Source organism: Methylophilus sp. 3sh_L (genome assembly GCF_046766015.1).
Taxonomy (GTDB): domain Bacteria; phylum Pseudomonadota; class Gammaproteobacteria; order Burkholderiales; family Methylophilaceae; genus Methylophilus.
Window position 1 is genome coordinate 1 of sequence record NZ_JBKOUF010000004.1, and the last position, 115,343, is coordinate 115,343.

The window sequence follows — 115,343 nt, forward strand, 5'->3', positions numbered from 1 at the left end:
ACACCATTGAACCACGTATGTATGACATACGAGCCAGTTGAGTCCAAATACGTTGCTGGTCAACCATGGGTTGGTGCGACACTGACTATGTTTGCTGGTCCAGACGGCGTGATGGGTGGTTTCGGTGCTTACGATCCGATGACCAACAAAAAAGTTTGGTACAACAAAGAGAAGTTCTCTGCTTGGAGTGGTGCTCTGACTACAGCTTCAGATCTCGTGTTCTACGGTACTTTGGATCGCTGGTTCAAAGCAGTTGATGCCAAAACAGGTAAAGAACTGTGGAAATTCCAAGTGGGTTCTGGTGCAATTGGTAACGCGTTCACCTACGGTAACAAAGGCAAACAATACGTTGGTATCTTGTCTGGTATCGGTGGTTGGGCTGGTGTTGCGATGAACTTGGGTATGACTACTGACACAGACGCACTGGGTGCTGCTGGTGGTTACAAAGAGTTGACGAAGTACAACGCTGCTCCTGGCGGCGGTGCATTGAACGTGTTCTCACTGTAATCAATCACCACGATAACCGGCCAAGTGATTGACCGGTTAACAAACTAAACACCCTGCCTAGGCAGGGTGTTTTTTTATTTGCAGCAAGTGAGATTGCAAGGGATATATCTCGAAGGAACGGGACTTAACCGTAGATTTGCACGCTGTTTTCGCTACGGATTTGTTGAAAAATTTGTAGCCGTTCATTTGCGATGCGACCTGCTTTCACGGCATTCAGAATCGCACAGTCTGGTTCATGCGTGTGCGTACAATTATTGAATTTACAGTGACCGATCAAAGGTCTGAATTCGACAAAGGCATATTCGAGCTCAGTCTCATTGATGTGGTACAACCCAAATTCTTGCAGGCCAGGTGAGTCGATCACGGCACTCTGTTGATTAAGATGGTAAAGATGTGTCGCTGTGGTAGTGTGTTTACCGCTATCCAGTGTCGTACTGATTTCCTGCGTTTTACTGCGCGCCTCCGGTAAAAGGCTATTGATAATGGTCGATTTTCCCATCCCAGACTGACCGACTAAAACACTGGTGTGGCCTTCAAGCAAGGGTCTCAGTGGCTCTACAGATTCTTTGGCATTCAACTGCAATGTGAGGTAACCCAGTTCAGCGTATTGCTGCAGCTTTTGTATGGCTTGCGGATTGGGCAAGTCACATTTATTCAGGATAATCACCGCACGGATGCCAGCCGCTTCAGCCGCAACCAGGCAACGGTTCAGCAAGTCTTCATAAAAGCTGGGCTGTGTCGCAAGTACAATCAGGATTTGTGTGACATTGGCGGCCAGAATCTTGCTTTTGTAAGCATTACTACGATAGAGCAGGGTAGTGCGCGCTGCCGTTTTTTCGATGACACCTTCATTGTCTGCAGTGAGCGTCACTGTCACCCGGTCACCTGCGGCATTATCGACTTTTTTACCGCGCGTCACGCAACTCAGCAGGCGGCCATCAGGCAATTCTACGTTATAGCGCTTGCCATAGGCTGCGACAATGAGACCGTCAAGGGACATGCTAGAAATGATAGTAGGTATGGTTTAAGTACTGTACCACTTGCTGCTCTTCATCATCAAACCATTTGAGGTTGAGCATGGTGTTGCAGTTAGTGACTTGCGCTTTAAGCCCGTTGAGTGAGCGAACTTTGCGGTAATCGCGCGTGTAAATCCCGCTGCCATCGCCACCATAGCTGCTGGCATGGCAGCTAATGCAATGGGTATCAATCAGCTTTTTTCCTGCTTGCAGTTGAGCATCTGCTGCGGTCGCATGATGGCTGGCGAGCAGTAAAAACCAACTGAAGAGCAGGGAAATTTTCATGCGTAAGTTTGCAATTTGGCAATTCGTAGGCTCGCAGGCGGGTGCGAGTCATAGAACGCGGAGTGGAGCGGGTCTGGCGTCAGTGTGGAGGCATTGTCGCGATATAGTTTAACCAGTGCATCAATCAGGAATTGTGGCCGTGACTGCTGTGCTGCGTAATGGTCGGCTTCAAACTCATTTGTTCTGGAATAAGCCGCCAATACGGGACGCAGAATAAACATAAATACAGGGGAAACCAGCACAAACAGCAATAAAGCCATGTGGTTGCTGGGCGCTGCTACACCTAATCCGGTAAAAAACCATTCCTGTTTAATCAGGTAGCCGAGTAACGCCAAGCCTAATAAGCTTAAGCCGAACATCATAATAATGCGCTTGATCACGTGCTGATGTTTGAAGTGGCCAAGCTCATGCGCCAAGACGGCTTCAATCTCATCGGCACTGAGTTTTTCCAGCAAAGTATCAAAAAATACCACGCGTTTGTTTTTGCCGAATCCTGTAAAGTAAGCATTGCCATGACCGGAGCGGGTAGAACCATCCATCACAAACAAGCCTTGGCTGGCAAAACCACACTTTTGCATCAATGCTTCAATGCGGCTTTTAAGGGTTTGATCCTGCATGGGCGTAAACTTGTTAAACAGTGGCGCAATCCAAATAGGATACACAGCCAGCATAAACAAGTTAAAAGCACTCCAGATCAGCCACAGGTAAAGCCACCATAAGTCTCCGGCCCCTTGCATGAGCCAGAGGGCAACGAATAGTATTGGGCCACCAAGCAATAAGCCGACAAAAGTATGTTTGAGCAGATCGCTAAAAAACATACTGCGTGACATCTTATTAAAGCCGTATTTTTCATCGACATTAAAGTTTTGGATATAGTCAAAAGGCAGGGTCGCTGCGCTTGAGATTAACATGGCTGAACAAATCACCAGCGCCCCCCGAATAATCTCATGCGCAGGCAGCCATTGTTGCCAGGCTTGATCAAGCAGTTGTAAAACACCGCCTAGCGTCAGTGCCAGTAAAATCAATGCTTCCATCACGGTTTCACTCAAACGCAGTTTTACCTTGGCAGTGGTATAGTCTGCGGCGCGCTGGTGTGCCTCAAGGCTGATTGTTTGGCTAAAGGCAGCAGGCACTTGTGCGCGGTGTTGTTGAATATGGCGGACATGGCGCAAACCTAGCCAGACACGTACCGCCAGGCTGATCACAATCACAGCAACAAAAATTTGAGTAAATAATCCGGACATAACAATAATGAGAGTGAATGAGTGTAGTGACTTATTTTGATGGATTTAACACCACCTTGTTCACTGAACTGAATATAATGTTCCATTTTAATGGAAATCATGACGAGAGGGACACAATTGGCGACTAATCAGGACAATTTAATCTGGCTGGATATGGAAATGAGTGGGTTGCTGCCTGACACGGACCGTATTCTGGAGTTAGCTGGCGTCGTCACCGATGCACAATTGAATGTGATTGCAGAGTCCCCAGTGCTGGTCATTCATCAATCTGACGCTGTACTGGATGGCATGGATGCATGGAACAAAGGCACGCATGGCCGCAGTGGCTTGATTGATAAGGTCAAAGCATCTACTCTAGATGAAGAGGCGGCAACAGATGCGATGCTGGCATTCTTGAAAGAGCACGTGCCTGCGGGCAAGTCGCCCATGTGTGGCAACTCCATTTGCCAGGACAGACGGTTTATGGCGCGTTACATGCCACGCCTGGAGTCATTTTTCCACTACCGCAATCTCGATGTGAGCGTGTTTAAAGAGTTGTCACGTCGCTGGCGCCCGGATATTTATGCTGGGTTTAAAAAAGCCAGCCGGCACGAAGCGTTGGCAGATATTTACGAGTCCATTGATGAGCTTAAGTATTACCGTGAGCATTTTTTGAATATGACGCCACCCGCTACTACTGAATAAGACAATCGCCCGATGACGGGCAAAAAAAAGACGCCTATTCGGCGTCTTGAGGGAGGAGAAGTTAGCTTTGGAGAAGCTTGATTGGTAATAAGCATCTTCTGTGCCAACTTCTCCTTTTTGGTGTCTGAGAAATTGAAAACTATGTTTTTTGGCCAGAAAGCACGTTTTGATAAAGGATTTGGTAGTGTCGGGCGCTGGTTTCCCAGCTCACATCCTGCTGCATGGCCTGCTGTTGGAGCTTTTGCCACTGACCAGAATTGGCATAAACCTGCATCGCGGTTTGTAATGTGACCAAAAGTGTCGATGCATGGTTATCCGCCATGACCCACCCGGTCATGGTGTCAGGAATGCCTTGTTCACTGATCTCGCCACCATGAACAGAATCTGCCAGCCCACCTGTGTTGGCGACGACAGGGATGGTGCCATAGCGCAAGCCATACATCTGGTTAAGGCCACAGGGCTCAAACCGTGAGGGCATGACAAAAATATCGGTACCCGCCATAATCCGGTGTGAGAGTGGCTCGTTATAACCGATGGTGACCGCCACCCGACCTGGATAGCGATCCATTAAAGTCAGGTATTGTCGTTGCATAGTGGCTTCGCCACTGCCTAGAACAGCCAATTGACAACCGCCGGCGAGTAACTCGTCCGCAATTTCAATCAGCATATCCAGGCCTTTTTGATAGGTCAGCCGGCTGACGACGCCCAGAAGCGGTGTCTGTGCGTGTTGATCAAGCCCAAGCTCGGCTTGCAAGGCCTGCTTGATCGTCTGTTTACCGGCTAATTGATCGGCTGTGTAATGCGCTGGCAGATAAGGATCCTGTGCTGGGTTCCAGATCTCGATGTCAATCCCATTCAGGATACCGGTTAAGTCTGCGGCGCGATGTTGCAGCAGGCCTTGAAAACCAAAACCGAATTGTTCGGTTTGAATTTCACGGGCATAAGTTGGGCTGACGGTAGATAGGGCATCTGCATAAAACAGGCCGGACTTCATAAAAGAGAGATGGCCATAAAACTCATACCCTTCAGCCTGATAGTCGTCTAGGTTAAGTGTTAAACGGTAGCGCCAGTCTGGATGAAAGTTGCCCTGAAACGCCAGGTTATGGATGCTGAACACAGACTTGGCCTGGCTACCCATTTGCTTAAGGTAGTAGGGCGTCAGGCCGGTTTGCCAGTCATTGCAATGGACAATTTCAGGCTGCCAGGCCTGCAGCATATTTGGCATCGCCAACAGCGCTGCCACTTTGGATAACAGCCCGAACCTGAGCGGATTGTCTTCCCATTCGCCGTGCACTGGATGGTGGTAAGGACCGCCATCGCGATCATACAGTGCGGGGCAGTCTATCAGTAGCAACGGGATGCTGGTCCCTGGCAGCTGCGTTTTGTAGAGGTCGCAGCGGATATCGTGAAAGGGTTGTAGCGACCCCAGGTGCTGTGGGGAACTGCATTGTGCCAGCAGGCCACGATAAGCAGGTAAAAGGATTTGTACCTCGATATCACTGGCTGCAAGGGCGGCGGGGAGTGCGCCACTGACATCTGCCAAACCACCTGTTTTAATTAATGGGAAAACTTCTGAAGTAACGAATAGTAAACGCAAGGCAATCTCTTTAAATCAACGGGCGGTTCAGGCTGTATGTTTTAAACTTATGATACATTGCCTCCACACGTTTTAGAAGGACATTCAAATGAAATCATGGCTAGCAGTCGCATTTGGCGCCAGTGTCGGTGCATGGATCAGATGGGGGTTGTCACTGCAGCTTAACCAGGGTGGCTTAATTCCATTGGGTACCTTTCTGGCCAATGCCATTGGCGGTCTGTTAATGGGCATTGCATTGGGGATATTACAAGTGGTACCGATGCTGTCTGTTGAGTGGCGGCTGTTGATGACAACCGGTTTTCTCGGCGGCCTGACCACCTTTTCTACTTTCTCGGCTGAGGCATTCAATTTGCTGCAAAAGCAAAATTATAGTGGTCTCTTAGTTTACGTGACTGCGCATGTGGTGGTTTCTATCCTGCTCACCATTGCCGGGTACTGTTGTGTCATGCGCTTGCATGCCAGTTGAGACGTAAAGTGTTTTTGCTGGATAACAGATAAAAAAAGAGGGCCTGACAGGCCCTCTTTTTAGCGATGACACATCACTTTATTTCTGTGTCTCAACCATTACCAGGCCATCCTGACCCGTGGCTGCTTCGTCTTTTTTCCATTTAGCCGCGCTGCGTGGCTTTTTGGTTTTTTGCGGTGCTTCCACAGCTGTATTGACGACTTCTGCTTTGGTTTCTACCAGTTGAATCCCACTATCCGCTGGCGCGTCTGCGGTTTTTGCCGCGGATGGCTTACGCTTGCGGGCTGGTTTCTTTTTCGCTTCCGCTGGGGCTTCTGTGGTTTCAGTTGCGACAGAGGCAGGTGCCGTAGCCGTTTCCACCAGTTCAATTCCGCTGGTTTCTACCGCCTGATCAGCCTGTTTTGATTTTGCTTTTGCTGCTGGTTTGCCAGCACGTGAACGATTGCGTGCAGGTTTTTGTGCCTTGGGCGCTTCAGATGGACTGTCGTCTGCGCTGGCTGCTGCGGCGGTGCCTTCGACGATTGATTCAGCAACGGTTGATTCAGTAACAGTCGCTTCTGCAACAGCAGATTGACGTTCATTCGCAGGCGTGGCAACCACAGTTTCAGCTACTTGAACCGGGCTGACCGCGGCAGTCGTTTCAGTTACTGCAAGCGTAGGTGCAGTTTCTGCAACGACCGGTGCAGCGGCAACATTCACCGTTGCAGCAGTTTCGGCAATAACACTGTTTTCTACAGAATCGACAGCGTTCTGGTTAGGTGCTTCATCACGGTTACGACGGTCACGGCGGCCATGACGGTTACGGCGGTTGCCGCGCTCACCACGTTCCTGTTTGTTGTCGTTTGGTTGAGCGGTCAATGCAGGCTGATTATTGTTATCTGCTTTCTGCTCTTGATTGGCTTGACGCTCCTGACGTTCTTTCTGCGCAGGTTTTTCTTGAGCTGGACGCTCCTGACGCGGTTTGTTGCCATGTTGGGCTTCCTGCGTGTCCTTTGCTGACCGGTCATTGTTTGCACGCTCATTGGCTGGACGCTCGCTGCGTTCCTGGTTGCGGTCACGCTGACGGTCACGGCGGTTGCGGTTTTTATTGCGGTCGCGGCCGTGCTCTTTGCTCTCACGCGCAGGCTTTTCAACCGTTTGGACCACTTCTTTTTCGTCCAGGCCCAGCCAGGATTTAATCACGCCGAAGAATGACTTTTTCTGCTCAGTCACTGGCGCTGGCGCAGGTTTCTCTTCCACAATCGGGGCGGCGGTGGCAGGGGTAATGCCTTTTACGACCGCTTCTGCTTTGGCAGGCGCTGCAGCTTGTTGCAGGCGATGCTGGTAGTCAGACTCGCTAGGCAGATCTACCATTTTGTAGCTGGCCTGAGTGGTTTCTTCGTTCACATCATCATGACGGATACGCAGGATGTTGTAATTTGGCGTTTCCATATGGATGTTAGGAATCAGGATGACTTCCACGCCAGTACGCTGTTCGATCTTGTGAATATCGGCACGTTTTTCATTCAACAGGAAGGTGGCAGCCTCGACCGGTAACTGCACCTGGATGATGGCGCTGTTGTCTTTCATGGCTTCTTCTTGCGTAATGCGCAAGATGTGCAATGCGGTGGATTCGATGCCGCGGATATGACCGGTGCCATTACAACGCGGGCAGGTCATGTGATTGGTTTCACCCAGGCTAGGACGTAAGCGCTGGCGTGACATTTCCAGCAAGCCGAAACGGGAGATCTTGCCCATTTGCACGCGGGCGCGGTCGTGATGCAGCGCATCGCGCAAAGCATTCTCAACTTCACGCTGGTTGCGCTGGTTTTCCATGTCGATGAAGTCGATCACCACCAGGCCACCCAGGTCACGCAGACGCATCTGGCGTGCTACTTCTTCGGCAGCTTCGAGGTTGGTATTAAACGCGGTTTGTTCAATATCCGCGCCTTTAATCGAACGACCAGAGTTGACGTCAATAGACACCAGCGCTTCTGTGTGGTCGATCACGATGGCACCACCGGATGGCAGGCGCACTTCACGGGCAAACGCAGATTCGATCTGATGCTCGATCTGGAAGCGGGAGAACAGCGGAATTTCGTCCTGATACAATTTGACGCGGGTCACGTTGCCAGGCATTACGTGGTTCATGAACTGCAAGGCCTGTTCATGCACATCCGCGGTATCAATAAGGATTTCGCCGATATCGGCACTGAAGTAGTCGCGGATAGCGCGGATCACCAGGCTGCTTTCCTGGTAAATCAGGTAAGCGCCAGGTTGAAAGTTAGAGGCATCTTCAATGGCTTGCCACAGTTGTGTCAGGTAGTTCAAATCCCATTGTAACTCTTCAGCATTGCGGCCAATGCCGGCAGTACGGGCAATGATGCTCATGCCATTAGGGACTTCCAGTTGTGCCATGGTGTCGCGCAGTTCGTTACGCTCTTCACCTTCGACACGGCGGGAGACGCCACCGCCACGTGGATTATTGGGCATCAGCACCAGATAGCGGCCAGCCAGCGAGATAAAGGTGGTGAGTGCAGCACCTTTGCTGCCACGCTCGTCTTTATCGACCTGAACAATGACTTCCTGACCTTCTTTGATCACGTCCTGAATACGGGCACGGCCTTGTTCAGGTTTGTCTTGGAAATAACTGCGGGCGATTTCTTTAAATGGCAAAAAGCCGTGTCTGTCAGTGCCATAGTCGACAAAGGCGGCTTCGAGAGAGGGTTCAATACGGGTAATGACCCCTTTGTAGATATTACTTTTGCGCTGTTCTTTGCCAGCGTGTTCAATATCAAGGTCTATGAGTTTTTGTCCATCGACGATCGCAACGCGCAATTCTTCTGATTGCGTTGCGTTAAACAACATTCTTTTCATTCAGGGCTCCTAGGCGAAGCGTCAGAATAGAGATGTGCGCAGGGCGGGCCGTGGTCGTGAACAACCCCCGGAACTTAACGAAGTGACAGGTGTGTCACCGGTGAGGTGCAATGGCTTTTGCGAGGTGTGCGACAACATTGTGAGCACAGTTCGCAGGCATCAATATGCACTTGAGTGCAGCCAACACGGGATGTGGCTGAATACTCGGTTTCTGGTAGGGGCAGTGTGTGCGTGGCAGGCTTGTATCACCTGTCATGTCCAGCGCGAGTGACTGCAAAATAAAACCCTAAACAGAGGGTAATTTCGTTAAAATTCGGGTTGGCTAACGCCGAGCTCATTTCTTTGGTTATTCTGCGTGAGCTTCGCGTTAAAACATTTCTAATTAATTATCGCTACTTGATGGCGAGCGGTATTCACCAAAATTTTTTTGATTCTGAATTATTGATTCTGAACACGGTGACGGGTCCGGGAATCTTGGTTCACAGGTCAGAGATGCATAGATTTTTACATCTCGAAATCGGCATGGCAATGTTGTCGCTTTTGCCGTAAACCATTGATTCAGAATCTCGACAGTATATCCATAAGTCCTGATAAAGCAAAGCACGACCTGCAACTATGAGCTCACAATTAAGTTCTTCCTCATTCGCGTCACCCGTAACGGCTTCCAGCCTGGATTCCGAGACCAGGCCTGCCAGTGATCGTGTGACATTTTTAATGGTCGATGAAGCCTCTGAAACCCAACGGGTAGACAATTTTCTGTCCAAAGTGCTTAAAGGGGTGCCTAAAAGCCATATTTACCGCATTTTGCGTAGTGGCGAGGTGCGCGTAAATAAAAAGCGCGTGGATGCTGAATACCGGTTGCAACTAGGGGATGAAGTACGCGTGCCACCCATCCGCCTGGCTGAAGCCGCAGCCAAGCCAGCGGCTCCTGCGATCAAGGCCAAGTTGGCCGAACAAGTGATTTATGAAGATGATGCCATGCTGGCGTTGAATAAGCCGGCTGGGATGGCGGTACATGGCGGCAGTGGTATCAGTCTGGGCGTCATTGAACAATTGCGCCTGGAGCGCCCGCAAGCCAAGTTTCTTGAGCTGGTGCATAGGCTAGACCGCGAGACATCAGGCGTATTGATGATTGCCAAAAAACGCTCTGCCTTGACCGCGCTGCATGAAGCTATGCGCCATCATCACATGGATAAGCGTTATTTGATGCTGGTGCAGGGGCAGTGGACCGAAGCCAGGAAAAAAGTCACGCTGGATTTGCAAAAGTATGTCACTGAAAGCGGCGAGCGCAGAGTGCAGGTGGTGGATGAGCCATTGCTTAACCCTGAACCCGGCGGAAGAAAGTCACTCAAAGCCAGTGGCCTCACTGCCCAGCGGCATGCCGCCAAAGGCAAGTTTGAAGTTGAGACGCAAATCTCTGAAACCTGGTTTTATCTTCAGCAGCGCTTGGGGCCATATAGCTTTTTACAGGCTAAATTGATTACCGGGCGCACCCATCAGTTACGCGTGCAATTGTCTCACCTTGGCTTTCCGATTCTGGGGGATGACAAATATGGCGACTTTGCCTTAAACAAGCAGTTGAGCAAACAAGGATTAAAGCGCATGTTCCTGCATTCCAGTGAGACACGGATTGCCCACCCGCTGACCGGCGAGCCCTTGCATTTGGTGGCACCGTTACCCACAGAGCTTGAAAGCTTTTTGCAACAACAACGTCAACATCCGGCCGTAAAATAAGCGGGGCGTGTGTTCAGGGCGCATCATCATTGTTGAGATTTAAAGTAAATCTGCTGAGTAAAGTGGTTTGATCTTGTAGAGGTTGGATTTTGCAGCAGTTGTATAGTGAAGAGGTTTTATAGTGAAACAGTTTGATTTAATTGTCTGGGATTGGGATGGCACCATTGCAGACTCTACCGGTTTGATTTCCCAAGCATTGATTAAAGCCGCAGAACAAGCGGGACTGCCTGGCCTCACCGAAGTGCGTGCGCGCAGCATTATCGGTTTGGGACTGCGGGAGTCCATAGAAGTCTTGTTTGGTGATATTCCCGAATTTCAGGCACAGTCCCTGGCGGCCAATTACAACCGTAACTATTACACCAATGAAAACAATATCTTATTGTTCGAAGGCATCGCCGGCACGATTATTGCCATTGACCGCAAAGGTTGCAAGCAGGCCGTTGCGACCGGCAAGGGGCGACGCGGGTTAAATACTGCTTTGCAACAATCAGGCCTGGCCAAGTGCTTTAACGCTACTAAAACTGTGGATGAATGTTTTTCCAAGCCGCATCCGCAAATGCTGGATGAGCTCATGGATGAACTGGTGGTGATGCCGGAGCGCACCTTGATGATAGGCGATTCACAATATGACATGCAAATGGGCAAGAACGCAGGGGTGAACACGGCTGCGGTCAGTTATGGGTCGCAAACAGCCGAGCATTTACAGCAGTATTCACCGGATTACCTGTTTCATGATGTGGCAACATTAAGTGCCTGGTTATTGGAGCAGACATGAGTCTTGATGCCGTCACTTTTGACAGCGCCGCCTTGCCGGAAAAAGGCGATGGGCTGCGCTTTGACATCCCGGCGCTTGGTCCGCATGCCACTGGCTTTGTCGTCCGCTTTGAGGGCAAACCTTATGCTTATGTGAACCGCTGCGCGCATGTGCCAGTAGAACTGGACTGGGAGCATGGCAAGTTTTTTAACATGACCCATGAGTGGCTGATCTGTGCGACTCACGGCGCCATGTATGCGCCAGAAACTGGCTACTGTGTGGTCGGGCCGTGCCAGGGCAAACGGCTATCCTCTATTCCTGTGAGTGAAGAGAATGGCGTCGTCACGGTTCATCTCGACCAGTTTTAGTGACAGGGTGTCAGTTTGGCGGATCTGGCACATTGCTCAAATAGCCAGCGTTACGCCCGCAAATATTGCTAGAATAGCTAAAAACCAATAGACGAAAGTTGAATAATGCAAGAAAACCATACGCCATCTTCAGATTCACAACCAAGTCCAGCTTCCCAGGATTGGGCTTTGCGCACAGTAGAAAAAATTGCACTGGCCGGCCTGCAGGAGCAAAAAACAGCCAGACGCTGGTCAGTGTTGTTCAAGTCACTGACGTTTATCTACCTTTTCTTCTTGCTCATGATGTTATTGGGCTGGGTCGGGCAAAGCAAAAGCACCTCTATTGCCCACACCGCCCTGATCGACATTTCCGGCGTGATTGAGGCCGGTGGCCAAGTCAATGCCGATGCCGTCATTAGCAGCCTGAATGATGCTTATGATAATAAGGGGACCAAGGGGATTATCCTGCGTATCAACAGCCCAGGTGGCAGCCCGGTGCAAGCGGGCATCATCAATGATGAAATCCACCGTCAGCGCAAATTACACCCTGAAATTCCTGTCTATGCCGTGGTGGAAGATATCTGCGCTTCAGGCGGCTATTACATTGCAGTCGCTGCAGACAAGATATTTGTCGATAAAGCCAGTATTGTCGGGTCCATCGGCGTGCTGATGGATGGTTACGGTTTTACTGAAGCCATGAAGAAAGTCGGTGTCGAGCGCCGTTTGATGACCGCCGGCGAAAACAAAGGCATGCTGGACCCATTCTCTCCAATCAATCCAAAACAACAGGCATTTGCGCAAAGCATGCTGGATCAAATCCACCAGCAATTTATCACCGTGGTGCGTGAAGGCCGTGGCAGCCGCCTCAAAGAGAACGCTGATACGTTTAGCGGCCTGTTTTGGAATGGCGAAGAAAGCATTAAGTTGGGCTTGGCTGATGCGCAGGGAAGTGCAGAATATGTGGCGCGCGAAGTGATCAAGCAAGCTGAGATTGTGGACTTTACCTATCAGGAAACTGTGGTTGACCGTTTCGCCAAGAAGCTGGGCGCCAGCATGGCACAAGAGCTGGGCGTGAGCGCAAAAAATCTGTTGCCCACCTTGCGTTAATCTTTGAAATGTATACAAAGGGACCGCAAGGTCCCTTTTTTTGTTTACCGTATGACTGAAGGACGCTCATGACACAACCATCCCGTTTCCATATTCGTCCAATGGCTGGTGAAGATCATGCCGAGTGGTCAGCCTTGTATGCTGAATACGCCAGGTTTATGCTGTGAATCAGTCTGTCGCCATGCGTGAACAGGTCTGGCAGTGGTTACACCAGCCGTCTCCCGCCATATTTGCTTTGGTGGCAGTGGATGCGCAGGGGCGCCTGATTGGATTTGCACATTATCGTGCTTTTGTTAGACCCTTGGCGGCGAGCATAGGCGGCTATCTCGATGATTTATTTGTGGTTTCTGCGTTCAGAGGACAGGGTGTTGGCACCGCTTTTATCAAGGCAGTGATGCAGATTGGACAACTGCAGGAATGGTCGGTGATCCGTTGGGTAACTGCTGAAGATAACCAGGTGGCACGTGCCTGCTATGACAAGCTGGCAATGCACAAGCTGGCAAACGTATGAAGTCAGTTTCAAATGAATCTGACTTCAGCTTGAGTACTGTAGAGGAATGCTGCCTGTGAGCGTTAATTTGACAGCCAAGGATGGAATAAAGCAAAAGCCCATCCCGGAGCGATCAAGCAATTATTTTTTTGTTTTATTTTGTTCGTTGCGTGCCTTCAGTTTGGCGCGCATTTCATTTTTACGTCTGCGCATAGTGACCAGGCCTTCACCTTTTTTACGCTCATCTTCTTGCTTATCGAACGGATTTTCACCTTGATGGTATTGCACTCGCAGCGGCGTGCCTACCAATTGGAAGGCTTTACGGAACACCCCTTCGAGAAAACGCGTATAGCTGGCCTTGACGCCATCAATGTGATTACCGTGCACCACCACAATCGGCGGGTTGCTGCCCCCCTGGTGCGCATAGCGTAGTTTGGGTCGGATGCCGCGGCTAATAGGCGGCTGATGCTGGGTAGTGGCTTCGCCCAATACACGTGTTAATTGCGGGGTAGCCAGCTTTGCCATGGCAGCCTTGAATGCCACATCGACAGAGCCGAGTAATTCATTCAAGCCCTTTTTACGTAGTGCCGAGATATAGTGGAACTTGGCAAAATCGAGGAATTGCAGTTTGCGGTCAATTTCACGTTTGATCCATTCGCGTTCATCGTCCTGCAAGCCATCCCATTTGTTAATGGCCACCACTAAGGCACGCCCGGCATCGACAATGTAAGCGGCAACGTGCGCATCTTGCTCGGTAATGCCTTCTTGGGCATCGACCACCAAAATAGCCACGTTGGCATCTTCAATCGCTTGCATGGTTTTGATCACGGAGAATTTTTCAACCGCTTCAAATACCTTGCCGCGTTTGCGCACACCAGCGGTGTCAATGATAGTGTAGTGCTTGCCATTTTTTTCTAGCGCGATTTCAATCGAGTCGCGTGTCGTGCCTGGCTGGTCAAAGGCAATGACGCGGTCTTCACCGAGCAAGGCATTCACCAGTGTGGACTTGCCAACGTTAGGGCGCCCCACAATCGCAATGCGGGGGTTGTCGGGATTCACTGGCTCGGCCGCTTCGATGTCTTTATCGGCAATGGTTTCCAGCGCCAGTTCAATCAGATCCCTGACGCCTTCACCATGGGCGGAGGAGATGGACAGGGGGTCACCCATGCCCAGTTCATGAAAATCCGCACTGACAATTGCCTTGCGCATGCCTTCGGTTTTGTTTACTGCCAGCAGCACTGGCCGCTGGGCCTTGCGCAAGGTTTGCGCAATGGTAAATTCTTGCGGTGTCAGGCCAGCACGGGCGTCGACCAGAAAAATAATGACATCGGCTTCATCAATGGCAAGCAAGGTTTGCTTGGCCATTTCTTTGAGGATGCCGGTATCAGCGGTGGGCTCAAAGCCACCGGTATCAATGACCAGATAAGGCTGGCTGGCACCGAGGCCGCGGCCATAGTGACGGTCACGCGTGAGACCAGGCAAATCGGCGACCAGCGCGTCCCGCGATTTGGTCAAACGATTAAATAAGGTAGATTTGCCGACATTAGGACGGCCAACAAGCACGATGGTAGGTAGCATTATTTGTATGTCACTGCGTAAAGGTGACCGTCACGCGATTGTGCAAAAAACTGATTGGCGTTGGTGCCTGCGATCAATGCCATAAGCGGTTTGGAGCCTAATTGCAAACGACCGACAAAGCTGCCGTCATCCTGGCTCAGTAAATGGACATAGCCTTCCAGATCACCCACGGCCACAATATTACTCAGTGGCAATGGCACGGTCAGATTGCGGTAGCCCAGGTTGCCCTGGCGCCAGAAAGTTTTGCCGTTGCTGGCATCCAGTGAATAAACGGAGCCTATGGTATGGCTCAAATACACCTTGTTATTTTCAGCAGTCAGGCCGACATAGCTTGAAATGTCGCGGCTCCATACCACTTGCCCGCGCTGACGGTCCACGGCGGCCACTTTACCCTGATAAGCCACGACATATACCAGTGGGCCATCAACATAGGGCAGGCTGGTAATGTCAGCAATACGTTCGATTTCAGTCACGCCTTTGGGCTGGGCAACGGTAGCTTCCCAAATCAGTTTGCCGTTATCAGCCCGGATTGCCACCAGTTTTCCGCCTGGAAAGCCTGCATAAATAGCACCGCTGTCAACCACGATGCCAGCATGTGTTTTAAGTGATAAAGAAGGCGAGACGCGCTCATAGGACCATTTTCGGCGGCCATCTGCGGCATCTATGCCATAAATATGGTGATCAGTGGTGCGGACAATGACGGTGCCGTCATAGTATCTGGGCGAGCCTTGAATTTCGCTGGTAAGGACCGCACTCCAAAGCTTCTTGCCGTTCAGGTTCAGGGCATAGACATGGCCTTTGCTGGTGCCAACCAATACCAGCCCACCACCTAGACCTGCACCACTACTGATGGGCTCATCCAACTTAGTTTCCCAAACGGTTTTACCATTTTCTGCAGAAATCTGCATCACGCTGCCTTCGGCGTTTACGGCGTACACCATATTGTCAGCCAACACCGGTGTGTAGCTAAAGCGGCCAGCCTCGCCAACATCGGTAGACCACTGTATCCGTGCCTCGTAAGAGGATTTGATGTCCTCCAGCTCTGCAGGCGGGTTTGCAGGCTCCGCGCCAAAAATACTCTCACTCAAATTGGTTTTAATGTCGTTGAATGCCGTACATGCAGTCAAACTGCACCCCATGACACTCAGGGCAACCAGCGTCAATTGTTTGAGACGGTAAGACGGAAAATGCAGGTTGGCAAGACTCAACTTCATTCGCAATTATCCTAAAGCATCCAGCTTCTGCTGGGTCAGGTAAAACAGTTTTCCTTCAGGATCAAGCGTTTGAAGCGCTTTAGTGTAGGCTTGTTTGGCTTCTTTTTCTTGCTTTTTCGCCATCAGGATATCACCAAGCAAACTGTTTTTAAGCCCTTCAAAGCCTGGGTCGTTGATCGCTTCCAACGTTTTTTTTGCGTCATCCAGCGCATTGCGCTCGATTTGCAAACCGGCAATTTCAATGGCAGCCATTTGTTTGATGGCAGGTTCTTTGGCTTCTGCCAACGCCCAACGCAATTGTTTTTCGGCGGCTTCGGCTTGTTTGGCTTCATGCAAGGCACGTGCGGCAAACAGGGCGGCGCGTCCAGCATAAGGGGTCATGCTGTAGTCCTGCTCAATGGCTTGCGCTTCCTTGCTAATTTGCTCGGCTTTTTTGCTATCTACATCCTGCAATGCGCTGCTGATCAAGGTCTGGTAGGCAGTAGAGGCTGCCGTCGCTTTACTGTTCATATAAGACTGGTAGCCTTGCCAGCCACCATATACGACAACCGCTGCAATCAGCAGACGGGTAACCAATTTACCGTTCTTGTTCCACCAGGCTTTAAACTCGTCTAGTTGTTCCTGTTCTTCCAAATCGTATGCCATTGAATTTCCTGCGTATTTTTGTAATAGGATATTAATTATGCGGCGGCTTTGCGCATGCCTTGACCAGGAATTGCGCTAAGCAGCTGTTGGGTATATTTTTGCTGGGGAGCATTATAAATGGTTTCTACGCTTCCTTGCTCAATTACTTTGCCTTTTTGCATGACCAAAACCTCATCTGCAATGTGTCTGACCACGCGTAAATCATGCGTAATAAACAAGTAGCTCAGCCCCATTTCTTGTTGTAGCTGTTTGAGTAATAACAGGATTTGCGCTTGCACCGAGACATCTAGCGCCGACACGGGTTCATCGCAAATGACCAGCTTGGGTTGCAGAATCAAGGCCCGTGCGATGCCTATACGCTGACGTTGTCCCCCTGAAAACTGGTGTGGGTATTTACTGGCGTCTTCGGCTTTCAGGCCAACTTTTTCCAGCATGGCAAACACGCTGTTCTGTTGTTGTTTGTGATCGCCAATGCCGTGAATCACCAAGCCTTCGGCGATAATTTCTCCAACACGCATTCTCGGGTTGAGTGACGCAAAGGGATCTTGAAACACCATTTGCATATGGCGGCGTGCCGTCCGCAGGCGCGTTTGGTCCAGCGCGAGAAAATCCTGGCCATCGAAGATGACTTGGCCGTGGTCTAACGGCAACAGGCGTAAAATGCCGCGTGCCAGGGTAGATTTTCCGCTTCCAGATTCGCCGACCACTGCCAGCGTAGTGCCCCGTTTGAGTTGCAGGCTAACATCATCGAGTGCATGTATAGTCTGCGTGTGCAGGCCGAGCATGCCGGTGCGCTGGCGGTAGGTTTTACTGAGGCGATGGGCTTGTAACAATAAATCTGTCATATTCACCTCACGCAGGCGTGAGCCAGTCGTAGCGCATGGGTTGTAAGATTTTTTTGCCCTCGGCATCGGGCACGCAAGCGAGTAGTGCGCGCGTATAAGGATGCTGTGGCGCATGTAATACTTGCTGGACAGGTCCGGCCTCGACGATTTCCCCCCTGAACATGACGATGACATCGTCGGCAATATCCGCGACCACGCCAAAGTCGTGGGTAATAAACAGCATGGCCATATTCAGCCCTTGTTTGAGTTCATCAAGCAAGCGTAACACTTGCGCTTGCACGGTGACATCCAGCGCCGTGGTGGGTTCATCGGCAATGAGCAGGGCAGGTTGGCAGGCGATGCTCATGGCAATCATCACACGCTGGCGCTGCCCGCCAGAAAGCTCGTCGGGATAACTGTTGGCACGGGAGGGATCAATGCCTACTTGCGTCAGTAACGCAGCAACCTTTTGTTTGAGTGCGGCACCTTTAAGCCCTAAATGCGTTTGCAGCGGCTCGCCGATCTGGAAGCCTATGGTGAGTACCGGATTTAATGATGTCATCGGCTCCTGGAAAATCATGCCGATTTTGCGGCCGCGGATAGATTGCATCTCGCGCTCACTCAATTGACTGAGATCCTGGCCTTGAAAAACGACACGGCCCTGCATGCGCAATTGTGGTGAGAGCAGCTTCATGATACTAAGCGCAGTCAGGCTTTTGCCACTGCCGGACTCACCGACGATACAAGTGGTCTTGCCACGGGAGAGGCTGAGCGATGCCTGTTTGACGAGGCGGCGCTCAGGGGCATTTGCCGGGCAAATAGTGAGGTCCTGGATATTTAAGATTTCACTCATATTGATCGATCAATCCCCAGATTCAAAAAGTTACGGAATCATCGCCATGACAGCGACTGCGGTCTAATGAGACCAGCCTGCCATTTGACTTGCCAGCATTCCATACGAACACTGCCGCTAATCAAGCTGCATTGACGATGCTAGCTACTTGTTCAAGACTGACACGTGTCTGCTCGCCTTGACCCAGCATCGGCTTTAACGTCAGCTCGTCAACGGTCGCTTCATCATCCCCCAAAATGCCGGCAAAGCGTGCACCGCTACGGTCGGCCTTTTTCATTTGTGATTTGAAACTGCCGCCACCGGCATGTAATACCACATTTAGCCCCATGCTACGCAGTCTTTCGGCCACGGTAAAGGCTTTTTGTGTCGCCAGCTCGCCTGCATGGACCAGGTAAATATCTGGCTGGTTCTGGGCACTGACGCCATATTCCTGCATCAGCAGGAAAACCCGCTCCAGGCCAATACCAAAGCCGCAAGCCGGTGTCGCGCTGCCACCAATCCGTTCTACCAGGGTGTCGTAACGTCCGCCACCTGCAATGGTCCCTTGTGCGCCAAGTTTGGTGGTCACCCATTCAAAGACGGTACGGTTGTAATAGTCCAGGCCACGCACCAGTCTATGGTTGATTGTGTAAGCAATGCCTGCCTGTTCGAGCAGGGTGCACAATTGGGCAAAATGCTGTTTGGATGTTTCACCCAGGCAATCCATGAGCTTGGGGGCGGCCTCACACATGGCTTGCATGCGTGGGTTTTTTGTATCCAGAATCCGCAAGGGGTTGCTATGCAGGCGACGTTTTGCGTCTTCATCCAGCAAGTCCATATGCTGCTCAAAATAGGCAATCAAGGTCTGACGGTATTGTGCGCGCTCATCGGCATCCCCAATACTGTTTAACTGTAATTCAACATCTGCAATCCCCAGCGCTTGCCAAAGGCGGGCCAGCAACACGATTTGCTCGGCATCCACGTCTGGTCCTTCAAAACCAAACGCTTCCACGCCGATTTGATGAAACTGGCGCTGGCGGCCTTTTTGCACGTTTTCGTGACGGAACATCGGCCCCATGTACCACAAACGTTGCGGGCCATTGTAGGTAAGGTTGTGTTCAACGACTGCGCGTACGCAACCAGCGGTGCCTTCTGGGCGCAAGGTCAATTTGTCGCCATTAAGCTTGTCCTCCCAGGCGTACATTTCCTTTTCTACAATGTCCGTATGTTCGCCCACGCTGCGCACAAACAATTCGGTCGGCTCGACCAGGGGCATGCGAATGTTGTTGTAACCATACTGGCTCAAGACGCGGCGTGCCGTATCTTCAAGCTTGAACCACAAAGGCGTGGCTTCTGGCAGGATGTCGTAAAAACCTTTAATGGATTGAAATGTTTGACTCATTTTGGACTAAATGGCGAGTTGGATGGCTTATACAGCGGCTTATATAGCGACAATCGGGATCACAGGTGCTTTGTTGCTGCGCAATTTGCCACCTTCGGCATAATGCGTACGCACATACTCATCCACGATCTGTTGAAATTCTTCAGCGATATGGTCACCTTTGAGGGTGACGGTTTTTTCACCATCAACAAACACAGGGGCTACCGGCGTTTCGCCCGTACCTGGCAAGCTGATGCCAATATTGGCTAGTTTAGACTCGCCAGGACCATTGACCACGCAACCCATGACCGCCACATTAAGCGTTTCCACGCCAGGATATTGACTACGCCAAACTGGCATCTGGTTGCGTAACCAGGTCTGGATTTGCATGGCTAATTCTTGGAAATAAGTACTTGTGGTTCGGCCGCAGCCCGGGCAGGCGGTCACCAATGGGGTAAACGAGCGGATGCCCATAGTCTGCAGGATTTCTTGGGCGACCACGACTTCTTTGGTGCGGGACTCATTCGGTTCTGGCGTCAGTGAGACGCGGATGGTGTCGCCTATGCCTTGCTGCAATAAAATTGCCAGGGCCGCAGTGGAGGCGACAATGCCTTTAGAGCCCATGCCAGCTTCAGTCAAACCGAGATGCAACGGGTAATCACAGCGTTGCGCCAATGCTTGATAGACCAATACCAGATCTTGCACATTGCTGACTTTGCAGGAGATGATGATTTGATCCGGGTTTAAACCCAAATCGACAGCTTGCTGGGCACTTTCAAGCGCAGATTGAATCAAGGCTTCACGCATCAAGGCGTCCGCCGAGAGTGGATTGGCGGACTTGCCATTGTCATCCATCATTTGCGCCATTTTGGCTTGATCCAGGCTGCCCCAGTTGACGCCTATACGGACGGCTTTTTTGTACTGGATGGCGGCCTCTATCATGGCTGCGAACTGTTCATCACGCTTGCTGCCTTTGCCAACATTGCCGGGATTGATACGGTATTTGGCCAGGGCTTCAGCGCAGTCAGGGTAAGCTTGTAACAGTTTGTGGCCATTAAAGTGGAAATCACCGACCAAGGGTACAAAGCATCCCAACGCATCCAGGCCTTTGCGTATGGTGGAGACTTGCGCGGCTGCTTCTGCGCTATTCACGGTAATTCTGACGACTTCGGAACCGGCCTGCCACAAGGCATACACTTGTGCGATAGTGGCTGCAGCGTCAGCGGTATCAGTATTGGTCATACTTTGCACGACCACTGGAGAGACTGTGGTGCCATGCAGGCCGCCGCCGACCGCAACGTGTCCGACCATGACTTGGCGGGTATGTCTACGGGATATCATGATTATTTCAATTGAATACGCGCCACACGCCCACGGGTGGCTTGGGTTAAATCGTAAGGCTGATTATCGATAGTCAGCTGGGTGCCAGCAGCATGGCCGACCGTGATGTTGACTGGTTTGTCTGTCACCACTTGGCGTTCTGAACCGGCAGGCAGCACTTCACTAAATACTTTTTTGCCTTGCATGTCTTCAATCCGTACCCAGGAATCTTCAGTAACCTTAAAGAAGAGGTTAGCCTTTTGCGGATCCACGGCTTTGAGTGTGGTGGTTTCAACTGCTTGACCGGCCGCCGGTGTCGGTGTGCTGACAATGGTGGGCGTGCTCACCACGCTATCCGCGGTTGTCTGGGGTACCATGCCAGCCGCAGGTTGTTGGCTGGCGCCGATGTCAGTAGCAGGGGCTTCTGTGGCAACAGGATTCGCGCTGCTTGCCGCGTCTACTGCCGCAGCACTGTCGGCAGGGGTGCCGGTTTCAGCGGATGCAGGTGCTGCTTGCGGTGCCGGAATTTCAATTTGCTGACCGGTGGTTTCGCTGATTTCTGCCACATCTAGCGCGAGCGAAGCATCTTTAAGGGTGTGCGGCTTGATGTGGTTGATGTAAAAATAGGCGGCAATAGCGGCCAATATCAAAAAGATCAGCAAGGTGAGCAAGCGTTGTGGACGCAGGGTACGCGCTGGCTTATCGATCACAGAACGGCTGGCATTTGAGCGTACGCTCAGTGGTAATGGGGCCTTGTCCGGTACGATGCGCTGATAGGCTTCCAGAATGGGGGCCACATCAATGTTGAGCAGGCGCGCATAATTGCGGATAAACCCACGCACAATACTGGGTTGCGGTAACTTGTCGAAGTCATCCTGCTCTATGGCCTGGATTTGCTTGACCCCCAGGCGCAACTGCCCAGAGACCTCGTGGATACTCAACCCTTGTGTCTCACGCGCTGCCTTGAGGATATTGCCACAGCCGGAACCATAGGTCATGGATGGGCTGGCCGGTTGTTCACTGATGCTCTCCAAACCCATGGCGGCACCATACTCTTCTGGAGCATCGCCGGCAGGGTGGGTCGTTGTCTCCGATGGGTGAGTCACATTTTGAAGATTGGCATCAACCGGCGCTACATCCTCAACTGAAGCTTGTGCGGCGGCTTGCGCAACAGAGGTTGCGACTGGAGTCGCTTTCAGGTTTGATGAGGCGGCAATCTCAGCACTTGGGCTAGGGACTGGAGCCGTCGCTGTAGCATTCTTAGGCTTACGGCCGCGTCTGGGTTTTTCTGCCGGTGCAGGATGGACGTTGGTAGGATCTTCTGACGTCACGCGCGTTTACTCCATTTTCAGCAATTGTTTGGTTTCGTTGGCAGTCGGGAACAGCTTATGCAACTGCACGCTGTAATAATTCGCATCATCCGCCAGTTGTAACGCGCGGCAAATACGCACTGCCAAAAAGAGTGACTCTGGTGTCGGGGCAACGTTCACACTATTTTGTAGGGTGTTGAGGGCCAGTTGCGCTTCGCCCCGGCCAAACTGCAAGTTAGCCAACTGGTAAGCGCTGGCATGCGCCAGCGGGTCAATTTGCAAGGCCTGATAAAAATACTGCTCGGCCTGTGGTTTTTGCTGCGCACGCAGGGCGCAGACGCCCGCGTTATACAAAGCGATTTGTGGCGTTTTGTAGAGAGGATTTTTGACTGCTTGTAAAAATTCTTTTTGCGAGGCATCGTACTGCCCTTGGTCACACAAGAAGCGGCCATAGTTGTTATGCGATTCCGAGCTGCCAGGCTGTAGCTGGATGGCACGCTTGAAAGCCGCTTCTGCACGCGATTTTTCCCCAAGTGCAGCATAGACCAATCCCAGGCCATTGTAGGCCAACGCATAGTTGGGGCTACGCTCAATCGCAGTATTAAACTCCTCGAGCGCAACGTCGTAACGTTTAAGCCGGAAATATTCTGCGCCTAATTCCGTGTGTACGCGGGCAGATTCGACATCGCCGCTTTCGCGGCCGATAGGTTGTTGGTCGTAAGGCTGGTTTTGGTTGCTGGAAGAAGGATTTTGCGCACACCCTGGCAGCCACAGTAACAAGGCCACTGCAGAAATGACCGCGAAAGGCGTGTGCAAGGGTTGGGTCATCACTTACTGTTCCGGGTGTATTGCTATGGTTTTTTCTGTGCGGCGGGTTTTATCAAGCACTTTACCTGCCAGTTGGCCGCAGGCCGCATCAATGTCATCGCCGCGGGTTTTACGCACGGTCACCACAAAGCCTGCTTGCATTAACATATCACGAAACGCACGCACCTGCATGGGCTTGGAAGTACCGTAGCCGCTGTTCGGGAATGGGTTAAATGGAATCAGGTTAAATTTGCAGGGGACATCACGCACGATATTGATCAGCTGCTTGGCATGCTCCAGCGTGTCATTCACGCCATCCAGCATGACATATTCAAAGGTGACAAAATCACGAGGTGCTTTGACCAGGTAGCGCTCGCAGGCAGCCATCAGGTCTTTAATTGGATATTTTTTATTAATTGGGACGATCTCATCACGTAGCGCATCATTCGGCGCATGTAACGATACCGCCAATGCGACGGGGCAATCTTCCTTGAGCCTGTCCATTGCAGGCACCATGCCACTGGTAGATAACGTCACCCGACGGCGGCTTAAGCCATAGGCGCTGTCATCGAGCATGATCTGCATGGCCGTGACCACGTTGTCATAGTTAGCCAATGGCTCACCCATGCCCATCATCACCACGTTGGAGATAATGCGCTCACCGGGCGGCAGTAAGTCGTAACCTGGCGCTTGACGCAGGGAATGGTTGGCAATCCATAACTGCCCGATGATTTCAGAAACGTTCAGGTTGCGGTTAAAGCCCTGGCGGCCAGTGCTGCAGAAAGTGCATTCGAGTGCGCAGCCTACCTGGCTGGAAATGCACAAGGTGCCGCGGTCATCTTCTGGAATAAAGACGGTTTCCACACTATTGGAAGTGCCATCCTTGAGGTTGTTGGTGCCTATGAGCCATTTGCGGGTGCCATCATCAGACACCTGTTCCAGTTGCACATCAGGCAGGGTAAATTCAGTTTCCTGGCGTAATTTTTCGCGCAGGGTTTTGGCAATATCGGTCATCTGCTCGAGGTCTAATACCCCGAAGTGATGCATCCAGCGCATCAACTGCTTGGCGCGGAAGGGCTTCTCGCCAAGACTGGTGAAGTACTCGGCGAGTTGCGGTTGGTTAAAATTGAGTAAGTTAACCAAGTTTTTTCCTTACTTATGCAATCAATTAAGCTTCTCAATGAGACCAGGCGCGCGTAAAAAATGATGACGCCACATACATGCGAGTATGCAAGGAAATCATTTGTTGCAAGCCACACCTGACCATGAGAAAAATGAATTGATTAACCAAAGAAGTATTTGATTTCGATGGCTGCATTTTCCAAAGAATCGGAACCATGCACGGCGTTCGCATCAATGCTTTCAGCGAAGTCAGCACGGATAGTGCCTGGCACTGCGTCTTTAGGGTTAGTTGCACCCATCAGGTCGCGGTGTTTCAATACAGCGTTTTCGCCTTCCAATGCCTGAATCATCACTGGACCGGAGATCATGAATTTCACCAGGTCATTGAAGAAAGGGCGCTCTTTGTGCACAGCGTAGAAGCCTTCAGCTTCAGCTTGAGTCAGGTGGGTCATTTTAGCTGCAACAATTTTCAAACCGGCGTTTTCAAAACGGGTGTAGATTTGACCAATCACGTTTTTTGCAACGGCGTCTGGTTTGATAATGCTGAGTGTACGCTCTAAAGCCATGAGAACTCCAAATTAAAGTAATTAACAAGAAAAACAAACGACTATTCTACTATTTTTAATGTGATAGATAAACCTTAGATCGTTCTGAGTGGCTGATTGCGTTAAATGGCAGGGATTCATCGCTTTATTTTTTTTATCTATTGCAAGCAGATGTTTTATGATGTGATGGTTTCCCACGATCAGGTGGATATTCAAGCTTGAATATATAAAGATCAAAAACGAGAGACTATAAGGCCATGATAAATCAACAAAACATTATGCATGCCTGCCCGGCTTGTGGCTTGCTATGTGACGATATTTCGGGGGAGGCCATTGCCAAGCAGCAGTTTTCGTGTGGCAAAGCCGCAAAATTCTATGCCCGCGTCAGTACTGGGGCACAACCGCAAGTGAGCGGACAGCCCGCGTCACTGGTACAGGCTGTGCAAGCTGCCGCACGCTTACTCAAACAAGCTAAGGCGCCGTTAGTCGCCGGTAGTAGTACCGATGTACATGGCGCGCGTGCCCTGGTCAGCTTGTCTCATCACACGCATGCGGCGATGTCGCACATGAACGCCAGCAGCACGCTACGCAACATGAAGGTGCTGCAACATCGCGGCTGGCAGACCACCACCTTAACCGAAGTGCGCAACCGCGCGGATGTGATCCTGATGATAGGCACCGATGTGGTGAGCCACAATACCCGTTTTTTTGAGCGCGTGGTGTGGGTCCCCGAGGCCATGTTTACCGAGCCTGCTGCCCGCAAGATCATTTACCTGGGCGGCGATGAGCTGAATACCAAGCCTGGTGTCTCTCCTGATGGCCGCGCACCTGAAGTGATTCCTTGTGCAAGCGAAAAATTGCCCGAAGTGGTCGCCACGCTGCGTGCGTTGGTCATGGATAAGCCTGTGAAGGTGGAAAAGGTGGCAGGCGTCGATGTGAGCCGTTTGAGAACCGTGGCTGAGACCCTGAAGGCAGCCAAGTACGCCACCTTGGTGTGGGTATCCAAAGACCTGCACTATGCGCATGCCGAATTAACCATAGAAAATATCACTGAAACCGTGGTCGCCTTGAACCAGAAGAGCCGCGCCATGGGTTTGTCGCTTGGCGGCAGTGATGGCGATACCAGCGTCAACTACACACATACCTGGCTAAATGGGGTGATTATTGATACGCCAGACTGGGAAAGTCATGACGCGGTGGTATGGGTGAATAGTTATAGCCCGGAGGCGATGCCGCCTGCAGGCACTCACCCCGTGGTTGTGCTGGGGGCTGCTGACAGCCAATTTGAAGAGACGCCCGCGGTGTTTATCCCTGTTGCAACACCTGGGCTAGACTGCAATGGCCAGCAATTCCGTGTGGATGGTTCTGTCACTTTGCCACTCACTGCAGCCAAACCCTCTGACTTGCCAACCTTGTCACAAGTGATCGCCATGATAGAAACAGAACTTAAAGGAGTGGCGGCATGATTACCGTACTCAAAAACGCCAAAGTCATTGACCCCGCACACGTCAAGGATGGGGTGGTGCAGGATATTTATATCCGTGATGGCCGCATTATTGCCAAACCGGCTGATAGCGAAAAAATTGCGCAGGTGTATGACCTGAATGGCAAGATTGTGATGGCCGGGGCGATTGATATGCACAGCCATATCGGTGGTGGTAAGGTAAATATCGCCCGCATGTTGCTGCCTGAATATCAGGAAATGCGCCGCTTACAGGAGCCTGAGGCCCATATTTGCGGCCCCAACTGTAGTCATCACGCGACACCGAATACGACCGATACCGGTATGCGCTATATCGAGATGGGCTACACCGCTGCGTTTGAACCCGCCATTCTGGCCGTGAATGCGCGCCAGGCACATATGGAGATGGGTGACACGCCCATGATTGATAAAGGCGGCTACGCCATGCTGGGTAACGATGATTACCTGCTGCGCCTGCTTAGCCAAAATGCCGATCAGAAAACCATTAATGACTACGTGGCGTGGACTCTGCATGCGACGCAAACCATAGGTATCAAGGTGGTCAACCCAGGTGGCATTTCTGCATTTAAATTCAATGAGCGCCGCCAGGATCTGGATCAGCTGCATAGTTATTACAACATTACGCCGCGCCGCATTTTGCAGGCGTTGAGCCGTGCCGTGAACGAAGTCGGCATTGCCAAGCCTTTGCATGTGCACTGTAATAATCTGGGCGTGGCGGGTAACTTTCAGACCACGCTGGATACCATGGGTGCCAGCGATGGCTTGCCCATGCATTTGACCCATATCCAATTTCACAGCTATGGCACCGAGGGTGACAAGAAGTTTTCTTCCGCCGCGGCCAATATCGCTGAAGCGATCAATAACAACAAACACATCACTGCCGATGTTGGGCAGATTCTGTTCGGCCAGACCGTGACCGCATCTGGCGACAATATGATGCAGCATTTAAATGCCAAAGTCGCTAACCCGAAAAAATCGGTGATTATGGATATTGAATGTGACGCTGGTTGTGGCGTGGTGCCTTTTAAATATCGCGATGAAAACTACGTCAACGCCTTGCAATGGGCGATTGGCCTGGAAGTGTTCTTGAGTGTAGACGATCCATGGCGAGTGTTCTTGACCACAGACCATCCAAATGGGGCACCATTTACCAGCTATCCGCACCTGATCCGTTTGCTCATGGACAAATCTTTCCGCAATGATGCATTTGATAAATTGAACCTGGATGCGCAGGCCATGAGTAACCTGAAGTCACTGGACCGCGAATATAGCCTGTATGAAATCGCCACCATGACCCGCTCAGCACCAGCCAAATTAATTGGCTTGCAAGATCGTGGCCATTTAGGTGTGGGTGCAGCTGCAGATATCACCGTTTACACTGATCAGGCTGACAAAGAGGCGATGTTTGCCAAGCCCGACCTGGTGTTTAAAGACGGTGAACTGGTGGTGAAAGAAGGCAAAGTGGTGAAAGTCGTTTGGGGCGCAACGCACACGGCCAAACCTGCCTTCGATACCCAGGTGGAAAAAGACATCAAGCAATACTTTGACCGCTACCACACCATGCAAATGCAAAACTTTAAAATTTCAGATGATCAGATTGCCGAAGATGGCCGCAATCATGTCATTAACCATAGCCAGGGGTAAATATGCAGTTAAATGGCGTAGACATAGACGATACCTTTGCTGAAGCATTTAATATGCGCGGCACGCGTATCCTGATTACCGCGCAAAACTTGCGCTGGGCCTACAACGCAGCCAATGCCATGACCGGTTTTGCCACCAGTGTGATTGGCTGTGGCGTCGAGGCGGGCATAGAGCGTGAACTGACCGCAGACGAAACCCCCGATGGCCGTCCCGGCGTTAGTGTGCTGATGTTTGCCATGGGTAGCAAAGTACTGATGCAACAGCTGGAAACGCGCATGGGGCAATGCATACTCACTTGCCCAACCGCGGCTGCCTTTGCCGGGATTGAGTCAGAAGATATGATCAGTCTGGGCAAGCATTTGCGCTTCTTTGGCGATGGCTACCAGGTGTCCAAACAAATCCCCGATGCCACTGGCAAGCTCAAGCGCTACTGGCGTATCCCAGTCATGGATGGTGAATTCCTGACCGAAGAAACGACCGGCATGGTGCGCGCGATTGGCGGGGGTAACTTTTTGGTGTTAGGTGCCAGCCAGGCACAAGTGCTTACCGCCTGTGAAGCGGCGATTGATGCCATGCGCAAATTGCCGAATGTGATTATGCCTTTCCCCGGTGGCGTGGTGCGTTCCGGCTCCAAGGTCGGCAGCAAATATCCCAAAATGTTTGCCAGTACCAATGACGCGTTTTGCCCGACCTTAAAAGGGGTCGTTAAGAGCGAGCTGGATCCGCGCGTGGAAAGTGTGATGGAAATTGTGGTCAACGGCCTGACTTTTGAAGATATTGCGGTTTCCATGAAAGCTGGTATTGAAGCGGCCTGTAGCCTGGGTAAAGACAATGGCATCCTGCGCATTTCTGCCGGTAACTACGGTGGTAAGCTGGGTCAGCATCACTTTAAATTACGCCCAATTTTAAGCGGGGAGGTGACCGCATGAGCCATATCGTATTAACCGCCAAGCCACTCTCGCGCATGGTCGATTGCCGTGCCTTATTGCCGCAGGCCTTGCAAGGCAAAACTGAGACCGAGATCGGTGCCATCAAACTGGCCGCCAATTTGTCTGTTGCCGACGCGTTTGAGGTGAGCGTGGACGCAGCCACAGAGGCAACTAAGCTGACTTTTAAAAACACAACTTCTTCGCACCAATATATCGGTTTCGGCATGACGACTGGTCAGCTGGTAGTCGAGGGGAGTGCGGGTGACTTTTTAGGTGCGCAACTGCAAAACGGTGTGCTGATCTGTAAGGGCAACGCCGGTGCGAGAGCGGGCGATCGTATGCGCAGAGGCATGCTGCTGATCGAAGGCAATGCGGGTGACTATTGCGGCTCTGACATGATGGCGGGTACGCTGGGCGTATTGGGTAGCACAGGCGCACACCTGGGTTACGGCATGAAACGTGGGACTTTATTGTTGGCACAGACACCTGCGCCACAGGCGACCTGGATAGACTGCGGTTTCCACAAACTGCCTTTCCTCAATATTCTGTATAAATCCTTCAAGCTGCTCGATAGCCGCTTTGCGCAGATCAGCAGCCAGCGCGTGCAACGCTGGATGGGTGATATGGGTGGCCTGGGTAAAGCTGAAATCCTGGTCATCCAGTCTTAGCTACAAGATTTAGCAAGTCGAGATCAACGGGCTCGGTGCCCGTTTTTCTTTTTGCATCAGTGAGTTACAGTGGTAAAATCGCGTTTTTGAAATTAAAGCTGTCTTCACATGAGTCAATACCTCACCGCTGCCCTCTACAAATTTGTCACGCTGGATAATTACAAAGACCTGCAACAACCGATTCTAGAGGCCTGCCAGCAACATCACATTAAAGGGACCTTGCTGCTGGCGCATGAGGGCATTAATGGCACCATTGCCGGAAAACCGGAAGATATCCGGGCCGTGCTCAGCTATTTACGCCAGGACCCGCGTCTGGCTGATCTCGAGCACAAAGAATCCTGGGCCGATTCTCACCCGTTTTACCGCATGAAGGTCAAGCTCAAAAAAGAGATCGTCACCATGGGCGTGCCTGAGGTAGATCCGAATTTAGTGGTAGGCACCTATGTAAAACCCGAAGACTGGAACGCCATTATTTCTGATCCCGACGTGATTGTGCTCGATACCCGCAATGATTACGAAGTACACATTGGGACTTTTAAAGGTGCGGTAGATCCTAAAACCACCACTTTCCGCGAGTTTCCCAAATACGTAGCCGAGAACCTGGATAAAACCAAACACAAAAAAGTCGCCATGTTCTGTACCGGTGGCATCCGCTGTGAAAAAGCGTCTTCTTACATGAAGCAACAAGGGTTTGAAGAGGTCTATCACTTACAAGGCGGCATTCTCAAATATCTCGAAACCGTCCCCAAGGAGCAAAGCCTGTGGGAAGGCGAGTGCTTTGTGTTTGACCAGCGTGTGGCTGTCAAACACGGCCTGGAAGTCGGCGATCATGACCAATGCTATGCCTGCCGCATGCCGCTGACCAAAGAGGAAATGCAAAGCGAAAAATACGAGGCCGGTATTTCTTGCCCATATTGCTTTGACAAATTATCTGCTGAGAAAAAGGAATCCCTGCGCGAGCGTCAAAAACAGGTGAAGTTAGCCAAAATGCGCGGACAAAGCCATATTGGGGATAGTCATAAAACGCTTGATTAGGGTGCTTGCGCTCCTTGCATAAAATTAGTAGTGTTACAAAAAAATTAATTTTATGAATTGACATAAAAGAAAATTGACATGTCATTCATCTATGCTCTTTGCCTAGGGGGTTGTGATGAAATGCCCGGTAATACTCGCTAATGAACCGCAAAGGTTGCAAGCGTTATTTGACCATGGCCTGCATCAGCCAGAAGTCATTGCCAATTTAGAGCCAGTAGTAGACATTGCGGCACGCATGTTCCGCATGCCGATTGCGGCCGTCAATATGATAGGTAGCGACCATGTGTTTTTCGCTGCCGCCGTTGGCGCTGGTGAAATGGATATGCGCCGTGATGTTTCTTTTTGTGCCCATGCCATCAATGAAAACCAGGTCATGGTTGTCGCCGATACCTTGCTGGATGAGCGCTTTCATGACAATCCCCTAGTGACCGGGGAAGCGAATATTCGTTTTTATGCCGGCGTCAGATTGCTATCCCCTGAAGGCTTGGCCTTGGGTGCCTTGTGTATTGTTGACCACCAACCTCATTTTGATTTTTCACTAGAAGACCAGGCCAGATTGCAGGCGCTGGCGCAAATGGTGTCTGACCGGCTTGAATTACGCCGCATTGAAATTTCAGCCAGCCGAACCCGGCCCCACTTTGAAGAATATGCGGCGCATGCTGCGACCCCTATCATCTGGTTTAATGCCGCCAAGCAGATCATTGCCTGGAATCAGGCCGCGGCCGATATGTATGGCTATCGTCTTGCAGAAGGCGAGGGCAGCCCACTGCAAACATTGTTTTCCAGCCCGGATGCTGCGCTTTTACAAGACAAAATAGACGCCATATTGCAGTCACGGTCGTTAGACCGTGTGGCAAGTGCTTGCGAACTCATGGGCCGACATAAACAAGGCAACCAATTTTTGGTCAATCTATCGCTGTTTTCCTGGCAAGCGGAAGGCCAACTGCAATTCGAGGCCGTGCTCAAACCCGTGCTATCTGATTCAGCGACAATACAGGCGGACAATAAACAGTCGGTGTTTGATACCCTCACCGGATTGTATAACCGGGCCCGCTTTTACCGCTTCGTTGAAGAAACGCTGTGCCAGCCGCAGTCTGCGGCAGTGTTTATGATAGATCTGGATGGTTTTAAAGATATCAATGACACCATGGGGGGCGCCGTAGGTGATGCAGTATTGAGGGAAATCGCGCAACGGTTATTACGGATCGTCCCTGCGCATGGCCTGGTGGCGCGCATGGGTGGTGATGAGTTTGCGGTCGTCGTGCCTGGCCTGCAAGCGCCAACTGACGCCACGCAACTAGCAGAGCAACTGATTGATGGCATTGAACAAGCTATGCAAATGCAAGGTCAGTCTGTGAGGGTGATTGCCAGTTGCGGAGTTGCGCTATCGCCCTTGCATACGCTAGAAGCGTTAGAGTTAGTCAGCAATGCCGACCTCGCTTTATTCAAAGCCAAGGCACAAGGGCGTGGCCGCGCCTGCCTGTTTGTGCCCGAGCTGCGCCTGGCCGCAGTATCGCGCCGCCAACATGCGCTTGAGTTGCATCGTGCTGTCGATGAAGGCGAGTTTTTATTGTATTACCAGCCACAAGTGGACCTGAAAACTGGTCTGATCACTGGCGCCGAAGCCTTAATCCGCTGGAATCATCCCCTCCGTGGCATTCTGCCACCTGTGACTTTTTTACCCGCCCTAGAGAGCGGGCCACTGGCCGCCGCCGTGGGCAGTTGGGTGGTTGATGAAGCCTGTAGCCAGTTGGCATTTTGGCGCCGGCAAGGTGCCGAGCATTTGCGCGTAGGGGTGAATTTGTTTAGCGCACAGTTTCATACCGGCGAGCTGGTCGATGAGGTGATGCTGGTGCTGGCAAAACATGGTCTACCCGCGCAAGCACTGGAACTCGAAATCACCGAAAATATCGCGCTGGATCAAGATGAGATTGTGTTAGCCACGCTACGTAAACTCAAACAGCACGGCGTCGGCATTGCCTTTGACGATTTTGGCACTGGCTATGCCTCACTCAGCCTGCTCAAAACCTATCCCCTCACACGCATTAAAATCGACCGCACTTTTGTGAATGGTATGCTGCAACATAAAGAAGATGACTCCGTGGTGTGCGCGACCCTCGATATCGCCCATGGCTTTGCTTTACAGTCGATTGCCGAAGGCATAGAAACGGTAGAGCAGTATGAATACCTTAAAAGCAAACAATGCGATGAAGGGCAGGGCTATCTGTTTGGCAAACCCATGCCTGCGGATCAATTTGCCCAATTAATCGGCTGTGAAAACCGCATGGCGATCAAGCAAACGCCTTAGCCGGATTTAATTACACACTTGGTTTGATAACATCCAAGGGGCTAGCAACTGCCCGCCCGCCGGTATTGACCAGTTGCGTATAAACCTTGGTATTTGCTTCATTGGCATGACCCAACAAGCGCTGCACAGTCTGCAAGTCGTGGCCACCCTCTAGCAAATGTGTGGCAAAACTATGCCTCAGTGTATTCGGCGTCACGGTTTTTTTAATCCCCAATTGGATAGACACACTTTTAACCGCCCGCTGCATAGGTTTTTCATCCGCATGGTGGCGGTAAACCTCACCTGATTGCTGCGCAACCGATAACCGGCTGGAGGGAAACACATACTGCCACTGCCAATCCTTGCCCGCATTGGGGTAGCGTTTAGCCAATCCCTCAGGCATCCAAACTTCCCCTAACCCTTTACTCAAATCCTCGGCATGTAATGCCTCAATAGACGCCAAATGTGTTTTTAAAGGATGCACCAACGTTCCTGGTAATAATGTCGTACGGTTTTTATAACCTTGCGGGTCGCGCACCAAAATTTCCAGCCGGTCAAAATCAATATCCGCCACCCGCAAGCGCAAGCACTCCATCACCCGCAAGCCGCTACCGTATAACAAGCTCACCATCAACCACATCGTCCCCTCTAATCCAGAAAGCACTGCCTGTACCTCCTGCTTACTCAATACCACAGGCAAGTCTTTCTTTGCCGGGAGCTTGGTCAAGTTTTCAAGTTTGGGGAGGTTCCGCTCCAACACCTCATCATACAAAAACAGCAGGGCGCTTTTCGCCTGGCTTTGCGTGCTAGCCGCCACCTTTTTCTCTACCGCCAGATGGTTCAAAAACGCCTCAATTTCAGCCGTGCCCATGTCTCTGGGGTGCCGCTTGTCATGAAACAAAATAAAGCGTTTAATCCATTGTATATAAGCTTCTTCGGTGCGGTTGCTGTAATTTTGGGAACGCAATCGCTCTACAATTAAAGGAAACAACTTTGGGGCAGGTTTTACCTCAGGTGTGTTTTCCATACTGAGATCCTTTTATTAAGGTGTAATAAAAAACAACTAAGTATTGATTTTATTATGATAAATTATTTTATTAATTTTATAGCTCCCGGCCTAAATAAAATTTTAGGTTCGTTTTTGGGGTCTAATTAACGTTAGGGTTTATGAGCAAATACATGAAAAAACTACTACTTGGGTTAATTGGATTATTTGCAACATCAAATACAAACTCCAGTGAAATTTACCCTGATGCTGTTCAACTATATATTCGTCAAAGTATTGAAGGGCTGAAGCAACAAACTTCAGCGCATAGCGCCACATGGCATTTTGGAAAAGAAAAAACTTGGTCAGTTGATCAAGATAATGGCTTAATTCTCTTCATATTCCCTAACAAAGTTATAGCATCTGCTCCAGTTCAAATAATTGGCACTTATGACCCTAACGATGGTTCCTTTCTTTGGGGCTGGGATAATCCCTCAGTTGACGATAAACTCAAGCGGGCGGCTAAGTTGGTTAAAGCATATGGGGTGAAAAACAAAATCTCTACGTTTACTAAACCCAAAATATTTAGCTCCGAAGAAAAAGCATGGGAATTTGTAGCATTGGCTGCTCGCTTGGATTCGGCAAATGGTGCATATCGGGCAAAAACAGGTGGTCCAATTGTATATATGACTTTTGGCGAAATTACACTTAAAAATCAACCCTAACCCATCCATCAAGCGGGACTGGCGAGAACGCTCTTCGATGAAAACAATTTTAATAACAATGGCTGTGCCACCGATGTCGCCAGCCCCTTATCTCAAACGTTAGAGCACAAATCATGAAAGCCACAGAGTTGAAATTCCGCGCCCATGAATATACAGGGCGAGAAAAAGGGATGATGGTAATCGGAAGCACTACTCAACTTCAAGAGTTATCCGAACTTTTGAAAGCTCCAATTCACACTGAAACTACTGAATGGCCAACACAAGTTACTTCAATTAATATTGGCTCTGAATCCAACCCATATATTTTGTCTTTTCACATCGAAAATAACTCTAATAAGCCAGTTTCAAGCATACCTAGAAACTCTAGTCCATTTTGGCTACTTGCTACATTATTACCCTTAGCAGTTATTGGTGTGTTTGCAATAATCCATTGGGGCAAAAATGCGCTCTAACCCATCAATCAAGCGGGACTGGCGAAAACAATCGTCTATGAAAATAACCTTAATAACATCGGCTGTGCCACCGTCCTCGCCAGCCCCTTATCTCAAACGTTAGGGCTTACATGGGCAACTCAGGTAAACAGGCACATGACTTCTATTCCGACGTGATAAGCCACAACAAAATGTGGACAGTCAGAGACATCAAAGGAGATGTCATTTTCGAGTCAAACAGAGGTACAAAAATCAAGCCACTGTGGTCGAAAATAACCAGAGTAGAGAAAATTATTAAAACCATCCCTGGATTCTCTGATCTTGAACCTGTTGAGATTTCGTGGAGCGAGTTCGAAAAAGAATTAGCACCAAAGCTAAAAGAAAATAATATATTCGTCGGCGTTAATTGGAGCGGCAAAAAACTAACTGGCTACGATATGTCAGCATTTCAGCTCATTGAAATAGTTAGTCTTAATAAAACTGCTGCCCTAACCCATCATTCAAGCGGGACGCCTTGCGGCGCCCCTTAACTCAAACGTTAGGGCCATTTAGATGCTCCGAATTCTTATCATTCTTCTATGCTCAATCCTTTTAGCCTCTTGCGCGTCAAGCCCTTACAAAAAAGCTGATTTATCAATGTATGGCGGTAGAGTCGGTTATCTGGAAAAAGAGATTGAGCCAAAAACTTTTGTTATAGAGTATTCACACATCGGTGGCTATGATTACGACCTAGAGAAAAACAAAGAATATTGGAAGCGCAGAGCGTCTGAACTATGTCCAAATGGTTACGATGGTTCTCTCGAAGTAATTCATCCCGCAGAAGCAAAGATAGAAGAGTTCGTCTGCCCGCAACGGTTCTGTTCCAAGTACCCATTAGTTTCGGGTACTATCAAGTGCAAAAGTTAAAAATAACAACTATCCCTAACCCATCATTCAAGCGGGACGCCTAACGGCGCCCCTTAATTCAAACGTTAGGGGGTGCGATGGACCGGATTTACTTCAAAACCCTTCCCAGAAGGAACTGACATGAGCGCATCGATGGCGAATCCCCATGACGGAATGGTTTCATTTCAGCAGGGTCTGCGTGCGGGAATATTGGAGCTGGGTCGAGTACCCAATCATCAAGACCTTTTCAGTCATTTTGACGTTCCAGCACCAGGGGTGCATCGACTTACGTATGTGCGGCTGTGTGAAGACCGAAGGACAGTAAAGGCCTTCTTGTCATGCATCATGAATGGAGAGGTAAACGACTTTCCTTGTGTAGCCGTGGGTTATGCGGTTCCAGAAGATGGGCGGAACCAAGGCCGAGCAAAGCAAATTCTTCAAGATGTCATTAATGACCAAATTCGTCAGGCTAGAAGCAACGGTATTGAGACCATATACATAGAGGCAGTCGTAGATGTAACTAACCTCCCATCCCAGCGAGTTGCGGAAGCAGTGCTAAGCGTAGAACGCGAGAGCATCACCGACTCTGCGTCGGGTAGGCCCGCATATCGGTACACCGCTCGCTTCAATGGCACCCCTAACAATTCGCTGCAGGCGCGACGGCCCTGACGGGCCGCGGCCTGAGCTCAAACGTTAGAGCTTATGAGAAAAATAATTATGCTAACCTTGCTATTAAGTTTTTCGCTATCAGCATTTGCAGATGATCCTAATTTTGCATCTGATAAGGGCACAATTACTGCATCCGATATTCCAAAAGATGCTCCAAAATTTGAAGATTATTTAGTTAAAGAAATCTTTCAAGGCAAACCTGCTTTACCAAAAGTGAATACAAGCCCTGAATTTAGAAATATGAGAACCAAAATCAGGGAAGGAGCAAAAGCAGGAGTAAATTTTGCGGGGCACTACAACCTGATCTTTGTTGGCTGCGGTGCTGGTGCCGTTTGTTTGTCTGCGATTGCCGACGTAAAAACAGGTGATTTATATAGCTCTGATCTATTAGGGTCTATTGAGAATTTCAATATCGCACCAGATGTTGAAGAGCATTTAATTGAATATCGAAAAGATAGTCGGTTAATAAGTCCCTTACAATCACTTGTGAAACCAACACAACAATTATTGAGCACCTAAATATGAATCTGCCCGTAAAAACAAAACAATACATCGCCTTTGTCTCATTTTCTTTTTGGATCATGGCAATTTCAGGCTGCACTTCCCAGTCTTGGTATGAAGGAGTAAAGCGTGGCGCTGAGAATAATTGCCGCAATCAGCCGCCGAGTGAGGTTGACCGTTGTTTAGAGAATTTGAACAAGAAAACCTATGAAGAGTATGAAAAAGAGCGCTCTAATCAAAAGTAGCTGGATTGTGGCAGCATTCCGTCTAGGCACCTTGTAAGGGCGTCGTGGATACACTTTTAAGTCCAGGTTTTCTTTTCAAGATGCTATGCAGCTGATCGTTAATTTGATGCGCCGGTTGGTAAGGTGGCCGTTTCGGAGGAGAGATTTTTCAGCCATTGCCAATATCGGCCCTCAAGCGTTTGACTGTGTTTTGCCCCAGCTTGAGCAGATGGGGTGGAAAGTTTATGCGCGTTACGGTGGCTTTGATGCGGGGATTGATTACGACTGCATCCGCTTAAAGCGGGCTGGCATAAAGCTTAAATGTGAGTGGGATCCCTGTGATGAATGGCGCATTGAGGGGCCGATAGAGGTCATTGCAGCAATTGCAAGTCAGTTTGATCTTGTCGCAATATCTGAGTGAGGCGGGGCAATATGCAATCGGGTTGCGGAAAAAGTCATCAACTAGTGGCTGCGGATCGCGCCAGAGTATGAGGGGCGTATGGCGGTTTCAACATTTCAAGTGATCAAGTTGGCGATTGTGAGTGTCACGGGCCTTTCAAAAGACGCATTGCATATTTACGTTGGGTTAGTGGTATTTTTTGCTGCGATGCGCATTTTTCGTAGGCAGGGGCATCGTTTTATGCCCTTATTCGCTGTGTTTATCGTCGCCTGCTGCGGTGAGGTGCTAGATATGCGGGATGACCTGCATAGCTTGGGATATTGGCGCTGGGATGCCAGTTTGCATGATGTGATAAATACGCTCTTTTGGCCATTTGTGATTGCGCTGTTAATGCGCAAAGGTTGGTTATTTAAACCGCAACCTTAGCTTGAAACTTACGCGGGTGTGATCGTGAGTTCGCAAAATCCATGCTGGACGCGTGCAAGTATAGCCTTTACCATGAACATCAATGTATTGCGTTAAGGCAGAAAGGATACACGTGGCCATTCAGTTTTTACCCATTCTTAAAGCCGTTGCGCCTTATCTGGCACAGGTGGCTACAGCCGCCATTCCGGCGTTTACCGCCAAGCCTGAGGCTGAAAAAGTTGATCCTGTGTTGACCAGGCAAATTGAGGAGTTGCAGGCGGCAACGGTGCAGAATGCAGAGTCTATCCATTTGCTTGCAGAAAAGATGCAGCAGGCGATCCTGGCTTTAGAAGAGGCCGCAGAAGAGGCGAGAAAAGAGGTGGCGACTTATAAGACCATGCTGCTAGTGTCTTTTGGGTTGTCAGTGAGCATGACCTTAGCCTTTGTTTATCTGCTTTTGAGGTAAGCCATTGGTAGAGATGAATGCTCAGTTGCTTGCATTAGGCGTTCCTGATTCGCTGCTGCTGGCGCGTGGCTTGCAACCTTATGCAGAAGCGGTCACGTTAGAGGTTGCTGAAGTAAGTGAGCAGGGGCGTCAACATTTGTTGATACCATCCGCGGCGGCGGCTTGGCAGCGGCTTAAATCTGCTGCTTTTGAAGCAGGGGTAGACGTGTTTATTATCTCTGCTTTCCGCAGTGTTGAGCGTCAGGCTGAAATTGTGCGTGCCAAGCTGGAAAAAGGCCACAGCATTGAGGGGATTTTGAACGTCAGCGCGCCGCCGGGTTACAGTGAGCATCATACTGGCCGGGCGGTGGATATCGGCACGCCGGGCAGTCCACCACTTGAGGTGGCGTTTGAGCAGACTGCTGCTTTTGACTGGTTATGCCGCCATGCAGCAGAGTATGGTTTCATACTCTCTTATCCAAAAGAAAATCGTTGGGGTTACCAGTATGAGCCCTGGCATTGGTGCTTCAGGGGGCGTGATCTGCCTGAAGTTGATTCCGTCATCACCTAGCCATTCGCGGAGGATGTGTTATGTCAAATCTCCAGGTTACTGAAATCAAGGCGTTTGTGCCCAGCAAAGACTTTGCGTTATCCAAGCAGTTTTATCTTGATTTGGGCTTCAAGATGGCTTCGGAAGGCGGCGGGGTGGCTTATTTCCACTTTGAACAAGTGAGTTTTTTGTTACAGGATTTTTGCGCAGAAAACCTGGCAGAAAACTTTATGATGCATTTGCTAGTGCAGGATGTGGATGCCTGGTGGCAGCAGATTGAGCAAACGGGCATCGTGCAAAAATATGGTGTCAAGCTCTGGCCTATCCAGTTACAGCCATGGGGGATGCGTGATTTTTGCCTGACAGATCCTTCTGGCGTGTTGTGGCGCATTGGCCAGAATGTGGATTAGGGCGTTTTAAGGGTTGATAAGCCGGGGAGGGCGTCAATGACGGGGGATTGGTTTTTTTGGGCGGCGTTATCCGCCTGTTTTGCCGCCTTGACGGCGATTTTTGCCAAAATTGGGATTCAAGGCATAGACTCAGACTTTGCGACCTTGATCCGGACCGTGCTGATTACGCTGGTGCTGGCGCCCTTTGTCTGGCTGGCAGGTAAGTGGAGTAATCCCTTGAGTTTGCCCGGCAAAGCCTGGCTGTTTTTGACGTTGTCTGCACTGGCGACCGGGGCCTCATGGCTATGCTATTTCCGCGCGTTGCAATTAGGGGATGCTTCTAAGGTCGCCCCCGTGGACAAGTTAAGCCTGGTGTTGGTCGCTTTATTCGCTTGCCTGTTTTTAGGTGAACGCTTGTCTTTACGGGAGTGGCTGGGGCTGGCACTGGTTGCAATAGGAGTATTACTGTTGGCTTTAAAGCGCTAGCATTTGACTGAGGTTATGACCCTAAATGGCTATTGCCTGCGCCAGAAATTCCTTTATAAATCGTCATGTATCCATTTTCAGGCCATCACCTTGCGTGAGGCCCTATCATTAGCGTTGAAAGTGTTACATGCCCTTTAACCATTACGCTTGCCGTTTTTTTACCGCCATCATTCTGTGTTGGCTGGCCGGGTGTTGCACACCCAAGCCAACCAGCATATTGCAACCCGTCCCGCTTAAGACGGCGACAGAGTCCAATGTTGCGCTGCATGTCATCGGCGTTTACCAAGGTGTATTACCCGCAAGTGCTGACCAGCGGCCATGGTGGGAACAATGTCAGGCAGACCGGGCAGCCTCTGGCAAGCGAGGGCCAGTGACGCCAGGTGAGTGTGATGCATTTTTACGCACAGGGCGTGATCAGCGTACCGTCACTGTCAACATCAGCGACGACAGTAAACCCATTATTCTTGGTTTGATGGCTTATGAACCGGTGACCTGGCATATTGTGCGGGCGCCAGGGGTGGTCATCCAAAAGGTCATTCTGGGGGCTTATCACCCACAAATCATAGAAGGCCTCGAAGAGGTGCAAGTGGATGTATACAGCTATGACAATATTCCCTGCCCGCGCTGCGTGCAAAAAGGCCATGCTTTTTATTCATATGAGCGCGTTCCGCTGGAAATGGAGTTGGTGACGGGGATGCATGCGACTTCATTTCAAGGCAACTATACCGGCGGCAGTTACCAGATTTTTAAAGGCATGCAGTAGCCTATCGCTGTAAAATGCCTGATTTTGATTTTTGGGGATAGGTGACACTGTGCTGCGGGCTCTAATTTACGGCTTAACTATTCTGCATTTAGGTCCAGGTTTTGCATTTGCCGTGGTGGCATTTGGTTGCGATGACACTTTTGCGGCCTTGCAAAACATCTGCCAAAAAGATGCGTTTGCCGCTTTTGTTCAGCTGACTTTGATTGCGTGGGCTGTGTTGATCGTCGGTTTATTGCTTAAAATTTACATCTCAAAATACTTTAATAAAAATAAATAATATATTGTTTAAAAATAACTTTTAATTTTATTTTTAAACTTTTTTGTCAATTGCGACTCGTAAAAAGAAAGTTAACAGGGAGTCGCGATTGCCATATTCATACAACAGCGCTGGCACAGCCAGCCGCATTTCTTTGATTCGTTTTTTCTTTTTGCTATGTATCACGGTCAGTGTTTGTACCATGGGTCTTGCCCAGGCCGAGGACGAGACCACGCCTAAATTACTACGTTCCGGGGGCGATGCCGCCGGGGCTGAGAATGCAGAAAAAAAGGAGCCGGAAACACCAAGAATCGTATCCGTGTTTGGTACGCAAGCGCTCAAGGAGTACAAGCTGCCATTTGAGGATCAGTATCCCTCAGGCCCGTTTGAGCGGCTGGATAAAAAGTTATTTCTGTTTATCAGCAAGTGTGGCGAAGTGTATTTTGTAAGGCAGAATGAGGCTATGGAACTGGTGAAACCAGGTAAACCCCTGGCAAAATTTATTCCTGGTGAAGACACCTCTGCCGATGAAAGCAGTAGTAAATCCCTAGTGTATTGCCGAGAACTGTCTGGCGTCAAGGATTCATTGTTGGTGGGGAAAACCTTGTATGTGGCTTATACCGCCTGGGATCAGGCCAACAATGGCGTACGGCTGGCGGTGAGTGAGTTTGAGGTGGATGTCGAAAATAGCGAGGTCAGTTTCAACCGTGAAATTTATATCAGCCGTCCGGCCATGAAAGAGCCTATTTTGGGCCATCAGGTGGGTGGCAAGTTGGCACTAGGCGAGAACGAGCGTACGCTATACCTGAGTATAGGCGATTTTTCCAAGCCGGACCGGGTGCAGGACAAGACTACTTCGGTAGGCAAGGTGATCCGTATAGACCTGCAGCGCTTGAATGCCGAGGTGTACGCCAGCGGCTTCCGCTCCCCCTCAGGAGGCTTGTATTTTGACCGTGACAGCAACGAGTTGTGGTTGACGGATCATGGCCCACGCGGCGGGGATGAGATTAACCTGATCAAGCGCGGCAAAAATTATGGCTGGCCAATCGTGAGTTATGGCACTATTTATGAGCGGGATGGCATGAGCGGCTACTATGGCAATAAGTTTAATAGCCACGAAGGCTATGAAAAACCTGCCATGACGTTTGTCCCTTCCATCGGTATCGGCCCACTGGTGAAATACCCGGCCACAGGCCGCAATGACTTTTGGGATCATGATTTATTTGTCGCGGGCATGGGCAATACTACGTTGTACCGGGTGCGCAAAGAGGGGAATACGCTGGTGTATGCCGAACCCGTCTTAAGCGGTTACCGCATCCGTGCGATTCAAATTGACCAGAATGGCACGTTTTACCTTAAAACCGACCATAATCAATTGCTCATTTCTGAGCAGGAGTCCGTTGAGGCTAAATAGCTAGCACTGAGTCGCTAGTCATATTGGAGCGCGTATGAGGTGCAATCAAATTTCGGTTAAGGCGAGCGTCAGAGAATGAGGCAGGACTTGAGCAGAATCAAGCTCTTCATAGATCAACGCTTGCATCGTGATTATTTTTTATTGGGCAGGTGAAATCATGTTCAAACAAGGATTAATGATCATTGCCTTGATTGGCGCCTTGATGGCCATGGGCTTTGAGCTCTATGCCGCGCGCGGATTTGCTTTCCTGGAAAGTGCCAGTGGATTGCTGATCACCTTATGGACGCTACTCCCTTACCTGACTTTGATGTCGGGCTATTACTTTTTTGAGCATCCACGTATTCAAAAACAATGGCTAAGCTTTAGTCTGTTTGAAGTGTTTATCGTGGGCTGGTTATATTTCCAGACCCTGATTATTTATCCTGATGCTCAAGGCAGCCTGATTTTCCTGTTTTTGCCAGTGTGGCAGAGTACCCTGAATATGCTGGTGGGCATCCTGCTTTACTGGCGCCAAGCACGGTTAAACCGGCCGCATTAACAGGCCAAAGTGTATGGTTGTTATTTTCACGCGGTGTTTACGCTATCTGTGGGCAGCGCCTAATACCCTGCTTGGGTTGCTTTTTGCAAGCGCCTTTATGCTAACGGGCGCCCGCATGCAGACAATCAACGGCGTGCTTGAAGTCTCTGGTAGCTGGCTGGCGAACCGGTTGGCTGCTTGCAGCGGTTATGCTGCGATCACCCTGGGCCATGTGGTGATCGGTGGCTGCGCGTCTGAGTTGGCGCAGTTGCGTGAGCATGAGCATACGCACGTCAGGCAAGCGGAATATTGGGGGCCATTTTTTATTCCCGCTTATGTGCTGGCTGGCGCTTGGCAGTGGCTACTTGGCCGGCATGCCTATCATGACAATCCATTTGAAAAAGCGGCAGTCGCGGCGCATGCCAGGCAAATGCAGCCAACGCGCGAAGACGGTTCAGACCATGGATGGCTAAGCTCAGGCGGCGAACGATAGATTTCCAGATAAGACCCTAAATAAAAAAACGCCAGAAAACTGGCGTTTTTTATGAGGGTTGAAGCTTAAAGGTTGATTAGTACAACTCTTCCCAGAATTTCCACCAGACTTTTTCTTCTGCCTGCACTTTACCGTTAACCAGCGGGTTGTCTGGGTAGTTCTCTTTTAAAACACGTAGTGAGTCGGCTTTTAAATCGGTCAAACCCATGGCCTCGTAGGCACTGATTTCCATCACCAGTGCATCTTCAATCGAACTGGAGTTAGGGTAAGTCTCCAACACATAGCGCGCACGGTTAAGGGCCGCGACATAGGCTTTGCGCTCCATGTAGTAACGTGCCACATGCATTTCGTGCAAGGCCAGCGTGTTGACGAGATAAATCATGCGCTGGGTCGCGTCATTTTTATAACGGCTGGTAGGAAAGCGCTCTACGAGTTCTTTGAAGGCATTAAACGAAATCCGCAGTGTTTTTGGATCACGGTCATTAATTTCCTGCTTGGTGTATTTTTCAAGCACACCGCGTTCGTTAAATGTTGCCAGGCCTTTGAGGTAATAGGCGTAATCCAGGTTAGGGTGGTTTGGATGCAGCTTGATAAAGCGGTCAACGGCGGACAGGCAGAGAATGGGTTCGGATTTTTTGTAATAAGCGTAAGCGACTTCGAGCTGTGCCTGCGTTGCATAAGCACCATTTGGGTAACGGGCTTCAAGTTTCTGAAAGTACTCAATGGCTTTGTCGTAGTTCCTGTCTACCATCTTTTCCTGGCCCGCTGCATACAAGCGCTGTTCGCTCCAGCCTTTGGTTTCGTCAGGGGGATTCGGATTGCCGAAAATGGCACAGGCACTCAAGGCCAGCGTCGCAATCAAAATAAAAGCACGCGTGAACAGGGTGTTAAGCGGTAAAATGCGAAGCATGTTGATTTATGTTGTTTTATCAAGGGAACTCAAAGCATTATAACTGATGCTGTTTGAAAATATGAAAGAAAGCACCTCCTTACAGCTGGTCGTCCCCGCTAACCTCGGTGGCCAGCGCCTGGATCTGGCCTTGCAGCAGATGTTGCCTGACCATTCGCGTAGCCGTTTGCAAGCCTGGATTAAAGAGGGATTGGTTTTGCTGGACGGCAAAGCACCGACTGCTAAAACTAAAGTATGGGGCGGCGAGCAGTTGTTGGTGACCCCGCCAAAAAATGCACAGGAAAATGCGTTTGAGCCGGAAGAGATTCCACTGGATGTGGTGTATGAGGACGACGCCCTCATCATTATTAACAAGCCTGCGGGCTTGGTTGTGCATCCTGCTGCCGGCAATTGGAGTGGCACGTTGCTGAATGCCTTGCTGTTTCATTGGCCTGCACTGAAAGACGTACCGCGGGCTGGCATTGTGCACCGGCTGGACAAAGACACCAGTGGATTATTGGTCGTTGCAAAAACGCTAGAGGCGCAGACCAGTTTGGTGCGCCAGTTACAGGCGCGGACCGTCAAGCGTGAATACCGGGCCATCGTCTGGGGGCAGTTATGGCGCAACGGTAAAGTCGATCAGCCGATAGGCAGGCATCCGCAGCACAGAACCAAAATGGCGGTGGTGCGCCGCGGCAAGCCTGCCATTACCCATTACGAAATCCTTGAGCGTTTTGGCACCAACACTTATTTGCGGTGCAACCTTGAAACAGGCCGTACCCACCAGATTCGTGTGCATTTGCAGCATTTGAAAGCGCCCATGGTGGGTGATCCGCTGTATGGCATAGGCAATATTATCCCGCATAAAATGATGTCTCCTGAGTTGCGTGAGGTGATTGGTCATTTCAAACGACAGGCTTTGCATGCAATCAAGCTGGGTTTGATCCATCCGGTGACGAATGAGGCTATGGAGTGGCAGATTGAGCTCGCCGACGATATGCGTGAATTATTGGAAGCGATGCGCACCATTGAACTGCCTGATGAACCGCTGGCCCCTGTTGATTTTAATGTGGATGAAAATGGTCTGTTTATTGGGGAGGATGACGAGGACTGGGGCGATGACGACTTTGATGATGGCATGGAAGGCGAGTTTGATGAGGACGCCTGGGATGAAGAGGGCGAAGACGGCGATGAGGATGAAGCGTAATGGCTGATTTGCCATTGATTTTTCCGGATTGGCCTGCCCCCCCTCAGGTGAAGGCTATGCAGACTACCCGCCATGGCGGCGTCAGTGAGGGTGTCTATGCCAGCCTGAACTTGGGCGACCATGTAAAAGATTTACCACAGCGGGTGGCTGCCAACCGGCAATTGTTGAGTGCTTATTTGCCTAGCGAACCTGTCTGGCTCAATCAGGTGCACGGCGTGCGTGTGATTGATGCGGCTTTATCTGCTTGTATTGAAAGCGCGGATGCCAGTTTTACCACGCGCAAACAGGTGGTGTGTGTGACCATGACCGCCGATTGTCTGCCGGTATTACTCTGTGATCAGGCCGGGACGGTGGTCGCCGCTGTGCACGCGGGTTGGCGCAGTTTGTGTGATGGCGTCATCGAAGCCACAGTCAAAGCCATGTCCGTTGAGCCGTCTCGGCTACTAGCCTGGTTAGGGCCAGCCATTGGCCCACAGGCGTTTGAAGTTGGCAGTGAGGTACGCGCCCAGTTTATGGCGCAAGATGCCCAGGCAGAAAGTGCATTTCAAGCCCATGGAGATAAATGGTTGGGAGACTTGTATGCGATTGCCCGGCAGCGCTTGCAGCGGCTGGGGGTGAGCCAGGTGTATGGCGGTGGCCGCTGTACCTATAGCGAGCCTGAGACGTTTTTTAGCTTCAGGCGTGATGGGGATACCGGGCGCATGGCCAGCTTGATTTGGCTGGAGTAGTGTCTGTTGCCCTCAAGCAACAGAGCATGCTATGGCGCTATTTGATCTCAATCTGGGGTCAGTCTCATGCGTATGTAAACAGTGTCGCGTTGCAAGCTTGTGAATAGGAATTGATCTCTGAGTACTTTGTGCCCTTTGCGGCCAACCAAAATTTATAAATAATGAAAAAACACCTGATTTTTGACCTTGATGGCACGCTGATTGATTCTGCGCCTAGTATCTTGCATTGCTTTGATTTGGCTTTCCAGTCGACCAATACGCCGCTCAAGCTGGCACTAGGCAATGAAGTGATTGGTCCGCCGCTGATGGAGACGCTTAAACGTTTGTCTGGCAGCGAGGATGCGGCTGTGTTAAACGCGTTAGCCGCAGCATTCAAGTCGCACTATGACAGCACAGGTTATCAGCAATCGGTGGTGTTTGATGGTATTCCAGCCATGCTGCAGCAACTGAAGGCAGAAGGCTATGCGCTCTATATTGCGACCAACAAACGCTGGGAGCCAACCGGTAAAATCATGGCTTATCTGGGCTGGCAGGACTTTTTTGCCGGCGTTTTTGCCTTGGATTATTTCAACCCGGCATTAAAGTCCAAAGCCCAAATGATAGGGCGGGTGGTGGAGGCGCACGGGTTAAAGATCCAGGATTGCGTGTATATCGGTGACCGCATTGAGGATGGTCAAGCGGCAGAGGCTAACCTGATGGATTTTGTGTTAGTGACCTGGGGTTATGCTGGAGACGTGGCATTGCGCCAACCGCATTGGCAATGTTGTGATGCCGTGTCTGATTTGCCTGCTCTGATCGCCACACTTTCAGCAAGCCATCTCTCATGATGAAAAGATTACGTGCCAGACGCCACCCGGCGCAGGCAGCAGGCCATATACCGCAAACTGCCTTAAGTGCCTGGCCACGCATGGCGGTGTTTTCGCTGGCTTTGCTGTGCCTATTGTTATTGGGGCAGTATTTTCATTGGGATGCACGGGTGTTGGCAGGGGTCACGCTGCTGTTTGGCTTGTTATCCGGGCTGCTGGTCTGGCTGGTGGGTGTGATCGGGTTGGTGCCGTTGATTGGTCCCATCATCGTTAAGGTGTTGAGCTTCGGGTTTATCTGGTTACTCAATGCGGTCGGCTATCTGATGTCTTATATTGCCATTCGTCGGGGGTATTCGCGCGATGTGTTGACTTACCGCGGATTGACCATGGCGCTGTTGGTTGGCATTGTGATTGGCTACATCATTGCGCAGTTTATCTGAGCATGGCTACAGGTTTGAGAGCTGTCAGTTTTGATGGCCTTAATATAGGATAACTGTTTGTTTATGCTTTGTTTTTTTGATAACTCACGTATAATGCGCGGCTTCCTGTAATGACTGGACATGACTTTTTTGACGACGCTACTGACTGAAATTTCGCCTTTTACCGGCATGATGCTGGCCTGTTTGTTGGGTGGTGTGCTCAGTGTGTGTGTCGCAGCGCTGTTTGCGCTCAATGCCAAAAAGCATTGGGTGCCCTTGCTGGTTAGTTATGCCATTGGTGCATTGCTGGCAGCGGTATTTCTCGAGATTTTGCCGCATGCGATTGAAACCAGCCCCAATATTGAGGCGATGACAGGGACCATGCTGTTTGGCGTGCTGCTGTTTTTTACCCTCGAAAAACTGGTGTTATGGCGTCATTGCCACGGTGAGCATTGTGAAATGCATGCCATGCATGACGAGGCGCATTGCCCTGAGTTACATCCCGAAACAAAACCCCTTAAAAAGCCGCAGGGTGCGATCAAGTTCAAGCTGCCGCAGGCGTCACCCGCCGTTGGGGTTGGTCATTATCACGGCCATCACCATGCCCATGACAGTGGCCGCAGCGGCTTGATGATTATGGTTGGGGACACCTTTCATAATTTTGTTGATGGGATATTAATCTGTGCTGCCTTTATGGTGGATATGCAGGTTGGGCTGGTGACTGCACTGGCGATTATCGCGCATGAAATTCCGCAGGAAGTTGGCGACTTCCTGATTTTGTTACATTCTGGCTACAGCAAGCAAAAAGCGTTTTTATTTAATGTGGGCTCCAGCCTGGCGACTTTGCTCGGCGGTGTGATTGCCTATTTTGCCTTGCATGCAGTGCAGCACTGGGTACCTTATATTTTGAGTCTTGCTGCGGCCAGTATGCTTTATGTGGCGGTAGCGGACCTGATTCCAGGCTTGCACAAGCGCACGGCCTTGCGTGACACGTTAAGCCAGTTATTGTTAATTGTATTAGGGGTGGCATCAGTCGCCCTGACCAAGTGGTTGGTAGAAGGTTAAAAGGGAAGCATCATGCAAAGTTCTCCTAAAGTCGGTTTTGTTTCACTGGGTTGCCCCAAGGCAGGCTCTGATTCTGAGCGTATCCTGACCCAGTTGCGGGCCGAAGGCTATGAAATCAGTAATAGTTACGAGCAATCCGACCTGGTGGTGGTGAACACCTGCGGGTTTATTGATTCCGCAGTCCAGGAGTCTCTGGATGCGATTGGCGAAGCACTTAACAAAAACGGCAAGGTGATTGTGACCGGCTGCCTAGGTGCAAAAAAAGACGTGGTGACCGGTGCCCATCCAAGTGTATTGGCCGTGACCGGCCCCCATGCGCTCGATGAAGTCATGGGGCATGTGCATAGCCATTTGCCCAAACCGCATGATCCCTACACCGACCTGGTGCCGCCACAAGGGATACGCCTCACGCCCAAGCACTATGCTTACCTCAAAATTTCTGAGGGCTGTAACCACCGTTGCAGCTTCTGCATTATTCCGAGTATGCGCGGTGATTTGGTCAGCCGTCCAATTGGGGATGTACTCAACGAAGCAGAGAGCTTGGTGAATGCCGGTGTCTCCGAAATTTTGGTGATTTCGCAGGATACTTCTGCCTATGGCGTGGACATGAAGTTCCGCAAAGGTTTCTGGAACGGCAGGCCGATTAAAACGCATATGACCGAGCTGAGTAAAGCTTTGGGCGAGCTAGGCGTCTGGGTGCGCTTGCATTATGTGTATCCTTACCCGCATGTCGATGACGTGATTCCGCTCATGGCAGAAGGGGCGATTCTGCCTTATCTGGATGTGCCTTTGCAGCACGCCAGCCCGCGTATCCTCAAGTCGATGAAGCGTCCGGCCAGCAGTGAAAACAACCTGGCCCGCATCAAAGCCTGGCGGGAGATTTGTCCGGAGATTGCCATCCGCAGTACCTTTATCGTCGGCTTCCCAGGTGAAACCGAAGATGACTTTAATATGCTGCTAGACTTTATGGAAGAGGCGCAACTGGATCGTGTTGGCTGTTTTGCTTACTCTGCCGTCGATGGTGCAGCTGCCAATGCATTGCCCGACCAGGTTGCGGAAGAGGTGAAAAAGGAACGCCTGAGCCGCTTTATGGAAGTGCAGGAGCGTATCAGTGCTGCGAAAGTGGCAGCTAAGATCGGCAGTTTGCAAACCGTACTTGTCGATGAGCTTACTGAAGATGACGACGGAAATATCATTGGCATTGCACGTACCAAGGCCGATGCGCCAGAAATTGATGGGATCGTTTACCTGCAAGATGCTGAGGGGTTAACCCCAGGCGACTTTGTTGACGTGCAAATTGTAGACGCACAAGGCCATGATCTGATTGGGGCGCCGCCGGAGTTTTAAGGGTGATAAAGAAAGCGCTGCAATGGCATGTGTAGCCAGAGGGATGTTTCAGCGCGGCGTAATCAACGATTTTGAGTTGCGTGCAGGCCGCAGTGCTTTTAAATGCCTGGTTTTTAAGTACTGAGTTGTGGCCGTTCGCTATCCGCACGCTCTGCAAAAATGTCTGTTGTGTAGGGGCAACGGGTTAATTTGTTAGAGGCGCTTTTTTTGCGTTTACCCGTGTGTTGCAGATTGACGTAGGGTGTCTGGCTCAGCCTGAGGTAACCGGATTGCAGCAGTTTCTCTGCGGTGGTTTCAAACTGGCTTAAAGGGTTATCCATATTTTGCAGGGTGATGCCTTGCTTATGGATAGCCAAAACATGGTAAAGCACGGCAATATGGCCTGCAGCGTCTGGCTTGCCATACAGCTCTCCTACATGAATTCCCAATGGTGTCTCTGCTGGGTTGGTTTGCATGCACGCATCTTAGCGTGATTTTAGACCCGCATCAATGCGTTCTACAGGCTGGCTGCTTCAATCTTAACCAGACTAAACACGGCGTTGAGGGGCGGCATGTTAAAATGCTCCCCTGTTTCAATTTCAAGAGTCATCATGCAAGCTGTTAAAACCCGTTTTGCCCCCAGTCCTACCGGTTATCTGCATATTGGCGGTGCGCGCACTGCCTTGTTTTCATGGGCGTATGCCAAGCGTCATGGCGGCAAATTTATTTTGCGTATTGAAGATACGGATGTTGCCCGGTCTACGCCTGAAGCTGTACAGGCTATCCTTGATGGGATGTCATGGTTGCAACTGGATCATGACGAAGGTCCTTTTTACCAGATGCAGCGCATGGAGACTTATAAAAAAATGATCCAGCAGATGCTGGATGAAGGCCATGCTTATTACTGCTATTGCAGCAAAGAAGAGCTGGATGCCTTGCGTGAAAGCCAGATGCAGCAGGGTTTGAAGCCGCGCTATGATGGCCGCTGGCGTCCTGAGCCAGGGAAAGTGCTGCCAGAGCCACCACAAGGTGTGCCGCCAGTGGTGCGGTTCAAAAATCCAACCGACGGCATCGTTGCCTGGGATGACATGGTGAAAGGGCGGATTGAAATCGCCAATGCCGAACTGGATGACTTGATTATTGCACGGGCTGACGGCACGCCGACCTATAACTTCTGTGTGGTGGTGGATGACTGGGAAATGGGCGTCACGCAAGTGATCCGTGGTGATGACCATGTGAATAATACGCCTCGCCAGATTAATATGCTTAAAGCACTGGGGGCACAAGTCCCGCAGTATGCGCACCTTTCCATGATTTTGGGCGATGATGGCCAGAAGCTGTCCAAGCGCCATGGCGCCGTCAGCGTGATGCAGTATCATGAGGACGGTTACCTACGTGAGGGCGTGCTCAATTATTTGGCGCGCCTGGGCTGGTCACATGGCGATGATGAAGTGTTTAGTATGGCGCAGTTTTGCGAGTGGTTCGACTTGGACCACATTACGCCTTCCGCCGCACAGTTCAACACAGAAAAACTTAACTGGTTGAACGCCCACTATATTAAAACCTTGCCTCTGGAGCGCATTGCCGATGAAGTCAAACCGCGGTTGGCCGCATTAGGCATCACAGCGACCCAGTCGCCTGATTTGCTGGCGGTATTGAATTTATACCGTGAGCGTGCCAATAACCTCAATCAACTGGCCAAGGAAATTGCCTTCTTTTACCAGATGCCTGAAATCAACGAGGCGGATAAAACCAAACACGTCTTACCAGAAACCGCCGGCTACATCGAATTATTTTTAGAAAAGACTCAAGATTCTGACTGGGCTGCCGATAAGCTTCACGATGCGCTGAATCAGGTTGTGACTGAGCAGCAGATCAAGTTCCCCAAGCTGGCGATGCCATTAAGGGTGGCTTTGATCGGCATAGCACAGTCGCCTAGCATTGATCAGGTGATGTCAATTCTGGGTAAAGAGGCTTGTCTGCAGCGCATCCGCGCTTTATTTCCAAAAAAGTAAAGCGCGGGGATTGAAAAAGGAACAAATTAGTACAATCATAGTCACTATGAGGGATTGGTGTTCAAGATAATAAAACTCCAATACGATTAAAACAAACAAGGAGCAATTCCATGAATAATAAAGGCCAAATGCTGCAAGATCCGTTTTTGAATGCACTCAGAAAAGAGCACGTTCAAGTGTCCATTTACCTGGTCAACGGGATTAAATTGCAAGGGCAGGTCGATTCTTTTGATCAATATGTCATCTTGTTAAAAAACACCGTGACACAAATGGTATACAAACACGCCATTTCTACCATCGTTCCTGCACGTCCAGTCAGCCTGGGATCGCACGACGCCGCACAAGAATCCTAATGCATGTTTGATAGACCAAGCGGCGGAGATGCCGTGATTCTGGTCAGTGTCAATTTTGGTGACGCTGACTATGAAGAAAGTTTGCAAGAACTCCGCCACCTGGCCGGTACTGCCGGCCTCAATATTTCGGCGACGCTGGAAGGCAAGCGTCACGCTCCTGATCCCAAATACTTTATCGGTTCTGGCAAAGCGGATGAGCTCAAAGCCTTGATGGCGGCCCACGAGAGCAAAGTGGCTGCTTTTAACCATGACTTGAGCCCCTCGCAGCAGCGCAACCTCGAAAAATTGCTTGAGGCACGTGTCGTTGACCGTACTGGCCTGATTCTGGATATTTTTGCCCAGCGTGCGCAATCGCACGAGGGCAAGCTGCAAGTCGAGCTTGCCCAGTTGGAGCATTTGTCTACACGGTTGGTCCGCGGCTGGACCCACCTGGAACGGCAAAAAGGCGGGATCGGCATGCGTGGTGGCCCGGGTGAAACACAGCTGGAGCTGGACCGCCGCATGTTGCGTGTGCGCGTCAAGCAGCTACGTGAAAAGCTGGACAAGCTCAAGCAGCAGCGCGGCATGCAACGGCGTGCGCGCAAACGCTCCAACCTGATGACCGTGTCGCTGGTGGGGTATACCAATGCCGGTAAATCTACCTTGTTCAACCGCCTGACGCATTCCGGGGTGTATGCCGCTGACCAGTTGTTTGCGACCCTGGATACGACCTCGCGCAAAATGCATCTGCCGGAAGGTTATCCGGTGGTGTTGTCAGATACGGTCGGTTTTATCAAGCACTTGCCCACCACCTTGATCGAAGCCTTTGGCGCCACTCTGGAAGAGGCTGCGCAAGCGGATTTGCTATTGCATGTGGTTGACGTAGCCAGCCCCAACCGCGATGCGCAAATCGAGCAAGTCAATATCGTATTGAACGAGATTGGGGCTGCCAGGGTCCCACAGATTCTGGTGCTGAACCAGATTGACCGCATGGGCATGCCGCCCGGAATCGACCGCGATGAGTATGGTAATATCCGAACTGTCCGTGTGTCAGCCAAAGAGGGCATCGGCATTGAGGATTTGCGGCAGGCGCTGTTAGAGCATCAGCAATACCTTAAAAAACTGAGCACCGAAGAAAGTGCTTACGTTTAAAAAGATCAAAACATACGGAGTACACGCATGAAAAAATTTCCAGGCTTTTGGAATAAAAATAATGAAGGCCCGCCTGATCTGGACGAGGTGTTCAAGGATTTGAATCAAAAGCTGAACCGGTTATTTGGTAGCAATAAAGGCGGGCAGGGCGGCCCAAGAGGTACTGCGCCTGCGCCACAATCACTGCCGGTGGCCCCGATTTTAGGGCTGGTCGCGTTGATCTGGCTGGGTTCCGGATTTTATATCGTTGACCAGGGTTCGCGCGGCGTGGTGTTGCGTTTTGGCAAGCATGTGGAGACCACCATGCCTGGCCCGCGCTGGCACTTACCCTTTCCGATAGAAACTGTCGAAAACGTCAACCTCGAACAAGTGCGTACCATTGAGATGGGCTACCGCTCTTATGAAGGCGAGTCTGGCCGCAGCAAAGAGCTCAGAGAGTCTTTGATGTTGACTGATGACGAAAACATTATTGATTTGCAGGTGGCTGTGCAATATAACCTGAAGTCGGTCGAAGATTACCAATTTAGTAACCGCTCGACGGAAGAGAGCGTCCGCGGCGTCGCTGAAACAGCGATTCGTGAAGTGGTCGGTAAGAGCAAAATGGATTTTGTGCTGTATGAAGGCCGGGATGACGTTGCTGCGAAAGCCAAAAAGCTGATGCAGGATATGCTGGACCGCTATCAGTCTGGCGTCAATATTGTCAATGTCACCATGCAAAATGCGCAACCGCCAGAGCAAGTCCAGGCTGCTTTTGATGATGCCGTGAAAGCCAAGCAGGATCTGGAACGTCAGAAGAATGAAGGCCAGGCATATGCCAATGACGTCATTCCAAAAGCACGCGGTACGGCGTCACGTTTGGCCGAAGAAGCCGCAGGCTATAAGCTGCGTGTTGAGAATGAGGCTAAAGGTAACGCAGACCGTTTTGAGCAAATTCTGGCGCAATACAACAAGGCCCCAGAAGTGACGCGCCAGCGTTTATACCTGGACGCGCAGGAGCATGTGTTATCGAATACCAGCAAGGTGCTGGTTGACCAGAAGGGTGGCAACAGCTTGCTCTATTTGCCGCTAGATAAGCTGATGAGTATGAGTGGTGCAGGCAATAATGCGGGAGCATCCGCTTCAGTGCCGTCCGATAAACCTGCTGTGGAGCCGCAAGCGGAGACCAGCGTCCTTGACCGTTCGCGGGATGCCATGCGTAGCCGTGACCGCGAATACCGCTAGTCTGCCCCACAAGGAAAATACATGATGAGAAATATTGGAAGTTTGTTAATTGGGGTGTTTGTGTTGCTGGTGATTATTACCTCATCAGCTTACACGGTAGATCAGCGCGAATATGCATTGGTATTCCGCTTGGGTGAAATCGTCTCAGTGAAAAAAGAACCCGGTCTTTATTTCAAGATGCCCATGGTGGAAAACATCCGCTACTACGATAAGCGCATCCTGACGCTTAACTGGGAAGAGCCTGACCGGTTTATTACCAGTGAAAAGAAAAACGTGCTGGTGGATTCCTTTGTTAAGTGGCGCATCATAGACCCTGCTAAGTATTACGTCTCTGTGCGCGGCGATGAGGTGCAAGCTGAACGTCGTTTATCGCAGATGGTGAATGACGGTCTGCGTGCTGAGTTTGGTAAACGTACCATCCATGACGTGGTTTCTGGTGAACGTGCGCAGATTATGGAAATCCTGCGTCAGCGTGCCGATAAAGAAAGCCGTCAAATGGGGATCCAGATTATGGATGTCCGTTTGCGCCGCGTGGACTTGCCAAAAGAGGTGAGTGAGTCCGTGTATCAGCGTATGGAAGCGGAGCGTAAATCGGTGGCGAATGAGTTGCGTTCACAAGGTGCTGCCGCTGCAGAAAAAATCCGTGCAGATGCCGACAAGCAGCGTGAAGTGATTATTGCTGAGGCCTATCGTGAAGCCCAAAAGGTAAAAGGTGAAGGCGATGCCAAAGCGGCCGAAGTTTACGCCCAGGCTTATGGTAAAAACCCAGAGTTTTATGCCTTTTACCGCAGTCAGGAAGCATACAAAAACAGCTTCAAAAACAAGTCTGACGTGATGGTCATTGACGAGAGCTCGGACTTCTTTAAATACATGCGTAGTAGCGGTAAAAAGTAATTTTTAAGCCATGAGTTGGTGGTGGAGTGTGCTGGGCGGCGTATTGTTGATAGAAGGCTTGATGCCGTTATTGTTTACTAAAGCCTGGCGCAACACTTTTGAAAATATGCTGCAATTACGCGATGGTCAAATCCGCTTTATCGGCTTTGTTTCTATGTTGTTCGGGGCATTGATGATATGGTTGAATCGTTGATAAGGTAAGATTTGCGGGTTATTTATTGTCCATTTTAAAAAAGCACACCTTGCGTGTGCTTTTTTATTTGCAGTTTTGAGCGCAGCCAGCGGGGCTGCGGCTTTATCCTGGACTTGCTAAACCCGTGCTTTAGGCAGGGGTTTGCGGGTATAATGGCGGGATGCATAATTGGTTACTCCCTGAATATATTGAAGATGTGCTGCCTGCAGAAGCGGCACGGCTTGAGTCCTATCGCCGGCAATTGCTGGATTTGTTCCGTGTACATGGCTACCAGTACGTCATGCCACCCATGATGGAGTATGTTGAATCCTTGCTGACTGGCACCGGCCATGATCTGGATATTGCGACTTTCAAGGTGGTGGATCAGTTAACTGGGCGTCTGATGGGCTTGCGTGCGGATACTACGCCGCAAGCGGCGCGGATTGATGCCCATATGCTCAATCATGCTGGCGTTTCACGGCTGTGCTACGCCGGGACTGTCTTAAGAACCAAACCTGACGGTCTGGCGCGTACGCGTGAGCCGCTGCAATTAGGGGCAGAGTTGTACGGTCATGCCGGGATTGCCAGCGATATCGAAGTACAGCGTTTGATGGTCAAAGCCTTGCAGTTGCTGGGGATGCAGACTTTATTTGTGGACCTGAGTCACGCGGCGATTTTTGCCAGTTTGTCCCACACGGCGCAATTGGGTTTGCAGCAAGAACAAGCCTTGCAAGCAGCTTTGCAAGCCAAGGATATTACCTTGGTAGAGCAATTGGTGGCCAGCCTCCCTGAGAAATCCAGGCAAGCGTTTATGGCGCTGGCGCAACTCAACGGCGGGCTGGAGGTATTGGATCAGGCACGCGAAGTCTTGCCTGATTCAGAAGAGATTGAGCAAGCCCTGCTTGAGTTGGAAGCAGTGGCGAAAGCCTTGAGTAATCATCACGTGACAGTCACCATCGATTTAAGCGAGCTGCGCGGTTATCACTACCATAGCGGCATTGTATTTGCCGCCTATGCCAAAGGTTATGCGGGCCCCATTGCCTTGGGTGGCCGCTATGATGAAGTGGGCGCGGCGTTTGGTCGGGCGCGTCCTGCGACAGGGTTTAGCCTGGATCTGCGCGGTGCCTTGCTGGCATTAGGGCCTGCGGTGATGGATAAAGGTATTTTGGCCCCGGCTGAGCAAGATGCTGACTTGGTGGCCATGGTAGAAACCTTGCGCGCGCAAGGGCAAATCGTCGTGGAAGCGTTGCCTGATGCGCAGGTAGATTATTCTGAGTTAGCTTGTGACCGTTTGCTTAAGAAGGTGGATGGTCATTGGCAAGTGGTGGCTGCGTAATACGTCCCCTCTTTTTTGTATAGACAAGATATTGATTGAACATGACACAATTTAAACAAGCAAAGAACGTCGTTGTAATTGGTACCCAGTGGGGCGACGAAGGTAAAGGTAAAATTGTTGACTGGCTGACCGACCATGCCCAAGGCGTGGTACGTTTCCAAGGCGGCCACAATGCGGGGCATACGCTGGTTGTGGGGCAAGGCAGTGCGCAAAAAGTCTACAAGTTAAACCTGGTGCCTTCTGGCATTGTACGTGACGGCGTCAATTGCTATATCGGTAACGGCGTGGTCTTGGATACCACGCATTTGCTGCATGAGATTTCCACCCTGGAGCAAGGCGGACTGGATGTTAAAAACCGCCTCAAAGTCAGCCCAGGCTGTCCATTGATTTTATCTCATCACGTTGCCGTCGATTTGGCGCGTGAAGCCAAGCGTAGCGCCGAGAAGAAAATCGGCACCACAGGCAAGGGTATCGGCCCTGCTTATGAAGACAAAGTGGCACGCCGTGCCTTGCGCGTGTATGACCTGTTCCATCCCGAGCGGTTTGCTGAAAAGTTGCGCGAAGTGATGGATTACCATAACTTTGTATTGACCAATTACCTGGGTGCTGCCGCGGTGGATTTCCAGCAACAATACGATGCTAGCATGCAGCATGCCGTGGCCCTGAAACCGATGGTGGCAGATATCTCTGCTGCGCTGTATGAAGCCAATGCTCGAGGCGAACACCTGCTGTTTGAAGGCGCACAAGGAACCTTGCTGGATGTAGACCATGGCACTTATCCTTATGTGACTTCAAGTAACTGTATTGCTGGTCAAGCCTCCGCGGGTACGGGTGTCGGTGCCAATATGTTGCACTATGTCCTTGGGATTACCAAAGCTTATACCACGCGTGTGGGGGGCGGTCCTTTCCCGAGTGAGCTGGATATTGAGACCGAGGGCGCGCCAGGCTACCAGATGTCTAATAAAGGCCAGGAAATCGGCACTGTGACTAAACGTAAACGCCGCTGTGGCTGGTTTGATGCAGCCGCATTGCGCCGTTCCGCAAGGATCAATGGCTTAACCGGTTTGTGTATCACCAAGCTGGATGTGCTCGATGGGATTGAGTCGCTGGATATTTGCACCGGTTACAAGCTGGATGGCAAAGTGGTGGATATGCTGCCGGTAGGCGCGGATGATGTGGCCCGTTGCGAGCCCATTTATGAAACCGTGCCGGGCTGGAGCGAAACGACCTTTGGCGTGAAAACGTGGGATGCATTGCCCAAAAATGCGCAGCATTACCTCAAGCGTCTGGAAGCCGTTTGCGGCGTGCCGATTGCGATCGTCTCTACCGGCCCAGAGCGGGATGAAACCATCGTGTTGCAACATCCTTTCGCCTAAGTAAGGTGGGCTGAAATGCGAGCACAACGGTTGGCGTGGGCAATTACCGGTTCGGGCCATTATCTGCGGGATTCATTGGCTATTTTGCAGACCTTGCAGGACGTGGATATCTACCTTAGCCGTGCAGCGGCCGAAATTATCCAGCAATATGGCTTTCAGGCCGCGTTGGAAGCCACTGGCCACAAGGTCTATCAGGACAAAACAGCCAGCAGCGTGCCGGTCGAGCGTTTTTATGAGGGTGTATATCACACACTGGTGATTTCGCCTGCGACGTCTAATACCATCGCCAAAATGGCCTATGGCTTTTCGGATAGCCTGGTCACCAACCTGTTTGCGCAAGCAGGAAAAACGCGGATCCAAAGCATTGTATTTGCTTGCGATACTGCGCCAGAGTTGGAGTCTGAAGCACCTCGTGACAATGTGGTGAAGGTTTATCCGCGCCAGATCGACCTCGATAATGTGGCACAGTTAAAACGCTTTGCTGACACGACTGTGGTTGAAGATATGACTGGTTTGCAGGATGCAATCATGACGCGCCTGGCAACGGTGCACGATTTGCATTTGCACCAAGGCGTACAGGTAGAACACCCCCACGACTAACATCATGAATCGACTGCTGTTCCTTACCGGAAAACTGGCAGAACACAGTCTGCATCAGGTATTACAATCAATCCAAGCAGACAGTAAACTTTCTCCTTTTGAATACGAAGTGAAGCAAATTGGCGTCTCGGTCGCTGCATTGATGACGCCGCCACTGATTGCCAGACGCTTACCCAAAGTCGAAAATATTGATAAAGTGATTTTACCCGGCCTCTGTCAGGGCGATCTCAGCCCGTTGGTGTCGCAGTGGGGGGTGCCAGTAGAACGAGGGCCTAAAGATTTGAAAGATCTGCCGCAATATTTTGGCCAGCAAGGTAAAGCGCCTGATTTAACCCAGCACAGCGTGTTGATTTTTGCAGAAATCGTCGATGCCCCCGATCTGACCGTCGAACAGATTATTGCCAAAGCAGCCCATTTTAAGCAGCAGGGCGCAGATGTGATTGATCTGGGCTGCCTCCCGGGCAAAGCGTTTGCACACATGACTGAGAGCGTGCGGGCACTGAAGGCAGAAGGCTTTCAGGTGAGCGTAGACTCCATGCGCGAAGATGACCTCCTGGCAGCAGGCAAAGCCGGTGCAGATTATTTGCTAAGCTTGCACGAAAAAAGTCTGTGGATTGCAGAAGAAGTGTCTTCCACGCCGGTCTTGATCCCAGCCAAGCCTGGCAGCTTACCCAGCTTGCAGCGGGCGATTGAGTATTGTCTTAGGCGTGACTTGGCCTTTATTGCAGACCCGATTCTGGATCCTATCCATTTTGGCCTGACCGAATCGATTGTCCGCTATCACAAGTTACGCAAAAAATATCCCGATATCGCCATCATGATGGGGGTGGGCAATCTGACGGAATTGACCGATGCTGACACCACAGGCATCAACGCCATACTGTTTGGCATGATTAGCGAACTCAATATCAATGCGGTACTCGCAACTTCTGTCAGTGCGCATGCCTGTGAGGCGGTGGCAGAAGCGGATATCGCCCGTCGCGTCATGTTCCGCGCGAAACAGGATAAGCGTTTGCCCAGAGGCTATGATGCAGGCTTGCTTGGTTTACATGACCGCAAGCCATTTCCTTACAGCGCCGAAGAAATCAGCGAAATGGCCAGCCAAATCAAGGATCCCAGTTTTAGGATCATGGTGAGTGAAGCGGGCGTGCATGTGTATAACCGGGATGGTTTGCAGCAAGCCACCGATCCTTATCTGTTTTATCCCAGATTAAACGTGCAGGATGATGCCTCGCATGCCTTTTATTTAGGGGTGGAGTTGGCACGCGCCCAAATTGCCTGGCAACTGAAAAAACGCTATGTGCAGGACGAAATGCTGGAGTGGGGCGTTGCCTCTAGCGTACAAAACAAGCAGGCCAAGGTCGCGCATCGTGAGGCCTCTATTAAAGAACGTCAAGAAGCGGCTAAAGCCGGTCAAGCAACTGGCCACCCAGGTCAATCACCAAATTCAGAAGCCGCTGGCAATGCAATCGACACGGAAAATAAAGAATGATTTACGAAACCATCATTACCTCCTGCTCTCCTGAAGGCGAGGTCCACATTGCGCCATTTGGGATCCAGTGGCATGCTGGGCGAGTGCTCATCATGCCTTTTCAGCCATCAACCACGTTACAGAATATTTTGCAGACCAGGTCAGCCGTGTTAAATCTGACCGATGATGTCCGTGTTTTTGCTGCCGCGATTGCCAGAAAAAAAATGGTTTCGACGTTGGCGACAGGATACGAGCATTGCATGCGTCTCAGCGATTGTTTGGCGCATCATGTATTAAGCCTGGATGAAGTCGAGCCTGATGATACGCGTCCAAAGCTATGGATGAAGGTCCTTGAAAGCCAAACGCATGCGCCCTTTATGGGCTTTAACCGTGCGCAGGCGGCGGTGATTGAACTGGCTGTGCTTGTGAGTAGATTGCATATGTTACCTGCAGAGAAAATTAATCAGGAGCTACAGTATTTACAGATTGCGATTGACAAAACTGCGGGGTCGAACGAACTGGAGGCTTGGCAATGGCTGCTAGATTGTGTCAATAATCATAGAGCTCAACAAACCGGCATGCAGCAGGCCTAAGGATATCCATGCAAGTATTAGTTAGTGTGAATTCGGTCTCTGAGGCGCAATTGGTATTGGCGGCTGGCGTGACCTTGATTGATTTGAAAGATACCAGTCATGGCGCATTGGCAGCACTAGACTCAGATCAATCGGCCCAGATCATGCATACCGTGAATGCGTACAGCGGCAAACATCCAGAAGCTGAAATCGTGGTCAGTGCCACCGTTGGGGATACTGCTGAGTCAGCGCAGGCATTGATTGACTTGATTCAGCAGCGAACCGCAATCGGTGTAGACATCATCAAATTGCCAGAAGCTATGTGGGATAACCCGGTATTTGCAGAGGCAATTACAGAAGTGCTTTCAGCCGGTATTCGCCTTGTAGCGGTGTTTAAGCCTGATAGCTTGCTGCATCACGCACAACTTGAGTCGCGTTTGAACGCACTGGCTAAGCAAGGCTATGTTGGCGTCATGGTGGATACCATAGATAAATCCAGTGCCGTGGTTGATGACGTCTCTCACACGCAACTCAAGCAATTTGCCCAGATGGCCGAGCAATTACAAATGATGGTGGGCGTGGCAGGTGGGCTTAGACAGGAACATTTGGCAGCATTACTGACTCTAGAAGTTGGATTTATCGGTTTTCGTAGTGGTTTGTGCGAAAAGGGGCAGCGACAATCACGTTTATTGGCGGACTCAGTGATGGCTGTTGTCAGCCACGTGTCAGAAAACTGTTGCATAATGAGCCCCTAAACCAATAAATACTTGGGGTTTGCGCTTTTCACGCTTGCACCCCTTGCATGGTTTGCGTATAGTTGAGTTTGTAAGTATTTTCAAAGATGTGGCGAAAATGCCCAATAACAAAGGAGTCAATGAATGAAAAAAAGTTTTTTAGGCTTGGCAATTGCTTCTGCATTTGTATTTGCATCGCAATCTGCGCAAGCTGAAGACATGTACCGCGGTGCCTGGTATGTTGTTCCAGGTGCGAGCTACATGCATACTGACAGTGATCTTGAAGCTGACAATGCCCGTGGTGGTTTCTTGTCTATTGGTAAAGAGCTGAGCGAGCACTGGGACATTCAAGGCCGTTTGGGTTACAACCGTGCTGACGAAGATACTGGTATTGCTGGTGCAGGTGGCAAGTACAAACAAACTACCTTAGGTCTGGATGCTTTGTACATGTTTAGCCGTGAGAAATTCCGTCCATTCCTGTTGGCAGGTATTGGTGCAGCACGCAATAACGTTGACTATAGCAATGTTGGTTTGACTGACAAATCCAATACTTCTTGGATGGCAAATGTTGGTTTGGGTGCGCAATACTTGTTCAATGACAAGTTTGGTGTTCAGGCAGACGTACGTCATCAATGGAGCCGTGCAGATGCACGTAATGCAGCAGGTACTGTTGATGCAGATGGCACAATTAACAATACTTTGGTTAACTTGGGTGGTATTTTCCGCTTTGGTGCACCAGCACCAGTGGTTGAAGAGCCAACGCCAGAGCCGGCACCAGCACCAGTTGCTGCAGCTGAGCCTGCACCAGCACCGGCTCCAGCACCGGCTCCAGCACCTGTTTGCAAGCCAGTGAACGAAACAGTGACTGTTTCTGCTGAAGAGTTGTTTGGTTTTGACAAGGCTAACCTGAAAGAAAAAGGCCGCGTTACACTGGATGCAGTTGCTGCCAAGATCAAAGAAAATCCTGAAATCAAAGCTGTGATCGTTACTGGTCACACAGACCGTATCGGTTCTGAAGCTTACAACCAGAAACTGTCTGAGCGCCGTGCAAAACAAGTGGCCGACTACTTGGTTGCTCAAGGTGTAGCCAGCAACTTGATCACTGCTGAAGGTAAAGGTAAATCTGAGCCAGTGGTTCAGTGCGAAGGTAAAAAAGTTAGCAAGAAATTGATCTCTTGCCTGCAACCTAACCGCCGCGTTGAAATCCGTGCAGAAGGTACAAAGCAAGAAGGTTGCCAATAAGCGCCTGACTGGTAAGTTAAAAAGCCACGCAATTGCGTGGCTTTTTTATTGTGTCAGACAAATTGGCTTTAAATTTGCCAAGGTGGCTCGGTTATAATCGCATCATGAGTGAATCACAATTTATCATCAAACCTCGCTGGCTTGTGACCATGGATGTAGGGCCGCGTGTGCTGGAGCAGCATGCTATTTTAGTCGACTCTGGCAGCATCAAAGCGATTGTTCCCAAAAGTGAAATACCGGAATGGGCGGTTGATTGGTCAGTCGTGGATTGTTCGCAACATGTCGTGATGCCTGGCTTGATTAATTTGCATGCCCATAGCAGTATGAATCTGTTAAAGGGGTACGCCGACGATTATGCGTTGATGCCGTGGTTAAACGAGCATATCTGGCCGGCAGAAAAACGCTGGGTCTCCAATGTTTTTGTGCATGATGGCAGCTTGCTGGCCTGTGCGGAAATGTTGTCTGGCGGGGTGACGACATTTAATGATATGTATTTTTATCCGCAAGCGACCATAGAGGCGGTTAAGCAGATGGGCATGCGGGCACATATTGGCTTGACAGTCCTTGAGTTCCCAACCAATTATGCTGCAACAGCCAGTGAGTATATCCGCTTGGGTACTGAGGTGCGGGATCAATATAAATCCGAATCTTCTATTAGTTTTTCTTTTGCGCCTCATGCACCCTACACCGTGAGCGATCAGACATTTACACAGATCGTCACGCTCTCAGAGCAATTAAATCTGGGTATTCATACCCATTTGCATGAAACCCAGGCAGAAATCGCACAAAGTTTGGAGCAGTTTGGTATCCGCCCGCTGCAACGTCTGCAAGCGCTTGGTGTGATTGGGCCCAGTACAGTACTGGCGCATGGTGTGCACCTCGAAAAGCAGGAGCAGGAAACCTTGGCGATGCTGGGGGCGCATATCGCACACTGTCCAAGTTCAAACCTGAAACTGGCGAGCGGGATTGCGCCTATCGCTTCTGCGCAACAGATCGGTGTCAATATCGGGTTAGGCACCGATGGTGCCGCCAGCAATAACCGCCTCGATTTGTGGCAGGAAATGCGTACCGCAGCCTTGTTGGCCAAGGTGGCCTCACAACAGGCGGAGGCGGTGCCAGCTTATCAGGCACTACAGATGGCAACCATTAATGGTGCGACGGCGCTAGGATTGCAATCGCAGATTGGCAGCATTCGCGTAGGTAAGCGAGCCGATTTGGTGGCGGTCAAACTGGATGAGTTGAACAGCCTGCCATATTTCGATCCTATTTCGCATCTGGTGTATGTGGCTAGTCGTGAGCAAGTGACCCATACCTGGGTGAATGGTGAATTAAGTTATCAGCGCTTGCCAGATGGTCAGGCGCAATTCGCCGGAATCGAAACAGAAGCTTTGCGGTCTATTGCTTTGCAGTGGCAACTCAAATTGCAACAATCCGCGCATTAATATCGTTTAGGAAATATCATGGCGAATGTCGAAATTGCAGAAGTGAATAAATTTGCCGAACTGGCACATCAGTGGTGGGATGCGCAAGGCGTGTTCAAACCTTTGCATCAGCTGAATCCCTTGCGTTTAAACTACATTGACAGCCGCGCATTGCTCAATGGTAAAAAGGTGCTGGATGTCGGCTGTGGCGGCGGAATTTTGAGCGAATCCATGGCGCAACATGGGGCGGATGTGATAGGGATTGATATGGCTGAGAAATCCCTTCAGGTGGCGGAATTACATGCACTGGAAGCCAATGCCAAGGTTGCATACCGCTGTATAGCGGTCGAGGCGCTGGCTGCAGAAATGTCAGAACAGTTTGACGTGGTAACCTGTATGGAAATGCTGGAGCATGTGCCGGATCCAGCCAGTGTGGTACATGCGTGTGCGGCATTGGTGAAGCCAGGTGGCCACTTGTTTTTCTCTACGCTTAATCGTAACGCCAAGGCTTATCTAATGGCTGTGGTCGGGGCAGAGTATGTGCTAAACCTGTTGCCTAAAGGGACACATGATTATAGCAAGTTCATCAAACCTTCTGAGCTGGCAAGCTGGTTGCGCCAATCGGGACTGGAATTGCAGCATCAGACTGGCGTGACTTACAACCCTTTGAGTAAACAGTATGCGTTGACCACAGATACCAGCGTCAATTATATGCTTCATGCCACCAAAGAAGTTTAAACACATGCAAGCTGTATTATTTGATCTTGACGGGACCTTGGTGGATACTGCCCCGGATTTGGCTTATGCGCTGAATTTACAGCGTGAACGTCATGGCTTGCCTTTCCTGCCGGAGGCCACGATTCGGCCATATGCTTCGCATGGCTCACGTGGCTTGCTGGAAGTTGGTTTTGGTTTGTTACCGGATCACGCAGATTTTGAGCAGATGCGCACTGAATATCTGGATTTATATACCCAGGTGATGACGCGGCAGCCACAATTGTTTGCAGGGATGGCAGAAGCGTTGCGCGCAATCGAGCAACGCGGCCTGCGATGGGGTATTGTTACCAATAAACCCCGCCGGTTTACATTGCCCATGATTGCGCATATGAAGTTGAATGACCGCGCGGGCGCGGTGATCAGTGGCGATGATGCACCGCAGCCCAAACCTTCACCGCAAACACTGTTATTAGCCTGTGAGCGTATGCAGTTAGATCCTGAAAAAGTGGTGTATGTCGGTGATGCCGAGCGCGATGTACAAGCGGGCAATGCGGCGGGGATGACGACACTGGTTGCCTTGTTTGGTTACCTGTCAGACACTGACCAACCTGAGGCTTGGGGCGCAGATGGCTGCATCCAGCAGCCCCAGGACTTGCTGACTTATCTATAGCGATAAGCGCTTATGACAATCTACAGTGACTGAACTAGCTAGCTGCGTGTGCTGCTCAGCACGGCCATGGCGGCAATGTTGATATCTGCCACCAGAATACTTGCCAGCTGGCCTGACTCATTCAGGATAGGCAAGGAGACGGTGAGACAAAAGTCCTCCGTAGCCGTCGACAGGTATATGCTTGATATATAAGGGGCTTGAGACTCGGCGACGCGTTGGTAATAGGCTTGCTGGCTACGGTCTATGCCAGCCCCGCCAGCCTTGATTTTTCCATACATATTCGGGTTAATCCAGTTGGCATAACGCTGTATACCGTTTGGTTCAAGTTCAAAAATCACTTCAAAGAATGGAAATTCAGCAAAGCAGCTGTCCAGGTCATGCGAGCCTGTCGAGCGTTGGGTATTGAGTAAGGACTGCAATGCGGACAATGCCTTTTGCTGCCAGTCAGAATAAAATTCTTTTTTCGGCAGGATGGTTTGTGGGGGCGTATCTTCCACAACCACAATACTGCCGATATTTGCTTTACCTATCTTTTTAAGCATGGCTGCACGTTCTGCAGCCACCACGCTGTTTTCAAGCGCCCCTTGCTTGCCATTCACCACGGCAATCGACACACTGGCGACAGGGTGATCTTTGCCATCTTCGGTGGTAAAGAAGCCTCGCTCTAAGTCTGAGGCGTCATAAAGATGCACGGCCAATGCCTGAAACTGGCTGATGATATGCAGCAGCGTGTCATTGAGGGTGGGGGCGTTGTGGTCGTAAATCAACACAAAGTCATCGCCACCAATGTGCCCGACCATGACGCCGGCTTTATCCTGAAACTCCTGGCGGATAATTTCAGATAACAGCCTGATCATGGCGTCGCCGCGGATAAAACCATAGCGGTCGTTGTAGGCTTTGAAATGATCGAGATCTATATAGATCAGCTGTGTATTCGGGTTGTTTCGTAAACTGTTGTCCAGGGTTTGTCTTAGCGTAGGGCCTGTCGTGAGATGGCTTAATGGATGCAAGTTGCCGGTCGCCGTTTTACGGCTGATCAATTGGGCCATGATTTCCATGGGTTGCAAGACCCCTACATAGCCGCCTTCATCATTGATGGTGATCCATATGTCTATATTGCCTCGCTCCAGGTAAAAAATACGGGCCAGAACTGAGGAGGGCAGTTTATGGTTAATCACCTTGGGCAAGGGATCACAGCACGCCCCCAGCCCTGTATGTTTTTTGGAGAACACTTTACCTCGCCGCAGAACCCCCAGCGGCTTTTGCCCGTCCAGCACCACTGCAGTGGCAATATCGGTATGGGCATTAAATAAACGTCTTGCTTCCTCCAATGAGCTGCTGACATCGATGGTTAATCCGTGACTGATATATTCACCGATATGAAAGTCGTCAGGCACATGTGAGCGGTGTGATTCATCTCGTACGGGCAAGGCGGTGACTTTATCACTAGGCTTACTTTGCGGTTGGGCAAAATAGTGGCCCTGTGCATAATGCAGGCCTAAGTCCTGACAATAGGTAATGTCCTCTACACGCTCCAGGCCCTCTGCGATGATGGTACATCCCAGCCGCTGCGCCATCGAAATAATCGCTTCGAGCAATACCGTCCGCACGCGGCTGCCTTGTGCTTCATGCACAATGGCACGGTCTATCTTGATAAAGTCAGCCCGTACCTCAGCCAGGATGCGCAAGCCGTTAAAGCCAGAACCCATATCATCCAGCGCAATGCGCAGGCCATGCATACGGATTTCGTCGCAATAGCGTGCTAGCACCTCGGGATTGGTTTTCTCACTTTCGATAATTTCAATCACTACATCGCGCTGATCAATCTGCTGTTGGTTCAGGATGTTTAAAATAAACTCCAGCCAGCCCGGGCTCATAATGGTTTGTGGCAACACATTTATAAAAATCGGCTTGTCTGCCGAAATGGATTGCGATTTGCCTATCAACGCCAATTTCTGACAGGCCAAGTCCAGTTCGTGGCTACGTTTAACCTCGGCGGCGAGCGCAAAAGCCTCCATGCCATTCAGCCATTTGCCTTCTGGCGTTTTAAGCCTGCATAAGGCCTCAAAACCAAAGACTTTTCCACTCTGGCCAAAATCCACAATCGGCTGGTAATGCATTTGCACATGCGGTTCAAGCTCCGAGAGCAGCCAAGGGTATTTATGTCTGGCATAAAATGTATTGAATGGCATGGTTGCCTGCAGCGCTTGCATGGGGTGCATGGCATGGTTGTCTTGTGACACCAGCACCCAGGTATCCCTCAGGGTATGTGCAGACTCTTCTGCAATCATACGGTCTAGAATCTGCAGTAATTCAGGTTCGGAGTCGTAACTGAAAGCAGCGGTATGAATGCCAGAAAAATGTGGATTTTCGGAGTTGGCATGACTGTTTGCATCCATGGTATGCAGAAATAATTCCATTCAATACGACCTTGCTTTTCTTGTTTGTGACTGGCAGAGAGGACGGCCCATCCGTTTTAAAACCGAATGGTGTCATTTTTATAACGACAAGCGATGAATTTTATTAAGAGGGCAGATGCAGATAAAAGACATTTATCTTCACAGCATTGGAACTATGGCAATCTGTTAGACGGGCGAGAGTGCATTTAAGCAACGCCATGATGAATTATGTGACTGCTTTTCTTTCCAGTAAGGCGGTAGACAGCGTGCCACTATCCACATACTCAATCTCGCCTCCCATGGGCAGGCCACGGGCAATCCGGCTGACACGGATACCCCGGGCTTTGAGCATTTGGCCAATATAATGTGCCGTGGCTTCACCCTCTGAGGTAAAGTTGGTCGCAATAATGACTTCATGGATGGTGCTATCCTGGGCACGTTTGAGCAATTTATCCAGGTGGATATCTTTAGGCCCTATGCCATCCATGGGGGATAGTTTGCCCATCAGCACAAAATATTGTCCTTGATAGCTGCGGGTGTTTTCCAGCATCATCAGGTCGGTAGGCATCTCTACTACACAGAGTGTCGATTTATCCCTGTGTGTGTCCTGACACAGGTGGCAGACACTGTGTTCACTGAAGTTATTGCAGTAATCGCAATGCGCAAGTTTATCCAGTGCCTGTTGTAGGCTGGAGGCCAGCTTTTGTGCCCCTTCACGGTCCCGTTGCAACAAGTGATACGCCATGCGGGTGGATGACTTGGGGCCAACCCCAGGCAGGCAACGCAAAGCGCTGATCAGTTGGTCCAGAACAGCCGGATGATTCAAGCCTGGTCTCCGCGTTTAAAATGTTGCTTGAGCGTGTCACGCATTAGAATGGTAATTTGAAGCCTGGAGGCATCAAACTGCTCATTTTGGCTGAGCTCGTGGCTTCGGCTTTGGCTTTGGCATCTTTTAGGGCAATTAGAATGAGGTCTTCCAGTGTTTCCTTGTCATCCATGGCCGCGTCATCAATCTGTACGCGCTTCACGTCATTGCTGCAGGTCATGGTGACTTTTACCATGCCATTGCTGGCGCTGCCTTCAACCTCGGTGTTAGCGAGTTCTGCCTGCGCTTTTTGCATATTGGCCTGCATCATCTGGGCCTGTTTCATCATGTTGCCCATGCCACCTTTCATCATTGTCTGCTCCTGAAATTACTTGTGGTTAATGTAAGGGTTTAATCGAGTTAGGCACGATAGTCGCGCCCATTTCCTGCATCAGGCCTTGTACAAAGCGATCATTCATGATGGCTTGTGTCGCCTGATCCTGCAATTCTGCTTTTTCTACAGCCAGTTGCCTGGCTGGCGTATTAGCATCCTGGCTGGTATTGATGACCAGCTGTAAACGGCGGCCAAAATGGCTGTTTAATGCCGCATTCAACTTTTCTAGATAATTGGCGCTAGCCAGATGCTTATGAGACTCGCTAATGCGCAGGGTCATCACATCGCCTTCAAACTGGACCAGCTCACAATTTTGTGCCAGTGCGCGTACTAGTCCCAGTTTACTTAAATGATTTTCTACCAGCGCACGCCAGTTACCGTCCCAGGCCAATAACGGAATGCTCGCGGCTGGCGGCGCCTCTGCCGGGACGGGCATCGCAACCGCTGCGGGTTCACTGGCAACCACCGGTGAGGCAGGTTGTGAAAGTACTTGTGCCGGTATTTCTGCCATCGCGATGCGATCAAAGGGTTCGCCGGACGCTTCCTGGGTTGAGTGTTTGGCTTCAACGACGCCTATTGGCGAAGGTGTCTCCGGCACAGACGGTTTTGCAGCCGGGCTGGACGCATAACTTTGCGCTAATGCAGCACGGGCGCTGCCAACCATGGCAGGGCTGGTCGAGCCACTCCGGCTGTTTCCGTTTTCGTCAGATGAACTGGCAGGAGGCGTCACAGCCGTCGTGCTATCGGCTTTAAACGCCAGCATGCGCAACAATGTCATGGTAAAGCCGGCATAGGCATCTGGGGCTAATCCGATGTCACGATGGCCCAAAATCGCAATCTGGTAATACAGTTGCAGGCGTTCTGCGGACAATGCTGTTGCAAGGTCCAGCAAGGTCTGGCGTTCAGGGTGGTCGTCAGCAATCGACTGCGGCGCGTATTGTGCAACTGCCAGCAGGTGCAGTAAGGCAGCGATGTCGTTGAGGGCACTTTCAAAGCCTATGCTACGAGACTCCATTTGCTGCGCAATATTGAGCAGACCAGCAGCATCTTCTGCAATCAATGCCCGCAATAATTCATACAGGTAGCTCTGGTCTATGGCGCCGAGCATACTGCGCACATCACTTTCGCGTACCGCCTGGTTGCCATAAGCAATGGCCTGGTCCGTCAATGAGAGTGCATCGCGCATACTGCCATTGGCCGCGCGGGCGATCAGTTGCAACGCGGGGGATTCAAAAGCAATCTGTTCCTGGCCTAGAATATCCTGCAAATGGGCGGTAATGGTGCTGCTGGCCATTTGGCGCAGGTTGAATTGCAGGCAACGCGACAGAATGGTCACCGGGACTTTTTGCGGATCGGTCGTTGCCAGGATAAATTTGACGTGGGCAGGCGGTTCCTCCAGCGTTTTCAGCATGGCGTTAAACGCTTCCTTAGTCAGCATATGCACTTCGTCTATCATGTAGACTTTGAAGCGGCCGGACGAGGGGGCGTAGATTGCTTGCTCCAACAGGCTCACCATGTCTGCAATGCCGCGGTTAGACGCCGCATCCATTTCCACATAGTCGACATAGCGGCCAATATCAATGGCGCGGCATGCCTCACATTCGCCACAAGGGGTCGCTGTGATGCCGGTGGCACAGTTGAGGGATTTAGCCAGGATGCGGGAGAGGGTGGTCTTGCCGACGCCTCGGGTGCCAGTAAACAGGTAGGCATGATGCAGGCGCTGCTGGCTCAAGGCGTTGCTGAGGGCCTGGACCACATGGTCTTGGCCGACCAGGCTGGCAAAAGATTTTGGGCGCCATTTACGCGCCAACACTTGGTAAGACATCGCGCACTCTACTGATTAAAAGCAATAAGGCAAACCTGTACTTTAGCCTAATTTGCCTGTGCCTGCTTATCCTGAACCATAAATTTGGATCGAATAAAACAGCGCAGACAAAATGAAGAACGGGAGAGAAGGGGCGAGCCCAACCCCCGGCACTTGCTTGATAGTTGTGGCTGCTTGCTTCCGCACCTGACCAGGTTGGCTACCTTACAATGCGGGGAGGCCCGCGGACGCTATTGTAACGCAAAAATATTTTTTTAACGCCTTATTTTCGGCTGAGTGCAGTGGCTGGCAAATTGACAGGCTGCGAAATAAACAATTATTTACCTTCTTATACATCAATAAATCGCAATCACTGCAATGCATAATATTTTCATCCTATTAATTTTAGTGTGATGTGGCAGAAGACGATGGCAGCAAACGGAACATCCATGACAGCTTCAGAAATTGCACGTGAAACCATCAAGCAAATGGCTGTCAGGCGGGTTGAACCCAACCCGGACAATTACATGCAGATTTACTATGAGATTGCAGGTAAACCTGTCAAGGAGGATGCTGCGAGCGCTTTACGCAAAGCACTCAAGCAATTGCCGCATGACACGCTGGAACAAACTAACTGGATTAACCGCTGGGAAAAGGTCCTCAAGCAGGATAATTGGCAAGGGTTGGGTGAATTGCTCACCGAGGCCATGCAACAGCAGCTCAACCACTCTACCAAATGGCCCAAGGCCATCCGTGTTTTATTGCAGGCCTGGGATGACAAGCGTAGCGGGATAGATGCCACCAGGAAGCGCGAGACGCTTGAGCGCGTACTGATCAATTTTGGCGATGATGAAAGCCTGTCTGACAAGTTGATCGGTATGGCCAATCTGTGGCTGCCTTCTGATGCCAGGATAGAAGGCATTCCATTGACAGATCCGGCAGCGCTACCGACGGCAACTGCGGCGCAACCCACACCAGAACTCGGCAACCAGGAAGGATTCCCCTCTGAAGTCCAGCAGTTTCATGGCGCATTTACCATTTTGCAGACTTTGTTAAAACAGACCTTGTATCTCGGCTTGATCCCGCGCTTGCAGGGGTATCCCGACTTGCAGGCGGAGGCAGAGGCTGTGCAAGCGGACGCTGAGCGGGCTAAAAAGCTCAAAGAGTGGGAGGCGTTAGCTAAATCACTCAAGGCTTTATTAATGCGGGTGGAGGTGATTGGGGCGCAGGAAGATGATGTGCGCGGGGATATTATCGATTTATTGCATTTGTTACTGGAAAACATCGGCGAACTGGTCGCCGAGGATAGCTGGTTAAGCGGGCAAGTGTATGCCGTGCAATCGATTATTAGCGGTCCCCTGGATAGAACCAAGTTAAAGCAAGCTGAAAAAAGCCTGAAGGAAGTCATCTACAAGCAAGGCTTGGTCAAGCACAGTCTGATTGAAGCAAGAAATTCCTTTAAAACATTAATCAGCACCTTTATTGATAAGCTCAAATACATGGGCGAAGCCAGCGAGCTTTACAGTGGCAAAATTGAGACCTATGCCAAAGAGCTTTCACAAACGGATGACTTGATTAAAATTAATGAACTGGTCACCTTGCTGATGCGTGACACCTCGGTGATGCAGACAGATATCCTGCGATCACGTGATGATTTGCTGAGCCAGCAACGCAAAGCGAGCGATACTCAGGAGCGGATTGATCAATTGCAACTGGAGTTGCAGCAGTTGAGCGAGGTCGTGAGAATAGACCAATTGACAGGGGTGCTTAATCGCCGCGGGATGGACGATGCATTCCAGACCGAGATCGCGCGCTTCCACCGTAGCGGCGAGCCTCTGAGCGTCGCTTTGTTGGACATTGATAATTTTAAATCACTCAATGACCAGCATGGCCATGCGGCGGGGGATGCCGCGCTTAAACATCTGGCTGCCGTAGTCAAACGCGCTGTACGGCCTATGGATATCGTGACTAGAATGGGCGGCGAAGAGTTTGTTGTACTCCTGCCCAAAACAGACTTGAAAGAAGCTGTGGTGATTATGAGCCGCTTGCAGCGGTCATTAACCAAAGAATATTTTTTGGGCAATAACCAGAAACTGTTAATCACCTTTAGCGCCGGCGTGGCCTTGTTCCAGCAGGAAGATGATGTCAGCTCGATTCTGTTGCGGGCTGATCAAGCCATGTATCTGGCCAAAAAACGCGGTAAAAACCGGGTGATGACAGAAATCGACCTGACGGCCTCTATTAGCGAGTCGCCCTGATTCCCCTCGGCTGCGCTGTCAGCTAGGGGCTGATAGTCGTTCCAACCATACCCAGCGCGGTAATGACATGCTATGCTAACTGGCATTGTAATTGAGGTGCCATGTGTCTACGTCAGCCAGCCATTTACCGATTGATAGTGTCCAGCATGCCTTGCATGAAAGTGAACGCCGGTTTTCCGCCATTGTTTCCAGTATTCCTGGCCTGGTGTTCCAGATGCATATGACTGCGGATGGCCAAGTCGTCTTCACTTATCTCAGCGAGGGTTGCGAGGCGCTGCTCGGTATTCCGGCAGCGGCTTTACTCAAGGATGCGAATGCCTTGTTTGAGGCCATGGACCAGCCTTCCGCGCATCTCTTCAAGCAGAACTTGCAAAAATCCGCCCGGCAGCACAAACGTCTGGATTGGGAGGGGCAAATCTGGATTGCTGACTGGCAAGACATGAAGTGGGTCAATATCCGCGCCACCTTGCAAGATTTGGGGCAGGGCGCCGTGCAATGGGATGGCATTATGCTTAACATTAGCCAGAGCAAGCATGAAAAGCAGGAGATTGAACAAGCTAGGCTGGATTTGCAAGCCTTGACCGCACACTTAAACCAGGTCAAGGAGCAGGAGCGTGTTTCAATCGCGCGTGAAATTCATGATGATCTGGGCGGCAACTTGACGGCAATGAAATTGGGGTTGTCCACCATCATCCAGCAAATTGAGTCCGGTCATCCAGTCAATCTAGAGCAAGCCAATCTGCTGCAAGGCATCATTAACCAGACCTTTGATGCGGTGCACCGGATTTCTGGTAACCTGCGGCCTAATATCCTGGACCTCGGGCTGGTGGATGCCTTGGAGTGGCAGGTCAGCCAGTTCAAAAAACAATTAGGGATTTCGGCAAAATTTGTCACAAACTGCCATGACTTGGAGTGTGATGCCGATCAATCCATGGCTTTATTCCGGATTTGCCAGGAAGCCCTGTCCAATATTGCCAAATACGCACAAGCCGATGCGGTGGAAGTTGAGCTGAGTCTGCTGGATCAACAATTGTTCATGAAAATCACCGACAATGGCATTGGCATTGCCCCGGCAGATAAAATCAAATCTAACGCTTTTGGCTTGCGTGGGATGCAGGAACGTGCAGCTGCCTTGGGTGGCGAGTGCGTGATTGTTGCCGCCTCACCGGCGCCAGGAACCTGTATCCGCGTCCATGCGCCATTCAAGCCTGCAGAGTCGTGACAGAATGACTGATCCGATTTACAATCCACAGAGCGCTTTCTGGTGCAGCCAGCGTGCCGCCAGTGAAACAGAGGGATCAGGTTGGATACACAAAAAATAAAAGTCATTATCGTAGATGACCATGCCATTTTACGGTCTGGCATTAAACAGATATTGCTTGCGAGTGGGGATGTTGATGTTGTCGGCGAGGCCGAGAACGTTGCACAGGCCATCAAATGTGTGCGCGAAGTCGCTGCTGATGTGATGTTGCTGGATATTTCGTTGCCGGATAAAACCGGCATAGAAGCACTTAAACTTATCAAGCGGGAGAATGCGGCGCTCAATATCCTCATGCTTTCCATGTATATGGAAGAGCAATACGCCGTGCGTTCCATACGCTCGGGCGCTTCTGGATATTTGTGCAAGCATACGGCTTCAGAAGAACTGCTTACCGCGATTCACACCTTAGCCAAGGGCAAAAAATACATTACGCCCAATGTGGCCGAAATTCTGGCTGAGCAGGTAGGTAACGATCATGCCGCAGCCTTGCACGAAACGCTATCAGACCGCGAATTTCAGGTCATGCGTATGATTGCTTCCGGACAGTCGGTGAGCGAGATTGCGGATAAACTCGCATTGTCGGTGAAGACGGTCAGCATGTATCGTACGCGGTTGCTGGAAAAAATGCATCTCAAGCACAATGCAGATATCACGCACTACGCGATCAAAAATCAATTAGTTTGAGTGTTTATTGCGATAGCGTATCCGCAATAAAAAAAGGCCTCGATAGAGGCCTTTTTTTATTTTAATCAATAAGCTATGAAATTTTCTTCGCGTAATTGATTAAGCCGTTAGTTGAGCTATCAAAGCTGGTTACCGGCTCTTTGGTATTCAGTTGTGGCAAGATTTGGCTCGCAATCTGTTTGCCATATTCCACGCCCCACTGGTCGTAGCTGTTAATGTCCCAGATCATGCCTTGCACAAAAATCTTGTGTTCATACAAGGCAATCAATTTACCCAGGGTGTAAGGCGTGAGTTGCTTAAACAAGATAGAGGTGGTGGGACGGTTGCCTTCAAACACTTTATGCGGCAACAAGTCTTCAAGCGCCTGGCCACTCATGCCTTGTGCTTCCAGTTCGGCACGGGCTTCTTCACGGGTTTTACCCAACATTAAGGCTTGGGTTTGCGCCAGGAAGTTGGCCAACAGGATTTTGTGGTGCTGGTCATCTGGGCTGCCCACTTTGTAATGACTATTGGCTGGCATCAGAAAGTCTGCCGGAACCATTTGCGTGCCTTGGTGAATCAGCTGGTAAAACGCATGCTGACCGTTGGTGCCAGCCTCACCCCAGATAACGGGGCCAGTTTTGTAGCTGACGCGGCTACCGTCACGACAAATAAACTTGCCATTACTTTCCATGTCCGCCTGTTGCAGATAAGCCGCAAAACGGGACATGCCTTGGTCGTATGGCAAAATCGCGTGTGTGTCGACGTGGAAGAAGTTGTTGTACCAGACGCCCAGCAACGCCATGATAACAGGCATATTCTGCTCCAGCGGTGCGGACAAGAAATGCTGGTCCATGGCGTGACCACCTGCCAGTAACTGTTCAAAGTTGTCCATGCCCACATACAGCGCAATTGACAGGCCAATCGCTGACCATAGCGAGTAACGGCCACCCACCCAGTCCCAGAAAGCGAACATATTATTTGTATCTATACCGAAGGCTTGCACGGCCTTGGCATTGGTGGACAAGGCGACAAAATGTTTGGCCACATGCTGATCTTGCTGGGCTGCCGCCAGGAACCAGCGGCGAGCAGAGTGCGCGTTGGTCATGGTTTCCTGGGTGGTAAACGTTTTGGAGGCAACGATGAATAGGGTGGTTTCCGGATTGCAGACTTCCAGCACGCGCATCAAATGTGCGCCATCAATGTTGGAAACAAAGTGTGCTTTCAGGTTGGGGCTGGCATAGGGTTTTAACGCATCACATGCCATGACCGGGCCCAGGTCTGAGCCGCCAATACCGATATTGACGATATCGGTAATGCGTTTGCCGGTGAAGCCGGTCCATGCACCACTGCGGACTTGCTCGGTAAATGTACGCATTTGCGCCAGTACCGCATTCACTTCTGGCATCACATCTTTGCCATCGACATAGACCGGCGTATTACTGCGATTGCGCAGCGCTGTGTGCAATACGGCACGCTTTTCGGTAATGTTGATTTTTTCACCGCTAAACATGCGGCTGCGCCATTGCTCAATATTTGAATCGCGCGCTAGCTGGAACAACTGGGACAGGGTTTCATTAGTGATACGGTGCTTGGAGTAATCCAGCAGAATATCATCTACCGTTAAACTAAATTCTTCGAAGCGGTTGGGGTTTTGTTTAAACAGATCGCGCATTTGAACATCGCGCATTTCAATTTGATGCTGGTTCAGCGCATGCCAGCTCGGGTGTGTAGTTAGTTTTGCCATGTCGTGTTGTTACTATCGTTTTTCAAGTCAATTAAAATTACGGGGCCGGACAAGGCAATCTCAAGATTGTGTTGTCCGGCCAAAAATCTTTACTGCCAGGCTACATCGTGTCTACAGTGTAACCAGTTATTGTAACTGAAGTATGACACCCCCAAGTGGCGGCAAGTTTAGGCTGATGGAGGCTGGCTGGTTCATCCAGGGCACAGGGTCACTTTGACAGCCGGAACCATTACCAACATTGCTGCCACCATAACAAGCGGCGTCACTGTTAAATAATTCCTGATAGTAACCCGATTGTGGTACGCCCAAACGGTATTGATGGCGCGGTACCGGTGTGAAATTAAGTAGGATTATAACAAAACTATGGTCTTTGCCGCGTCTGACGTAGCTTAATATTGATTGTTCGGCATCTTCGCAGTCTATCCACTGAAAGCCTTGTTGGTCAAAGTCGTGGGCATGCAGTGCACTTTGCTGGCGATACAGCCAGTTAAGGTCCTTACTGGCACGTTGAATGCCACGATGCAGGTCATGACCAAGGGTAGTGTCTTCTAGCAAATGCCAGTCCAGGCTTTGATTCACACTCCATTCACGCCGTTGCGCAATTTCATTGCCCATGAAGTTGAGTTTTTTACCAGGCATGGTCATTTGCAAGGTCATTAACAAGCGCAGGTTGGCGAACTTTTGCCAATCATCCCCGGGCATTTTCTCAAGTAACGAGCGTTTGCCGTGGACCACTTCGTCATGTGAGAAAGGCAGGATAAAGTTTTCAGAGTAAGCATACATCTGGCCAAAGGTCAGCCGGTCATGGTGATACTGGCGGTAGACCGGATCCAGTTGCATATAAGTCAGAATATCATTCATCCAGCCCATGTTCCATTTCATGCTGAACCCCAGGCCGCCGGCATAGACCGGGCGTGAAACGGCGGGCCAGGCGGTCGATTCTTCGGCAATCGTTAATACCCCAGGGAAACGCTCGCCGACCATCATGTTGAGCTGCTTGAGAAACTCGATCACATCCAGGTTTTCACGTCCGCCATACACATTCGGCAGCCACTCTCCATCTTTACGCGAGTAGTCCAGGTACAGCATGGACGCCACGGCATCCACGCGCAAACCATCGATGTGGAATTCTTTCAGCCAGTAATAGGCATTGCTAAGTAAAAAGCTGCGTACTTCATTGCGTCCATAATTGAAAATATAGGTGCCCCAGTCCATATGCTCGCCCAGGCGGGGGTCGGCATGTTCATACAGCGCCGTGCCATCAAAACGGGCCAAGGCCCAATCATCTTTGGGGAAGTGGCCGGGCACCCAGTCCAGAATCACGCCAATATTGGCCGCATGGCAGCGGTCAATAAAGTATTTAAGATCATCGGGACTGCCATAACGTTGCGTCGGCGCAAAATAGCCGGTGACTTGATAACCCCAGGATTCATTGAGCGGATGTTCCGCAATCGGTAATAATTCTATATGGGTATAGCCCATATCAACCAGATGCGGAATCAGGGCATCCGCCATGGCACGGTAGCCCATAAAGTGGCCATTCGGCGCTCGCTGCCAGCTACCTAAATGCACTTCATAGCAGTTAAAGGGCGTATGTAGCCAGTCATGCCGGGGACGTTGCTGTAGCCAGTCCTGATCCTGCCAGCTGTAATGACTGTGGCAGATGCGGTTGGCTGTCCCTGGCCGCGCCTCAAACGCTTTACCATAGGGGTCAGCCTTGAGCATGACATAGCCATGTTCCCGGTTACGGATTTCAAATTTATATAGATCATGCTCGGTGAGGTGGGGGATAAACAACTCCCAAACACCGCTACTACCGAGGACGCGCATCGCATGTACACGGCCATCCCATTGGTTAAAGCTGCCAACAACACTGACACGGGCAGCATTAGGCGCCCAGACGGCAAAGCGGACGCCAGTCACGCCATTTACCTGCATGGGGACTGCCCCTAAACACTGATAAGCCTCGTACAGGCGTCCTTCGGCAAATAGGTACAAGTCATCCGCCGACAGCGTGCTGTCAAAACCATAGACATCCAGCGTTTCATAAGGCTCTGTTTGTCCTTTGGGTTGGATTTTTAAAACGGCGGGCGCGCTCAGCGGGGCGGTGGCGGCGAAAGTGAACAAGCTTTGCGAAGGCGCCGGGATCATGGCTTGCCACGCTTGCCCGATTTTGACCCATACATGCAGTGCATTCGGCAAAAAAACGCGCAACTGCCAGCGGTTGGTTTTGACGTCATGGTGGACCCCCAAATACTCAAAGGGGTTGTGATGGGTGGCGTCTAAAATCCGTTGCAGATGATGGTTGTCTGGGGAATGGTTGGCTGTAGCTTTGGCTGTCATGCTGTCGATGTCCGGTTAAGCAAATTCAATGCTATCAAAAAAAGTTAACAATTACGTCATTTGCGGCCGGAATTTCGTTGTCTTTACCCCAATTATCATGCAGACTGTGGGTGTCAGACCTGCAGATGCCAAGTGTTGTGTCATCGCGAATGAACACACCTGCTGACAATAATCACTGTGGGCTGATTCCCAGGATCAGGAATAACAGGAATTGCATCATGTCTCAAGTAGCAGAGTTTGTTGAACGTCGTAAATTCAACCGGCGGCAAGAACGTCCTTCTGACCGGTTTATCAGTAACCTCACTAAAAACACCGTGGCCATCATCCTGGCTGGCGGGCGTGGAAGCCGTTTAAAAAACCTGACGGACTGGCGGGCCAAACCGGCCGTACAGTTTGGTGGCAAATTCCGCATTATTGACTTCCCTTTATCCAACTGCATCAACTCTGGTATCCGCCGTATTAACGTCGCAACCCAATACAAGGCGCAAAGCCTGATCCAGCATGTACAGCGCGGCTGGGGCTTCTTGCGTGGTGAATTTAACGAATACGTCAATATTATCCCGGCCCAGCAGCGATTGGGGGAGGAATGGTACAAAGGCACTGCCGATGCGGTTTACCAGAATATCGATTTGCTGCGTGAGAATGGCGGTGAGTATATCCTGGTGTTGGCAGGGGACCATATCTATAAGATGGACTATGGCAAAATGCTGGCCACGCATGCACGTAGCAATGCCGATATGACGATTGCCTGCATTAATGTGCCGCTCGAAGACGCTAAAGGGTTTGGCGTGTTAGAAGTGGATGCCACTGACCGTGTGATCGCTTTTGATGAAAAACCGGCTCATCCAAAACCGAGTCCGAATAATCCTGAAGTGGCTTTTGCCAGCATGGGCATTTATATCTTCAATGCCAAGTTTTTATACGAACAATTGATCCGGGATGCTTATGACCGCAAGTCAAATCATGACTTTGGGCAAGATATTATTCCCTACATTATCAAGAAATACCGGGTACAGGCGCATCGATTTACTGACAGCTGCGTAGGTGCACAAGATAATAATTTTTACTGGCGTGATGTCGGAACCATTGATGCCTACTGGGAAGCCAATATGGAACTTACCAAGGTGATCCCGGAACTTAACCTGTATGACAGTGAGTGGCCGATCTGGACCTATCAGGAACAATTGCCGCCGGCAAAATTTGTCTTCAAGGATGAAGGCCGCACCGGCAAAGCAACTGATTCGCTGGTGTCTGGTGGTTGCCTGATCAGTGGTTCCTGCGTTTCAAACTCCGTGCTGTTTTCCGGTGTACATGTGGCGGATTATTCTGATCTGGATGGTGCAGTGGTTCTGCCTAAAGTCAAGATTAATGAAGGCGTGATTATGCGCAATGTTGTCATAGACCGCGGCTGCGAAATCCCGGCCGGCATGCAGATCGGTGTCGATCTAGAGCGCGACCGCAAACGTTTTTATGTCTCTGAAAAAGGGATTGTACTGGTGACGCCCGATATGCTGGGCCAGGATTTATACCGTGTGAAGTAGTGTCACTGTCGATGAATGTGATGAGGGAAAGAGGTTGAAGGATGTCCGATAAAAAATTGTTATTGAATTTATATTGGCACATGCACCAACCGGATTATCGTGATCTGGTGTCAGGCGAGTTTGTTTTGCCATGGACCTATTTGCATGCCCTTAAAGATTACAGCGACATGGCCTATCACCTTGAGCAAAATCCTAAAGCCAGGGTGTCTTTCAACTTTGTGCCTATCCTGGTCGAGCAACTGGAAGATTACGCTGACCAGTCGCGCACCGGGCAATGGCGTGATCCGTTGTTGCGTTTGTTAGCCAGCCCGGACCTGGAGCAGATTACCGACGCAGAATGCCAGCTGATTGTGGATAGCTGCTTTAAGGCCCATCACGAAAAAATGCTGAGCCCTTTTCCGCATTACCAGCGCTTGCTTAAGTTGTACGAGCTGGTCGCCCCTATCATGCAAAGTGGCCAGTTCCATTATCTGTCTGCGCAATATAAGGCTGATTTACTGGTGTGGTACCACCTGGCCTGGACCGGGGAAAGTTTGCGGCGCAAAAACAAAACCGTACAAGCGCTGATGCAAAAAGGCGTGTTGTTTACACTCGAAGATAGGCAGGCATTGTTAGCTGTGCTCAGTGAAACCCTGCAAGGCATTTTGCCGCGCTATCAAGCCTTGTTGCAAAAGGGCCGTATTGAGATGACGACCACCCCTTATTACCATCCCATCCTGCCTTTGCTGATTGATTTGGAAAGTGCACACGATGCGATGCCAGAAGCGCCTTTACCGCAGTCAGCGACCTATCCCGATGGGTATCCACGCGCGATTGCCCATGTTCAGGCCGCGCAGCAATATCATCAAAAAATATTTGGGCAGCCTGCCACCGGGATGTGGCCTGCCGAAGGGGCCGTCTCACATGCCGCGCTGTCGTTACTGGCAGAGCAGGGCGTGGCTTGGGCTGCGACTGGCCAGGGCGTGCTGGCCAACAGTTTGCGTAAGCTGGGCTTGCCGCATGACACGCCCTCGCAATACCTGTATCAGCCTTATAAAATTACCAACGGCCAGCAGGATATTGTCTGTTTTTTCCGCGATGATCACTTGTCTGACAAAATCGGCTTTGAATACTCCAAGCAATACGCCAGTGAAGCCGTGCATGATTTTATCCAGTCGCTTGAGCATGTTCTTGCCAACAGTGAAGATACGCCTGTAGTGAGCGTGATCCTCGATGGCGAGAATGCCTGGGAATACTATCCCTATAACGGCTATTATTTTTTACATGAACTCTACCAGGCGCTGGTACAACATCCGGATATCCAGATGACCACCTTTAGCGACATCCTCGCCTTGCAACAGAAGCAACAGTTGCCACCGCCAGCACTGCTCAATGATATTTGTGCTGGCAGTTGGGTATATGGCACCTTTAGCACCTGGATCGGTGAACCGGCCAAAAACCGGGCCTGGGATTTGTTGTGTGAAGCCAAGCAGCATTATGATCAACAGATACATCAGCTTTCGGCGGAGCAAAAGCAAAAATGCCAGCAGCAACTGGCCCTGTGCGAGGGCTCAGACTGGTTCTGGTGGTTTGGCGACTATAACAGTGCACAAAGCGTACAAAGTTTTGACCAGCTTTACCGTCGGAATTTGACCAATCTCTACCAGCTCCTGGGCCTTAAGCCGCCAGCTCACTTGTCCCAGCCTATCAGTATGGGGGGCGGCGACGCTGAAAATGCCGGCACCATGCGCAGGGGAAACACCTGATTCTTTCAATGGATTTAAATGCCACCCATGACGCAACTTAGACAAGCGGGTGTGCTCATGCACATCACTTCTTTGCCTGAAGGCAATCTCGGTCCTGATGCCTATCGCTTTGTAGATACCCTGGTCAAAATGGGAGTGTCGGTCTGGCAGACCTTGCCAGTCAACCAGCCGCATGGTGACCAGTCCCCTTATCAAAGTGTGTCGGCACACGCCGGGCATAGCGGTATGATCAGTGCGCAGCAGCTACAGCTAGATGGCTGGTGCCTGCCGAATGAGCTCACGTTGAGTTTGCCCGCGCTGATGGCCAAGGTAATGTCACGCGTGCAGTCTGGTAGCGCAACACATCACGGAGAGAATCATGGCCTGTCCTGGCCAGGCTTCGCGCGCTTTTGCCAGACGCAGCAATACTGGTTGGAAGATTTTGCCCTGTTTGGCAGCCTGCGCGAACAGCATCAGAGCCTAAGTTGGCACCAGTGGCCAGAAGCTTACCGCTTGCATGATGTGCAAGCCTTGCAGGCTTACCGGGTCACTCACCAGGAGGCGCTGACCCTGATTAAATTTACGCAGTATGTGTTTTTCCAGCAATGGGCTCAGCTCAAACGATATGCCAACCAACGTGGCATCCGCCTGTTTGGCGATATCCCGATTTTTGTGGCTTATGACAGTGCCGATGTCTGGGCGCATCCTGAATGGTTCCGGCTCGATGATCACCTCAATATGACCGTGGTCGCGGGCGTGCCGCCGGATTATTTTTCTGAAAACGGACAACGCTGGGGCAATCCGCATTACGATTGGCAGGCCATGCAGAGCGATGGTTTTTCATGGTGGCTGGGACGCATCGATACCCAAGCGCAATTATTCGATGTGCTGCGGATTGATCATTTCCGCGGCTTGCAAGCCGCCTGGGAGATTCCTTCCGAGGAACCCACTGCCATCAATGGCAGTTGGCAAGAGGCGCCGGGAGAAGCCTTGTTAAGCGCGATCAGCGAAACATTCCCGCAACTCAGTCTGGTGGCCGAAGATTTGGGTATCATCACCGAAGACGTGGATGCTTTACGACAGGCATTCGCATTACCAGGCATGAAAATTTTGCAGTTTGCCTTTGGCGGCGGAGAGGACAATCCTTACTTGCCAGAAAACATAGAAGAAAACAGTGTTGCCTACACTGGCACGCATGATAACGATACGACCCTCGGCTGGTACCAAACGGCCCCCGAGCACGTGCGTAACCATTTACATTATTACCTTAACCAGCATACCCCAGACATGCCTGCAGCCTTGATTAAACTGACCCTGGATACGCCAGCCAACCTGGCCATCATCCCCATGCAAGATATTTTAGCGCTGGATAGCCAGGCGCGTATGAATACCCCTGGCACTGTAGACGGCAACTGGACCTGGCGTATGCAATGGCCACAGCTGAATGAAGAAAAAATATTGTCTTTCAGGCATTGTGTTGAAGAAAGTGGCCGCCTCCATGCATGATGTTACCCCGGCTTACCGCTTGGGCCTGGACGTAGGCGGGACCAACCTGCGTTTGGGTGTATTTGCCGATCTTGGTCTGATTGAAGAAACGCGTTTTGAGGCGAATTATTCTGCCATCTGTAAGCAAAACACGCCGGAAGACGCTTGGCAAAAGATTATTCAAGTCACTGCAGAAGCCATCCAGCCTTTGCTGGAAAAATATCCAACAATTCAAAGTATAGGCATTGGGTTTCCGGGGTTTATTGATCCACACACTGGTGTTTTGGCGCAATCACCAAATTTGCAAGGCTTATTAAACGTTAACTTGGGACACGACCTGGGTGCCCGGCTAGGCTTTAATATCCGCGTCGAAAACGACGCCAATGCGGCAGCGTTTGGTGAGTTCTATGTGCTGGGGCAGCCTGCCGGCGGCTTGCTCTACCTAGGGCTGGGCACCGGGGTGGGTGCCGGGCTAGTGGTCAATGGCAAGGTATGGGCCGGGCAGCATGGTTACGCGCTGGAGGCAGGGCATATCATTGTCGAGCACCAAGGCCGGCTGTGTGGCTGCGGCAACCAGGGCTGTGTTGAGCAATATGCCTCTGCCACAGGCATTAGTCAGGGCTATGCCGAGTTAACGGGCAACATCCGCACCGCCCTGGAGATTGCGATGGCTGCTGAGCAGGGCGATACACAGGCACGCGCTGTCTATGCAGATGCAGGCCGCAAACTGGCACAAATGCTGGCGAGTGTGCTAAAAGTGGTGGATGTCGGCACTGTATTGATTGGTGGCGGGGTGGTGGCTGCATGGTCCCTCATGTCTGAGGCATTTTATCAGCGGCTGGAAGCAGACCTGATTCCCGTGCTGAGAGGCAAGGTCGAGGTGCATTTGTCCAGTTCAGGCGATATTGCCGGCATGTTAGGCGCTGCCTTGCTGGCAGAAACCACAGCAAAAAACAATTAAACCTTAATCAGGGCTGGGCTGGTGTCTTGCCAGCGCCCAGGCCACATGCTCGCGCACCAAGGCATTTTCATCCTGGATGCGGGACTGCAGTGCTGAAATGACTGCATCTGAAGTGGGTGCATTGCCTAAACCAACGGCAATATTGCGCAACCACTGCGTGTAGCCAATCCGGTAAATCGCGCTACCGGCCATCTTTTGCTGAAACTCGGCTTCCGTCCAGCGGAAACACTCCACCAAGCTCAGGCTGTCCAGCCCATGCCGTACCGCAAAGTCGGCTTCAGTGGTTTTGACAGCAAATTTGTTCCAAGGGCAGGTGAGCTGGCAATCATCACAGCCATACACCCGGTTGCCCATGAGTGGCCTCAACGCCTCTGGAATGCTGCCTTGATGTTCTATGGTCAGGTAAGAGATACAGCGCCTGGCGTCAAGTTCATAGGGCGCAACAATGGCGGCGGTGGGGCAGATATCAATACATGCCGTGCAACTACCACAATGCGCTGAAGTGGGCGGATCCACAGGCAGTGGCAGGTTGGTATAAATTTCGCCCAGAAAAAACCACGATCCCTGCTGGCGATTGAGTAATAGCGTATGCTTGCCCCGCCAGCCCACCCCGGCCTTGGTGGCTAGCGCCACTTCCATCACGGGGGCACTGTCGGCAAATACACGATATTCAAAACTGCCATAAGTCTCTTTGATGCGTGTACAGAGTTGCTGTAATTTTTGCCGCATCACTTTGTGATAGTCCCGACCCATGGCATACCGGGCCACATAAGCCGTTTCTGGGTTTTCCAATACCTGCCACCCATCTGCGGCTTGCTCCGGCAAATAATTGAGGTTGACCGAGATTACCCGCAGCGTGCCGGGCACCAATTCTGCCGGGCGGGTTCGCTTGGTCCCATGTTTTGCCATATAATCCATGTCGCCGTGGTATTGTTTATCCAGCCAGTTTAAAAATTCAGGTTCCGCGGCAGACAAGTCGGTATCGGTGATGCCGATATTGCCAAACCCTAGTTCTCGCGCCCAGCCTTTGATGGTCGCCGCCATTTGCGCAGCAACAAGATCATTTGGCAGGTGAATCGGGACGGGATGTGATTGATGTGACATGACAGAAACGTATTCTACACAGATTTTAAAAGACGAAGCAGCGACCGTGCATGCCGCAAGCGTGCTAGCTAAGCAATTGCAGCCGGGGCAGGTGATTTACCTGCATGGGGATCTGGGGGCGGGTAAAACCACGCTGGTACGCGGGATGTTGCATGCCCTGGGCCATGTCGGCAAAGTGAAAAGCCCTACTTATACCTTGGTTGAACCTTATACATTGCCCTTGGCCACTTGTTATCATTTTGACCTCTACCGCTTTCAAGATGCTGAAGAGTGGGAGGCTGCCGGATTCCGCGATTATTTCAATCCCGCCAGTATTTGCCTGGTCGAGTGGCCAGAACGAGCAGCAGACGTGTTGCCCGCCGCAGACATCGAAATTCGCTTTGATATCTTGCCGCACGGACGCGTGCTGCATATCACGAGTCAGCGTCCGCTGGCCTTGGAAACACTATGCCAGTAACCCGCGAGTTTTATCTCAGCTGGCTTATGCCAGTGCTCCTGTTTTTTCAGGTGCAGGCCGCTGTGGCCGCCGAAGTGATCCTGGCCAATTTACAGCAGCAAGGCAGCCAGGCACATGTTGAATTGTTGCTTGATCAGCAAGTAAAGTATCGCGTCTTCACGCTGGATAACCCTTTCCGCGTGGTGATTGATATGGATGGGGTATCACTGAGCCCCACCCTGAAGGCTCTCGCGCCACAACTCGACCCGCAGCATCCTTACCTGTCAAAAATCCGCATTGCACCGTTTACCGAGAAAACCGCGCGCATTGTTTTTGATATCAAGTCTGATATCAAGCCCCAGGTCACCGATCTCAATGCGGGCAACTCGCAACAGCGTTTGGCCATCAGCATTGCGCCCGCCAATGGTCCGGTTGAATCAGCCATGGCAAGTCCGGTGCTTACACCCTCCAAGCAATTACAAGAAGTCCCGCCGCCGCACCCGGATGACAAACCCGTTGAAAAAAACGCTGATCCGGCACCGGAAAACACCAATTCTGCAGCCACGGCCGAAAAACCAGTGGATAAAGCGCTTGATAAACCCAGTGACAAACCGCTTAAGCAAGCAAAACCCGGGCAAAAACTCATCACGATTGCGGTGGATGCCGGTCATGGCGGCGAAGATCCTGGCGCACGTGGCTCTAATGGCAGCCATGAGAAGAACATTACCTTAGCCATTGCACGCAAGCTTAAGCAGCAGATAGATGCTGAAGAAAACATGCAAGCGATCCTGATCCGCGATGGTGACTATTTTGTGCCCTTGGGCGACCGCGTGAAAAAAGCACGCGCTGCCAAGGTTGACCTGTTTATTTCCATCCACGCCGACTCATTTGTTAACAGCACTGCCAAAGGGTCCTCCGTGTTTGCCTTGTCAGAGCGGGGCGCCACCAGTGCCGGTGCCCGCTATCTGGCGAAAAAGGAAAACGCGGTTGACTTGATAGGTGGCGTCGCGATTGATACGCGTGATATGGACCTGGCCAGAACCTTACTCGATTTATCGCAAACGGCTACCATTCACGACAGTATCCGCATGGGTAAAGCCGTGCTCGGCCGCATTGCCAAAATCAACACCCTCCATTCCAAGTACGTTGAACAAGCGGCGTTTGCGGTGCTTAAATCGCCGGATATTCCATCTATCCTGGTTGAAACGGCATTTATCAGTAATCCTGAAGAAGAAGCGAGGTTGAATGATGAGGCTTATCAGGATAAGTTGGTGAATGCGATTTTGTCTGGTGTGAAGTCTTACATTGCGACGAATCCTTCATTTTCCAAAAAATAGATTCTGGACTGTGTGATGTTAAAGAAGGGCCATACGGAGGTGTGGCCTTTTTTGTCTTTCCCCATGAGAAAAGCTCAGGTCTATGCCCACACTGAGGGTTATTTTCTGATGTCAGGTGTTCTTTCGCCTATAGGCGAAAAGGATGTCTTAAGCAACCTTGTGACGGTATATTAAAGAAATTATCCCAATTCCGCCTCTCTCTGCGTTTTCCCATATCCCGCCTGAACCCTCAGCGCACTCGCAATAAACCCATTCAACTTTTTCCTGGCGTCGTCAATCAACGCGCTATCCACAAAAATACGTGGATATTGATAGGATAACCAGCTATACAAGCTTAAATGCTGGCATATGAGTTCTGCTTGCTCCAGATATTGCGCCTGTTGACCATTCAGCCATTCAGGCAGTTGCGGCAACGGCCGGGCTTGTTGCGTAGCAACTGCTTGCACGCATTGCACAAAATAATCCCGTGCAATCGGTACCTGGATCGCGAGTGGGGCACACATCAAGCGGTATTTGTCCCGTATTGATAATTGCGGCGCGGTTTGGTCTATGAGTAGTGCTTGCTGGTATTGCAAGCGGGTCACTTGCCATTGCAAGGCATGCTGGCCGGAGTCTTTTGCATATTGATTGTGCAGGTGCTCTATGCATTCAGCCAAGCGCCAGGTTGGAATGCGTTGGCTTAGGCTTTCAATATCCCCGCCACCAACCGCAATCGGTAAGGCAAATGGTGGCACTGTGTCGTCGGCGTCTAACATGGCTAGTAAGTGCCATTGCTCATCATCTTCAAGCACGGTGACATAGCCGGTGTCATACAGGCCATGGCGTCCGGCGCGACCGGCAATCTGGCGCATTTCGGTGGCGTTGAGTGGCCGCGGGGCAATGCCGTCAAATTTATGGATATTGGCAAAAATGACGCGGCGGATCGGCAGGTTGAGCCCCATGCCGATGGCGTCTGTGGCGACCAGGATTTTTGCTTCGCCACTGGCAAAACGGGCAGATTCAACACGGCGGACTTCCGGCGAAAGAGCGCCATAGATAGTGGCGACGGAGAGTCCCCATTGGCGGATACGGGCGGCCAGCGTGAGAACGTCTTTGCGGCTAAAAGCGATGATTGCATCGCCGGTTTGTAGTGCTTTGCGTAGTTTGGCGGCGTGGTAGCGTGCACCGCAAAGACTATGTTCTTCAATCAGTAGCGGGGTCATGCGCTGTAAATGGGTAAGGGTGTAAGGCTCGTTCAGGGCATCGAGCACACGAATGCAACTGCTGGTGACACTGTTGGCGCCGCAAATAAATACTTGTTTTGCCGGGACACCTACCAGTGCTGCCGTCCATGCACGGCCACGGTCCGGATCCATCAGCATTTGGATTTCATCTATGACGGCCACGTCAACAGGGTGGTCTGGCCGCAGCATTTCTATAGTGGAGGCGGTATGTCTGGCCCCAGGCACCAGTACGCGCTCTTCACCAGTGACCAGATTGCAAGGGACGCCAGCCTGCATCAGCCGGTCACGCACCTCCATCGCCAGCAGGCGCAAGGGGGCGAGGTAAACGCCGGATTCTGCCTGGCGCAGGGTTTCAAGTGCCTGGTAGGTTTTGCCGGAATTGGTGGGGCCGACATAAAAGTGATGCTGGCGGCCCAGTTTGCGGGCAAGGGCGAATCGAGATAAATACGCCTGAAATTCTTGTGAGAACATACAGTCATTCTACCAAACGGTTTAAAATGCTCGGATGCAAATTAAACTTCTCCCCGATCAACTGATTTCTCAAATTGCCGCTGGTGAGGTGGTGGAGCGGCCGGCCTCTGCCCTGAAAGAGCTGCTTGAAAACAGTGTGGATGCCGGTAGTACGCAGATTCAGGTGGCTTTGCAGCAGGGCGGCATCAAGCTGCTTAAAGTCACAGACAACGGGCATGGCATTGCCAAGGATGAGTTGGCCTTGGCCCTCACACGGCACGCCACCAGCAAAATTGAGAGCCTGGAGGATTTGGAACAAGTCGGCAGCCTGGGTTTCAGGGGCGAGGCCTTAGCCAGTATCGCCTCTATCTCGCGTACCGTGCTCACCAGCCGTCAGCAAACCGCCAGTCATGCCTGGCAGATCGCCGCCGAAGGTACGCAAGCGCCACAGCTAAGCCCGGCCGCGCTGGATGCTGGCACCATTGTTGAGGTACATGATTTGTACTTTAATACCCCGGCGCGCCGCAAGTTTCTCAAAACCGAAAATACCGAGTTTGGTCATTGTGAGGATGCCTTTACCCGCGTCGCCCTGTCTCGCCCCAATATCAGTTTTTTGCTGCAACACAATGGCAAAGCCATTAGCCGCTTGGCGGCTAATACCCCGCAGCAACGTATTACGGATGTGTTAGGAAGCGAATTTGCCGCACAAAGTCTCTGGCTGGAGGAAGAGAGCGGTGGTTTGCGTCTGTGGGGTATGACCGCTTCGCCCACCTACCAGCGTCACAGCCGTGATAGCCAATATGTGTTTGTGAATGGCCGCTTTGTGCGCGACAAGCTGATTGCACATGCCATTAAACAAGCCTATCAGGATGTGTTGCATGGTGATAAACACCCGGCGTTTGTGTTGTTTCTTGAGCTGGATCCCTCCCTGGTCGATGTCAACGTGCACCCGGCTAAAACCGAAGTCCGCTTCCGCGAATCGCAAGCGGTACACCGCTTTATTTTTCATAGCCTGCACAAGGCTCTGGGTAAAACCTCTGCCGAGATACAAGCCAGCCAGCCGGTGCAAGCACCGTTTAACCCTTTCCGGCCTGGGACAGATGCTTCTGTGTTTAGTATGCCGCGCGAACAAGTGGAAATGCCACTGCACAATCGCCCCGCCTTTGGTGGGAGCTATCCCCCCAATATCAGCAATGCTGGCGAGATGGCGCAACAGTTTTATGGTCAACTGTATGGTGACTTAAAACCAACGGTGATGGATCAAGCGACTATTTTAGAAAGTAATTCTTTAGAGGTGTTTGCGACGGTGGCGGCTTTGGATCAGCCGATACACCCTACACCCGATCTCCCGCAACAATACCCGCTGGGCTTTGCGCTCGGGCAGTTGCATGGGATTTATATCCTTGCCCAAAACGCCGAAGGCATGATTGTGGTCGATATGCACGCCGCGCATGAGCGTATTATGTATGAGCGTCTCAAAAACGCCTTGAGCGAGCAAGCCATTGCTACCCAGCCCTTGCTGATTCCTATCAGTTTTTATGCAGAAAAAGTAGAAGTGGCTACACTGCAATCCCTGCAAGGCAGTGACACGTTACAACAGCTGGGCTTTGACCTTGCCACCTTATCCCCAACCACGATTGCCATTCGCGCTATCCCTACCATGTTGCAAGACGCTGATGCCGTTGCGCTGGCTCGGGCTGTATTGCGCGATTTACACGAATATGGTGCCAGCCGTGTGCTGCTGGAGCGCCAAAACGAAGTGCTAGGCACCATGGCTTGCCACGCCGCCGTGCGCGCCAACCGGCAACTGACAATCACTGAAATGAACGCGCTGCTGCGTGACATGGAAGCGACGGAAAGAAGCGGGCAGTGTAACCACGGCAGACCTACCTGGTTTCAGGTGAGTTTGGCCGATTTAGACAAAATGTTTATGAGGGGGCAGTAGCCCTTGAATGCTTGATTTTAAAAGGGTTGGCGCTTTACTCATCAAAGTCTAGCGTAAACTGCGCGGCATCTGCATGGTCGATAGTACCCACACGCACAAGACCGCTGGCTTTAACGCCTAACAATCTTATCTTCTTGTCTAACACTATCCTTTTCAGGCATTTTCCAGAAAAAAGCCGTAACGATTTCGCATCGCTGATCGCCGTGGGCAAGGTGAGGTCACGCGTGACCGTTTTAAAGTCATCAAAACGAAGCTTGATCCCGACCTTGCGGCAGGTATAGCCTTTCTTCTGCAGATCGTTGGCGACACGTTCACATAAGCGGGTAAATGCCTCGCTCAGCGCTGGTTTGTCTCTCACCGGATGCAAGTTGCGCTCGAAAGTGGTCTCCCTGCTCATGGAAACCGGTACGCTTTCAGTCACGACTGGCCGGTCATCCCGTCCATGTGAAACACGGTACAACCACTGGCCGTAACTGTTGCCGAAGTGTTGTACCAGCCAGGCTTCACTCATGGCGGCGATTTGTCCGATGGTCTTAATCTCTAATGACTCAAGTTTTGCATTGGCTTTGGGACCAATGCCATTGATTTTTTTTGCCGGCATTGGCCAGATACGGTGAGCGATATCAGCCATCGTAATGACCGTGATGCCATCCGGTTTTTGCATTTCAGAGCATAGTTTTGCCAATAGCTTATTGGGGGCGATCCCAACTGAGCAGGTGAGGCCAGTGGCAGCCAGTACCGCAGATTTCAGCCGTTGTGCAATCTCTGTCGCATCCCCTGGCAGGCTTGAAACATCGGCGTAGACTTCGTCAATCCCGATATTCTCCACCTGCGGGCTAATGCTGCGAATCGCGGCCTTGAACAACTGCGAGTAATGGCGATAGAGTTCGAAGTTTACCGGTAGCAAGACCGCATCTGGCGCGAGTTTGGCTGCCTGCATGGTGGGCATGGCAGAGTTCAAGCCTAGCGCCCGCGCTTCGTAGGTGGCTGTGGTCAATACGCCGCGCCCTGCGTAATCACGCAAGCGCGAGAATTCGCGAGTACCATCTTCTCTAATCCTCGGCACATGTGAGGAGCCACCTGCCACCACCATGGGCAAGCCTTTTAATTCTGGGTAGCGTGACAATTCGCAAGATGCAAAAAAAGCATCCATATCAATATGGGCGATGCGTCTGGTCTCTTGATCGGACATGGTCATAAGCCAGGTAGCAGATTAGCCGTCAGATATTCAAGCATAGGATGAAATAGACTGTCTGGCAGCCGAGGCGATTTAGGGTATGCAGAAAGCTGGATTATCCCATGAGGAGGTATAAAAATCATGCTGATGCAAACGGATTCATCCTTTGCCTTGAGGTAAAGTGATAGAGAAATATTTCCGTGAGAGAAGGCTATTTAGATGCCTTTAGGCGGATGGCAGCCAGGATTGCTGGTGTTGCTGGCATCATTGCGTGATGCAATAGAAAAGGCCTATCGAAGATAGGCCTTTTTAATACAATCAAGCTACTGAATCACGCCCAGTTGTTTGAATAAACCGTAGGCATCCAGCACATCCCAATGCTCGGCGAGTTTGCCGTTCTCTATCCTGAAAATATCCACGGCGTAAATACTGTAATGCTTGCCCGTTGCAGGGATGCCTAACCAGTCGCCTTTTTGCGTGCCGGAATACACGCCATAAGCCCAGACAGTGTCCCCTTCTGCGACCAGTTTTTCCAGTTGATAGTGCCAGTCTGGCACGGCCTTAAACCAGGCATTAAAGAATTGCTCGAAACCAGCCAGGCCCTGTGGGACGAGTGGGTTATGTTGAATATAGTTTTGCTGCATGAAGCTGGGCAGCTGGCTCAGGTCTTTTTTCACAAAGACGGCAGTGGCAAAGTCTGCCATCAGTTGTTTGTTTTGTTGCGTTTGGTCTTGTGCCATGGTGAGCGTTCCTTTCGTGAACAGGGTAGTGAATAGCAAAGTAGTGAGCAGAGATTTAAATAAATGCATAAGGCTTCCTTGAATGCGTTAAAAAGCTTGTGCGGTTAAGCTGTTGCGCATCATAATTTCAATAGTTACTTTTGGTAAGTAGGCACCTTAAAGTAACTAAAGCACTTCAACCACACTTAAAAGTCTGGGATGCCAAAGGAAAATCATGCTTGAAGACATAGAACAACCGTTGCAGATTGCCAGTAGTTGGAATGCATATCAGTCAGCATGTCCGACGCGGCTGATGTTGAACCGGATTGCGGATAAATGGACCGTGCTGGTATTGGGCCTGTTAGAAAATGAAGCCAAACGCTTTAGTACCTTGCAACGCGAGATTGGTGGAATTTCACAAAAGATGCTGACGCAAACGTTGCGGGGGCTGGAGCGGGATGGCCTGGTTGCGCGGACGGTTTATCCGGAAGTGCCACCCAGAGTGGAGTATATGATCACCCCTTTGGGGAACACGCTGGTTGGGTTACTGGCTGCGTTGCGGGTTTGGTCAGAAACGCATATGGATGAAGTGTTGCAAGCACAACGGGATTATGATCAGGCTGAGCGGGCAGCCTCCAATCCAGAGGCGGCTCCAGGCGTGCGGATGGTACGTTTTTGAGCGCTTAGGCCAGCAGTAAAAAGACGGTCGGTTTTTTATGCAAATCAGGCAGCGTTGATTTTTTCCAGTCCGCGACGGTTTTGGTCACAATTAACTCTTGTGTGCCTGATACATTGCAGGCAACACATAGTTTGGTCTGCGCTTGCAGGTTGGCAATCAGGTCTTCGAGCATGTGTTGATTGCGGTAAGGTGTTTCAATAAACAACTGGGTGGCTTGCTGTTTTTTGGAGTCAAACTCAATGCCTTTAATGGTTTTGATCCGCTCGGCTTTATCACTGGGTAGATAGCCTAAAAACGTAAACCGTTGTCCATTCAAGCCACTCGCCATCAGTGCCAGCAGCAGGCTGCTAGGGCCAATAAGCGGGGTGACACGGATGCCTTTGTGGTGGGCGACGGCAGCGAGCGCTGCCCCCGGATCAGCGATCCCCGGACAGCCTGCTTCACTCATTAAGCCGACATCCATACCCTGTTGTACCGGTTGCAGTAACTTTTGCAGATCTTTATTCGGCGTCTCTTTTGTCAACACCGTGAGGGTGATTTCCCGCAAAGGCACCGGATGACCACTGGCACCCAGAAACTGGCGGGCGGTTTTTTCGTTCTCGACGATAAAGTGGCGCAGGCTGTGCATGCGCTGTATCACTTCGGGCGGCACGACTTGTTGGGGCGTGGTGTCTTCAGTGAGCGGGACAGGAATAAAATAGAGGGTTCCAGCAGTCATGGCAATCTTGATGAGTTGAACAAGGGGGATTATCCCACGGCGAGGCAGCAAAAAAGCATTCTGGCAAAAGAATGCTTTTCTGATGGCCTGGTATGAATGTGTTAACTGGCGGCAGTCAGGCTAATACTTTACCTGAACCCGATACTTCAGCATGGCATCGCCCTCAGCCGGCACATTGATTTTCCAGCTGGCTTGATGGGCATTGGTTTTTTGATGGGGTTGTGATTCGTTCAATATTTTCCAGCTGCCGCCAATCGGCTCTTGCACCGTGACCGTCACTGCTTCTTTCTTCGCGTTGTGCAGGGTGATGGCGTAAGCGCTTTCATAGACGGGTGGCTGGTTTTGCTTGCTCAGGTTTTTAAAGTCGGTTTGCACACGTTCGGCCGTCACATCAAAGGCATTGCCAAGCTTGAGCCTGACTGTATCGTTTTTAGGGGTGTGGTCGATCAGGTCTTCGCCCACAAACTGCGCGGTGCCGTCACTGTCTTTTTTGTAGACACGCATGGTGCCTTTGGGTAGCGGCAGGCCGAGTTTGCTGCTTTCTTTGTTTTCAAATTCAACAAACACTTGCACCTTGAGTTTTTTGTCGATGTCTGGATATTGGCCCTGAAAGTAATAGTCTGCGCCATTGAGCAGCAACTCTTTGTGTGCCGGAATATGTTGCGCAGAAAGCAAGGCAACTTGTTTGGTTTGATTTTCTGCAATCGTGGTGGCACGCGGTAGCGTATATAAGTGATATTCCAGTAAGGCTTGCTCTGTTGGCATAGGCGCGGCTGCTTCCATGACATCCGTGCGCATCATCATGACTTTCGGATGGATCGCTTCGCGCACGCGGTTAACATCGCCTGCAACGAGTTGCACTTTCGCATTGGGGTAGCTAGTGCCACTGGTATTGGTCAATGTCACCCAGCCAGAAAGGTCTATGGCGTCTTCTTTGTTATTCAGTTCAGCCACGTAGTCAGCTTTCCATTGCAGGCCACCGGTCAGGTAGCTCAGCTCTAAATTCGACTGTTCAGCCCCTTTGTATTGCAGCTGCGTGGTGAGTGTCGGCCGGTCTTTAAGCATGCCCGGCACATTGGGGTAAACGATGCGGCCTGGGATCACTGTTTCGATGCGGTTGCCTATTTTGAGCACAGGTCCATCCTGGGCTGAAAGTACGGTAGCGGTTTCTTCCGTCTCGGCACCGGTGGTCGGGTGGGTGCGAATCACGCTTACTTGCTGGCCGACATATTTCTCTAGCAGCTTGTTCGGAGTGAGTAAGTCAAAGTCGAAGTTTTGCTCCAGCACTTGCAAACTGGTATTGGGGAGTAAGCTGCGCAACAATGCGGTTTCAGGCTTAATTTGCGCACTGACATCACGGAATGACAAAGAGGAAAGGCCATTGGCTAACCTTAACTTGCGACTGTCTTTGACCAGCGCCAAGTCTTCATTGTAAATGGTGACGGCCACGCTGGTTTGGTCGGATTGCGGGCTGACAACTGCGGGTTCGGCTTGAGCCAGTGAACTACATAGTGAAACGCTACCTAGAGAAAGCAGCAGCAGGGTGTTGAGTCGCATGAATATCCTCTCGTTTTTATGTGTAAGCTGATACGCTTGAGACTGCCTTAACGCGGCAGCCGTTCAAAAGTTAACACACGACTTTATCTTGCGCTATGCACGTGACACCGATAATACATCGACGCCTGCCTGCTGCAGCAGGCTGACCAGCGCAATCACGGGCAAGCCTATCAGGGCATTGGGATCGTCCCCGCGCATATATTCGAGCAGGGCGATGCCCATGCCTTCAGATTTGGCACTGCCAGCACAATCATAAGGCTGCTCCAGGCGTAAGTAAGTTTCGATCTGCTGTAATGAGAGGGGTTTGAACTTGACGTAATAAGGCGCAATGGTAGATTGCATATGCTGGTTGGCGCTGTTGTACAGGCAGATGGCACTATGGAAAATCACTTCCTTGCCACTGAGCATGGTCAGTTGTTTGACGGCATTGTCATGATTGCCTGGTTTGCCTATTTGCAGTCCATCTACCGTAGCGACCTGGTCGCAACCGATAATCAATGCTTCAGGATGGGCTTCTGCCACTTTGCGTGCCTTGCTCTCTGCCAGACGCAGGGAGGTTTGCTCAGGGCTTTCGTCAGCTAATGGCGTTTCATCAATATCGGGCGAAACGCATTCAAACGGCAAGTGCAGCTTTTGTAATACTTCGCGGCGGTAGCGTGAAGAGGAGGCGAGAATTAAGGTTGGGATAGTCATCAGGATAAAAAAATCCCCGAACAATGATTCGGGGATTTTAGCATTTCAAGTCAGGGATTATTCCGGCTGAATTTCAATCAGTGTTTCGTCCGGGGTGACACTGTCACCTTTGGCAACATGGATCGCCACCACAGTCCCGGATTTGCTGGCCTGGATTTCATTTTCCATTTTCATCGCTTCAATGACCAGCACGCCATCACCAGCATTGACTTTGTCACCGACATTCACCTTAACGGTAACAATCGTGCCTGGCATGGCAGTTGTGACGCAACCTGGATGATTGGGACGTGGACGGCCACTGGCGGCCACTGCAGCCGCTTTTTTCTTGCTGCCGTTACTACCACCGCCACTGACTTCCATCTCGCTCAGGGTCTCAACAAAGACTTCTTCAGAAATACCGTCTACTTTGACATAGTAAGGTCTGCGCTCTTCGCCTGCGTGACCGCTACCGGTGAGTTTGATATGGTAGGTTTCGCCGTGCAAGGTAATGTTGAACTCATTTGGCGCATAGCGGGCTGCAGCCGTTTGCTGGGTGACAGCTTCTTTGCTCAACAAGGCCTCTGGGCTGAGTGAGCCGGCATTACGCTCTTGCAAGAAGGTTTTACCAATGTCCGGGAACATGGCGTAAGTCAGTACATCTTGCTCGTTATTGGCAAAACGCTCGGCTTCAGATTGCAGTTTGACCATTTCCGGTTGTAGCAGGTCTGCTGGGCGACAGGTGATGACTTCCGCATCGCCAACCGCTTGCTTACGGACTTCAGGATTGACAGCCGCTGGCGCCTTGCCGTATTGGCCCAATAAGTAATTTTTAACTTCGTTAGTAATGGATTTGTAGCGGCCACCTGTTAATACGTTGAGCACGGCTTGGGTACCAACGATTTGTGAGGTTGGCGTCACTAACGGAGGGTAGCCCAGATCTTCGCGTACGCGTGGAATCTCTGCCAGCACTTCGTCCATGCGATTAAGCGCGCCTTGTTCCTTCAACTGGTTGGACAGGTTGGAAATCATGCCGCCTGGCACTTGGTTGACCAGAACGCGGGTGTCCACGCCGGTAAACTCGCTTTCAAATTGCCAGTATTTCTTGCGTACTTCTTTAAAGTAGGCAGTGATTTCCTGGAGTTTGCCTAAATCGAGACCGGTATCGTATTCGGTGCCTTTCAATGCAGCCACCAGGCTCTCAGTGGTCGGATGGCTGGCGCCTTCAGAGAATGAGGAGTTGCAGGTATCAATAATATCCACGCCGCTTTCTACGCTCTTGAGCAAGACCATGCTGGCGAGGCCAGAGGTGGCGTGGCTGTGCATATGCACCGGCACACTGACCGCCGCTTTCAGGCCTTTGACCAATTCCGCAGCCATGGTAGGCGTCAGCAGACCGGCCATGTCCTTCACGCCAATACTGTCACAGCCTAGCGCTTCAAGCTCTTTGGCCATGTTCACAAAGTAGGCCACATCATGCACCGGACTCGTCGTGAACGACAGGGTACCAATGGCATGTTTTTTAACTGATTTGACTGCTTCGATGGCGGTTCGCAGGTTGCGGATATCATTCATCGCATCAAAAATACGGAATACATCCACGCCGGTATCGGCCGCTTGTTTAACAAACGCATGCACAACGTCATCTGAATAGTGACGGTAGCCGAGCAAGTTCTGACCACGCAATAGCATGTTGATTGGTGTGTTTGGCAAGGCTTTGCGCAAGCTGCGCAGGCGCTCCCAAGGATCCTCTTTCAAAAAGCGGACGCAAGCGTCAAAAGTTGCACCGCCCCAGGCTTCGAGAGACCAGAACCCAATCTCATCCAGCTTGCCGCAGATCGGCAGCATGTCTTCGGTGCGCATGCGTGTTGCAATCAGGGATTGGTGACCATCTCTTAAAACGAGTTCGGTGACATGTATTTTGCTCATAGTCTTGTCGATCTAAATAAATATCTTGCAATGCGGTTAATCAAATACCTTCATGGGCGGCAATCGCCGCTGCAATGGCTGCTGCCATCAGCTCTTTGGGTAAGCCTACGTCATACTCAGTCAGCTCAGGGTGTTGCTCCACGAAGCTGGTGTTGAAATCGGCTGCGCGGAAATCCGGGTGCTGCATGATCTGCTGGTAATATGGAATCGTGGTTTTGACACCATACACAATCATGTCATTCAGGGCACGGCGACCACGCTCGATGACGCCTTCCCAATCCAATGCCCAAACCGTGAGTTTTGCACACATGGAGTCATAGTAGGGCGGGATGACATAGCCGCTGTAAATTGCCGCATCCATACGCACGCCTGGGCCGCCAGGCGCGTAGTAGCGCGTGATTTTACCAAAGCTGGGCAGGAAGTCTTTTTGCGGATCTTCCGCATTTATGCGGTATTCCATGGCGTAACCACGGAAAGCAATTTCACTTTGCTTGTATTGTAATGGCATGCCAGCCGCAACACGGATCTGTTGCTGAACGATATCGACACCAGTAATGGTTTCGGTCACGGTATGTTCCACCTGCAAGCGGGTGTTCATTTCCATGAAGTAGAAGTTATTATCTGAATCCAGCAGGAACTCGACCGTGCCTGCATTTTCATAACCCACCGCTTTGGCTGCTTTCACGCCCAGGCCGCCAATATACTCGCGTTGAGCTTGTGACAGCTGTGGCGACGGGGCAATTTCAATCAGCTTCTGGTTACGGCGCTGGATAGAACAGTCACGTTCAAACAAGTGGATGACGTTGCCATGCGAGTCGGCCAAGACTTGTACTTCGATATGGCGCGGATGGACCACGCATTTTTCCAGGAAGACTTCTGGTTTGCCAAACGCTTTACTGGCTTCAGAAATCACACGGTCATAGTTGCTCAGCAGCTCTTTTTCGCTGTCACAGCGCCGGATGCCACGGCCACCACCACCATTAGTCGCCTTGAGCATGACTGGGTAGCCAATTTTATTGGCTAATTTGACTGCGGCGTCGAGAGACTCCAGGTTGCCGTCGCTGCCTGGTACGCAGGGAATGCCGGCGTTAATCATGGCATTACGTGCTTGGATCTTGTCACCCATTTGACGGATCACGTCCGCATCCGGACCGATAAACTTGATGCCGCGCCGTGCGCAGACTTCAGCAAGTTCAGGGTTCTCCGACAGGAAACCATAGCCAGGATGCAAGGCATCACAGCCTGCAGCCACGGCAATGTTCACTATATTGTGTGCGTTCAGGTAGCCTGCGACAGGGTCTGATCCGATGTTGTAGGCTTCGTCTGCCTTTTTAACATGCAACGCATGGCGGTCAGCATCGGAATAAATGGCTACCGATTTAATGCCCATTTCAGAGCACGCACGCACGATGCGCACCGCAATTTCACCGCGATTCGCGACTAAAATTTTCTTAAACACACATTACCCTTAAAGCAAGAAAAAAGGACTAGAGTCTTTTAGTAACCCAACCAGCGTTTTCAATCCTTAAGAATTGAATTTAAACTGGTTTAAGTTGATTTGGTTGTGGTTTGGCGTCGTCTTTGCTACAGCAACAAATGGCCGATCATGCAAACCGGCACCATGGGTGCGCCCTTGAACAGAGCGCCGCGTGATGCGGTGTCATTATAACAACAAACCTTGCGCTTAAACAGAGGCCTGTCACTTTAGTGCTGGCGTTAGCCGTGTTTTAGTCGTCAATGCGCATCGAGTTTGGTATAGTGCCAGCTTGATGTTTTATGGAATTGTTTGGTAAAAATGATGGCGCATTATCAGGAGTTGTCGAGGCAACAAAAAACCGTGGAAGGTGAATTGGTTTTGGCTGCCTTGCCCAGATTGCACGAGGCATTGCAGGCGTTGGGTGTCACAGATGCGGCTGCCTTTGATGGTGTGCTTGTGCATTACCGGCTGCAGGGCTTGCCATCCCGTTATTTTGGCGAGGTATCGCTGCCTATGGTGGCGTTGAACCTGAAAACGACTTTGCCACTGGTATGCCAACGTTGCTTCGAGCCCATGCCAGAGTCGCTGGAACTCGCCTTCGAGTTTGCACTTTGTGATGAACCGCCAGAAGCTTTGCTGGAAGATGAAGAAGTGGATTGGTTGGAGTCGGCTGATGAGCCTGCGCTGGAAGTGTTGATTGAGGATGAGTTGCTGATGGCGTTGCCGATTGCGGTCATGCACGAAGAAGCGTGTACGCAATTACAGCAATCTGCAGGCGAAAAGCCAAACCCATTTGCTGTGCTCAAGCAGTTGAAACTGGATAAGTAACATTTTGAGCGTAGGCGCCTCAGCTTGAGGTGAGCGCAAATAAAGTAATGGAATGCGATATTTGCAGGATTTATTTGCAGTTATCCTTGAGTTATTTTATAATGCTGGATTAGGTAGCATTTTGAATTTATATAACTGCCCTTAAACTTCAAATTTCTGAGGTGTGGCGGTTTGATATTGGAGTAATTAAGATGGCAGTTCAGCAAAACAAAAAGACACCTTCCAAGCGTGGTATGCACCGCTCCCACGATTTTTTGACTAACCCACCTTTGGCAATCGAGCCAACCACAGGTGAAGTGCATTTGCGTCATCACGTGAGCCCTAACGGTTTTTACCGTGGCCGCAAAGTAATGCCAGCAAAAGGCGAATAATCGCTACTTTAAAGCGAACCGCTTTAAAACGCGCCGCGCAGTAAAATGCGCGGCGTTTGCGTATCTGGCGTAAGCCGCTGTGATGGCTGCGCTCTAACGCGCAAGGTTAACAAACTTGGAAAATCACATGACAACTGGTCAACACGTGCATTCACATGAAGTAGTGATTGCCATTGATGCCATGGGAGGAGATCACGGTCCGCATGTGACTGTGCCCGCGGCAGTAAAAATTCTGAACGAAAATCCCGCATTAAATATTATCCTGGTCGGATTGCAAGAGGCGATTGAGTCTGAGCTTAAAGTGTTAAACGTTAAGCCCGGTCCACGCTTGCGCGTCCATCATGCAAGTGAAGTGGTGTTGATGGATGAATCACCGCAAAGCGCCATGAAGAACAAAAAAGATTCGTCTATGCGTGTGGCCATTAATATGGTGAAAACGGGCGAAGCGCAAGCTTGCGTCAGCGCCGGAAACACCGGGGCCTTGATGGCAACCGCGCGGTTTGTCCTCAAAACCTTGCCAGGTATTGACCGCCCAGCCATTGCCTCGACCTTGCCCTCCGAAAAAGGCAGTACATTTATGCTGGACCTAGGGGCAAACGCGGACTGTACGCCTGAGCATTTGTACCAGTTTGCAATTATGGGGGCCATGGTGGTCAGTTGCTTGACCAATAAACCCGACCCAACTGTAGGGCTGCTTAATATTGGATCTGAAGATATCAAAGGCAATGAGGTGGTCAAGCAGGCCGCGGAATTGTTGCGTGGCAGCCATTTGAACTTTTACGGCAATGTAGAAGGCGACGATATCTTCAAGGGCACGACAGATGTGGTCGTTTGTGACGGTTTCGTTGGCAACGTGTCGTTAAAAACGACCGAAGGCCTTGCGCATATGATGGGCAAATTTTTGACCCAGGAGTTCAAGCGGAACTGGTTGACCAAGCTGATGGCATTGGGCGCTTTCCCAGTATTGAAAGCCTTTAAGAAGCGGTTGGATCCACGACGCTATAACGGTGCCAGCTTTTTAGGCTTGCGTGGCATCGTCGTTAAAAGTCATGGTGGCGCAGATAGCGTTGGTTTTTACCATGCGATTCATGTCGCCATGGAAGAGGCGCAAAGTGGTGTTCTCAAGCGTATTCAATCACAGTTAGAGATTGAGCACCTGACGACTTCCGAGCAAACCTGAGTCCCTTTTTGTTAGGTGTTTCAATCCAATTAAGGCATAATCGCACGAATGATTTACGCTCGCATTGCAGGTACCGGAAGCTACCTGCCACCTCATATTTTGACCAATGCCGACCTGGAAAAAATGGTGGACACCACGGATGAGTGGATTTTCGCCAGAACTGGGATCAAGCAACGCCACCGAGTCACGGATGAGCGTACCAGTGATTTGGCTACTCAAGCCGCAAGCAACGCGATTGCCGCCGCGGGTATTGAGGCGAGTCAGATTGACCTGATTATCGTGGCAACGACCACGCCAGACAAAATTTTCCCAAGCGTGGCAACCATGGTGCAACGCAAGTTGGGCATTAGTGGTTGCCCGGCTTTTGATGTGCAGGCGGTATGCAGTGGTTTCGTCTACGCATTGACGACGGCCAATCAGTTCATCAAATCCGGCCAATACCGCAATGTCCTGGTGATCGGGGCAGATACGTTTACCCGTATTACTGATTATACCGACCGTAGCAACTGTATTTTATGGGGCGATGGTGCTGGCGCAGTGATCCTGCAAGCCAGTGACCAACCGGGGATTCTTTCTACCCACATCCACGCCGATGGTAACTATGAAACCTATTTGCATGTGCCGCGCAATCCTGACGGACCTGACACGGTAGTGATGGAGGGAAATCCGGTTTTCAAAATGGCCGTCAATACTTTGGACCAGATCGTCGACGAAACGCTTGATGCGAACGGCCTGCAAAAGTCTGATATTGACTGGCTGGTGCCACACCAGGCCAATATCCGCATTTTGCAGGCAACGGCAAAAAAACTCGAAATGCCCATGGAAAAAGTGGTGATCACTGTCGACCGCCACGGTAATACCTCTGCGGCCTCTATTCCGCTGGCGCTGGATGTGGCTGTGCGTGATGGCCGTATTCAACGCGGGCATACCTTGCTTATGGAGGCGTTTGGTGGTGGGTTTACCTGGGGCTCAGCCTTACTTAAGTATTAAAATTAATACTTAGTTTGCGTATGTACCGCTAGCCGCATCGTTTTAAATCAATCAATTACTGAATCATTATGTCTAAATTAGCTTTTTTCTTTCCCGGCCAAGGTTCGCAATCTGTGGGCATGATGCAAGGGCTTGCCGCCCATGCGATTGTCAAACAAACCTTTGATGAGGCCTCTACGGTATTAGGTGTGGATTTCTGGACCATGGCCACTGAGCCGAATGAAGAAATCAACCTGACAGAAAACACGCAGCCCATCATGCTGACTGCCGGTATTGCTACCTGGCGTGTGTACCAGGCACAAGGGGGGCAGTTACCAGCTGCCATGGCCGGGCATAGCCTGGGTGAATACACTGCACTGGTTGCAGCTAATGCGATCTCATTTGCGGATGCTTTGCCATTGGTGAAGTTTCGCGCCCAGGTGATGCAGCAAGCCGTTCCGGAAGGACAGGGTGCGATGGCCGCGATATTGGGCCTGGATGATGATGCCGTACGTGCGGTTTGTAGCGAAGCTGCGCAAGGCCAAGTCCTGCAACCCGTTAACTTCAACTCACCAGGCCAGGTTGTCATTGCCGGTGACAAAGCGGCGGTTGAACGCGGCATGGAGTTAGCCAAGGCAAAAGGCGCCAAGCGTGCGCTGCCACTGCCTGTCAGCGTGCCTTCGCACTGTGACCTGATGAAGCCAGCGGCAGACAAACTGCGCGAATACCTTAAGAATGTGAATGTACAGGCGCCAAGCGTGCCTGTACTGCATAACGCTGATGTGGCTGCTTACGCTGATGCCGCGCAGATTAAAGATGCGTTGGTCCGCCAGCTTTATAGTCCAGTCCGCTGGGTAGAGACAGTACAACAGCTGGCTGCGCAAGAAGTGCTTAGCGCCGCTGAGTGCGGGCCAGGTAAAGTGTTGGCGGGGTTGGCCAAGCGTATTGTGGCCGAAGTGAACTGTGTTGCGCTCGTCAATGACGAAGCCATTCAAACATTGATTACACAATAAGGGAGAAAGCATGTCTGATCAACAAATCGCCTTGGTGACTGGCGCCAGCCGTGGGATTGGCGCTGCAATCGCGCAGGCCTTGGGCAAGCAGGGCGCCACTGTCATTGGGACAGCAACATCTGCCTCTGGTGCAGAGGCGATTACTGCACATTTGAAAGCAGCCGGCGTGAATGGCGTGGGGATGGCGCTGGATGTCACGCAAGCGGAACAAATTGAAGCCGTATTGAAGCAAATTGCCGAACAATACGGGGATGTCAGCATCCTGGTCAATAATGCAGGTATTACCAAAGACACCTTGCTGATGCGGATGAAGGACGAAGACTGGGATGCGGTATTAAATACCAATCTCAAATCCGTATTCCGGATGAGCCAAGCAGTATTGCGGCCTATGATGAAGGCGCGTCAGGGCCGCATCATCAATATTTCAAGCGTGGTCGGTCATATGGGTAATGCCGGGCAGGTTAACTATGCGGCGGCCAAGGCCGGCATGACTGGTTTTACCAAGTCCATGGCGCAAGAAGTCGGTAGCCGCGGCATTACCGTAAACTGTGTGGCGCCAGGGTTTATTGCCACCGATATGACCGCTGAACTGCCTGATGACATCAAGGCAAAAATGCTGGAGCGTATTGCGGTCGGACGTTTGGGATCGGTGGATGAAATCGCGGCGACAGTGGCTTTCCTGGCTTCCCCAGCAGCTGCTTATATCACGGGTGAAACCATCCATGTCAATGGCGGCATGTACTGCGCTTAATATTTAGTTTCTTTGGTATTCTGGGCAACTTTTGCTAGAATACTGGTTTACTGTACACGACACTTATCAACAAAGGGGTATTTTAGATGTCCGACATCGAACAACGCGTAAAGAAAATCGTTTGTGAGCAATTGGGTGCAAACGAAGCTGACGTAAAAAACACATCATCTTTCGTAGATGATCTGGGTGCAGATTCTCTGGACACCGTAGAATTAGTGATGGCTTTGGAAGAAGAATTCGATTGCGAAATTCCTGATGAAGAAGCTGAAAAAATCACTACCGTGCAGCAAGCGATTGACTACGTCAACGCAAACCTCAAGTAATTCATTGACTTCTTTCTTCAATCAGCCCTCGCAAGAGGGCTGATTTTCTATTATGACGAAACGCAGAGTAGTAGTAACTGGCTTGGGCGTGGTGTCTCCAGTAGGGATTGGTACCCAAACCGCTTGGAACAATCTGGTCGCTGGTCAATCAGGCATTACCCGTATCACTAAATTCGATCCTACCCCATTTGCATCGCAAATTGCGGGTGAGGTTAAAGGATTCAACGCTGAAGAGTTTATCCCTGCCAAGGATGCACGTCGCATGGATACTTTTATCCAGTACGGCCTGGCTGCTGGCTTGGAGGCTTTCCGTGATTCCGGCCTCGAGGTGACTGAAGCCAATGCAGAGCGCATTGGCGTCACCATTGGTTCTGGGATTGGTGGTTTAGGCTTGATTGAGTCCACCAATGACAGTTATGATGAAGGTGGCCCACGCAAGATCTCGCCATTCTTTATCCCTGGCACGATCATCAACATGATCTCGGGTAACTTATCCATCATGTTGGGTCTCAAGGGCCCCAATATTGCGGTGGTGACTGCCTGTACCACAGGCACCCACAGTATCGGTGAAGCCACACGAATGATTGAGTACGGCGATGCCGATGTGATGGTCGCCGGTGGTGCGGAAGCAGCCATTACCGAACTCAGTGTCGGTGGCTTTGCCTCTGCGCGCGCCTTGTCTACACGCAATGATGATCCAGCGACGGCCAGCCGTCCCTGGGATAAAGAGCGTGATGGTTTTGTGATTGGTGAAGGGGCCGGGGTGCTGGTGCTTGAAGAGTATGAGCATGCTAAAGCCCGTGGTGCCAAGATTTATGCTGAGGTGGCTGGTTACGGCTTAAGTGCCGATGCCTATCACATGACCGCGCCTAATATGGATGGTCCACGCCGTTCTATGGTGAATGCCCTGAAAAATGCGGGCGTAAATCCCGATCAGGTCCAGTTCATGAATGCACATGGAACTTCGACGCCGTTGGGCGATACCAATGAAACCAACGCCATCAAGGCGACATTTGGAGATCATGCCTATAAACTGGTTGTTAACTCGACCAAGTCGATGACCGGCCATTTGCTAGGTGGTGCAGGCGGGTTGGAGTCAGTCTTTACGGTGTTATCGATTTACCATCAGGTATCACCACCGACGATCAACTTGTTGAATGCAGATCCCGATTGCGATTTGGATTACTGTGCCAACACTGCTCGCGATTTGCAGATTGAATATGCCCTCAAAAACAACTTTGGTTTTGGTGGCACAAATGGCAGCTTATTGTTCAAGCGCGTTTAAATAAATTAAACGTATTTGAATAAATAAAGGTAGTTAAGCAATAAAAAAGCCAGCGTTAGCTGGCTTTTTTATTGCTGTAAACTTGCTTGCCTGCTTATTTAAGAACAGCCAGCGCTGCAGCATAGTTTGGCTCGTCGGCAATTTCGCCTACCAATTCGCTATGCAATACCTGATTGTTCTCATCCAGCACGACTACTGCGCGTGCAGTTAAACCGGCCAGGCTGCTATCCGTGATGAAAACACCATAATCATTCGCAAATTTGGCAGTGTCACGGAATGTAGATAGGGTAACTACATTTTCCAAACCTTCTGCACCGCAAAAACGGCTTTGTGCGAAAGGCAGGTCTGCAGATACGCACAACACCACGGTGTTGCTTACGCTACTGGCTTCCTTGTTGAAGGTGCGCACAGAAGTGGCGCAGGTAGGTGTGTCAATGCTAGGGAAAATGTTCAAGACTTTACGCTTGCCTGCAAACGCATCCAACCCAAGCAGGTTACGTTTGGCATCTGCCAGTTGAAAATCAGGAGCCTTGTCGCCTTTGGTTAAAAACTTACCACCCACTGCGACCGGATTTCCTTTAAGCGTAACGCTAGACATAGTGCTCTCCAAAATGTGATGAATAAAACTTAAATGAGTACTTTAACGTGTCAGCCCAACGCAATCAACCACATAAAAAGTAAGGGAATCAGGTGGACAGTACCGCAAGCACGGCTTCATAGTCCGGTTCCTGCACCAGATCTTTGACCAATTCCACATGAAGGACACGGTCTTGTTCATCTGCCACCATGATAGCGCGTGCAGGCAAGCCAGCCAGTTTGCTGGTCATCATGAGCACACCGTAATTTTTGAGCATGTCGCGGCCACGCAGGGTGGATAAGGTCATGCATTGCGGCAGGTTTTCCACTGAACAAAATCTTGCCATGGTGAAAGGCAGGTCGGGCGAAATATGCAAGATTACCGTGTTAGTCAAATCTAACGCCATCTGTTCAAGAATGCGTACACTGTTAGCACTGGTCGGCGTATCTATGCCAGGGAAGAAGTGCAGGATCTTGCGCTGGCCTGCAAAGGCCTCCAGTGCAACGTCCTCAAGCTCGCGGTTGACGAGCTGAAAGTAAGGCAAGGATTGCCCCACCGCAGGCAGTTCATCCTCCACCAGTATCGGGTCATCGAGCAGGGCAGTTGCATTCGGCATCGGGTCTATCGCTTATGACAAAAAAACGCTTGCCATCATAGAGCATAATCCCGCTGCGTTTCAATTTTTTACAACTATCAACAATCCATTTTGTACGTGCTTTGCAGGGCTTTTTTGAGACTGTCAATGCCATTATTTGTCGTTGGTGTGGGTACAAAAAAGCCGGTTGGCGGTTAAAATAAAGCGATGGAAGCGCCTGAAACACCCTCTCTTCAACCTGCATTTATTCATTTGCGATGCCACAGTGAGTATTCCATTGTGGATGGTACTGTGCGCATTGATGATTACGTCAAAGCAGCAAAAAACGATGCCATGCCAGCGATTGCGCTGACCGATCTGGCTAACTTATTTGGCGCGATCAAGTTTTACAAAGCCGCCCGTGGCAAGGGGCTTAAACCCATTCTGGGCTGTGATGTTTGGATAGAGAATCCGACACAACGGGATCAGCCTCACCGCATGCTGCTACTGGTGCAAACACAACAGGGCTATCGCAATCTTTGCGAGTTATTGAGCCGGGCCTACCTGGAAAACCAGTACCGCGAACGGGCCGAAATCAAGCCTGAATGGTTACAGCAAAAAAATGCCGGGTTATTACTGCTATCAGGTTTTGCGGCCGGAGATATTGGGCTAGCCTTGCAGGCGGGCAACCAGTCTCAAGCGATGCAAGCCGCCGCGCAATGGGCGCGCGTATTTGAAGGCCGCTATTATCTGGAAGTCCAGCGCATTCATGAACCAGGCAATCCTGAAGCGTATGCCCAGGAGCAATTGATCAGGCAAACCATCGCCATTGCACAGCAGCTTGATTTGCCGGTAGTGGCCACGCATCCGATTCAATTCCAGACGCCCGATGATTTTATGGCGCACGAGGCGCGTACCTGTATCGCCGAAGGTTATGTGCTGGCTGATACCCGCAGACCTAAGCGTTTTGTTGCGGCCCAATATGTGAAAACCCAGGCAGAAATGCAGGCTTTGTTTGCCGATATGCCCATCGCCTTGCAAAACTCGGTGGAGATTGCCAAGCGTTGCAACCTGACGCTGACCTTGGGTAAAAATTACCTGCCAGATTTTCCGACACCCAATGGTGAGAGCTTGGATCAATATCTGGTTGATCAGTCCAAGGCCGGGCTTGAACAACGCCTGGCTTATTTATACCCAAACGAGCAACAGCGTGAAGCCAAGCGCGCAGAGTACGAAGAGCGCTTGCAGTTTGAGTGCAACATCATCGTACAAATGGGCTTTCCTGGGTACTTCCTCATCGTTGCCGACTTTATTAACTGGGCTAAAAACAACGGTGTGCCTGTAGGGCCTGGCCGGGGTTCCGGTGCGGGTTCTCTGGTGGCTTACAGTTTAGGGATTACCGACCTCGACCCGCTCAAATACAACTTGCTGTTTGAGCGTTTTCTCAACCCTGAGCGGGTATCCATGCCCGACTTCGATATTGACTTCTGTATGGAAGGACGGGATCGCGTCATCGATTACGTCAAGCATAAATATGGCTTGGCATCGGTGTCACAGATCGCCACCTTCGGGACCATGGCGGCCAAAGCGGTAATCCGCGACGTTGGCCGCGTGTTGGATTTACCGTTTAATTTTGTCGATGGCATCGCCAAACTGATCCCGATGGAACTTGGCATCACGCTCGAGTCCGCGCTGGAAAAAGAGCCGCAACTGCAAGAGCGGCGTGAAAAAGAAGAAGAGGTCGCAGAATTACTGTCTTTGGCACTGCGGCTGGAAGGCCTGGTGCGTAACATTGGGATGCACGCTGGGGGCGTGTTGATTGCGCCGGGCAAGATTTCAGACTACTCTCCCGTCTATTGTCAGCCCAATGGCGAGAGTCTGGTGAGCCAGTACGATAAGGACGATGTAGAAGCTGTTGGCCTGGTTAAGTTCGACTTTTTGGGCCTACGTACGCTGACCATCTTGAATATGGCGCTTGAAAACGCCAATGCGCAGCGCGCGCAAGAAGAGTTGCCGCCGTTGAGTTTCGAGACGATCCCGCTCGATGACAAGCGTAGCTACCACCTGCTGAAAACCGCCAATACCACGGCCGTCTTCCAGTTGGAATCGCGCGGCATGAAGGACATGCTCAAGCAAGCGAAGCCTGACTTGTTTGAGGATATTATTGCGCTGGTTGCTTTGTACCGTCCAGGCCCGATGGACTTGATTCCAGACTTCTGCCGCCGTAAACACGGGACGCAGCGTGTGGAATATCCTCATGCTTCAACCGAGTCTATCCTCAAAGAGACTTATGGTATTGCGGTGTACCAGGAACAGGTGATGCAGATCGCGCAGGTGGTTGCCGGGTATAGCTTAGGCGGCGCCGACTTGTTACGGCGCGCCATGGGTAAGAAAAAACCTGAGGAGATGGTCAAACAGCGCGAAATCTTCAATGAGGGTGCGCTGAAAAATGGCCTGACCTTACAGCAGTCAAATGACCTGTTTGACTTGCTGGAAAAGTTTGCCGGCTACGGTTTTAACAAATCGCACGCGGCTGCTTACGCGTTGGTTGCCTACCATACGGCTTACCTCAAGGCGCATTACCCTGCGGCTTTTCTGGCCGCGACCATGTCTGCCGACATGAATAACACTGATAACGTGCACACATTCTTTGATGACTGCGGTGCCAACCATATTGAAGTGCTGCCACCCGATATCAACGCCAGCATCTACCAGTTCAAGCCCCTGAATGCGCAACAGGTGCTGTATGGCTTGGGCGCGATTAAAGGCACAGGCTTGGCGGCCATTGAACTCATCTTGGCTTCGCGCCAGTCGCACGGCCCCTTCACGGATTTATTCGATTTCTGTCAGCGCTTGGATTTACGCAAGGTGAATCGCCGTGTCATTGAATCCTTGATTCGTGCGGGTGCGTTTGACAAGCTGGAGCCGAATCGCGCCGCTTTGCTGGCAGGGCTGGATACCGCAATTAGCGTTGCCGAACAGGGCGCTGCACACGCCGGGCAAGATTGCTTGTTTGGCGGCGTCATTGAAGCCCAGCATGCCTTACCGGATATTGCTGCCTGGAGCCCAGAACAGGCTTTGCAGGAAGAAAAAACTGCGCTGGGTTTTTACCTGAGCGGGCATCCCTATTTAAGCTATAAAGCGCAGCTGGGACCGTTTATCAAAGGCAACCTGAGCGAGCTTGCACCGCAAGAGCAGCCAAAGCTGCTGGCCGGAGTGGTGATGGGGGTCCGCGTCAGGATGACGCAACGCGGCAAGATGGCGATTGTGACGCTGGATGATGCCGTTGGTCGTGTGGATGTGGTCGTCGGTGCCGAACTGTTAAATCAGCATGCGCAGTGGATCAAAGACGACCAACTGCTGGTGGTGGAGGGGCGCATCAGTAATGACGAATTCTCTGGCGGGATACGTGTCAGTGCCCGCAAGTTATATGATCTTGCATCAGTGCGTAACCGTTTTGCACAAATGTTGACGCTGAGCTGTAACGGCACCTCTGATGTGCAGCGCCTGATGACCGTGCTGACGCCTTATCGCTATGCCGGTGAGGAGCAGAAGCGTTGTCCGATCAAGGTGGACTACCATAACCAGTCTGCTCAAGTAAGCCTGATGCTGGGCGATGACTGGCAAGTGGTGCTGCATGACGACCTGCTACACAATTTACAGGGCTGGTTGTCTAAAGAAAACGTCAAAATCCTTTATAATGCCTGAACTTTTTTCTAAAGAATTCATATTGGAATTCCAATGAGTGTAAAACGTTTAACGCCTAGTAAACTGACCTATCTTGATTTTGAACAACCGATTGCCGAGCTGGAAAAGCGTATCGAAGCGCTGCAAGTCTCGCATGATGAGCATGATTCTTTGGATATTTCCAAAGAACTGGATTTGTTGCAAAAGAAAAATACCAAGTTATTGCAGGACACCTTTCAAAGCTTGACTGCCTGGCAGATTTCGCAGGTAGCTCGCCATCCGCAGCGCCCCTACACCGCAGACTATATCAACGCCTTGTTTACCGATTTCCAGGAGTTGCATGGGGATCGTGCCTATGCCGATGATCCTGCAATCGTGGGTGGCATTGCCCGCTTTAAAGGCATTCCGGTGATGGTCATGGGCCATCAAAAAGGCCGCGATATCAAAGAGCGCCAATACCGCAATTTCGGTATGCCGCGTCCTGAAGGCTACCGTAAGGCTTTGCGCCTGTTCCGCTTGGCTGAAAAATTCAAGATGCCTATCATCACTTTTATTGATACGCCAGGCGCCTATCCAGGCATTGGGGCAGAGGAGCGCGGCCAGTCAGAAGCGATTGCACGCAATTTGTATGTCATGGCCGAACTGAAAACGCCCATTATTGGCGTGGTGATCGGCGAGGGCGGTTCAGGCGGTGCGCTGGCCTTGGGCGTGGTCGACCATTTGAACATGTTGCAGTACTCCACTTATTCAGTGATTTCGCCCGAAGGCTGCGCCTCTATTTTATGGAAGAGTGCCAGTAAGGCGCCTGAAGCGGCCGAAACCCTGGGTATCACCGCGGATAGACTGAAATCTCTAGGCTTGATCGACACGATTATCAGCGAGCCGCTGGGTGGCGCACACCGCCATTACGAAGATGTGATGGAGAAGGTTTCACAAGCGATTGCCCAGCAGTTGAAAGCATTACAAGCGAAAAAAATACCGCAATTGCTGGAAACACGTTACCAGCGCCTGATGAGTTACGGTAAGTTTAAAGCGGCCAGTGAAAAATAATTTCTCCCTTGTTCCCTGGCTAGAAAACCAGCTGTCCGGTTTTCTGGCTGGGATGTCCCGCGCAGATTCCACTCAACCACATTTGCTACTTGCACTGAGTGGCGGTGTGGACTCTATGGTTTTGCTATCCGCCCTGGCACAACTTCGCCAACGGTTGCCGTTTACGCTATCAGCCATGCATGTACATCATGGTCTCAGCCCCAACGCGGATGATTGGCTAAGGCTATGCGAGCAGCAATGTCACGCCCTCAATGTGGATTTTTATAGTGAAAAAGTTCGTCTGGATCTGCACAGCGGACAAGGCATAGAAGCTACCGCACGCGACGCCCGCTATCAGGCGCTTGAGCAAGTACGAAAGTCATTGGATGCGGCGGCGATCATCACCGCGCATCATATGCAAGACCAGTCAGAAACCTTGCTGCTACAACTGGTACGTGGCGCAGGGGTAAAAGGCTTGAGTGCCATGGGGGCATGGGATGCCGTGCGACACTTGTATCGACCCCTGTTGACTGTCTCCAAAGCCGACCTGATGGCGTTTGCGACGGCGCATCAATTGGAGTGGGTGGACGACGAAAGCAATACTGACAGTACCTATGACCGCAATTTTATGCGCCATGCCGTGATGCCTGTGCTGCGTGACCGTTACCCACAACTGGACCAGTCTTTATTGCGCACGGCGGGGCACATGGCAGAAGCCCAAAGCCTGCTGGATACCCTGGCATTCCAAGATCTGGCGCAGTGCGATTTACGTGACGAATGGCTGGGGCAATCAGTTGCCATGTCCAGGCTTTATGCACTTGGCGATGTCAGAGCCAGGAACCTGTTACGGCACTGGTTCCAGTTGCTGCACTTGCGTATGCCCAACCAGGACCAGCTGCAGGAGTATTGGCAACAGCTTGCATCAGTCAAGCCTAACCGTTACCTGCATTTGCCATTACAAGGCCAAGCTTCGCAGCAACCGGCCTATTTGCACCACTATCAGCAACGCCTGTATTGCGTTGTTAAACCCAGTGCTTTGCCGCAGACCCCGTTGATCTGGCAAGGGCAAGCCTCGCAGCAGTGGGGAGATTGGCAAGTGCATTTTAAAGTCGTCAAAGCACGTGGGATTGCATTGGCGCGGCTAGGGGTCAGCCCGGCAGCAATCACCCTGCATCGGCGGTATGGTCAAGTCTTGCCCCTGGCAGAAGGGACCATCCTTAAGTTAATGCCGCGGGCGGGGGGCGAGAGTTTGCAGCCGGATGCCAAGCGTCCGCGACGCGAACTGAAGGTCATTTTTCAAATGCTGGGCATCCCTCCCTGGCAGCGCGCTTTTTATCCCTTGGTCCAAGTGATCACCTCTCATCCTGGTAGTTCTGAAACGCTGGTTTCGCTAGCTGGCCTTGCCATTGATGCCGCCTGGCAGCCTGGCCGTAATGCCTACGGCTTGGAAATCAGTCTCGTTCCTCATTCCTAATCTTTTCTGTTGGTTGTATATAGCCATGTTCGGTTGTTAAAATTGGTTGTAATAAACCATTCTTAAGATAGAATCTGGTTTATTACAACCATTAATAATTTTATCTTTATGATTTTAAAGGGGTTTTATTTTTATAAAATCAAGGAATGATTTTTGCTCATTGTAATGGGTGTTTTAAGCTAAAAACATTCATTTAAGTATTCTCGGGAAAAGGATCATTCACTATGAATAAACAAGCAGTCAAACCATTACTGATGGCTATTCTTTCTGCTTACGCTGCACAAGCCATTACTGTGCAGGCTGAAGACGTGCAATTAGAAAAGGTAGAAGTGATTAGCACGACGCCACTGAATGGGATTGGTGTGCCATTAGAGCATGTGCCAGCTGGTGTGCAACAAGTAAAACAAAAGGACCTCGTTAAGCAAAAAAGCCTGACCTTGGGCGACTACATGAATCAGAACATGTTGGGTGTGAACGTGAATGAAACACAAAACAACCCATACCAGCCTGATGTCAATTACCACGGCTTTACGGCTTCTCCACTACTGGGCACACCGCAAGGCTTGTCTGTTTATGTGGATGGCGTGCGAGTCAACGAGGCCTTTGGGGATGTGGTGAACTGGGACTTGATCCCGATGAATGCCATTAATCAGATGACTCTGATTCCAGGCTCTAACCCATTGTTTGGGTTGAACACGTTGGGCGGGGCGATTTCAGTACAAACCAAGAGTGGTCGTACCAATCAGGGCGGTGCGGTGGAAGCCTATACCGGATCCTGGGGCCGTCATGTATTAAATGCCGAATATGGTGGCGTGTCCGAAGACGGTTCCAAAGACTTCTTTATCTCCGGTAACAGTTTTGAA

At 50.8% G+C, this 115,343-nt stretch carries 112 protein-coding genes and 1 other RNA gene (1 of these 113 running past the window's edge); 76 read left to right on the forward strand and 37 right to left on the reverse strand.

All coding sequences use genetic code 11. From position 1 onward, the window contains the following. Window positions 1–507: PQQ-binding-like beta-propeller repeat protein (locus ACIDF8_RS09465; protein ID WP_412010375.1), on the forward strand; the 507-nt coding region annotated here is incomplete at its 5' end. A gap of 124 nt (window positions 508–631) precedes the next feature. On the opposite strand, the gene rsgA is transcribed toward ACIDF8_RS09465, so the two are convergent. Genes rsgA through ACIDF8_RS09480 form a run of 3 tightly spaced genes read right to left on the reverse strand, consistent with a single transcriptional unit; the run spans window position 632 to window position 3,052 of the window. Then, window positions 632–1,507 (reverse strand): ribosome small subunit-dependent GTPase A, encoded by an 876-nt coding sequence (gene rsgA, locus ACIDF8_RS09470; protein ID WP_412010376.1) that lies wholly within the window; start codon window positions 1,505–1,507, stop codon window positions 632–634. A 1-nt stretch (window position 1,508) separates the two neighbouring features. Continuing rightward, a complete protein-coding gene (locus ACIDF8_RS09475) occupies window positions 1,509–1,808 on the reverse strand; it encodes a c-type cytochrome (RefSeq protein WP_412010377.1) in 300 nt (99 codons plus the stop codon). Then, on the reverse strand, window positions 1,805–3,052 hold the full coding sequence (locus ACIDF8_RS09480; RefSeq protein ID WP_412010378.1) for a M48 family metallopeptidase: 1,248 nt from the start codon (window positions 3,050–3,052) through the stop codon (window positions 1,805–1,807). Before ACIDF8_RS09480 ends, ACIDF8_RS09475 begins: the two co-directional genes overlap by 4 nt. Before the next feature lie 99 nt (window positions 3,053–3,151). On the opposite strand from ACIDF8_RS09480, the gene orn reads away from it, so the two are divergent. Beyond that, window positions 3,152–3,736: an oligoribonuclease gene (gene orn / locus ACIDF8_RS09485; RefSeq protein WP_412010379.1), complete on the forward strand. Its 585-nt coding sequence runs from the start codon at window positions 3,152–3,154 to the stop codon at window positions 3,734–3,736. A gap of 139 nt (window positions 3,737–3,875) precedes the next feature. Here orn and glgA read toward each other — a convergent pair whose 3' ends face one another. After that, window positions 3,876–5,333, reverse strand: a complete 1,458-nt coding sequence (glgA, locus tag ACIDF8_RS09490; protein ID WP_412010380.1) for a glycogen synthase GlgA — start codon at window positions 5,331–5,333, stop codon at window positions 3,876–3,878. 88 nt (window positions 5,334–5,421) lie between these two features. Between glgA and crcB the strand changes: the two genes are divergently transcribed. After that, complete coding sequence (gene crcB, locus ACIDF8_RS09495; RefSeq protein WP_412010381.1) at window positions 5,422–5,799, forward strand: fluoride efflux transporter CrcB; 378 nt, start codon at window positions 5,422–5,424, stop codon at window positions 5,797–5,799. A gap of 78 nt (window positions 5,800–5,877) precedes the next feature. Here the strand turns inward: crcB and ACIDF8_RS09500 are convergent, their stop codons facing one another. Next, entirely contained in the window at window positions 5,878–8,655 is a 2,778-nt protein-coding gene (locus ACIDF8_RS09500; RefSeq protein WP_412010382.1) for an Rne/Rng family ribonuclease, read from the reverse strand. 615 nt (window positions 8,656–9,270) lie between these two features. On the opposite strand from ACIDF8_RS09500, the gene ACIDF8_RS09505 reads away from it, so the two are divergent. The 5 genes from ACIDF8_RS09505 to ACIDF8_RS09525 all read left to right on the forward strand — a co-directional run bounded on the left by ACIDF8_RS09505 (window position 9,271) and on the right by ACIDF8_RS09525 (window position 13,108). Then, window positions 9,271–10,389 (forward strand): pseudouridine synthase, encoded by a 1,119-nt coding sequence (locus ACIDF8_RS09505; RefSeq protein WP_412010383.1) that lies wholly within the window; start codon window positions 9,271–9,273, stop codon window positions 10,387–10,389. A 121-nt stretch (window positions 10,390–10,510) separates the two neighbouring features. Next, on the forward strand, window positions 10,511–11,164 hold the full coding sequence (locus ACIDF8_RS09510; RefSeq protein WP_412010384.1) for an HAD family hydrolase: 654 nt from the start codon (window positions 10,511–10,513) through the stop codon (window positions 11,162–11,164). Further along, entirely contained in the window at window positions 11,161–11,511 is a 351-nt protein-coding gene (locus ACIDF8_RS09515) for a Rieske (2Fe-2S) protein (RefSeq protein WP_412010385.1), read from the forward strand. Before ACIDF8_RS09510 ends, ACIDF8_RS09515 begins: the two co-directional genes overlap by 4 nt. Before the next feature lie 105 nt (window positions 11,512–11,616). After that, window positions 11,617–12,597, forward strand: coding sequence for a S49 family peptidase (locus tag ACIDF8_RS09520; RefSeq protein WP_412010386.1), 981 nt, complete (start codon window positions 11,617–11,619; stop codon window positions 12,595–12,597). A 163-nt stretch (window positions 12,598–12,760) separates the two neighbouring features. Next, the gene (locus ACIDF8_RS09525; RefSeq protein ID WP_412010387.1) at window positions 12,761–13,108 is read left to right on the forward strand and encodes a GNAT family N-acetyltransferase; all 348 of its coding nucleotides are present in this window, start codon (window positions 12,761–12,763) and stop codon (window positions 13,106–13,108) included. Between the two features lie 120 nt (window positions 13,109–13,228). Here the strand turns inward: ACIDF8_RS09525 and der are convergent, their stop codons facing one another. The 11 genes from der to ndk all read right to left on the reverse strand — a co-directional run bounded on the left by der (window position 13,229) and on the right by ndk (window position 24,686). Further along, window positions 13,229–14,665 carry a ribosome biogenesis GTPase Der gene (gene der / locus ACIDF8_RS09530; protein WP_412010388.1) on the reverse strand — a complete coding sequence of 479 codons (1,437 nt, stop codon included), beginning with the start codon at window positions 14,663–14,665 and terminating at the stop codon, window positions 13,229–13,231. Beyond that, on the reverse strand, window positions 14,665–15,879 hold the full coding sequence (gene bamB / locus ACIDF8_RS09535) for an outer membrane protein assembly factor BamB (RefSeq protein WP_412010389.1): 1,215 nt from the start codon (window positions 15,877–15,879) through the stop codon (window positions 14,665–14,667). The genes der and bamB overlap by 1 nt, the downstream gene beginning before the upstream one ends. 6 nt (window positions 15,880–15,885) lie before the next feature. After that, window positions 15,886–16,524: a YfgM family protein gene (locus tag ACIDF8_RS09540; RefSeq protein WP_412010390.1), complete on the reverse strand. Its 639-nt coding sequence runs from the start codon at window positions 16,522–16,524 to the stop codon at window positions 15,886–15,888. Window positions 16,525–16,559: 35 nt separating this feature from the next. After that, window positions 16,560–17,369 carry an ATP-binding cassette domain-containing protein gene (locus ACIDF8_RS09545; RefSeq protein ID WP_412010391.1) on the reverse strand — a complete coding sequence of 270 codons (810 nt, stop codon included), beginning with the start codon at window positions 17,367–17,369 and terminating at the stop codon, window positions 16,560–16,562. A gap of 7 nt (window positions 17,370–17,376) precedes the next feature. After that, entirely contained in the window at window positions 17,377–18,201 is an 825-nt protein-coding gene (locus ACIDF8_RS09550) for an ATP-binding cassette domain-containing protein (protein ID WP_412010392.1), read from the reverse strand. A 121-nt stretch (window positions 18,202–18,322) separates the two neighbouring features. After that, entirely contained in the window at window positions 18,323–19,582 is a 1,260-nt protein-coding gene (gene hisS, locus ACIDF8_RS09555) for a histidine--tRNA ligase (protein WP_412010393.1), read from the reverse strand. Between the two features lie 39 nt (window positions 19,583–19,621). Beyond that, window positions 19,622–20,902 carry a flavodoxin-dependent (E)-4-hydroxy-3-methylbut-2-enyl-diphosphate synthase gene (gene ispG, locus ACIDF8_RS09560; RefSeq protein WP_412010394.1) on the reverse strand — a complete coding sequence of 427 codons (1,281 nt, stop codon included), beginning with the start codon at window positions 20,900–20,902 and terminating at the stop codon, window positions 19,622–19,624. Window positions 20,903–20,904: 2 nt separating this feature from the next. Continuing rightward, the gene (locus ACIDF8_RS09565) at window positions 20,905–22,212 is read right to left on the reverse strand and encodes a helix-turn-helix domain-containing protein (protein WP_412010395.1); all 1,308 of its coding nucleotides are present in this window, start codon (window positions 22,210–22,212) and stop codon (window positions 20,905–20,907) included. A 6-nt stretch (window positions 22,213–22,218) separates the two neighbouring features. Then, the gene (gene pilW / locus ACIDF8_RS09570) at window positions 22,219–23,019 is read right to left on the reverse strand and encodes a type IV pilus biogenesis/stability protein PilW (RefSeq protein ID WP_412010549.1); all 801 of its coding nucleotides are present in this window, start codon (window positions 23,017–23,019) and stop codon (window positions 22,219–22,221) included. Between the two features lie 3 nt (window positions 23,020–23,022). Beyond that, window positions 23,023–24,141: a 23S rRNA (adenine(2503)-C(2))-methyltransferase RlmN gene (gene rlmN / locus ACIDF8_RS09575; protein ID WP_412010396.1), complete on the reverse strand. Its 1,119-nt coding sequence runs from the start codon at window positions 24,139–24,141 to the stop codon at window positions 23,023–23,025. 140 nt (window positions 24,142–24,281) lie between these two features. Continuing rightward, window positions 24,282–24,686: a nucleoside-diphosphate kinase gene (ndk, locus tag ACIDF8_RS09580; RefSeq protein WP_412010397.1), complete on the reverse strand. Its 405-nt coding sequence runs from the start codon at window positions 24,684–24,686 to the stop codon at window positions 24,282–24,284. A gap of 236 nt (window positions 24,687–24,922) precedes the next feature. On the opposite strand from ndk, the gene ACIDF8_RS09585 reads away from it, so the two are divergent. From ACIDF8_RS09585 to ACIDF8_RS09610, 6 genes are all read left to right on the forward strand, one after another. Next, window positions 24,923–26,131, forward strand: a complete 1,209-nt coding sequence (locus ACIDF8_RS09585) for a formylmethanofuran dehydrogenase (RefSeq protein ID WP_412010398.1) — start codon at window positions 24,923–24,925, stop codon at window positions 26,129–26,131. Beyond that, window positions 26,128–27,792, forward strand: coding sequence for a formylmethanofuran dehydrogenase subunit A (locus tag ACIDF8_RS09590; RefSeq protein ID WP_412010399.1), 1,665 nt, complete (start codon window positions 26,128–26,130; stop codon window positions 27,790–27,792). Before ACIDF8_RS09585 ends, ACIDF8_RS09590 begins: the two co-directional genes overlap by 4 nt. A gap of 2 nt (window positions 27,793–27,794) precedes the next feature. After that, window positions 27,795–28,721: a formylmethanofuran--tetrahydromethanopterin N-formyltransferase gene (fhcD, locus tag ACIDF8_RS09595; protein WP_412010400.1), complete on the forward strand. Its 927-nt coding sequence runs from the start codon at window positions 27,795–27,797 to the stop codon at window positions 28,719–28,721. Then, window positions 28,718–29,389, forward strand: coding sequence for a formylmethanofuran dehydrogenase subunit C (locus ACIDF8_RS09600; protein ID WP_412010401.1), 672 nt, complete (start codon window positions 28,718–28,720; stop codon window positions 29,387–29,389). Before fhcD ends, ACIDF8_RS09600 begins: the two co-directional genes overlap by 4 nt. Before the next feature lie 108 nt (window positions 29,390–29,497). Next, window positions 29,498–30,424 (forward strand): rhodanese-related sulfurtransferase, encoded by a 927-nt coding sequence (locus tag ACIDF8_RS09605; RefSeq protein ID WP_412010402.1) that lies wholly within the window; start codon window positions 29,498–29,500, stop codon window positions 30,422–30,424. A 115-nt stretch (window positions 30,425–30,539) separates the two neighbouring features. Further along, on the forward strand, window positions 30,540–32,732 hold the full coding sequence (locus tag ACIDF8_RS09610) for a putative bifunctional diguanylate cyclase/phosphodiesterase (protein WP_412010403.1): 2,193 nt from the start codon (window positions 30,540–30,542) through the stop codon (window positions 32,730–32,732). Window positions 32,733–32,742: 10 nt separating this feature from the next. Here the strand turns inward: ACIDF8_RS09610 and ACIDF8_RS09615 are convergent, their stop codons facing one another. Next, entirely contained in the window at window positions 32,743–33,738 is a 996-nt protein-coding gene (locus ACIDF8_RS09615) for an integron integrase (protein ID WP_412010404.1), read from the reverse strand. 152 nt (window positions 33,739–33,890) lie between these two features. On the opposite strand from ACIDF8_RS09615, the gene ACIDF8_RS09620 reads away from it, so the two are divergent. From ACIDF8_RS09620 to ACIDF8_RS09700, 17 genes are all read left to right on the forward strand, one after another. Then, window positions 33,891–34,421, forward strand: a complete 531-nt coding sequence (locus ACIDF8_RS09620) for a DUF6882 domain-containing protein (protein WP_412010405.1) — start codon at window positions 33,891–33,893, stop codon at window positions 34,419–34,421. A 113-nt stretch (window positions 34,422–34,534) separates the two neighbouring features. After that, complete coding sequence (locus tag ACIDF8_RS09625; RefSeq protein ID WP_412010406.1) at window positions 34,535–34,873, forward strand: hypothetical protein; 339 nt, start codon at window positions 34,535–34,537, stop codon at window positions 34,871–34,873. A gap of 110 nt (window positions 34,874–34,983) precedes the next feature. Then, the gene (locus ACIDF8_RS09630) at window positions 34,984–35,382 is read left to right on the forward strand and encodes a DUF2750 domain-containing protein (protein WP_412010407.1); all 399 of its coding nucleotides are present in this window, start codon (window positions 34,984–34,986) and stop codon (window positions 35,380–35,382) included. A gap of 529 nt (window positions 35,383–35,911) precedes the next feature. Continuing rightward, window positions 35,912–36,406 (forward strand): GNAT family N-acetyltransferase, encoded by a 495-nt coding sequence (locus tag ACIDF8_RS09635; RefSeq protein ID WP_412010550.1) that lies wholly within the window; start codon window positions 35,912–35,914, stop codon window positions 36,404–36,406. Between the two features lie 48 nt (window positions 36,407–36,454). After that, the gene (locus ACIDF8_RS09640; RefSeq protein WP_412010408.1) at window positions 36,455–36,925 is read left to right on the forward strand and encodes a hypothetical protein; all 471 of its coding nucleotides are present in this window, start codon (window positions 36,455–36,457) and stop codon (window positions 36,923–36,925) included. Window positions 36,926–36,927: 2 nt separating this feature from the next. Further along, window positions 36,928–37,152 (forward strand): hypothetical protein, encoded by a 225-nt coding sequence (locus ACIDF8_RS09645; RefSeq protein ID WP_275355452.1) that lies wholly within the window; start codon window positions 36,928–36,930, stop codon window positions 37,150–37,152. A gap of 85 nt (window positions 37,153–37,237) precedes the next feature. After that, entirely contained in the window at window positions 37,238–37,552 is a 315-nt protein-coding gene (locus tag ACIDF8_RS09650) for a hypothetical protein (protein WP_412010409.1), read from the forward strand. Window positions 37,553–37,630: 78 nt separating this feature from the next. Next, on the forward strand, window positions 37,631–37,957 hold the full coding sequence (locus ACIDF8_RS09655; protein ID WP_412010410.1) for a hypothetical protein: 327 nt from the start codon (window positions 37,631–37,633) through the stop codon (window positions 37,955–37,957). 112 nt (window positions 37,958–38,069) lie between these two features. After that, window positions 38,070–38,402, forward strand: a complete 333-nt coding sequence (locus ACIDF8_RS09660; protein WP_412010411.1) for a hypothetical protein — start codon at window positions 38,070–38,072, stop codon at window positions 38,400–38,402. A gap of 13 nt (window positions 38,403–38,415) precedes the next feature. Continuing rightward, window positions 38,416–38,952, forward strand: coding sequence for a M15 family metallopeptidase (locus ACIDF8_RS09665; protein WP_412010412.1), 537 nt, complete (start codon window positions 38,416–38,418; stop codon window positions 38,950–38,952). A 20-nt stretch (window positions 38,953–38,972) separates the two neighbouring features. Then, window positions 38,973–39,341 (forward strand): VOC family protein, encoded by a 369-nt coding sequence (locus tag ACIDF8_RS09670; protein WP_412010413.1) that lies wholly within the window; start codon window positions 38,973–38,975, stop codon window positions 39,339–39,341. A gap of 36 nt (window positions 39,342–39,377) precedes the next feature. Beyond that, entirely contained in the window at window positions 39,378–39,806 is a 429-nt protein-coding gene (locus ACIDF8_RS09675) for an EamA family transporter (protein ID WP_412010414.1), read from the forward strand. Between the two features lie 127 nt (window positions 39,807–39,933). Next, window positions 39,934–40,569, forward strand: coding sequence for a hypothetical protein (locus tag ACIDF8_RS09680; protein WP_412010415.1), 636 nt, complete (start codon window positions 39,934–39,936; stop codon window positions 40,567–40,569). Window positions 40,570–40,600: 31 nt separating this feature from the next. After that, window positions 40,601–40,846, forward strand: coding sequence for a hypothetical protein (locus ACIDF8_RS09685; RefSeq protein WP_412010416.1), 246 nt, complete (start codon window positions 40,601–40,603; stop codon window positions 40,844–40,846). An 88-nt stretch (window positions 40,847–40,934) separates the two neighbouring features. Next, window positions 40,935–42,239 (forward strand): PQQ-dependent sugar dehydrogenase, encoded by a 1,305-nt coding sequence (locus ACIDF8_RS09690; RefSeq protein ID WP_412010417.1) that lies wholly within the window; start codon window positions 40,935–40,937, stop codon window positions 42,237–42,239. A gap of 157 nt (window positions 42,240–42,396) precedes the next feature. Further along, complete coding sequence (locus ACIDF8_RS09695; protein ID WP_412010418.1) at window positions 42,397–42,777, forward strand: hypothetical protein; 381 nt, start codon at window positions 42,397–42,399, stop codon at window positions 42,775–42,777. 115 nt (window positions 42,778–42,892) lie between these two features. Continuing rightward, window positions 42,893–43,249, forward strand: coding sequence for a hypothetical protein (locus ACIDF8_RS09700; RefSeq protein ID WP_412010419.1), 357 nt, complete (start codon window positions 42,893–42,895; stop codon window positions 43,247–43,249). A 76-nt stretch (window positions 43,250–43,325) separates the two neighbouring features. Here ACIDF8_RS09700 and ACIDF8_RS09705 read toward each other — a convergent pair whose 3' ends face one another. Next, window positions 43,326–44,159, reverse strand: a complete 834-nt coding sequence (locus tag ACIDF8_RS09705) for an outer membrane protein assembly factor BamD (RefSeq protein WP_412010420.1) — start codon at window positions 44,157–44,159, stop codon at window positions 43,326–43,328. A 46-nt stretch (window positions 44,160–44,205) separates the two neighbouring features. Between ACIDF8_RS09705 and rluD the strand changes: the two genes are divergently transcribed. From rluD to rimO, 6 genes are all read left to right on the forward strand, one after another. Continuing rightward, window positions 44,206–45,345 (forward strand): 23S rRNA pseudouridine(1911/1915/1917) synthase RluD, encoded by a 1,140-nt coding sequence (gene rluD, locus ACIDF8_RS09710; RefSeq protein WP_412010421.1) that lies wholly within the window; start codon window positions 44,206–44,208, stop codon window positions 45,343–45,345. Then, window positions 45,345–46,073, forward strand: coding sequence for a peptidoglycan editing factor PgeF (pgeF, locus tag ACIDF8_RS09715; RefSeq protein WP_412010422.1), 729 nt, complete (start codon window positions 45,345–45,347; stop codon window positions 46,071–46,073). Before rluD ends, pgeF begins: the two co-directional genes overlap by 1 nt. A 161-nt stretch (window positions 46,074–46,234) precedes the next feature. Next, the gene (locus ACIDF8_RS09720) at window positions 46,235–46,900 is read left to right on the forward strand and encodes an HAD family hydrolase (RefSeq protein WP_412010423.1); all 666 of its coding nucleotides are present in this window, start codon (window positions 46,235–46,237) and stop codon (window positions 46,898–46,900) included. Beyond that, window positions 46,897–47,319, forward strand: a complete 423-nt coding sequence (locus tag ACIDF8_RS09725; protein WP_412010424.1) for a hypothetical protein — start codon at window positions 46,897–46,899, stop codon at window positions 47,317–47,319. The genes ACIDF8_RS09720 and ACIDF8_RS09725 overlap by 4 nt, the downstream gene beginning before the upstream one ends. A gap of 120 nt (window positions 47,320–47,439) precedes the next feature. Beyond that, window positions 47,440–48,363 (forward strand): ZIP family metal transporter, encoded by a 924-nt coding sequence (locus tag ACIDF8_RS09730; protein ID WP_412010425.1) that lies wholly within the window; start codon window positions 47,440–47,442, stop codon window positions 48,361–48,363. Between the two features lie 12 nt (window positions 48,364–48,375). Continuing rightward, a complete protein-coding gene (rimO, locus tag ACIDF8_RS09735) occupies window positions 48,376–49,710 on the forward strand; it encodes a 30S ribosomal protein S12 methylthiotransferase RimO (protein WP_412010426.1) in 1,335 nt (444 codons plus the stop codon). Between the two features lie 113 nt (window positions 49,711–49,823). Here the strand turns inward: rimO and ACIDF8_RS09740 are convergent, their stop codons facing one another. Continuing rightward, a complete protein-coding gene (locus ACIDF8_RS09740; protein WP_412010427.1) occupies window positions 49,824–50,165 on the reverse strand; it encodes a hypothetical protein in 342 nt (113 codons plus the stop codon). 135 nt (window positions 50,166–50,300) lie between these two features. Here ACIDF8_RS09740 and gltX point away from each other — a divergent pair, with 135 nt between their 5' ends. From gltX to ACIDF8_RS09820, 16 genes are all read left to right on the forward strand, one after another. Further along, window positions 50,301–51,704, forward strand: coding sequence for a glutamate--tRNA ligase (gene gltX, locus ACIDF8_RS09745; RefSeq protein ID WP_412010428.1), 1,404 nt, complete (start codon window positions 50,301–50,303; stop codon window positions 51,702–51,704). A 110-nt stretch (window positions 51,705–51,814) separates the two neighbouring features. Then, window positions 51,815–52,057: an RNA chaperone Hfq gene (gene hfq / locus ACIDF8_RS09750; protein WP_194747747.1), complete on the forward strand. Its 243-nt coding sequence runs from the start codon at window positions 51,815–51,817 to the stop codon at window positions 52,055–52,057. A gap of 3 nt (window positions 52,058–52,060) precedes the next feature. Next, a complete protein-coding gene (gene hflX / locus ACIDF8_RS09755) occupies window positions 52,061–53,188 on the forward strand; it encodes a GTPase HflX (protein ID WP_412010429.1) in 1,128 nt (375 codons plus the stop codon). A 27-nt stretch (window positions 53,189–53,215) separates the two neighbouring features. Next, window positions 53,216–54,409, forward strand: a complete 1,194-nt coding sequence (hflK, locus tag ACIDF8_RS09760; protein WP_412010430.1) for an FtsH protease activity modulator HflK — start codon at window positions 53,216–53,218, stop codon at window positions 54,407–54,409. 24 nt (window positions 54,410–54,433) lie between these two features. Continuing rightward, a complete protein-coding gene (gene hflC / locus ACIDF8_RS09765; RefSeq protein ID WP_412010551.1) occupies window positions 54,434–55,303 on the forward strand; it encodes a protease modulator HflC in 870 nt (289 codons plus the stop codon). Window positions 55,304–55,313: 10 nt separating this feature from the next. Then, window positions 55,314–55,496: a DUF2065 domain-containing protein gene (locus tag ACIDF8_RS09770; protein ID WP_412010431.1), complete on the forward strand. Its 183-nt coding sequence runs from the start codon at window positions 55,314–55,316 to the stop codon at window positions 55,494–55,496. A 160-nt stretch (window positions 55,497–55,656) separates the two neighbouring features. Beyond that, a complete protein-coding gene (locus ACIDF8_RS09775) occupies window positions 55,657–56,811 on the forward strand; it encodes an ATP phosphoribosyltransferase regulatory subunit (RefSeq protein WP_412010432.1) in 1,155 nt (384 codons plus the stop codon). A 41-nt stretch (window positions 56,812–56,852) separates the two neighbouring features. Further along, window positions 56,853–58,187: an adenylosuccinate synthase gene (locus ACIDF8_RS09780; protein WP_412010433.1), complete on the forward strand. Its 1,335-nt coding sequence runs from the start codon at window positions 56,853–56,855 to the stop codon at window positions 58,185–58,187. Between the two features lie 15 nt (window positions 58,188–58,202). Next, complete coding sequence (locus ACIDF8_RS09785; RefSeq protein ID WP_412010434.1) at window positions 58,203–58,787, forward strand: flavoprotein; 585 nt, start codon at window positions 58,203–58,205, stop codon at window positions 58,785–58,787. Window positions 58,788–58,791: 4 nt separating this feature from the next. After that, window positions 58,792–60,279, forward strand: coding sequence for a DUF6513 domain-containing protein (locus ACIDF8_RS09790; protein ID WP_412010435.1), 1,488 nt, complete (start codon window positions 58,792–58,794; stop codon window positions 60,277–60,279). Further along, a complete protein-coding gene (locus tag ACIDF8_RS09795; RefSeq protein ID WP_412010436.1) occupies window positions 60,276–60,851 on the forward strand; it encodes a DUF447 domain-containing protein in 576 nt (191 codons plus the stop codon). The genes ACIDF8_RS09790 and ACIDF8_RS09795 overlap by 4 nt, the downstream gene beginning before the upstream one ends. Window positions 60,852–60,859: 8 nt before the next feature. Continuing rightward, window positions 60,860–61,585, forward strand: a complete 726-nt coding sequence (locus ACIDF8_RS09800; protein ID WP_412010437.1) for a (5-formylfuran-3-yl)methyl phosphate synthase — start codon at window positions 60,860–60,862, stop codon at window positions 61,583–61,585. A 123-nt stretch (window positions 61,586–61,708) separates the two neighbouring features. After that, on the forward strand, window positions 61,709–62,806 hold the full coding sequence (locus ACIDF8_RS09805) for an OmpA family protein (protein WP_412010438.1): 1,098 nt from the start codon (window positions 61,709–61,711) through the stop codon (window positions 62,804–62,806). Window positions 62,807–62,910: 104 nt separating this feature from the next. Beyond that, a complete protein-coding gene (locus tag ACIDF8_RS09810; protein ID WP_412010439.1) occupies window positions 62,911–64,248 on the forward strand; it encodes a TRZ/ATZ family hydrolase in 1,338 nt (445 codons plus the stop codon). Between the two features lie 18 nt (window positions 64,249–64,266). Beyond that, a complete protein-coding gene (gene ubiG / locus ACIDF8_RS09815; protein ID WP_412010440.1) occupies window positions 64,267–64,965 on the forward strand; it encodes a bifunctional 2-polyprenyl-6-hydroxyphenol methylase/3-demethylubiquinol 3-O-methyltransferase UbiG in 699 nt (232 codons plus the stop codon). Between the two features lie 4 nt (window positions 64,966–64,969). Next, a complete protein-coding gene (locus tag ACIDF8_RS09820) occupies window positions 64,970–65,614 on the forward strand; it encodes an HAD family hydrolase (protein WP_412010441.1) in 645 nt (214 codons plus the stop codon). A gap of 38 nt (window positions 65,615–65,652) precedes the next feature. On the opposite strand, the gene ACIDF8_RS09825 is transcribed toward ACIDF8_RS09820, so the two are convergent. From ACIDF8_RS09825 to ffs, 5 genes are all read right to left on the reverse strand, one after another. Beyond that, on the reverse strand, window positions 65,653–68,034 hold the full coding sequence (locus ACIDF8_RS09825; protein ID WP_412010442.1) for an EAL domain-containing protein: 2,382 nt from the start codon (window positions 68,032–68,034) through the stop codon (window positions 65,653–65,655). Window positions 68,035–68,239: 205 nt separating this feature from the next. After that, window positions 68,240–68,839, reverse strand: coding sequence for a recombination mediator RecR (gene recR / locus ACIDF8_RS09830; protein WP_412010443.1), 600 nt, complete (start codon window positions 68,837–68,839; stop codon window positions 68,240–68,242). Between the two features lie 43 nt (window positions 68,840–68,882). Further along, on the reverse strand, window positions 68,883–69,191 hold the full coding sequence (locus ACIDF8_RS09835) for a YbaB/EbfC family nucleoid-associated protein (protein WP_412010444.1): 309 nt from the start codon (window positions 69,189–69,191) through the stop codon (window positions 68,883–68,885). Window positions 69,192–69,216: 25 nt separating this feature from the next. Beyond that, entirely contained in the window at window positions 69,217–71,037 is a 1,821-nt protein-coding gene (gene dnaX, locus ACIDF8_RS09840) for a DNA polymerase III subunit gamma/tau (RefSeq protein WP_412010445.1), read from the reverse strand. Window positions 71,038–71,166: 129 nt separating this feature from the next. Further along, window positions 71,167–71,263: signal recognition particle sRNA small type (gene ffs, locus ACIDF8_RS09845), an RNA gene on the reverse strand. A 202-nt stretch (window positions 71,264–71,465) separates the two neighbouring features. Between ffs and ACIDF8_RS09850 the strand changes: the two genes are divergently transcribed. The 3 genes from ACIDF8_RS09850 to ACIDF8_RS09860 all read left to right on the forward strand — a co-directional run bounded on the left by ACIDF8_RS09850 (window position 71,466) and on the right by ACIDF8_RS09860 (window position 75,219). Beyond that, window positions 71,466–73,274, forward strand: coding sequence for a GGDEF domain-containing protein (locus ACIDF8_RS09850; RefSeq protein WP_412010446.1), 1,809 nt, complete (start codon window positions 71,466–71,468; stop codon window positions 73,272–73,274). A gap of 103 nt (window positions 73,275–73,377) precedes the next feature. Beyond that, on the forward strand, window positions 73,378–74,496 hold the full coding sequence (locus tag ACIDF8_RS09855) for an ATP-binding protein (protein WP_412010447.1): 1,119 nt from the start codon (window positions 73,378–73,380) through the stop codon (window positions 74,494–74,496). 81 nt (window positions 74,497–74,577) lie between these two features. After that, window positions 74,578–75,219 carry a response regulator gene (locus ACIDF8_RS09860; RefSeq protein WP_412010449.1) on the forward strand — a complete coding sequence of 214 codons (642 nt, stop codon included), beginning with the start codon at window positions 74,578–74,580 and terminating at the stop codon, window positions 75,217–75,219. Window positions 75,220–75,292: 73 nt separating this feature from the next. On the opposite strand, the gene pgi is transcribed toward ACIDF8_RS09860, so the two are convergent. Continuing rightward, window positions 75,293–76,945, reverse strand: coding sequence for a glucose-6-phosphate isomerase (gene pgi / locus ACIDF8_RS09865; protein ID WP_412010450.1), 1,653 nt, complete (start codon window positions 76,943–76,945; stop codon window positions 75,293–75,295). A gap of 126 nt (window positions 76,946–77,071) precedes the next feature. Continuing rightward, a complete protein-coding gene (glgB, locus tag ACIDF8_RS09870; protein WP_412010451.1) occupies window positions 77,072–79,288 on the reverse strand; it encodes a 1,4-alpha-glucan branching protein GlgB in 2,217 nt (738 codons plus the stop codon). A gap of 218 nt (window positions 79,289–79,506) precedes the next feature. On the opposite strand from glgB, the gene glgC reads away from it, so the two are divergent. The 4 genes from glgC to ACIDF8_RS09890 are packed head-to-tail and all read left to right on the forward strand — an operon-like array spanning window position 79,507 to window position 84,999. Further along, window positions 79,507–80,829 (forward strand): glucose-1-phosphate adenylyltransferase, encoded by a 1,323-nt coding sequence (gene glgC / locus ACIDF8_RS09875; RefSeq protein WP_412010452.1) that lies wholly within the window; start codon window positions 79,507–79,509, stop codon window positions 80,827–80,829. 41 nt (window positions 80,830–80,870) lie between these two features. Continuing rightward, window positions 80,871–82,574: a glycoside hydrolase gene (locus tag ACIDF8_RS09880; RefSeq protein ID WP_412010453.1), complete on the forward strand. Its 1,704-nt coding sequence runs from the start codon at window positions 80,871–80,873 to the stop codon at window positions 82,572–82,574. A 27-nt stretch (window positions 82,575–82,601) separates the two neighbouring features. Beyond that, the gene (gene malQ / locus ACIDF8_RS09885; RefSeq protein ID WP_412010454.1) at window positions 82,602–84,059 is read left to right on the forward strand and encodes a 4-alpha-glucanotransferase; all 1,458 of its coding nucleotides are present in this window, start codon (window positions 82,602–82,604) and stop codon (window positions 84,057–84,059) included. Then, on the forward strand, window positions 84,052–84,999 hold the full coding sequence (locus ACIDF8_RS09890) for an ROK family protein (RefSeq protein WP_412010455.1): 948 nt from the start codon (window positions 84,052–84,054) through the stop codon (window positions 84,997–84,999). The genes malQ and ACIDF8_RS09890 overlap by 8 nt, the downstream gene beginning before the upstream one ends. Window positions 85,000–85,002: 3 nt before the next feature. On the opposite strand, the gene queG is transcribed toward ACIDF8_RS09890, so the two are convergent. After that, complete coding sequence (gene queG, locus ACIDF8_RS09895) at window positions 85,003–86,103, reverse strand: tRNA epoxyqueuosine(34) reductase QueG (protein WP_412010457.1); 1,101 nt, start codon at window positions 86,101–86,103, stop codon at window positions 85,003–85,005. On the opposite strand from queG, the gene tsaE reads away from it, so the two are divergent. Together tsaE and ACIDF8_RS09905 are read left to right on the forward strand one after the other, a co-directional pair. After that, the gene (gene tsaE / locus ACIDF8_RS09900; RefSeq protein ID WP_412010458.1) at window positions 86,102–86,560 is read left to right on the forward strand and encodes a tRNA (adenosine(37)-N6)-threonylcarbamoyltransferase complex ATPase subunit type 1 TsaE; all 459 of its coding nucleotides are present in this window, start codon (window positions 86,102–86,104) and stop codon (window positions 86,558–86,560) included. The two genes, queG and tsaE, sit on opposite strands and share 2 nt — an antisense overlap. Further along, window positions 86,551–87,876: an N-acetylmuramoyl-L-alanine amidase gene (locus ACIDF8_RS09905; RefSeq protein ID WP_412010459.1), complete on the forward strand. Its 1,326-nt coding sequence runs from the start codon at window positions 86,551–86,553 to the stop codon at window positions 87,874–87,876. Before tsaE ends, ACIDF8_RS09905 begins: the two co-directional genes overlap by 10 nt. Before the next feature lie 179 nt (window positions 87,877–88,055). On the opposite strand, the gene ACIDF8_RS09910 is transcribed toward ACIDF8_RS09905, so the two are convergent. Beyond that, window positions 88,056–89,570, reverse strand: coding sequence for a helicase-related protein (locus ACIDF8_RS09910; RefSeq protein WP_412010460.1), 1,515 nt, complete (start codon window positions 89,568–89,570; stop codon window positions 88,056–88,058). Between the two features lie 34 nt (window positions 89,571–89,604). Between ACIDF8_RS09910 and mutL the strand changes: the two genes are divergently transcribed. After that, window positions 89,605–91,494, forward strand: a complete 1,890-nt coding sequence (gene mutL, locus ACIDF8_RS09915) for a DNA mismatch repair endonuclease MutL (RefSeq protein ID WP_412010461.1) — start codon at window positions 89,605–89,607, stop codon at window positions 91,492–91,494. 34 nt (window positions 91,495–91,528) lie between these two features. On the opposite strand, the gene dinB is transcribed toward mutL, so the two are convergent. Both dinB and ACIDF8_RS09925 read right to left on the reverse strand, forming a co-directional pair. Then, window positions 91,529–92,686 carry a DNA polymerase IV gene (dinB, locus tag ACIDF8_RS09920; RefSeq protein ID WP_412010462.1) on the reverse strand — a complete coding sequence of 386 codons (1,158 nt, stop codon included), beginning with the start codon at window positions 92,684–92,686 and terminating at the stop codon, window positions 91,529–91,531. A gap of 308 nt (window positions 92,687–92,994) precedes the next feature. After that, window positions 92,995–93,480, reverse strand: a complete 486-nt coding sequence (locus ACIDF8_RS09925; RefSeq protein WP_412010463.1) for an ester cyclase — start codon at window positions 93,478–93,480, stop codon at window positions 92,995–92,997. 145 nt (window positions 93,481–93,625) lie between these two features. Between ACIDF8_RS09925 and ACIDF8_RS09930 the strand changes: the two genes are divergently transcribed. Beyond that, on the forward strand, window positions 93,626–94,069 hold the full coding sequence (locus ACIDF8_RS09930) for a winged helix-turn-helix transcriptional regulator (RefSeq protein WP_412010464.1): 444 nt from the start codon (window positions 93,626–93,628) through the stop codon (window positions 94,067–94,069). Window positions 94,070–94,073: 4 nt separating this feature from the next. Here ACIDF8_RS09930 and ACIDF8_RS09935 read toward each other — a convergent pair whose 3' ends face one another. From ACIDF8_RS09935 to ACIDF8_RS09955, 5 genes are all read right to left on the reverse strand, one after another. Beyond that, entirely contained in the window at window positions 94,074–94,787 is a 714-nt protein-coding gene (locus tag ACIDF8_RS09935; RefSeq protein ID WP_412010465.1) for an SAM-dependent methyltransferase, read from the reverse strand. A 120-nt stretch (window positions 94,788–94,907) separates the two neighbouring features. After that, complete coding sequence (locus tag ACIDF8_RS09940; RefSeq protein ID WP_412010466.1) at window positions 94,908–96,344, reverse strand: DUF4139 domain-containing protein; 1,437 nt, start codon at window positions 96,342–96,344, stop codon at window positions 94,908–94,910. A 93-nt stretch (window positions 96,345–96,437) separates the two neighbouring features. Continuing rightward, window positions 96,438–97,037 (reverse strand): Maf family nucleotide pyrophosphatase, encoded by a 600-nt coding sequence (locus ACIDF8_RS09945; protein ID WP_412010467.1) that lies wholly within the window; start codon window positions 97,035–97,037, stop codon window positions 96,438–96,440. A 57-nt stretch (window positions 97,038–97,094) separates the two neighbouring features. Then, window positions 97,095–98,942 (reverse strand): sodium-extruding oxaloacetate decarboxylase subunit alpha, encoded by a 1,848-nt coding sequence (gene oadA / locus ACIDF8_RS09950; protein ID WP_412010468.1) that lies wholly within the window; start codon window positions 98,940–98,942, stop codon window positions 97,095–97,097. 40 nt (window positions 98,943–98,982) lie between these two features. Next, a complete protein-coding gene (locus tag ACIDF8_RS09955; RefSeq protein WP_412010469.1) occupies window positions 98,983–100,401 on the reverse strand; it encodes an acetyl-CoA carboxylase biotin carboxylase subunit in 1,419 nt (472 codons plus the stop codon). 336 nt (window positions 100,402–100,737) lie between these two features. On the opposite strand from ACIDF8_RS09955, the gene ACIDF8_RS09960 reads away from it, so the two are divergent. The 8 genes from ACIDF8_RS09960 to fabF all read left to right on the forward strand — a co-directional run bounded on the left by ACIDF8_RS09960 (window position 100,738) and on the right by fabF (window position 107,139). Then, window positions 100,738–101,247: a YceD family protein gene (locus tag ACIDF8_RS09960; RefSeq protein ID WP_412010470.1), complete on the forward strand. Its 510-nt coding sequence runs from the start codon at window positions 100,738–100,740 to the stop codon at window positions 101,245–101,247. Window positions 101,248–101,438: 191 nt separating this feature from the next. Beyond that, complete coding sequence (gene rpmF, locus ACIDF8_RS09965) at window positions 101,439–101,618, forward strand: 50S ribosomal protein L32 (protein ID WP_018985326.1); 180 nt, start codon at window positions 101,439–101,441, stop codon at window positions 101,616–101,618. Between the two features lie 127 nt (window positions 101,619–101,745). After that, window positions 101,746–102,798, forward strand: a complete 1,053-nt coding sequence (gene plsX, locus ACIDF8_RS09970; protein ID WP_412010471.1) for a phosphate acyltransferase PlsX — start codon at window positions 101,746–101,748, stop codon at window positions 102,796–102,798. Between the two features lie 48 nt (window positions 102,799–102,846). Then, entirely contained in the window at window positions 102,847–103,788 is a 942-nt protein-coding gene (locus ACIDF8_RS09975) for a beta-ketoacyl-ACP synthase III (RefSeq protein WP_412010472.1), read from the forward strand. A 68-nt stretch (window positions 103,789–103,856) separates the two neighbouring features. Continuing rightward, a complete protein-coding gene (gene fabD / locus ACIDF8_RS09980; protein WP_412010473.1) occupies window positions 103,857–104,780 on the forward strand; it encodes an ACP S-malonyltransferase in 924 nt (307 codons plus the stop codon). 10 nt (window positions 104,781–104,790) lie between these two features. Beyond that, window positions 104,791–105,531 (forward strand): 3-oxoacyl-ACP reductase FabG, encoded by a 741-nt coding sequence (gene fabG / locus ACIDF8_RS09985; protein ID WP_412010474.1) that lies wholly within the window; start codon window positions 104,791–104,793, stop codon window positions 105,529–105,531. Window positions 105,532–105,617: 86 nt separating this feature from the next. Further along, the gene (gene acpP, locus ACIDF8_RS09990) at window positions 105,618–105,854 is read left to right on the forward strand and encodes an acyl carrier protein (protein WP_018985321.1); all 237 of its coding nucleotides are present in this window, start codon (window positions 105,618–105,620) and stop codon (window positions 105,852–105,854) included. 52 nt (window positions 105,855–105,906) lie between these two features. After that, window positions 105,907–107,139, forward strand: coding sequence for a beta-ketoacyl-ACP synthase II (fabF, locus tag ACIDF8_RS09995; RefSeq protein WP_412010475.1), 1,233 nt, complete (start codon window positions 105,907–105,909; stop codon window positions 107,137–107,139). Window positions 107,140–107,233: 94 nt separating this feature from the next. On the opposite strand, the gene tpx (ACIDF8_RS10000) is transcribed toward fabF, so the two are convergent. Further along, window positions 107,234–107,737: a thiol peroxidase gene (gene tpx / locus ACIDF8_RS10000; protein WP_412010476.1), complete on the reverse strand. Its 504-nt coding sequence runs from the start codon at window positions 107,735–107,737 to the stop codon at window positions 107,234–107,236. A gap of 88 nt (window positions 107,738–107,825) precedes the next feature. Beyond that, on the reverse strand, window positions 107,826–108,332 hold the full coding sequence (tpx, locus tag ACIDF8_RS10005) for a thiol peroxidase (protein WP_412010477.1): 507 nt from the start codon (window positions 108,330–108,332) through the stop codon (window positions 107,826–107,828). A 186-nt stretch (window positions 108,333–108,518) separates the two neighbouring features. Here tpx (ACIDF8_RS10005) and dnaE point away from each other — a divergent pair, with 186 nt between their 5' ends. The 4 genes from dnaE to ACIDF8_RS10025 all read left to right on the forward strand — a co-directional run. After that, complete coding sequence (gene dnaE, locus ACIDF8_RS10010) at window positions 108,519–111,998, forward strand: DNA polymerase III subunit alpha (RefSeq protein WP_412010478.1); 3,480 nt, start codon at window positions 108,519–108,521, stop codon at window positions 111,996–111,998. A 33-nt stretch (window positions 111,999–112,031) separates the two neighbouring features. Continuing rightward, entirely contained in the window at window positions 112,032–113,027 is a 996-nt protein-coding gene (locus tag ACIDF8_RS10015; RefSeq protein ID WP_412010479.1) for an acetyl-CoA carboxylase carboxyltransferase subunit alpha, read from the forward strand. Next, window positions 113,017–114,480, forward strand: coding sequence for a tRNA lysidine(34) synthetase TilS (tilS, locus tag ACIDF8_RS10020; protein WP_412010480.1), 1,464 nt, complete (start codon window positions 113,017–113,019; stop codon window positions 114,478–114,480). The genes ACIDF8_RS10015 and tilS overlap by 11 nt, the downstream gene beginning before the upstream one ends. Before the next feature lie 224 nt (window positions 114,481–114,704). Continuing rightward, window positions 114,705–115,343 carry the 5' portion of a TonB-dependent receptor gene (locus ACIDF8_RS10025; protein WP_412010481.1) on the forward strand. The gene runs 1,722 nt beyond the window's last position, so 639 of the gene's 2,361 nt are visible here — the first part of the coding sequence; its start codon is at window positions 114,705–114,707; its stop codon lies off the right edge, out of view.

Coding starts and splice junctions, on each gene's coding strand:
- ACIDF8_RS09675 (WP_412010414.1), top strand. CDS start 39,378: ATGACGGGGGATTGGTTTTTTTGGGCGGCGTTATCCGCCTGTTTTGCC.
- hisS (WP_412010393.1), bottom strand. CDS start 19,582: ATGAGTCAAACATTTCAATCCATTAAAGGTTTTTACGACATCCTGCCA.
- ACIDF8_RS09800 (WP_412010437.1), top strand. CDS start 60,860: ATGCAAGTATTAGTTAGTGTGAATTCGGTCTCTGAGGCGCAATTGGTA.
- gltX (WP_412010428.1), top strand. CDS start 50,301: ATGCAAGCTGTTAAAACCCGTTTTGCCCCCAGTCCTACCGGTTATCTG.
- ACIDF8_RS09780 (WP_412010433.1), top strand. CDS start 56,853: ATGACACAATTTAAACAAGCAAAGAACGTCGTTGTAATTGGTACCCAG.
- ACIDF8_RS09890 (WP_412010455.1), top strand. CDS start 84,052: ATGCATGATGTTACCCCGGCTTACCGCTTGGGCCTGGACGTAGGCGGG.
- ACIDF8_RS09605 (WP_412010402.1), top strand. CDS start 29,498: ATGAGTCAATACCTCACCGCTGCCCTCTACAAATTTGTCACGCTGGAT.
- hfq (WP_194747747.1), top strand. CDS start 51,815: ATGAATAATAAAGGCCAAATGCTGCAAGATCCGTTTTTGAATGCACTC.
- ACIDF8_RS09505 (WP_412010383.1), top strand. CDS start 9,271: ATGAGCTCACAATTAAGTTCTTCCTCATTCGCGTCACCCGTAACGGCT.
- glgB (WP_412010451.1), bottom strand. CDS start 79,288: ATGACAGCCAAAGCTACAGCCAACCATTCCCCAGACAACCATCATCTG.
- ispG (WP_412010394.1), bottom strand. CDS start 20,902: ATGATATCCCGTAGACATACCCGCCAAGTCATGGTCGGACACGTTGCG.
- glgC (WP_412010452.1), top strand. CDS start 79,507: ATGTCTCAAGTAGCAGAGTTTGTTGAACGTCGTAAATTCAACCGGCGG.
- der (WP_412010388.1), bottom strand. CDS start 14,665: ATGCTACCTACCATCGTGCTTGTTGGCCGTCCTAATGTCGGCAAATCT.
- tsaE (WP_412010458.1), top strand. CDS start 86,102: ATGACAGAAACGTATTCTACACAGATTTTAAAAGACGAAGCAGCGACC.
- pilW (WP_412010549.1), bottom strand. CDS start 23,019: ATGACCCAACCCTTGCACACGCCTTTCGCGGTCATTTCTGCAGTGGCC.
- ACIDF8_RS09880 (WP_412010453.1), top strand. CDS start 80,871: ATGTCCGATAAAAAATTGTTATTGAATTTATATTGGCACATGCACCAA.
- ACIDF8_RS09655 (WP_412010410.1), top strand. CDS start 37,631: ATGGCGGTTTCAACATTTCAAGTGATCAAGTTGGCGATTGTGAGTGTC.
- queG (WP_412010457.1), bottom strand. CDS start 86,103: ATGTCACATCAATCACATCCCGTCCCGATTCACCTGCCAAATGATCTT.
- pgi (WP_412010450.1), bottom strand. CDS start 76,945: ATGGCAAAACTAACTACACACCCGAGCTGGCATGCGCTGAACCAGCAT.
- ACIDF8_RS09935 (WP_412010465.1), bottom strand. CDS start 94,787: ATGACTGCTGGAACCCTCTATTTTATTCCTGTCCCGCTCACTGAAGAC.
- ACIDF8_RS09625 (WP_412010406.1), top strand. CDS start 34,535: ATGAAAGCCACAGAGTTGAAATTCCGCGCCCATGAATATACAGGGCGA.
- ACIDF8_RS09725 (WP_412010424.1), top strand. CDS start 46,897: ATGATGAAAAGATTACGTGCCAGACGCCACCCGGCGCAGGCAGCAGGC.
- ACIDF8_RS09805 (WP_412010438.1), top strand. CDS start 61,709: ATGAAAAAAAGTTTTTTAGGCTTGGCAATTGCTTCTGCATTTGTATTT.
- ACIDF8_RS09770 (WP_412010431.1), top strand. CDS start 55,314: ATGAGTTGGTGGTGGAGTGTGCTGGGCGGCGTATTGTTGATAGAAGGC.
- ACIDF8_RS09850 (WP_412010446.1), top strand. CDS start 71,466: ATGACAGCTTCAGAAATTGCACGTGAAACCATCAAGCAAATGGCTGTC.
- ACIDF8_RS09540 (WP_412010390.1), bottom strand. CDS start 16,524: ATGGCATACGATTTGGAAGAACAGGAACAACTAGACGAGTTTAAAGCC.
- rsgA (WP_412010376.1), bottom strand. CDS start 1,507: ATGTCCCTTGACGGTCTCATTGTCGCAGCCTATGGCAAGCGCTATAAC.
- ndk (WP_412010397.1), bottom strand. CDS start 24,686: ATGGCTTTAGAGCGTACACTCAGCATTATCAAACCAGACGCCGTTGCA.
- ACIDF8_RS09720 (WP_412010423.1), top strand. CDS start 46,235: ATGAAAAAACACCTGATTTTTGACCTTGATGGCACGCTGATTGATTCT.
- bamB (WP_412010389.1), bottom strand. CDS start 15,879: ATGAAGTTGAGTCTTGCCAACCTGCATTTTCCGTCTTACCGTCTCAAA.
- ACIDF8_RS09790 (WP_412010435.1), top strand. CDS start 58,792: ATGAATCGACTGCTGTTCCTTACCGGAAAACTGGCAGAACACAGTCTG.
- ACIDF8_RS09795 (WP_412010436.1), top strand. CDS start 60,276: ATGATTTACGAAACCATCATTACCTCCTGCTCTCCTGAAGGCGAGGTC.
- rimO (WP_412010426.1), top strand. CDS start 48,376: ATGCAAAGTTCTCCTAAAGTCGGTTTTGTTTCACTGGGTTGCCCCAAG.
- plsX (WP_412010471.1), top strand. CDS start 101,746: ATGACAACTGGTCAACACGTGCATTCACATGAAGTAGTGATTGCCATT.
- oadA (WP_412010468.1), bottom strand. CDS start 98,942: ATGAGCAAAATACATGTCACCGAACTCGTTTTAAGAGATGGTCACCAA.
- ACIDF8_RS09670 (WP_412010413.1), top strand. CDS start 38,973: ATGTCAAATCTCCAGGTTACTGAAATCAAGGCGTTTGTGCCCAGCAAA.
- tpx (WP_412010476.1), bottom strand. CDS start 107,737: ATGTCTAGCGTTACGCTTAAAGGAAATCCGGTCGCAGTGGGTGGTAAG.
- ACIDF8_RS09640 (WP_412010408.1), top strand. CDS start 36,455: ATGCTAACCTTGCTATTAAGTTTTTCGCTATCAGCATTTGCAGATGAT.
- orn (WP_412010379.1), top strand. CDS start 3,152: ATGACGAGAGGGACACAATTGGCGACTAATCAGGACAATTTAATCTGG.
- ACIDF8_RS09835 (WP_412010444.1), bottom strand. CDS start 69,191: ATGATGAAAGGTGGCATGGGCAACATGATGAAACAGGCCCAGATGATG.
- ACIDF8_RS09825 (WP_412010442.1), bottom strand. CDS start 68,034: ATGGAATTATTTCTGCATACCATGGATGCAAACAGTCATGCCAACTCC.
- ACIDF8_RS09520 (WP_412010386.1), top strand. CDS start 11,617: ATGCAAGAAAACCATACGCCATCTTCAGATTCACAACCAAGTCCAGCT.
- ACIDF8_RS10015 (WP_412010479.1), top strand. CDS start 112,032: ATGAGTGTAAAACGTTTAACGCCTAGTAAACTGACCTATCTTGATTTT.
- malQ (WP_412010454.1), top strand. CDS start 82,602: ATGACGCAACTTAGACAAGCGGGTGTGCTCATGCACATCACTTCTTTG.
- ACIDF8_RS09905 (WP_412010459.1), top strand. CDS start 86,551: ATGCCAGTAACCCGCGAGTTTTATCTCAGCTGGCTTATGCCAGTGCTC.
- dinB (WP_412010462.1), bottom strand. CDS start 92,686: ATGTCCGATCAAGAGACCAGACGCATCGCCCATATTGATATGGATGCT.
- dnaX (WP_412010445.1), bottom strand. CDS start 71,037: ATGTCTTACCAAGTGTTGGCGCGTAAATGGCGCCCAAAATCTTTTGCC.
- ACIDF8_RS09645 (WP_275355452.1), top strand. CDS start 36,928: ATGAATCTGCCCGTAAAAACAAAACAATACATCGCCTTTGTCTCATTT.
- ACIDF8_RS09960 (WP_412010470.1), top strand. CDS start 100,738: ATGATGGCGCATTATCAGGAGTTGTCGAGGCAACAAAAAACCGTGGAA.
- ACIDF8_RS09475 (WP_412010377.1), bottom strand. CDS start 1,808: ATGAAAATTTCCCTGCTCTTCAGTTGGTTTTTACTGCTCGCCAGCCAT.
- ACIDF8_RS09635 (WP_412010550.1), top strand. CDS start 35,912: ATGGTTTCATTTCAGCAGGGTCTGCGTGCGGGAATATTGGAGCTGGGT.
- ACIDF8_RS09550 (WP_412010392.1), bottom strand. CDS start 18,201: ATGAGTGAAATCTTAAATATCCAGGACCTCACTATTTGCCCGGCAAAT.
- ACIDF8_RS09910 (WP_412010460.1), bottom strand. CDS start 89,570: ATGTTCTCACAAGAATTTCAGGCGTATTTATCTCGATTCGCCCTTGCC.
- pgeF (WP_412010422.1), top strand. CDS start 45,345: ATGGCTGATTTGCCATTGATTTTTCCGGATTGGCCTGCCCCCCCTCAG.
- rpmF (WP_018985326.1), top strand. CDS start 101,439: ATGGCAGTTCAGCAAAACAAAAAGACACCTTCCAAGCGTGGTATGCAC.
- rluD (WP_412010421.1), top strand. CDS start 44,206: ATGCTGTTTGAAAATATGAAAGAAAGCACCTCCTTACAGCTGGTCGTC.
- ACIDF8_RS09630 (WP_412010407.1), top strand. CDS start 34,984: ATGGGCAACTCAGGTAAACAGGCACATGACTTCTATTCCGACGTGATA.
- ACIDF8_RS09705 (WP_412010420.1), bottom strand. CDS start 44,159: ATGCTTCGCATTTTACCGCTTAACACCCTGTTCACGCGTGCTTTTATT.
- ACIDF8_RS09680 (WP_412010415.1), top strand. CDS start 39,934: ATGCCCTTTAACCATTACGCTTGCCGTTTTTTTACCGCCATCATTCTG.
- ACIDF8_RS09930 (WP_412010464.1), top strand. CDS start 93,626: ATGCTTGAAGACATAGAACAACCGTTGCAGATTGCCAGTAGTTGGAAT.
- ACIDF8_RS09975 (WP_412010472.1), top strand. CDS start 102,847: ATGATTTACGCTCGCATTGCAGGTACCGGAAGCTACCTGCCACCTCAT.
- ACIDF8_RS09695 (WP_412010418.1), top strand. CDS start 42,397: ATGTTCAAACAAGGATTAATGATCATTGCCTTGATTGGCGCCTTGATG.
- ACIDF8_RS09940 (WP_412010466.1), bottom strand. CDS start 96,344: ATGCGACTCAACACCCTGCTGCTGCTTTCTCTAGGTAGCGTTTCACTA.
- ACIDF8_RS09820 (WP_412010441.1), top strand. CDS start 64,970: ATGCAAGCTGTATTATTTGATCTTGACGGGACCTTGGTGGATACTGCC.
- ACIDF8_RS09700 (WP_412010419.1), top strand. CDS start 42,893: ATGCAGACAATCAACGGCGTGCTTGAAGTCTCTGGTAGCTGGCTGGCG.
- ACIDF8_RS09480 (WP_412010378.1), bottom strand. CDS start 3,052: ATGTCCGGATTATTTACTCAAATTTTTGTTGCTGTGATTGTGATCAGC.
- ACIDF8_RS09775 (WP_412010432.1), top strand. CDS start 55,657: ATGCATAATTGGTTACTCCCTGAATATATTGAAGATGTGCTGCCTGCA.
- ACIDF8_RS09610 (WP_412010403.1), top strand. CDS start 30,540: ATGAAATGCCCGGTAATACTCGCTAATGAACCGCAAAGGTTGCAAGCG.
- ACIDF8_RS09730 (WP_412010425.1), top strand. CDS start 47,440: ATGACTTTTTTGACGACGCTACTGACTGAAATTTCGCCTTTTACCGGC.
- ACIDF8_RS09665 (WP_412010412.1), top strand. CDS start 38,416: ATGAATGCTCAGTTGCTTGCATTAGGCGTTCCTGATTCGCTGCTGCTG.
- ACIDF8_RS09545 (WP_412010391.1), bottom strand. CDS start 17,369: ATGACAGATTTATTGTTACAAGCCCATCGCCTCAGTAAAACCTACCGC.
- ACIDF8_RS09585 (WP_412010398.1), top strand. CDS start 24,923: ATGATAAATCAACAAAACATTATGCATGCCTGCCCGGCTTGTGGCTTG.
- hflK (WP_412010430.1), top strand. CDS start 53,216: ATGAAAAAATTTCCAGGCTTTTGGAATAAAAATAATGAAGGCCCGCCT.
- ACIDF8_RS09515 (WP_412010385.1), top strand. CDS start 11,161: ATGAGTCTTGATGCCGTCACTTTTGACAGCGCCGCCTTGCCGGAAAAA.
- tpx (WP_412010477.1), bottom strand. CDS start 108,332: ATGCCGAATGCAACTGCCCTGCTCGATGACCCGATACTGGTGGAGGAT.
- ACIDF8_RS09945 (WP_412010467.1), bottom strand. CDS start 97,037: ATGACTATCCCAACCTTAATTCTCGCCTCCTCTTCACGCTACCGCCGC.
- acpP (WP_018985321.1), top strand. CDS start 105,618: ATGTCCGACATCGAACAACGCGTAAAGAAAATCGTTTGTGAGCAATTG.
- hflX (WP_412010429.1), top strand. CDS start 52,061: ATGTTTGATAGACCAAGCGGCGGAGATGCCGTGATTCTGGTCAGTGTC.
- dnaE (WP_412010478.1), top strand. CDS start 108,519: ATGGAAGCGCCTGAAACACCCTCTCTTCAACCTGCATTTATTCATTTG.
- ACIDF8_RS09740 (WP_412010427.1), bottom strand. CDS start 50,165: ATGCAAACCAACCCAGCAGAGACACCATTGGGAATTCATGTAGGAGAG.
- hflC (WP_412010551.1), top strand. CDS start 54,434: ATGAGAAATATTGGAAGTTTGTTAATTGGGGTGTTTGTGTTGCTGGTG.
- fhcD (WP_412010400.1), top strand. CDS start 27,795: ATGCAGTTAAATGGCGTAGACATAGACGATACCTTTGCTGAAGCATTT.
- fabG (WP_412010474.1), top strand. CDS start 104,791: ATGTCTGATCAACAAATCGCCTTGGTGACTGGCGCCAGCCGTGGGATT.
- ACIDF8_RS09650 (WP_412010409.1), top strand. CDS start 37,238: ATGCAGCTGATCGTTAATTTGATGCGCCGGTTGGTAAGGTGGCCGTTT.
- ACIDF8_RS09500 (WP_412010382.1), bottom strand. CDS start 8,655: ATGAAAAGAATGTTGTTTAACGCAACGCAATCAGAAGAATTGCGCGTT.
- ACIDF8_RS09615 (WP_412010404.1), bottom strand. CDS start 33,738: ATGGAAAACACACCTGAGGTAAAACCTGCCCCAAAGTTGTTTCCTTTA.
- ACIDF8_RS09590 (WP_412010399.1), top strand. CDS start 26,128: ATGATTACCGTACTCAAAAACGCCAAAGTCATTGACCCCGCACACGTC.
- crcB (WP_412010381.1), top strand. CDS start 5,422: ATGAAATCATGGCTAGCAGTCGCATTTGGCGCCAGTGTCGGTGCATGG.
- ACIDF8_RS09925 (WP_412010463.1), bottom strand. CDS start 93,480: ATGCATTTATTTAAATCTCTGCTCACTACTTTGCTATTCACTACCCTG.
- mutL (WP_412010461.1), top strand. CDS start 89,605: ATGCAAATTAAACTTCTCCCCGATCAACTGATTTCTCAAATTGCCGCT.
- fabD (WP_412010473.1), top strand. CDS start 103,857: ATGTCTAAATTAGCTTTTTTCTTTCCCGGCCAAGGTTCGCAATCTGTG.
- ACIDF8_RS09620 (WP_412010405.1), top strand. CDS start 33,891: ATGAAAAAACTACTACTTGGGTTAATTGGATTATTTGCAACATCAAAT.
- ubiG (WP_412010440.1), top strand. CDS start 64,267: ATGGCGAATGTCGAAATTGCAGAAGTGAATAAATTTGCCGAACTGGCA.
- ACIDF8_RS09600 (WP_412010401.1), top strand. CDS start 28,718: ATGAGCCATATCGTATTAACCGCCAAGCCACTCTCGCGCATGGTCGAT.
- ACIDF8_RS09810 (WP_412010439.1), top strand. CDS start 62,911: ATGAGTGAATCACAATTTATCATCAAACCTCGCTGGCTTGTGACCATG.
- fabF (WP_412010475.1), top strand. CDS start 105,907: ATGACGAAACGCAGAGTAGTAGTAACTGGCTTGGGCGTGGTGTCTCCA.
- ACIDF8_RS09785 (WP_412010434.1), top strand. CDS start 58,203: ATGCGAGCACAACGGTTGGCGTGGGCAATTACCGGTTCGGGCCATTAT.